The organism is Variovorax sp. YR750 (genome assembly GCF_900109805.1).
Classification (GTDB): domain Bacteria; phylum Pseudomonadota; class Gammaproteobacteria; order Burkholderiales; family Burkholderiaceae_C; genus Variovorax; species Variovorax gossypii.
The window spans coordinates 1-110,063 of sequence record NZ_FOBJ01000020.1 but is presented as its reverse complement, the minus strand read 5'-3'; the positions used below and the strand labels follow the sequence as shown (position 1 = coordinate 110,063).

Below are 110,063 nucleotides of genomic sequence, written 5' to 3'. Positions count from 1 at the left end.
AGCACTCATGCCGCCACCCTCCTCAGGCTGCTCACGTCGTCCACGGTCCCGAGGTAGGCCTCGATGACGCGAGGGTCGGCCTGCACCTCGCCAGGGGAACCGGTCGCCAGCACCTCGCCCTGGTTCATCGCGAGCACCCGGTCCGACACCTTGGAGACGAGCGACATGTCGTGCTCGACCATCAGCACCGACACGCCCAGCTCGTGCTGGATGTCCTGGATCCAGAAGGCCATGTCGGCCGTCTCCTCCACGTTGAGGCCGGACGAAGGCTCGTCGAGCAGCAGCAGCTTCGGCTCGGTGCACAGAGCCCGCGCCAGCTCCACCACCTTGCGAACGCCGTAGGGCAGCCCAGCCACCATCGAATCGCGATGGTGCTGAAGATCGAGCAGCTCGATCACCTGCTCCGCCTTCTCGCGCGCCGCGATCTCCGCGCGTCGCGTGGCGGGCGTGAAGAAGACCTCGCTCCAGAAGCCCGTCTGCCGATGCGTGTGCCGGCCGATCAGCAGGTTGTGCAGCACCGTCGCATGCTCGAACAGCTCGATGTTCTGGAAGGTGCGCGCTATGCCCAGGGCCGCGATCGAATGCGGCGCCTGCTGCGTCAGCGCGATCGGCCCGCCCGCCTCGCCATGCCACTCGATCGTGCCCGTGGTCGGCGTGTAGATGCGGCTGATCAGGTTGAACACCGTCGTCTTGCCCGCGCCATTCGGCCCGATCAGCGTGAACACCTCGCCGCGCCGCACGTCGAAGCTCACCTTGTTGACCGCGAGCACGCCGCCGAAGCGAACGCTCAGATCCCGTGCGGAAAGAAGGATGTCGCCGCTGCTCATCTCAGTCGGTCCGACTTGGTGAAGGACTTCTGCCGCTTGAACAGGCCCTTGCGGTAGAACGGGAAGAGTTGCAGCCAGGTGCGGATCTTCAGCCAGCGGCCGTACAGGCCCAGCGGCTCGAACAGCACGAACGCGATCAGCACCAGGCCGTACACGAGCCCCTGCAGACCCGGCGCCTGCCCGATGGCCGCCGGCAGCCAGTCCTTGCCGATGGAAATCAGCTGCGGCATCGCGATCAGGAAGATCGCGCCCAGGAAGGCGCCGTGCACCGAGCCCAGCCCGCCGATCACCACCATCAGCAGCAGGTCGATCGACTGCAGGATGCTGAACTGGTCCGGCGAAATGAAGCTCAGCTTGTGCGCATACAGCGCTCCGCCCAGCCCCGCCAGCGCGGCCGAGATCGCGAACGACATCGTCTTGTAGCGCGCGAGATGGATGCCCATGCTCTGCGCCGAGATCTCCGAATCGCGGATGGCGACAAAGGCCCGCCCCGTCGGCGAGCGCAGCAGATTCAGGATGCCCAGCGTCGCGAGCACGGCCACCACGAGGCACAGGAAGTAGAAGCCCTCGCCTGAGCCCAGCGACCAGCCGAAGAGCTGCGGCGACTTCACGTGCAGCCCGGCGTTGCCGCCCGTCATGCTCTCCCAGCGCGCGAACACTTCCTCGACGATGAAGCCGAACGACAGCGTCGCGATGCCGAGGTAGATGCCCTTCACGCGCAGCGCCGGCAGCGCGACCACCACGCCGACGGCCGCCGACAACGCAGCCGCCGCAATCAACGCGATCGGAAACGGCACGCCGAGATTCGTCAGCACGCCCTGCGTGTACGCCCCCGCACCGAGGAAGGCCGCATGCCCGATGGAGAACTGCCCCGTGAAGCCGGCCAGCAGCATCAGCCCCAGCCCGACGATGCCGTAGATCAGCACGAAGGTCAGCTGAGCGAGCCAGTACTCGTCGATGATCCACGGCGCGGCCAGCAGGAAGGCCACGAGCAGGCCGTACCAGAACACATGCCCGCCGTGCTTGGCGAGGCGGACGTCCTGGTCGTAGCTTGTCTTGAAGATGAAGCGCATACGAGACTTACACCTTCTTGCGGAGCTTCTCGCCGAACAGGCCGTTCGGCTTGATCATCAGCATCAGCAGCACCACGATGTACGGCGCCGTGTCCTTGAACCCGTCGGGCAGGTAGAAGCCCGCGAACGATTCGACGATGCCGATCACCAGCCCGCCGACGATCGCCCCCGGCAGGCTGCCGAAGCCACCTACCACCGCCGCCGGAAAGGCCTTGAGCCCGATGAAGCCCATGTTGGCGTGCACGAAGGTGATGGGCGCGAGCAGCATGCCCGCGATGGCCGCCACCGCCGCCGCCAAGCCCCACACCAGCCCGTTGAGCCGCTTCACCGGAATGCCCATGTAGTAGGCCGCCAGCTGGTTCTGCGACGAGGCCTGCATCGCGATGCCCAGCTTGCTGTAGCGGAACATCGCGAACAGCAGGCCGCACAGGATGGCCGTGGCGACGATGATGACGAACTGCTCCAGGTTCACGACAAGCTCGCCCAGCTTCCAGATCTGGTCCTTGTAGGGCACGGCCAGCGTGTGCGTGTCGGTGCCTATGCCCGGCACCATGGTGACGAGCCCGCGCGCCACGTAGGCGATGCCGATGGTCAGCATCACGATGGAGAACTGCGGCTGCCCGAGGATGGGCCGTATCACCACCAGTTCCAGCAGCACGCCGAAGGCCGCCATCGCCACCACCGCGAGGATGGCCGCGAGCCAGAACGGCACGCCGAACAGCGACATGCCCGCGAACGCGCCGAAAGCCCCGAGCATCATCAGGTCGCCCTGCGCGAAGCTCACCGTCTCGGTGGCCTTGTAGATGAGCACGAAGCCCAGCGCGATCAGGCCATAGATGCAACCTTGCGCGATGCCCGACAGCAGGAGTTGGAGGATCTGCATGGGCCCCTTCCGCCGCGCTTACTGCCGGAAGCCGCCGGCCGCGTCGTGCAGCGCGAGGCGGCGCGAGCCGGCCACGATGTCGCTGGGCTTGAGGCCGTAGACCTGCCGGATCGAATGGCTGAAGTGCGTCGAGTCGGGGTAGCCGGTGTCGAGCGCGATGTCGGTCAGCGTGCAGCTCTGGCGCACGTAGCGCAGCAGGCTGCGCGCGCGCTTCCAGGCCCTGAAGGCGCGGAAGGCCATGCCGGTCTCCTGCTTGAACAGGTGCAGGAAGCGCGAGAACGACAGGTGCACCGAGGCCGCGCACTCCTCGGCCGACATCGGCGCGGCGGGGTCGGCGTTGATGGCCTCGGCCACCTTGCGGATGCGCGGGTCGAGCGCGCGCGGCGCGAGCGCTTCGCCGAAGAACGTCGCGTCGAAGTCGAAGCCCTCGAAGTCCGTGCCGCGCGCCGAAGCCGCGAGCAGATGTGCATGGGCATCGCGCACGCGTTGCACGAAGGCCGGCGCATCGACCGGGCCGCAGTGCTGCAGGAACGCCGGCATGCGCGCGGGGTCGACCGATTCAGATTCGATGATCAGGCTGAGGATCAGCGGATGCGCGCTCTCGACCTGGTGTGGCACATGCGGCGGCACGACGATGAGCTCACCGCTTTGCCACGCGCCGCCACCGATGCGGATGCGGATAGGCGGCGCGCCGGCGGGCGACACGCACACGCCGTGTCCGCCCATCGTGCGCTCGGCGGCGGCACCGAGCAGGCCGGCGTAGAACACGCGATGCGGCGTGAGCCACATCAGGCGTTCCCCTTGCCTCTCGGCGCCGCGGCCGGGCGGCGTCGTCCTCGTTCGCTGCATGGTGTTTGTCTCCTGCATCGGTGGACTGCCACTGCGTGGTGGCGTCTTTTGTTGGCTGGATCGTAGCGGCGGGCGCCGCCCGGGCGGTATCGATTTGCGCGGGGACTTTCCCTAGGCTCTGGCGAAGGCCCGGCGCAGTTCGGCGGCGCACAGCGCGACCGCCGCGTTGGCCTCGTCGAGCACCTTGCCCATGGGCACGAAGCCGTGGATCTGCCGCTCGAAGCACACGTAGACCGCGCTGTTGCCGGCGGCGGTGAGCGCCTCGGCATACGCGGCGCCTTCGTCGCGCAGCGGGTCGTAGCCGGCGGTGAGCACCAGCGCCGGCGGCAGCTTCGAAAGATCCGGATGCAGCAGCGGCGAAGCGCGCCAGTCGAGGTCGTGCTTCGGGTCGGTGATGTAGTGGTCGTGGAAGTAGCGGATGGTGTCCGCCGTCAGCAGATAGCCCTGCCCGTTGGCCTGGTGCGATGCGTGGCCGCGCCGCATGTCGGTGGCCGGGTAGATCAGCAGCTGGTAGACGATGGGCAGGTCGCCCGCATCGCGCGCCGCGATCGACACCACCGCCGCGAGGTTGCCGCCCGCGCTGTCGCCGCCCACGGCCAGGCGGTTCGCATCGAGCCCCAGCGCGGCGGCTTCGCGGCGCACCCAGCGGGTGGCGGCCAGCACGTCGTCGACGGCGGCGGGAAATCTGTGCTCCGGGCCCATGCGGTAGTCGACCGCGACCACCGCGCAGCCCGCGCCGTTGGCCAGCTCGCGGCACAGCACGTCGTGCGTGTCGAGGTCGCCGATGACCCAGCCGCCGCCGTGGTAGTAAACGAGCACAGGCAGCGGGCCCACGCCGGAGCCTGCCGGCCGGTACAGGCGCACCGGGATGGTGCCGTGCGGCCCGTCGGCGGCGAGGTCTCGCACCTCGGCCACTTCGGGCGGCAGCGGCTGCATGGCGGTGCGGCGCTCGCGGTAGAAGGCCCGCGCGTCGGCGGGCGACAGGGTGTGCGTCGGCGGAATGCCGCGCGCCTCGATGAAGTCCAGCAGGGCGCGCGCCTGGGGATGCAGCATGGTGTCTCCGGTGGATCGTTGCGAGCTTCCAGTGTGGAAGGCAACGGGGTCGCGCGGTATCCGCACGCACCCGCACCCGACCGGGCCCGGCAAGCCTAGGGTGAATCGACATTCAAACGTGGCCGCGTTGGCCCGCCTTGCACCCGGATGCGCGAAGGGCGGCGCAGGCCAGAGTCATCTCTGGTCAAGCCGGCCGACAAAGCAGGCGGGTGCAAGGCGGGCCAACCCGGAGGGAAGGACGAATGCCGGGCGCATTGCGGCGTTGCGGCTCGCTTGCGTAGCCGAGCTACGCGGCGCTCACCGCGCCTTGCACTGCACCCGGCATTCGTCCTTCGCGGCCACGTTTGAATGTCGATTCACCCTAGCACCATGCCTGCGCCACTGCGGCGCGGCTTGCGGAAACTGGCTACGCCTTGCGGGGCTTCACGCGCGAGGCAGCTTCCTTGGCGAGCTTGCGGGCGGTATCGGTGTCGGCGGCGTGCACGAGCGCCACGCCCATGCGGCGCTTGGTGAAGCTCTCGGGCTTGCCGAACAGGCGCACTTCGCTGCCGGGCACCTGCAGCGCCTTGGCCACACCGTCGAAGGCGATGCCGGTGGCGTCCACGCCGCCGTAGATCACCGCGCTGGCGCCCGGGCTCTTGAGCGAGGTGTCGACCGGCAGGCCGAGGATGGCGCGCGCATGCAGCTCGAACTCGTTCTGCCACTGGGTGGCCATGGTGACCATGCCGGTGTCGTGCGGGCGCGGGCTGACCTCGCTGAACCAGACCTCGTCGCCCTTCACGAAGAGCTCGACGCCGAACAGGCCCTGGCCGCCCAGGTCGGCCGTGACGGCCTGCGCGATCTGCTGCGCCTTCTGTAGCGCGGCGGGAGCCATGGGGTGCGGCTGCCAGCTTTCCACGTAGTCGCCGCTCACCTGCACGTGGCCGATGGGGTCGCAGAACTGGGTCTGCACGGAGCCGCTGGCGTCCTTGGCGCGCACGGTCAGCAGGGTGATCTCGTAGTCGAAGTCGATGAAGCCCTCGACGATCACGCGGCCATGACTGACCCGCCCTCCGGCCATGGCGTAGTCCCAGGCCTTCTGCACGTCGGCAGGGCCGTCGATCTTGCTCTGGCCCTTGCCGGAGCTGCTCATGACGGGCTTGACGATGCAGGGGTACCCAATGCCGCCGTCGATGGCCGCCTGCAGCTCGGCCAGCGAGTCGCAGAACTTGTAGGGGCTGGTCGGCACGCCCAGCGTCTCGGCGGCCAGGCGGCGGATGCCTTCGCGGTCCATCGTCAGGCGGGCGGCGCGGGCGGTGGGGATCACGCGCACGGTGCCGGCTTCTTCCAGCTCCTGCAGCATGGGCGTGGCGATGGCCTCGATCTCGGGCACCACCAGCGCGGGCTTCTCGGCCTCGATCAGCGCCTTCAGCTGCGCCGGGTCGCTCATGGTGATGGTGCGGGCATGGTGCGCCACCTGCTGGCCGGGGGCGTTCTCGTAGCGGTCGACGGCGATGGTCTCGACGCCGAGGCGCTGCAGGGCGATCAGCACCTCCTTGCCGAGTTCGCCGGAGCCCAGGAGCATCACGCGGGTTGCGGAGGGGGAAAGGGGGGTGCCGAGGGTGGTCATGGTCGGAAGTCGAAAAGAGCGGAAAAAAGCAACCGCAGCACTGTAAGCCACCGGCGGCCGGCGCTGTCGCACACGGCAACGGCCGGGCCGCGGGGCTGCTTCACAATCGATGTCCTGTCGCGGCGCCAGCCGCGCTCCCCCATTTTTTTTTCGCTTTCTCAAGGAGTTCTCTCATGGCTATCCAGACTGTAGGCATCATCGGCGCCGGAACGATGGGCAACGGCATCGCGCAGGCCTGCGCGGTGGCCGGCGTGAAGGTGGTGATGGTCGACATCGCCCAGGCGGCGGTCGACAAGGGCCTGGCCACGGTGTCGGGCAGCCTCGACCGCCTGATCAAGAAGGAAAAGCTCACGGCCGAGCAGAAGACCGCCGCGCTGGCGCTCATCAAGGGCTCGACCAACTACGAAGACCTGAAGAGCGCCCAGCTGGTCATCGAGGCCGCCACCGAGAACCACGCGCTCAAGCTCAAGATCCTCAAGCAAGTCGACGACATGCTGGCGCCGGAGGTCATCATCGCCTCGAACACCTCGTCGATCTCGATCACCCAGCTGGCCGCGGCCACCTCGCGCGCCGACCGCTTCATCGGCATGCACTTCTTCAACCCGGTGCCGATGATGGCGCTGGTGGAACTCATTCGCGGCTACCTCACGAGCGACGCCACGCACGACACGGTGAAGGAACTGGCCGAGCGCCTGGGCAAGTCGCCGATCACCGTGAAGAACGCCCCGGGCTTCGTGGTCAACCGCATCCTGGTGCCGATGATCAACGAGGCCTTCTTCGTGCTGTCCGAGGGCATCGCCACGGCGGAAGACATCGACGCCGGCATGAAGCTGGGCTGCAACCAGCCCATCGGCCCGCTGGCGCTGGCTGACATGATCGGCCTGGACGTGTGCCTGGCCGTGATGGAGGTCTACCTCGAGCAGTTCGGCGACTCGAAGTACCGCCCCTGCCCGCTGCTGAAGGAAATGGTCGCCGCCGGCCAGCTGGGCCGCAAGACGGGCCGCGGCGTCTACACCTACTGAGCCGCGCAGCCATAACAACAACACGGAGACAAGACCGATGACTGCGACCCCCACCACCCCACCGGCAGAAGGCTGCATCGACACCCAGGTGCTCGACCACGTGCTGCTGATCGGCATCAACCGCCCGGCCAAGCGCAACGGCTGGACGCCGCCGATGTTCAAACAGCTGGCCGAGGCCTACACCCGGCTCGACGACGACCCGAACCTGCGCGTGGGCGTGCTGCATGCCTTCGGCGACCACTTCACGGCAGGCCTCGACCTGCCGGCGGTCACCGAATACATGAAGCGCGGCGAGAAGGCGATTCCCGCCGGGCTGGTGGAGCCGCACGACTTCGGCCTGCCCGACTACCGCCGCCGCACCAAGCCCATGGTGGTGGCCGTCAAGGGCATCTGCTTCACCGTGGGCATCGAGCTGATGCTGGGCGCCGACATCGTGGTGGCGGCCGACAACTGCCGCTTCTCGCAGATGGAAGTGCAGCGCGGCATCATGGCCACGGGCGGCGCCACGCTGCGCATGGCCGAGCGCGCGGGCGTGGGCAACGCGATGCTGCACCTGCTCACGGCCGACGAGTTCGACAGCGCCGAGGCCTACCGCCTCAACTTCGTGCAGAAGGTGGTGCCCGCCGGCCAGGAGCTCGACGCGGCGCTGGCCATCGCCCAGCGCATCGCCGCGCAGGCTCCGCTGGCGGTGGTGGCCACGCGGCTGAACGTGATCAAGGCCGTGGAGCAGGGGCCGCTGGCCGCGGTGTCGGAATTCATCGAGACGCAGAAGCGCCTGTCGAACAGCGAGGACGCCGCCGAGGGCGTGCGCTCCTTCATCGAACGCCGTCCGGCGCGCTTCAGCGGTCGCTGACCGCTTCTTCCACCAAGAACAACGAGCCGACGAACATGCCTCTTTTCATCCGCACGGCGCTCGCCGCCGCATTCACCCTGCTCGCCGTGAACACCACTTCCGCACAGACACCCACGCCTCCCGCGCTGCCCGACCCCGCGGCCACTTCGGTCGACGCCATGGGCTGGATGAAGGGCTTCCCGCCCCCGCCCGACAAGCTCATCACCTTCGACAACCCGGCCGGCGGCGTGTTTCCGCGCACGCGCTGGAGCTTCTCGCACGTGCGCGAGACGGTGCCCACGGCCAACGTGTGGCGCGGCGCCGGCGCGGCCAGCCCGCTGCCTTCGGGCACTTCGCCGGTGCAGATCGAAGCCGTGACGTTCAAACCGCTGGGCAGCGACCAGACGCTGAACTTCGCCCAGATGATCTCGGGCACCTACACCGACGGCATCCTCGTGATGCACCGAGGCAAGGTGGTCTACGAGAAGTACTTCGGCGCACTCACGCCCGAGCGGCCGCACATCGCGATGTCTGTCACCAAGTCCTTCGTGGGAACGCTGGCGGCCATCCTCGCGGACGAGGGCAAGCTCGACCCGGCCGCACCTGTCACCAAGTACATCCCCGAGCTCAAGGACAGCGCCTACGGCGACGCCACGGTGCGCCAGGTGATGGACATGACCATCGGCGTGCGCTATTCGGAAAACTACGCCGATCCCAAGGCCGAGATCTGGGACTACGCCCGCGCCGGCGGCATGCTCACGCAGGGTGCGAACTACACCGGCCCGAAGTCGTTCTACGAGTTCCTCGTCACGCTGAAGAAGGAAGGCGAGCACGGCGAAGGCTTCGCCTACAAGACGGTCAACGCCGAGGTGCTGGCCTGGATCGTGCGCCGCGCCAGCAACCAGTCGCTGGCCGACCTGCTGAGCGAGAAGATCTGGCGCCGCATCGGCGCCGAGCAGGATGCCTACTTCATGGTCGACCGCATCGGCACCGAGTCGGGCGGCGGCGGCCTGAACACCGTGCTGCGCGACCTCGCCCGCTTCGGCGAGACCATGCGCAACGGCGGGCGTGCCTCCAACGGGCAGCAGGCCATTCCGAAGGCGGTGGTGGAAGACATCCAGCGCGGCGGCGCCCCGGCCAAGTTCGTGAAGGCCGGCTACCCGCTGCTCAAAGGCTGGTCGTACCGCGACATGTGGTGGGTGTCGCACAACCCGCACGGTGCATACATGGCGCGCGGCATCCACGGCCAGAGCATCTACGTGGACCCGAAGGCCGAGATGGTGATCGTGCGCTACGCGGCGCACCCGGTGGCGGCCAACGGCGCGAACGATCCGCTCACGCTGCCGGCCTTCCAGGCGATGGCAGAAGCGCTGATGCGCCCCTGACCGAGTCTTCTCAGTTCGAAGCCCGCTCGCGGGCAATCACCAGGAGCCCGTCCATGATCAGGCTCTCGACCAGTTCGAAGTGCCCGTTCATCACGGGCGCCATCTTCCAGCCCGCGCCGCCGGTCATGTAGCAGGCCGGCTCCACGCCGCAGTGCGAGCGCACGTGCTGCACCATGCGCTCCACCGCGCCGGCGATGGCGTAGGTGCCGCCGCTGGTCAGCGCGTCGCTGGTGTTGGTCGGGAATTCGCGCACCTCGCCGGTGGGCACGTGCAGGCCCGCAGTGCCCGATTCGAGCGCGCGCAGCATGATGCCGTGGCCCGGCAGGATCAGGCCGCCGAGGAACTTGCCGTCGGCGTCGATGGCCTCGACGGTCACGGCCGTGCCGATCAGCACCACCACCATCGGCCGCGGCGGCTGCCCCGGCTTCGCGGCGGCCAGCATGCGGTGGCGCGCGCCGATCATCGCCACGAAGCGGTCGGCGCCCAGGCGCGTGGGGTGGTCGTAGCCGTTGACGATGCCGGCCTCGCCCGCACTCGACATCACCCAGCGCGGCGTGCAGTCGAAGCGTTCCACGATCTGTTCCTCGGCACGCCGCCGCACGGCGTCGCCGGCCACCACGCAGCCCAGCATGGAGCCTGGCGATGGCAACTCGGCCCACGGGCCGTCTGCCAGCCGTTCGATGTGGTCGAGGAATTCGGCGCCCTGCGCCTGCAACGCGGCACCGGGGCGGGCCGAGTCGTAGAGCGCCCACTTGAGGCGGGTGTTGCCGATGTCGATGGCGAGGAAGGGGGATGACATGCGCGGGATTATTGCGACTTTGTGGTTATTTCCGCTGGCACGTCGTTGACACACGCGGCATGGGCCTACGCCGGCTCCCGAAGTTCCGCCGCTACATTCGCCAGTTCCATTCACCACCGCACAAGGAGAGAACCATGGGATTGCTCAGTTTCATCAAGGAGGCTGGTGAGAAGCTGTTCGGCGGCTCGTCGGCGCAGGCCGCCACGCCCGACGCCAACCAGGCGGCCGCGGCCGCCATCAAGACCTACATCGAGACGCAGAACCTCGGCCTCACGGGACTGGAAGTGACCTACACCGCCAGCACCGGCGTGGTCACCCTCGCGGGCCAGGCACCGTCGCAGGAGGCCAGCGAGAAGGCGTCGCTCGCCGCGGGCAACGTGGCGAACGTGACCAGCGTGGAGAACAACCTCGTGGCACCGGCCGCACCGCCCGCGCAGTACCACGACGTGGTGCGCGGCGACACGCTCTCGGCCATCTCGAAGAAGTACTACGGCGACGCCAACAAGTACAACGTGATCTTCGAGGCCAACAAGCCGATGCTGTCGCACCCGGACAAGATCTATCCGGGACAGAAGCTGCGCATTCCGGCGATCTGAACTCTCTGCGGCACGCGGCTACGCGCCGTTGTGCCGCCAGGCCCCCGGCGACACCCCGTACTCGCGCTTGAACGCGCGGTTGAAGGCGGCCTCCGACTCGTAGCCCACGCCTTCGGCAATGCGCGCCAGGTTGCACTGGTCCCTGCGCAGCATGCCGGCGGCCAGGATCATGCGCCAGCGCGCCAGGTAGTGCATGGGCGGCACGCCCACCAGCTCGGCGAAGCGGTCCGCCAGCACGCTGCGCGAGATGTGGGCCTCGTGCGCCAGTTCGTCGACCGTCCAGTTGCGCGCGGGCTCGGCATGCATCAGCGCCAGGCAGCGGCTCACGTGGGGATCGCGCAGGCCCGCCAGCCATCCGGGGTTGTTGGCGGGCATGGATTCGATGTAGCCGCGCAGCACTTCGGCGAACAGCACTTCGGCCACCTTGGCGGCGACCATCTCCGAACCCGGCGAGCGCGAAGCCGCATCGCCCAGCACGAAGTTGACCGACTGCTCGATCCACGGGCCCGCCGGCCTGCTGCGCAGCGGCGTGGTGAACAGGCGCGGAATGTTCGCCATGACGGGATTGGGTGCGTCGCCCTCGTAAGCGAACCAGCTGCACACGAGCACCGTGCGGTCGCCATTGCCGCCGTAGCGGACGCGCTCCAGCTCGGGCGCGCGCGGACTCACCACGTATGTCATGTCCACGGCTGCGTTTTGCAGGCCGCTGCCCAGCACGTGGGAGTCGCCATGCGGCGCGGCGATCACCTCGCCCTCACGCGCCCGGATCGGCTCCCCGCCGTCGACCTGGGCCCAGCATTCGCCCTGCAGCACCAGGTGGCAGATGGCCAGCCGCTGCGCGCCGGGCCTGAGCAGCTGCGCGATGTCCGTCCCCTTGGGTACCTTGAAACACCAGGGCGCATACATGTCCCCGTTCAGGAACAGCGCGCCTTCCAGGCGGATGGTCCGCAGCACGTCCGACAAGACATCCATGGTCACCTCCCGGGCAAGCGAGGGCGGGGTTTCGGTCAACAAGTCCGGCGAAGCGGACAAGACGCGGCGGCTTCGCCTCGGCACCATAGATCCTGGTCGCCTTCGACCGATTCTGACAGCCAGACAGGAGTACCACCATGCCCAAATTCGTCATCGAGCGAGACATTCCCGGCGCCGGCAAGTTCACCCCTGCGGACCTGAAAGCCATCTCGCAGAAATCCTGCGGCGTGCTCAGCAGCATGGGCACGGACATCCAGTGGATCCACAGCTACGTGACCGACGACCGGGTCTACTGCGTCTACCAGGCCACCGACGAGGCCCTGGTGCGACGGCACGCGGAGCTCGGCGGCTTCCCGGCCAACCGCGTGGACCGGGTGTACAGCGTCATCGACCCGGCCACGGCCGAGTGAGGCGGGCGGCTTTCCTTCTCTAGTTCTGCCGCCAGGGCAGCCCGCGCTTGCGCCAGCCGCCGATCAGCCCGCGGTGGCCGTTCTCGTCCGGGTTGCCCTCGAAGCCTTCGAGGATGTTGTAGGCCTGCGCGCCCAGTTCGGTCGCCCGCTTCGCAGCGGCGATCGAGCGCACGCCGCTGCGGCACAACAGCACCAGCTTCTTTCCACCCTCGGCGGCGACGCGCACGCCGTCATCGAAGGCCGGATTCATCGCCATGCCGGGCCACTGCTTCCAGGCCAGCGGCACGGCCCCCGGCACGTAGCCGACCCATTCGCGCTCGGCGTCGGTGCGCACGTCGACCAGCACGGCCTCGCCGCTGGCCACCCACTGCGCGGCCTGCTCGGGCGTGATGTCGCCGGCATAGCCTTTTTCCCCAACGGGTTCAGTCATCTCTCTGCGTCCTTCCAATGAATAGGGTTACTTCAGAGGCGGCGGCCGTCTTTGCACCGCCTCGCGCCCCCGCCGGATGATGGAATTTTTCACCAGTTCGTGAAAACCCTGTTTGTCGCGTATTCCTGCGCGCCAAAGATGCGGCTTGGGCCTGCCGAACATAACTCCAAGGGGCGGGCAGGTTTTCTTCGTCATCAGAACTTGTTTGGAGAGAGACAACATGACAGACAGCAAATCACCCCGCCGCCGCAGCCTTCTCAAGGGCGCGGCCGTGGCCGCAGGCGCCATGTCGGTGCCGATGGTCAGCATGGCCCAGACCACTTCCCTGCGCTTCCAGAGCACCTGGCCGGCCAAGGACATCTTCCACGAGTACGCCAACGACTTCGCCAAGAAGGTCAACGACATGGCGGGCGGCCGCCTCAAGATCGAGGTGCTGCCCTCGGGCGCCGTGGTGCCCGCGTTCCAGCTGCTGGAGGCGGTGAACAAGGGCACGCTCGACGGCGGCCACGGCGTGGTGGCCTACCACTACGGCAAGAACTCTGCGCTCGCGCTGTGGGGCTCGGGCCCCGGCTTCGGCATGGACGCCAACACCGTGCTGGCATGGCACAACTACGGCGGCGGCAAGGCGCTGCTCGACGAGATCTACAAGAGCCTGAACATGGACGTGGTGTCGTACCTCTACGGCCCCATGCCCACGCAGCCGCTGGGCTGGTTCAAGAAGCCGGTGGCCAAGGTCGAGGACATGAAGGGCCTGAAGTTCCGCACCGTCGGCCTGGCGGTCGACATGTTCACCGAGATGGGCACGGCGGTGAACCCGCTGCCCGGCGGGGAGATCGTGCCGGCGCTGGACCGCGGCCTGATCGACGCGGCCGAGTTCAACAACGCTTCGAGCGACCGCGTGCTCGGCTTTCCCGACGTGGTGAAGAACTGCATGCTGCAGAGCTTCCACCAGTCGGGCGAGCAGTTCGAGGTGCTGTTCAACAAGGCCAAGTACGCGGCGATGCCGCAGGAGCTGCGCTCGATCATCGACTACGCCGTGCAGGCCGCGAGCGCCGACATGAGCTGGAAGGCCGTGCAGCGCAACTCGCAGGACTACGCCGACATGAAGAAGGCCGGCATCAAGTTCTACAAGACGCCCGACGCGGTGCTGCGCGCGCAGCTGGCGGCCTGGGACAAGACGGTGGCGAAGAAGTCCGAGGAGAACCCGCTCTTCAAGAAGGTGCTGGAGTCGCAGCGCGTGTTCGCCGAGCGTGCGCTGCAGTGGCAGAACGACTACGGCGTGGACTTCAAGATGGCCTACGCCCACTACTTCGGGAAAAAGAAGGCCTGAGAAAGCGCCTTTCGCCGGTCTTTCGTTCGCGCCAGCCATCCGGGGCGTCCCGGGTGGCTGGCTTTCCGATGCGTGCTCCCCTGTCCGCCATGCCTTCATGACCATCCAACGCTTCCTCCACGCCGTCGACCGGTTCAGCATGGTCATCGGCAAGACCTTCTCGTGGCTCATCGTGGCGCTGATGCTGCTGGTGTGCGGCGAGGTGTTCAAGCGCTATGCGCTGAACGCGCCCACCGCCTGGATCTTCGATGCCAACAACATGCTCTACGGCACGCTCTTCATGATGGGCGGCGCCTACACGCTGGCGCAGGCCGGGCACGTGCGCGGCGACTTCTTCTACGGCAGCATGAAGCCGCGCACGCAGGCGGCGCTCGACCTCGTGCTGTACGCGCTCTTCTTCCTGCCCGGCGTGGTGGCGCTCACCTGGTCGGGCTGGACCTACTTCGGCGAGTCGCTGGCGATGCGCGAGCAGACTTTCAACGCCGACCCGATTCCGGTGTACCCCTTCAAATTCGTGATCCCCGTGGCCGGCGCCGTGCTGCTGCTGCAGGGCTTCGCCGAGATGGTGCGCTGCGTGCTGTGCCTGAAGACCGGCGCATGGACGCCGCGCCTGAAGGACGCCGAAGAAATGGACGTGGTGGGCGAGCAGCTCGCCGGCAGCAGCTACGTCGATGAAGCCGACAAGCGCGAGGTGATGGAAAAAGCCCACGCCATCGAGCAGGCCGCGCAGCAGCGCAAGAGCGAAAGCAGCAACAACGGCACGGGAGGTGCAGCATGAGCGAGCCCGCACTCGGCCTGCTGATGCTGGGCCTGATCGTGGTCGTGATCATGCTCGGCTTTCCCACGGCGTTCACGCTGATGGGCCTGGGCATGTTCTTCGGCTTCATCGCCTTCTACGACCCGTCGATGCCCTGGCTCGACAACAAGGTCTTCGACCTGATGGTGCAGCGCGCGTTCGGGGCCATGACCAACGAGACGCTGCTGTCGATTCCGCTGTTCGTGCTGATGGGCTACGTGATGGAGCGCGGCGCGCTCGTCGACAAGATGTTCCACAGCGTGCAGCTCGCGTTCCGGCGCGTGCCGGGCTCGCTCGCGGTGACGACGCTGATCGTCTGCACCTTCTGGGGCATCGCGAGCGGCCTCGTTGGCGCGGTGGTGGTGCTGATGGGCGTGATCGCGATGCGGCCGATGCTCAACGCGGGCTACGACACGCGGCTCGCGGCCGGCGTGATCACGGCCGGCGGCACGCTGGGCATTCTCATTCCGCCCTCGGTAATGATCATCGTGTACGCGGCAGTGGCCGGGCAGTCGGTGGTGAAGCTCTATGCGGCCGCGATGTTCCCGGGCTTCTTCCTCGCATTCCTCTACCTGCTCTACGTGATCGGCTGGGCGCTGCTGCAGCCGAAGGTGGCGCCGAAGCTGCCGCGCGAACAGCAGCGCGCGCCGGTCACGCCATGGGTCGCGCACGTTGCCGCGAGCTATTCGACGCGCATGTTGCCGGCGCTGCTCGCGGCCGTGGTCTCTCCCGGCCGTGCGCTGCGCGGCGCGGTCGAGGGCGTACGCATCACCTGGTGGCTGCTGCTGCGCAACCTGCTGAATGCGCTGGTGCCACTCGCGCTCGCGGCAGTGACGCTGGGCTCGGTGTGGTGGTACGTAACCATCTACTCGCAGAAGGACAACAGCAGCAGCACGCCCGTGGCGGAACAGCAGGCGACTCAGAAGGAGGCCGCGGCGCTGCCCGAAGCGTCGCATGCATCCGAAACCGGCCTCGCCGAACCGCCCACCTCCGACGAGCCCAAGGAGCCCGCATCCGAAGGCAGCCTGCAGGAGCCCCCCGGCGGCGTGGAAGAACCTCCGGGCAGCGAAGCAGCCCCGCCCCCGGCCACTGCCGAAGGCGGCCTGCAGCAGCTTGGCGAGGCCGTAGACGCACCGAAGATCGCGGCCGTTCCCGAGGCCTTCTACACCGGCTTCCTGCTGTGCAGTCTCTTCACGCTCGCGTTGCTGGCCTGGTACTACTGGCGCATGGACGCCGAGCAGTTCGAGATCCTGCGCATGCTGGTGTCGTCGGTGATGCCGCTGGCCACGCTCACGCTGGTGGTGCTGGGCGTGATCCTGTTCGGCATCACCACCGCCACCGAGTCGGCCGCGGTGGGCGCGGCCGGCGCCTTCCTGATGGCGTGGCAGGCCGGCACGCTGAACTTCAAGAAGATCAAGGAAGCGGTGTTCCTCACGCTGAAGACCACGTCGATGGTCTGCTGGCTCTTCGTGGGCTCGGCGCTGTTCTCGGCGGTGTTCGCGCTCTTGGGCGGCCAGCGCATCGTCGAGGAATGGGTGCTGGGCATGAACCTCACGCCGCTGCAGTTCCTGCTGCTGTCGCAGGCGATCATCTTCATCCTGGGCTGGCCGCTGGAGTGGACCGAGATCATCGTGATCTTCGTGCCCATCTTCCTGCCGTTGCTCGCGCACTTCCAGATCGACCCGCTGCTGTTCGGCGTGCTGGTGTTCGTGAACCTGCAGGCGGCGTTCCTCTCGCCGCCGGTGGCGATGTCGGCCTTCTACCTGAAGGGGGTGTCGCCCCCGCACGTGACGATCAACCAGATCTTCGCGGGGATGATGCCGTACATGCTGATCGTCATCCTGTGCATGGTGTTCATGTACATCTGGCCGGGGCTGACGCTGTGGCTGCCGCAGTACCTGTACGGCTGAGGGTGCGCTCAGGCAACGGCCAAGGCAAGACGCCGGGCACGGCGACGCTCGAGCAGTTCGAACAGGCCCATGCCCAGCAGCATGGCGCCTACGAAGACGACTGCCTTGAACTCGCCCGTGCCGAGCGAAACCAGCCCGGGGCCGGGGCAGAAGCCCGCAATGCCCCAGCCGATGCCGAACAGCAGGCTGCCGCCGATCAATCGGCGGTCGAGCCGCCGCGCGGTGGGCAGCGCGACCGGCGCGCCAAGCAGCGACAGCTTGCGCCGGCGCGCGAACATGAAGGCGACGGCGCTCACGCCCACGGCACCGCCCATCACGAACGCGAGCGACGGGTTCCACGGCCCGGCCAGGTCGAGAAAGCCGAGCACCTTGGCCGGATTGGCCATGCCGGACACGATGAGGCCGAGCCCGAAGACCAGGCCGGAGAGCAGGGAAGCAATGACGAGCGGCATGGCGGATCGCTCCCTGCTCACAGCTTCAGCAGATGGCGCGCCACGAACACCGTGGCGAACCCTGCGGCCATGAAAACCCCGGTGGCGGCCAGCGAACGCGGAGACAGCCGCGCCAGGCCGCACACACCGTGACCGCTCGTGCAACCCGCGCCATAGCGCGTGCCCACGCCCACCAGCAGGCCGGCCAGCGCGAGCGTGCCGTAGCCCGCATCGATCCGCGCCGCGGGCAGCACGGCGAACAGGCCGTAGACCAGGGGCGCGCCGACCAGGCCGAGCACGAAGGCCGCGCGCCAGGCGATGTCGCCCTTCGCGGGGCGCAGCAACCCGCCCAGCACGCCGCTGATGCCCGCGATGCGTCCGTTGAGCAGCACGAACATCGCCGCGGCGATGCCGATGAGGACGCCACCGGCCAGCGCGGCCCACGGCGTGAAATGAGGCCAGTCGATGGCGGGCATCTTCAGCTCTCCTTCGGGCAGTAGAGGCGGTAGAGCACCGCGAGGATCTCGAGCAGCGCGGCATCGGCGACGCTGTAGTAGATGTTCTTGCCGTCACGCCGGGTGTTGACCACGCCTTCGGCGCGCAGCACCGAGAGCTGCTGCGACAGGGTGGGCTGGCGGATGCCCAGCACGCTTTCCAGGTCGCTCACGCACATCTCGCCCTGCGAGAGCTGGCACAGCAGCAGCAGCCGGTCTTCGTTGGCCAGCAGCTTGAGCACGCCGACCGCCCGGCCGGCGGCGCCGCGCAGCGCTTCGGGATCGATGACGAGGGTGGAGTTCTTCATGGGCAATGACAGTTAGTCAACAAACATTATATCAATCAATATAATATAGATGCCTTGAATGAAGCCGATGCACCCTGCATCACGGAAGGATTGCCATGACGACGACCGCGCCCCGCACCACCACCCAGGCATTCTTCGACCCCGCGACGGGCACGGTGTCCTATGTGATCTGGGACCACGCCACGAGGCGCGCAGCCGTGATCGACCCGGTGCTCGACTACGACTTCAGGTCCGGCCACACCGGCACCGCCTCGGCCGACCGACTGCTGGCCTACGTGCGCGCCCAGTCGCTGCAGGTCGACTGGATCCTCGAGACCCACGCGCACGCCGATCACCTCTCGGGCGCGCGCCATGTGCAGTCGCAAGCCGGAGGACGCATCGCCATCGGCGAGCACATCCGTACGGTGCAGGCCACCTTCCGCAACCTCTACAACCTCGAGCGCGACTTCCTGCCCGACGGCAGCCAGTTCGATCATCTCTTCGAGGACGGCGAATCCTTCCGCATCGGCGACACCGAGGCGACCGCGCTGCTGGTGCCCGGCCACACGCCGGCCGACATGGCGTACCTGGTGGACGGCGCGGTCTTCGTCGGCGACACGCTCTTCATGCCCGACCTGGGCAGCGCGCGCGCCGACTTCCCGGGCGGCGACGCGCGCCAGCTATATCGCTCGATGCGCCGCCTGCTCGCCCTGCCGCCCGAAACTGCCGTGTATGTCTGCCACGACTACCCGCCCGCCACGCGCGAGCCCCGCTGGCAAAGCAGCGTCGCGGAGCAGCGCGCCCACAACATCCACGTGCACGACGGCATCGGCGAAGACGACTTCGTGCGCATGCGCACCGCGCGCGACGCCACGCTCGACGTGCCGACGCTGATCCTGCCGTCGATGCAGGTCAACGTGCGCGCCGGCCGGCTGCCGCCACCCGACGACAACGGGGTGGCCTACCTGCGCATTCCGCTCAACGCCCTGCCCCGGCCGTCGCGACGGCCCAGTCCCGAGTAAAGGCACCTGTCACACCATCCACCGGCTCAACGCCTGGGGCGCTCGGGAAGCCGTTCAACGCTGCAAAGCAGTTTGTCGTCGCTGCCTTTCTCGTAGTCCGCCATCGAGCGATATCCGGTGGCGTTCCAGTAGTCCGGCTGTTTCGGGTCCAGGCCCAGCACGATCACGCCGAAGCCGCAAGACTTGCCTTGCAGCAGGAAAACGGCCTCTTGTCCAAATGCGCCGGACTCCTGTTTCAGCACCCGATATGGAGTCTTCTTGCAGGCGGCAAACGGAGTGCGCCATTCGATGGTCTTGTCTTGTATCGACAGCTTTCCAAAGCACTGCCTGCCGGTGCCCTGATACTCTCCGCCGAAAGGAACATCCGCCGCAAACACCTGTCCGGCAAACATCAATCCGAGCACGCCAAGGGGCAGTAGATTTCTCGTCATTTGCATGCGATCGCGTCACGTTGCTGGATCACGCTGATCGCGTAGTCGAGTTTCTGGGAATATCGCGGATCTCCTGTGTTGTACCGGGTCGCGACTGTCATCGACGTCAAAGGCATCCACCGCGTGATGACCTTCTGCATTGAAGCTTTCCGGTATTTCAAGGCCTGCCCGATCCGAAGCGTGTGAGCAGAGGGATTCAACTGCTTCATGACCTCGACGGTACTGCCCTGGGCATTGGCGATCTTCTCGACCGTGTCGCTCGGTTGCACATTGACTTCGTAAGTCATGGTGTCCGCGCCTGCAACGCTGCGAGTTTCGAAGCTGGCCGAACGCATGAGCAAATAGCCGATGCCCGCGCGAATGTTCTGTGCAGGTTCGGTTCGAACCCGGCCGGCTGACAAGCTCATCCGCGGCGGCAGGATCAACTCGCCGCCCTTGTTCTTTGCCAGAAGATCGTTCAAGCCCGGGTCGTTGTACATCCCGATCTGGATGGGGTTGGATTTCCACAGCGCCTTGTTGGCTCCGGTCTCGACCCAAACCATCGCCTTGACGAGCTGCCAATTCAGCGGGGTGTAGCCCGCCTTGCCGGAAAGGTGGCGATTGAATTCGTTGACTGCAAGCTGAATCTCGCAGTCGTAGACATCCCAGCTGTCGTCCGACTTCCTGATGTCGTCCTGCCACTTTTCGAAACCGGACTTTGGCTTGGGTGTCGTGTGCTTGATCGCGGGATGCCGCGTCCGATGTGCCGCTTCTGTCATTCAATCCCCCCATTTTTTCGTTTGCGCTGTAAAGCGTTTGCGCAAGTGAATGCTATGCGCGACGAATTGGAGGTTCGTGACGCAGGCTCAGCGCCGACGCTCCACATACGGCCGCGCCTGCAGCAGCACGATCCTGTCGCCCACCGTCGCCCATTCGATGTCCTGGTCGACGGCGTTGAACGTGCGCTTCACCGCCGCGCCCACGTTGGCCAGGCGCACCACCAGCTCGTCGGTCAGCACGTTGCGGCCGGCTTCCACCGGCACTTCCTTCACGCCGCCGTCCTTGTCGAGCTGCAGCGCCGTGTCTTCGGCCGAGCGGCTCAGCACCTGGATGGCCTTGGACCAGCTCGAATACATCACCTGCTCGGCCACGCGCCGACCCTCGACCACGCGGATGCCGATGCCGCGCTTGGCCGAGATGTAGGTGATGTGCGGGTGCCCCGCGTCGAAGGGGTCGCGGGTGATCATCACGCCGGCGTTGGTCGAGTCGATGGCGGTCTGCACGAAGACGCCCATGAGCACCGACTCGGCGCCGAAGCCCGCAGCCGTGCGGGCCTCCCAGGCCTCGGGGTTGAACACCGAGGCCCAGACCTTCTTCACGGCCACCTCGAGCGCGTCGCCGGTCTTGACGTTGGGCACGGTGGTGTAGAGCCCCGCGCCGCTGAAGCCGGGCAGGTCTTCCGAGTTGGACGAGCTGCGCACGAACACGCCGCCGCCGCCGAGCTGCGATTGCCATGCCGCGCGCCAGCCGGCCGCGGTGGCGGCATCGACCGGCCATTGCACGATTTCGTCGCGCAGCTGCGCCAGAGCCTTCTGGCGCACCTTGGGATCGCTCGCGAAGCCCGGCTGCTGCTGCATGCGCGCGATGCGGTCGGCCAGGCCGTTGGCGCGCATGAAGCGGTCGTAGTGCGCGAAGGGAACGCAGAAGCCGTCGGGCACCGAGGTGCCCGGAATGTGCGCGGCCTGCATGGCGCCGAGGTTCGCGGCCTTGACGCCGCACTGGGCGCTGTTGCGTGCGCGCAGCGAGGCCAGCGGCAGCAGCCGGCTTTCGCGCAGGTCGGGCTTGATGGCGCGCGAACTGCCCGGTACAGCCCCCGTGGCGGCGGTGCGCACCGCGCGCGGCGGCAGCGCGGCGATCTCCTCCGGCGTGAGCCGTCGCACCTGGTAGCCCGATGCCGCCACCTTCAGCGCCACCCACTGGCCGGCGTGCTCTTTCAGCACGGCGGCGGCGTCGCGCACATAGGCGTTGGGAATGCCCCAGCCCTTGGCCAGCAGGTTGACGTGCGAGAGCGCCGTCGATGGCCGCTCGGTCAGCACGGCCGCCACCGGCGGCAGGCCGATGGGCACCTGCCGCAGCACGGCGATGTCGTCGGGCAGCAGCGCGTTGATGCCTGATTCATCGTCCACGATGCGCACGCGGCCGGTGGCGGTGCCGAGGTTCATCGGCAAGAAGGGCTGCTCGCGGATCAGCGCCTCCTGGCTCACGAAGTCGATGCCGGTTTCCTTGGCCACGCGCTCGTGCAGCGTGGAGTTGGTCTTGAACTTCACCGGCGCGAAGAAGCTGGCCCTGACCTGCTGGTCGGCCTGCCGCAGCAGCGGCGCGGTGAGCTTGTCGCCTTCCCAGAATTCGTAGGTGAAGCTGCCGATGTTCTGCTGCCAGCTCAGTGTGCCGAACAGGAATCGGCGGTCGGGCACGAGGTAGTTGCGGTCGATCTCGCGCTTGATGGTGTTGGGCACGAGCCGGGTGTCGCGCAGGAAGCGCACGTGCAGCTGGTAGCGCGGCGTGTCGATGTAGTACATGCGCGGCGGCTTCGCCTGCCGGTCGACGGCGAACAGCACGTGGGCGAGCTGCATCGGCGTGCCGGCGTCGTAGACGCGGGCGAGCTGGTCGAAGTCGCCCTGGCTGCGCAGCGCGGGCAGCGACGACGGAACCGACGGGCGGGGCACGAGCTGCGCGGCCGGGCCCTCGGGCTGCTGCTGGTTCTGTTGCTGGTAATACGACGGCTTGCGCGCGAGCTGGGCGGAGGCCGGCAGGGCCGCCAGCATCGCGGCCGTGGCCATGCAGAAAACGATCGCGCTATTGTTTTTGGAGCGCAGCATGCCCGTGGGCCATGCGCTGTTCTGGTTTTTCATGTGGTGTCCCTCCTTACAGCCGGTTGCCGATTGCACGCGCGCTTCACCAAGCAGGGGTCGCGCGGTGACAGCGGCAGCGGATTCTCGCGCGTTACAACTCCAGAGCTTCCGCACCCTCCCGAGGATCAGAGAACAACGCCATGAACCAGACCGCGTCCCTCTTCACGCTTTCCGCCGCGCGCCGATGGCTGCTCGGCGCGGCACTCCTTTGCGTGGGCCTCGCGGCCAGCGCGCAGCAGGACCCGCCGGGCCGCATCGCGCGGCTCAACTACCAGCAGGGCACGGTGAGCTTCGCGCCCGCCGGCGCCGACAGCTGGTACGACGCGCAACCCAACCGCCCCCTCACCACCGGCGACCGGCTCTGGACCGACCGCAATGCACGCGCCGAGCTGCACGTCGGCTCGGCGGCGCTGCGACTCGACGGCCAGACCCACGTCGAATTCACCGAGCTCGACGACGACACGGCCCGCATCACCTCGAACCAGGGCAACCTGCAGCTGCGCGTGCGCGACGAACTCTCGGGCCAGCGCTTCGAGGTCGACACCGGCAACCTCGCGGTGGTGATCGACGAACCGGGCGAATACCGCATCGCCGCCGACCCTGCCGCCGGCACCACCTGGGTGGCGGTGGCTTCGGGCCGCGTCACGCTCTACGGCGAGAACGGCCAGTCGCAGTCGCTGGGCGCGCGCCAGCAGCTCACCGTGTCCGGCCGCGATCTTGCCGCCATCGGCGGAACGCCGGCCCAGGGCAGCGGCTTCGACGCCTGGGTGGCCGAGCGCAACCGCATCGAGGAGCAGTCGGTTTCCGCGCGCTACGTGTCGCGCGAAGTGGTCGGCTACCAACAGCTCGATGCATACGGCGACTGGCAGAGCGATCCGACCTACGGCGACGTCTGGTTCCCGCGCAATGTCGATGCCGACTGGGCGCCCTACCGCGACGGCCAGTGGGTCAACGTCGCACCCTGGGGCCTGACCTGGATCGACGCCGCGCCATGGGGCTTCGCGCCCTCCCACTACGGCCGCTGGGCGCGCGTGGGTCCGCGCTGGGGCTGGGTGCCCGGGCGCCCGAACGGGCGGCCCGTGTATTCGCCGGCACTGGTGGGCTTCGTGAACGGCGGCGGCAGCGCAGGTGGCAACGGCGTGGGCTGGTTCCCGCTGGCCCCGGGAGAACAGTGGCGCCCCGGCTACCGGGCAAGCCAGCGCTACCTGGACCAGGTCAACCGCATGGCCATCTACAACCGCCAGGCGCCGCGCAACGATTTCTATGCCAACCAGCAGATGCCCGGCGCCGTGACGGTGCTGCCCGCCGACCGCTTCGGCCGCGGCCCCTTCGGACGGCGCGACCTGATGCGGCTGCCGGACGACCGCTTCGCGCGCGGACCGGTGGCGCCCGCCCCCGGCATCGCCGTCAACGCCTTCGGCGGCTTCGGCCGGCCCGCCGCGGTGGTGCCGCCGGCCGCGGCGCTGATGGCGCGACAGCAGCAGATCCAGCTCCAGCAGGCGCAGCAGGCCCAACAGCAACAGCTGATGCAGCAACAGCAGCAGATGGAATGGCAGCGCCAGCAAGGCTCGAGGCAACAGCAGGATTGGCGCCAGCAGCAGGACTGGCGGGCGCAGCAGGAATGGCGTCAGCGCGGCGAGCAGGAGCGCTGGCAGCACCAGCAACAACAGCAGATGCAGCAACAACAACTGCAACTCCAGCAGCAACAGGCGCTGCGCCAGCAGCAGGAAATGCAGCAGCGCGCCGCCCAGGCACAGGCCCTGCAGCAGCAACAGCTGCTCCAACAACAGCAGGCGCAGCAGATGCAGCTCCAGCAGATGCGCGCGGCCCAGCAGCAGGCATTGGCACAGCAACAGCAGCTTCGCCAGCAACAGGAGATGCAGCAACGCGCCGCGCAGATGCAACAGCAGGCGCAGGCTCAACAGCAGGCCTTGCAGCAGGCCCAGCTGCGCGCGCTGCAGCAGCAGCGCGGCATCCAGCCGCCCGCGGCGCCGCAGCCCCAGCCGCAACCCGGCCAGCGCGGCGGTGACGATCCACGCCGGCTCTGGACCTCGCCGGACTCGCGCCAGTAGCGCTTCAGCCGCGCGGCGCGGCTTCAGAAGGCTGGCCGCACTGCGCGCAGAACTTCGCGCCGGCCTGCATCGCGGTGCCGCACTGCCTGCAGGCCGCCGGCTGCATCGAACCGCCGCATTGCTGGCAGAAGCGCGCGCCCGGCGCGTTGACCGTGCGGCATGCGGGGCACGCGTTGCCGCTGCCGCCACCGCCCGCCGGCGGTGCGCCGTTGCCGTAGCCGTATCCGCCGTGCGAGCCGTGGTGGCCTCCACCGCCGCCGTGCCGCGATCCGCCGTGGCCTCCGAAAAGTCTTTCAAGCATGCCCATGTGCATCTCCCTGGAAACAGGCTGCCCGCGGAAGCGTCGCCGACGGCGATGAACTCCCGCGGGGCCTGGACACAGTGGAATCCCTGAAGCAGCTCCAGGGTCAAGCAAGCCCCGACGGAAGCGCCGGCTTCGCCCCCGCCGCTACAGTCGGCGGCCAAGGAGCAAGCCTTTCATGCCCACATTCGACTTCGATCTCTTCGTCATCGGCGGCGGCAGCGGTGGCGTTCGCGCCGCGCGCATGGCGGCGCAGACCGGCGCCCGCGTCGCCCTCGCCGAGGCCGCCGAGCTCGGCGGCACCTGCGTCAACGTGGGCTGCATTCCCAAGAAGCTCTACAGCTACGCGGCCGGCTATGCCGAATCCTTCGAGGAAGCCGCGGGCTACGGCTGGAAGCTGCCCCAGGCGCCGCAGTTCGACTGGGCGCACCTGAAGGCGCAGCGCGCGAAGGAGATCACGCGGCTCAACGGCATCTACGCCTCGCTGCTGAAGAACGCGGGCGTCACGCTCGTCACCGGATGGGCCCAACTGGTCGACCCGCACACGGTGGAAATCGGCGGCAGGCGCCACACCGCGCGCCACCTGCTCGTGGCCACCGGCGGCACGCCCTTCGTGCCCGACATCCAGGGCCGCGAGCACATCGTGACCTCCGACGCGATGTTCGACCTCGACCCGTTCCCCAAGCGCCTGCTGGTGGTGGGCGGCGGCTACATCGCCTGCGAGTTCGCGTCGATCTTCAACGGGCTGGGCTCCAAGGTCACGCAGCTGCACCGCCGCGCGCACCTGCTCACCGGCTTCGACGACGACGTGCGGCAGTTCCTCGCGAACGAGATGGGCAAGGCCGGCGTCGACGTGCGGCTGAACTGCGAGGCCACTTCGGTCACGCGAGGCCCCGACGGCCTCACCGTCACGCTCGCGCGCGGCCAGCAGATCGAGGCCGACACCGTGCTCTTCGCCACCGGCCGCGTGCCCAACACGCAGGGGCTGGGCCTCGAGGCGGCGGGCGTGAAGCTCGACGAGCGTGGCGCGATCGCGGTCGATGCGCACTACCGCAGCTCGGTGCCGTCGATCTACGCTGTGGGCGACGTCTCCACGCGCGTGCAGCTCACGCCGGTGGCGCTGGCCGAGGCGATGGTGGTGGTCGACGAGCTCTTCGGCAAGGGAAAGCGCCGGCTCGACTACGAATTCATTCCCACCGCCGTGTTCACGCACCCGAACATCGGCACCTGCGGCTACACCGAGCTCGAAGCGCGCGCGAAGTTCGGCGAGGTCACGGTGTTCTCCAGCGAATTCAAGTCGCTGCGCCACACCCTCTCGGGCAGCAGCGAGCGCACCTTCATGAAGCTGGTGGTCGAGAAGGCCACCGACCGCGTGTTGGGCCTGCACATGGTGGGCGCCGACGCGGGCGAGATCGTGCAGGGCTTCGCGGTGGCGATGCGCGCGGGCGCGACGAAGGCGATCTTCGACGGCACGGTGGGGATCCACCCGACTGCCGCTGAAGAGTTCGTGACGATGCGCGAGCCGATGCCAGGCTAGACGCCGGCCTGCTGCTTGCCCTCGAGCAGCTTCACCAGCACGAACAGCACGCGATTGGCCGGCGTGGGCACTCCCAGCGCCTCGCCACGCCGCACGATGAGGCCGTTGAGGTGGTCGATCTCGGTGGGCTTGCCGCGCGCGAGGTCCTGCGCGGTCGAGGAGTATTGCGAGGGCATGGTCTGCGCGATGGCGCGCACCGCGGCGTCGGTGTCGCCTACCACTTCCACGCCCTCGGCCTTCGCGACCGCGAGGCATTCGGCCACCACGTCGCGGATCATGTCGGTCACGCCGGTGCCTTTCACGAGCACGCCGTAGGGCAGCTGCGTGACGGCGGAGAGCGCGTTGTAGGCGCAGTTGAGGATCAGCTTGGCCCACAGCGACCCGCGCACGTTGGCGGATATCTGCGTGGGCACGCCGGCGGCCTCGAGGTGCCGCGCAACTTCCTCGCTGCGGCCCGAGGGCGCGATCACCAGTTCGCCACGACCGTGATGCTTCACATGGCCGGGCCCGGCCATCTCGGTCGCCACGTAGACGACGGCCGCGGCGACTTCATTCGACGGTGGCAGCACGGAGCGCACGCGCTCGTCGTTGTCCACGCCGTTCTGCAGCGTGAGCACCAGCGCGCCGGGGGCGAGATGCGGCCTGATCTGTCCGGCGGCCGATTCGGTGTCGGTGGATTTCACGCAGAACAGCACTAGGTCGGCTCCCTGCACGGCCGAAGCCTCGGTGCTTGCGGCAACGCGCACGTGCTCGTCGAAGGCCTTGGTCTCCAGCCGGAGCCCCCTGGCATCGACGGCTTCCACATGCGAGGGGCGCCCGATCAGCACCACCTCGTGCCCGGCGCGCGCAAGCATCGCCCCGTAGTAGCAGCCGACCGCGCCGGCGCCCATCACTGCGACTTTCATCGATTCGTTTCCTTGCTTGTCCGTTTGGAGGAAGAGCCTGACCAGGATGGCGGCTTCATGCCTCGCTTCATGCCTCGCTTCATGCCTCGATCTCCACGCCTCGCGACTTCAGCCCCTCGTCCAGCAGCCATTCGCGGAACGCCGCGAAGGCCGGCAGGTCGAGGCGGTCGGGCCGGTAGCAGAGATAGTGTCCCTGGTTCACGCTGACCGGTGTGCCGCAGGGGCTCAGCAGCGCGCCTTCGGCGAGTTCTTCCTGCACCAGCAGCTTGGGCACAAGGCCGATGCCCAGGCCGTTGAGCGCCGCCTGGATCAGCGCCGAATACTGGGCGAAGCGAGGCCCGGCCACGATCTGCACCTCGGGCACGCCGTGCTGCACGGCCCACAGGCGCCACGCGGTGGGCGCGCCCTCGTGGTGCAGCAGCGTGTGGCCGACGATGTCGGCGGGCTGCGCGATGCGGTGCCGCCCTTCCACCAGCGAGCGCGCGACGATCAGCACGAACTCGCGCCCCGCGATGTATTCGGACACCACGCCGGGCCAGCCGTCGGGGCCGTAACGGATGGCGGCATCGACGCCGGCCGGGATGCCGTCGCTGGGCTCCAGGTGGCGGCTGAAGCTCAGCATCACGTGGCGGCTCTTCTGGCTGAAGGCGGGCAGGCGCGGAATCAGCCACTTGGTGAGGAAGGTGGGCACGCTGGCCAGCGTGAGCAGGCCGGCGCCGGCGTCGCCCGAGCGCGCCTCGAAGGTCGCGGTCTCGATGGCGCGCAGGCCGCCGGAGATCTTCTGCCAGTACACGCGCCCCTGCGGCGTGAGCTGCACGCCGCGGCCGTTCTTCTGCAGCAGCTCGCGGCCCAGGAAGGCCTCGAGCCCCGCGATCTGCTTGCTGACCGCGCTCACGGTGATGCACAGCGCCCCGGCCGCGAGCGTGATGCTCTGGTGGCGCGCCACGGCGTCGAAGGCCAGCAGCTCCTGGATGGTCGGGCAGTCGCGCTTCATGCATGGCTCCGCTTCATGAAAGCCGCATGAAAAACGCTTTCCGATTGCTCAAGTGTCGTCATCCAACTTTCACCCATAAGTACGCACGCGATTCCTAGAATTCGAGGCAACGCGGCGGCATGTCCGGCGCGAACAGTAGCGCATCCGGAAAGTATGCCGGGCGCCAATGACATACGGAGGCAAGCTTGGTTCGCGTCATCTCGCTCATCTACGGCCTGTACCTGCTGCTGCCCATCGCGCTGCTGCTGGTCGGCAGCGTGGGCGGCAACTGGACCAACACGCTGCTGCCCACGGGCGTCACCGGGCAGTGGTACCTCGACCTCTGGCTCGACACCTCCTTCCGCAAGGCCTTCGTGAGCAGCCTCGTGGTGGCGCTGGCGGCCTGCGCCATCAACACCGTGCTGGCGCTGCCGCTGGCCTACGCGCTCTATCACGGCGCGCGCCGCGGCGGCAGCCTGGCGGCGCGCATCGTGAGCGCCACGCCGGTGGCGGTGCCCGCGATCACGCTGGCCTTCGGCTACATGATCGTGTTCAACACCGACCTCGCGCCCTGGCTGGGCTCGATGCCGCTGCTGATCGCGGCGCACGCGATCCTCACGCTGCCCTATCTCACCAACACGCTGCTCACCGACCTGCGCCACCTCGACCTGGGCCGGCTCGAGCAGGCCGCCGCCACGCTCGGCGCCTCGGGCTGGCAGCAGTTCACCGGCATCGTGCTGCCCAGCCTGCGCCAGAGCCTGATCAGCGGGCTGGTGATGGTGGCGGCCATCTCGGTGGGCGAGTTCGGCGTGTCGAACCTGCTCACGAGCTTCCAGAACCGCACCTACCCGGTGGTGCTTCTGCAGGCCTTCTACGGCGCGACGGGCTTCGCCTGCGCGGCCACGGTGATCCTGCTGGTGCTGGCGAGCGCGTCGGCGCTTCTTTCCTCTTCCCTCGTGAAGCAACGCGCATAAGCGGCACAACCGATACGCCATGAGCCTCCTCCTCGACAAGGTCAGCTACAACTACCCCGGCAGCACGCACGGCCTGCACGAGGTGTCGCTCGACGTGCGCACCGGCGAACTGGTCGCGGTGATCGGGCCCAGCGGCTCGGGCAAGTCGACGCTGCTGAAGCTGGTGTCGGGCCTGGAGACGGGCCACACCGGCCGCATCGCGCTCGACGGCGAAGACATGTCGCGCACGCCGGTGCACCAGCGCCACATCGGCATGGTGTTCCAGAGCTACGCGCTCTTTCCGCACCTGAGCGTGCTCGACAACGTGGCCTACGGCCTCAAGCTGCGCAAGGTGGCGACCGCCGAGCGGCGCCAGCGCGCGCAGGAACTGCTCGACATCGTGGGGCTGGGCGAGTTCTCGCAGCGCGCCGTGGCGCAGCTCTCGGGCGGCCAGCAGCAGCGCGTGGCGCTGGCCCGCGCGCTGGCCATCGACCCGCGCGCCCTGCTGCTCGACGAGCCGCTCTCGGCCCTCGATGCCAGCGTGCGCGGCCACCTGCGTGACCAGATCCGCGCCATCCAGCAGCGCTTCAACGCCACCACGCTGCTGGTCACGCACGACCAGGAAGAAGCGCTGGCCATGGCCGACCGCGTCGCCATGCTCAAGGACGGCCGGCTGCTGCAGATCGCCACGCCGCGCGACATCTACGAGAACCCCGCGAGCCGCGCGGTGGCTGAGTTCGTCGGGCTTTCGACGATCCTGCCCGCGAAGGTAGCCGCGCCCGGCCGGCTGGACCTGGGCTTTGCCGAACTCTTCGCCGACACCGGCCGGCGCGCCTTCGGCACCGCGGTGCAGGTGCTGGTGCGCCCCGAACACGTTCGCGCCGACCCGACACCCGACGCCGTGAACCGCCTCGAGGGCCGCACCGGCGCACAGCGCTACCTGGGCGCGCTCACGCGCTACGACTTCGAGGTGCAGGGCGCCGGCAAGCCCTTCCTCGCCGAATCGGCGAAGCCGGCCACCGAAGCGATCGCCATCGCGCCCGAGCACCTGCGCCTGCTCGACGACTGAAGCGACGACTGAATCGACCACTGAAACCTTCCTCCAAGGAGCCACCATGCAACGCAGACATCTGATCCAGGCCGCCGGCGCACTGCCGCTGGCCACCCTCACGGCACGCACCGCATTCGCCTTCGACGGCCCCGAGCTCTACGCGGGCGAGAAGGCGCTGTACGCCGAGGCGCAGAAGGAAGGCCTGTGCGTCTCCTTCGACACCGGCCCCGAGTGGGCCAACTGGAAGTCGCTGTTCCGCGATTTCAAGAAGCGCTACCCCGAGATCGAGCTGACCTACAACGACATCGGCTCCGCCGCCACCGTGGTCGCGCTGGAAAAAACCAAGCGCCGCCCGCAGGCCGACACCGCCTACTACTTCGCCGCATCGGCCGTCGACGCCGCCAAGAAGGACGTGGTCGCCCCCTTCAAGCCCGTCAACTTCGACAAGCTGCCGGCCGTGTTCCGCGAGGCCGAGGGCCGCTGGTTCACCATCCACACGCTCAACATCGCCTTCCTGGTCAACAAGAAGCTGGTGAAGAACGTGCCCACCGGCTGGGCCGACCTGCTCAAGCCCGAGTTCAAGAACACGGTGGTGTACCTCGATCCGCGCTCCACCGGCATCGGCCAGGTTCTGACCTTCGCGGCGGCGTATGCCAACGGCGGCAGCGTCGACAACGTGCAGCCCGGCACCGACTACCTCGGCAAGCTGCATGCGGCCGGCAACGTGCTGCGCGTGGAAGGCACCACGCCCTATGCCAAGTTCCTCAAGGGCGAGATCCCCGTGTGGATCAGCTACGAGAACGACGGCCTGAAGGCCAAGCACGTCGACGGCATGGGCGACGCGGTGGAAGTCGTGATTCCGAAGGAAGCCAGCGTGGCCGCGCCCTACGCCATCAGCCTCGTGAAGAACGGCCCGAACCCGAACGCCGGCAAGCTTTGGCTCAACTTCATCATGAGCGAGGCCGGCCAGTCGCTGTTCGCCCAAGGCTTCGTGCGTCCTGCAGTGCCGGGTACGCCTCTCGCCGCCGACGTGGCCGCCAAGATGCCGGCCGCGCCGCAGATCAAGCCGCTCGACGTGGTGAAGGCCTCGGAGCGCAAGGCCGAGGTCGACAAGCTCTGGGCGCAGGCGGCGCTGGGCAAGTAACAAGAAAGCCCGAAGGAACGTGATGCGACGCTTTGGCGCCTGGCCCGCATGGGCCTTCATGGCGCTGTTCTTCGCGGTGCCGCTGGCGGCGCTGCTGCCCGAGGCCTTCGGCGAGGGCGGCAGCGCCTTCGGCCGGCTGTTCGGCAACCCGCTGTTCTTCGGGGCGCTGCGCAACACGCTGGCGCTCGGGCTGGCGGCGGGCGTGATGTCGGCGCTGGTGGGCACCTGCATCGCGATCGAGCTCGCGCGCCAGCCCGAGAGCCGGCGCCAATGGCTGATGACCCTGCTGGGCCTGCCGCTGGCTTTCTCGGGCCTGGTGATCGCCTACGGCTTCATCCTGGCCTTCGGCCGCGCGGGCTTCGTGACGCAGCTGCTCGCGGGCCTGGGCGCCGACCCGGCCGTCATCGGCAGCTGGATCTACAGCGTGTCGGGCCTGGGTTTTGCGTATGCCTACTACCTGATTCCGCGCGTGGCGCTGTCGCTCTACCCGGTGTTCGCGAACCTCGACCTGCGCCCGGCGCAGGCAGCGCGCACGCTGGGTGCCTCGCGCTCGCGCGCCTTCTGGGACACGGTGGTGCCCGAGGTGCTGCCCTCCGTGCTGTCGAATGCCTGCATGGTGGCTGCCATTGCGATGGGCACCTACGGCACGGCGCTGGCGCTGGTGGGTACGCAGCTCAACATCCTGCCGCTGATGCTGTTGGCGCAGGTGGGCGACGGCGGTTCCGATTTCGCGGTGGCGGCGGCCCTGTCGCTGGTGCTGATGGTTGTGTGTGTGATCGTGATGGGAGTGGGCGATGTCTTTACGCGAAGGCGCGAGCGCGGTGGCGCTGCCGGCGCAGGTCACTGAGGCGCTGGAGCGCCTCGCGCAGAAGCAGCGGGGGCCGCAGCGCCACCGGCAGCCGGTGGCCATCATCGGCCCCGGCGACGGCGGCCCGGCCGAATGCGAGGCCGCGCACGCGGTGGCGCATGCGCTGGCCGGCGCGGGCATGTCGGTGGTCTGCGGCGGGCGCGGCGGCGTGATGGCCGCGGCCTCGCGCGGGGCCGTGGAGGCTGGCGGCATCGCCGTGGGCATCCTGCCCGAGGACGACGACCGCAACGCCAACGAATGGCTCAGCGTGGCCATTCCGACCGGCATGGGCGAGATGCGCAACGGCATCGTCGCGCGCAGCGGCGTGTGCCTGGTCGCCATCGGCGGCAACATGGGCACGCTGTCGGAAATGGCGCTGGGGCTCAAGTGGGGCAAGCCGGTGTTCGTGATGCACGGCGACGTGGCGCTGCCCGGCGCGGTGCAGGCCACGGACGTGAACGACATGCTGGCGAAGGTGCTGGCCTGCCTCCTGGCCTAGCCGAGCCTGGCAACAGAGCGGCCGCCACGGCCGCATTGCACAATGCCGGCATGCCCTACATGCCAACTTTCGTCGCTCCCGCCCGCTTCACCGATGCCGCCGCCGCACTCGAACAGGTCAAGGCCATCTACCAGGCCGGCCTCACGCACCTGCGCGAATCGATGCTGCGCTTCGTCGCCGGCGAGGAACTGCCGGGGCGGGTGCGGGCCTGCTACCCCTTCGTGCGGGTGCACACCCACACCGTCTCGCGCCACACGCCGCCGGCCAACGCCGGCCTGAGCTACGGCTTCGTGGCCGGCCCCGGCCGCTACGAGACCACGCTGACGCGCCCCGACCTGTTCGCGCGCTACTACCTCGACCAGTTCCGCCTGCTGCTCGAGAACCACCAGGTCGAGCTCGAGGTGGGCACCAGCACGCAGCCGATCCCGATCCACTTCTCCTTCGCCGAGAACGACCACATCGAAGGCACCATGAGCACCGAACGCCGCGCGCTGATGCGCGACGTGTTCGACCTGCCCGACCTGGGCGTGATGGACGACGGCATCGCCAACGGCACCTTCGAGGCGCGCGACGGCGAGGCGCAGCCGCTGTCGCTCTTCACGGCCGCGCGCGTCGACTACTCGCTGCACCGCCTGCGCCACTACTCGGGCACGGCGCCCGACTGGTTCCAGAACTTCGTGCTCTTCACCAACTACCAGTTCTACATCGACGAGTTCGTGCGCCTCGGCCACGAGGCCATGGCCGACGAGAACAGCGAGTACGTCGCCTTCATCGAGCCCGGCAACGTGGTCACGCGCCGGCGCGGGCTGCCAGCGGGCTCGAGCGCCACCTACGGCCACCTGCTCGACGGCAGCCAGGGCACCGCGCCGCCGCGGCTGCCGCAGATGCCGGCCTACCACCTGGTGCGCGAGGACTGCAGCGGCACCACCATGGTCAACATCGGCGTCGGCCCGGCCAACGCCAAGACCATCACCGACCACATCGCGGTGCTGCGCCCGCATGCGTGGATGATGCTGGGCCACTGCGCCGGCCTGCGCAACACCCAGCAGCTCGGCGACTACGTGCTGGCCCACGCCTACGTGCGCGAGGACCACGTGCTCGACGAAGAGCTGCCGCTGTGGGTGCCGATTCCGGCGCTGTCGGAGATCCAGCTCGCGCTGGAAAAAGCCGTGGCCGACGTCACCCGCTACGAGGGCCCCGACCTGAAGAAGATCATGCGCACCGGCACCGTGGCCAGCACCGACAACCGCAACTGGGAGCTGCTGCCGGGCAACCAGCCGCAGCGCCGCTTCAGCCAGAGCCGCGCGGTGGCGCTGGACATGGAAAGCGCGACCATCGCGGCCAACGGCTTCCGCTTCCGCGTGCCCTACGGCACCCTGCTGTGCGTGAGCGACAAGCCGCTGCACGGAGAGATCAAGCTGCCCGGCATGGCCAACCACTTCTACCGCGAGCGCGTGGAGCAGCACCTGCGCATCGGCATGCGGGCCATCGACATCCTGCGCGAGGAAGGCTCGTCGCGACTGCACAGCCGCAAGCTGCGCAGCTTCGCCGAAGTGGCGTTCCAGTAGTAATGGCATTCCCCTAAGAAGAAGGGCTCCAGCAGGGGCCGGCGAGGGCACGGGCCTCAGGGTTTGTCCTGCCCGCGGCCGCGCGGGAATGGCGTGTTTCGCGGACATCATCCGGTCTATCCCACGACAACCGGAAAGAAGATGACCCAGTCGCGCTCCGTTTCCTCCATCTCCCGTCGCAGTTTTTCTGCATGGATCGCGGCCTCGGCCGCAGCAGTCGGCGGGGGGCAGGCCGCCCTGTGGCCGCGCGCGGCCCACGCGGCCGATGCGCCGCTGAGCAACAGGCTGCGCATCGTGATTCCCGCCAACGAGGGCGGAGGCTGGGACCAGACGGGCCGCGCGCTCGGCGCCGCGATGCTGGCATCGGGCGCGGTCGGCAACGTGGTGTACGAGAACGTCGGCGGCAAGGGCGGCACGGTCGGCCTCGCGCGGTACGTCGAGAAATACGACGCCGACCCCGACACGCTGCTGATGAGCGGCATGGTCATGGTCGGCGCGGTGGCGCTGCAGAAGCCCACGGTCACCATGGCCAACATGGCGCCCATCGCCCGCCTCACCAGCGACTACGAGGTGATCGCGGTGAAGGCCGACTCTCCCCTCAAGACGCCGAAGGACCTGATCGCGCAGCTGCGTTCCGACGCGGCCAACACCGTCATCGCGGGCGGCTCGGCCGGCGGCGTGGATCACATGTACGCCGGCATGCTGGCGCGCGTGGCCGAGGCCTCGCAGTCGCTGGTCTACCAGGCGCATCCCGGCGGCGCGGAAGTGGTCGAGGCGCTGGAAAGCGGCAAGGCCGCCGCGGGCATCTCCGGCTACAGCGAATTCGCGGAGAGCCTGGCCAACGGCAAGCTGCGGGCCATCGGCGTCTCGTCGAAACGGCCGTTCCAGGGCATCGCCTCGGTGCGCGAACAGGGCGTGGAGGCCGACCTCGCCAACTGGCGCGGCGTTCTCACCGGCCGCAAGGTGCCGCCCTACCGCAAGGCGGCGCTGCTGACGGTGGTGCGGCGCGCCACCGCCACCGACCTCTGGCAGAAATCCGTCAAGCAGAACAACTGGGATCCGTTCTGGCTCGAGGGCAAGGAGTTCGAGAACTTCCTCGAGACCGACACGGCGATGGCCGGCCCGCTGATCTACCTGCTGAAGCTGAAGGCCTGAGCGCCGAAGGCCCGGCAGGACCGGGCCGCCTGGTCATTTATTCGGGTTTTCCCCGATGAATTGACACTAATGTCTGACATGGTTTTCGTCCATCATCTCGTTACTTTTACGGGGAGATTGAAACAAAATGACGCATTCCATGCCAACCGACCTCTCTCGTCGCGGTTTTGCCACCCTGGTTGCATCGGCCGCGGCGGTGGGCGCCGTGCCCGCCTCGCTCTGGCCCGCGGTGTCCCGGGCGGCCGAGCCGCAGCTGATTCCGAAGCTGCGCATCTTCATTCCCGCCAATGAAGGCGGCGGCTGGGACCAGACAGGCCGCGCCCTCGGCGCCGCCATGGTCGCCTCCGGCGCGGTGGGCGACGTGGTGTACGAGAACCTCGGCGGCAAGGGCGGCACCATCGGCCTGGCGAAGTACGTCGAGAAGTACGACGCCGATGCCGACACGCTGCTGATGAGCGGCATGGTCATGGTCGGCGCGGTCGCGCTGCAGAAGCCCGCCGTCACCCTCGCGCAGGTCGCTCCGGTGGCGCGCCTCACCAGCGACTACGAAGTGGTGGCCGTGAAGGCCGACTCCCCCATCAAGACCCCGAAGGACCTGATCGCGCAGCTTCGCGCCGATGCCGCGAAGACCGTCATCGCGGGCGGCTCGGCCGGTGGCGTGGACCACATGTACGCCGGCATGCTGGCGCGCGTGGCCGGCAATGCCGGCGCGCTGGTCTACCAGCCGCATCCGGGCGGCGCGCAGGTGGTCGAGGCGCTCGAATCGGGCAAGGCCGCCGCCGGCATCTCGGGCTACAGCGAATTCAGCGACCACCTGGCCAGCGGCAAGCTGCGCGCCATCGGCGTGTCGGCCAAGCGCCCGTTCCTGGGCATTCCGTCAGTGCGCGAACAGGGCGTGGACGCCGACCTCGCCAACTGGCGCGGCGTGCTCACCGGCAAGAAGGTCACGGCCGAGCGCCGCGCCGTGCTGCTCGAGGCGGTGCGCCGCGCCACCATGGCCGAGGTCTGGCAGAAGACCATCAAGCGCAACAACTGGGACCCGTACTGGATGGCGGGCAAGGACTTCGAGAGCTTCCTCGATCTCGATACGGCGATGGCCGGCCCCTTGATCTACCTGCTCAAGCTCAAAGCCTGAACGCTCTGCGCTTCAGGCGAAAAGCTCCGGCATCTCCCGCTGCGCCTTCGGCGTCAGCGTGAGCGCGCGCCCGTCGAGTTCCTGCCGCACCCATCCGCGCTTCAGCGACAGCTGCAGCCACGCCGCGCCCAGCGCGCCGCCCAGGTGCGGGCGGCGCTCGCTCCAATCGAGGCAGGCGCAGGCGAAGCGGCGACGCGAGCGGCGCACGGCGTCGATCTCCACGCCCAGGCTCTCCAGCGCGATCGCGCCTTCGGGCGTGAGCTCGTACGAGCCGCTCTGCAGGCCGCTGAGCCAGCCTTGGGCGTGCAGCCGGTCGTGCAGCGCGACGCCGGCCGTGCCCGCCATGTGGTCGTAGCAGGTGCGGGCGCTGCGCAGGCGGCTGGGCGTGTTGGGCTTGAACTCGGGCGCGGGCGGCGTACGGGGCGTGCCGGCCACCACCATCAGGCTCTCGAGCGCGGAGGCGACGTCGTCGTTGGCGAGGCGGAAGTAGCGGTGCTTGCCCTGCACCAGCATGTCGACCAGCCGCTCCTCCTTGAGGCGCGCGAGATGCGCGCTGGCGGTGGACGCAGCCACCTCCGCGACGGTGGCGAGCTCGGTGGCGGTACGCGCATGGCCGTCCATCAGGCAGCTCAGCATGCGGGCGCGCGCCGGTTCAGCGATGGCGCCGGCGAGGCGGGCCAGTTGAAAGTCGGCGGAGGAGGAAAGGGTGTCGTCCATGCGCCCATCCTAAGACGGCGACGCACACCACACTTCGTTCGCGAGCGAAGTGTGGCGGCCGGCTCGATCGCACACTGGTGCCCATGAACCCAAGCCCCACGCTCTTCGACATGCCCGCAGATCCGGTCGCGGCCGCCACCCACGCCGATCCGTATCCGTACTACGCAACCCTTCGCGACGGACCGCCGCTCGCGTGGAACGAGAAGCTGCGCCTGTGGGTCGCGAGCCGTGCCGACGTGATCGAGCAGGTGCTGCAGGCCCACGGCGCGCTGCGCGTGAGGCCGGCCGCCGAGCCGGTGCCGCGCGCCATTGCAGGCAGCCCGGCCGGCGAGGTGTTCGGCCATCTGGTGCGCATGAACGACGGCGCGGCGCACCAGGCGCACCGGCCCGCGCTGCAGCGCGCGCTCGCCGGGCTCGACCTGGACGCGGTGCATGCGGCCGCCCTGCAGGTGGCGCAGCGCGTGCCACGCGAGCAGGCACTGTCCGACACGCTGTTCTCGATGCCCGTGCAGTCCGTCGCGCACCTGCTCGGCTTTACCGACGATGCGCTGCCGCAGGTGGACAGGTGGATGCGCGACTTCGTGGCCTGCCTGTCGCCGCTGTCCACGTCCGATCAGCTGCAGCGCGCCAGCACCGCCGCCTCGGAGCTGATGACCCGCTTCGAGATCATGGCAGCCGGCACTCCGCCCAGGCATGGCACGCTGCTGGCAGCAGTACTGGCCGAGAGCGCGGGCGACGCGCCGCTTTCGCGCTCGCTGCTCGCGAACCTCGCCGGCCTGCTTTCGCAGACCTGCGACGCCACGGCGGGGCTGGTCGGCAACAGCCTGATCGCACTGATGCGCGAGCCTTCGCTGCTGCCCTCGACCCGCACGCGCGACGGCCTGCAGGCCATCGTCGAGGAAACCGCGCGGCACGATCCGTCGGTGCACAACACGCGGCGCTTCGCGGCCGAGGCAGTCACCATCGCCGGCATCGACTTGGCCGTGGGCGACGCGGTGCTGGTGCTGCTGGCATCGGCCAACCGCGACCCGGCCTTCAACCCGGAGCCCGACCGCTTCATGCCGGTGCGAGCCCGGCGCCGCATGCTCGGCTTCGGCCACGGCATGCATGCCTGTCCCGGACAGGCGCTGGCATGCACGCTGGCGGCGGCCAGCCTGCGCGCGCTGCTGCTGTCACGCCACGCGCCGGACCTCGATGCGCAGCGGCTGCGCGGCTGGAGCTACCGGCCGTCGGTCAACGGGCGCATCCCGGTGTTCCATTGACCGGTGCCCGCGAGGTGCGGCGACAGCTGCGCGTCGCCCCAGCGCAGCGGCAGCGCCGCCGGACGGCGCAGGGCGTGCTCGACATGGAAGCGCACCAGCCGCTCCGCGCCTTCGAACGCGGCCACCTCGGGGCCGTCCCACACGATCTCGGCGGTGACCGCGACGTGCAGCAGGTCGCCGCTGTCGAAGTCGACGAACAGCAGCCCCGCGCGCGGATGAGCTGCCAAGTTGCCCAGCGTGTTGAAGAAGCGGTTGCCGTTGAAGTCGGGCAGCGTGAGCACGTCGTCGCCGTCGATGCGCACGAAGCCCGGACGGCCGCCGCGATGCGACACGTCGACGCCGTGCGAGCTCGCGTCGGCCGCGTCGCCGGTCGCTGCCTCGTCGGGATAGGCGGTGGCGATGAACAGCGTGTCGGCGCTGCCGATGAGGCGGTGCGCCGCGAGGTCGAGCCTGTCGAGCCACTGCGCCTGCGGCGTCACGTCGGCGCGCGGCGGCACGAACACCGGCTCGCGCGCCTGGATGTAGCGCGGGCAATTGCCGAAGCTCTGCTGCACCGCGACCATGAAGCCCGCATCGTCGAGCGACTCCACCGTGCCGTTCATGCGATTGCGCCGCCGCGTGTGCGGCTGGATGCCGAGCAGGCCCAGCGTGGCACCCTGCTTCAGCTGGCCGACGAGCGGATCGCCCGCCGCCGGCAATGCATCGATGCGCAGGTGCGTGGGATCGGGTGAGTGCACGAACCCGACGGGCGCGGCGAGCACGCTGGCCCAGGGCTGCAGGTTCCCGTCGATGCTGCCTGCCACGATGAACGGCAGCAGCTCGAAGAAATCGCGATGCTGGTCGGGCATGTAGTCGCGGATCACGCGCGGCCCGGCGACCTCCATCTGCTCGCGCGAGCCCGCCAGGGCCTGCAGCGCGCGCTCGCCCGCGTGGAAGGGCGCGGCGATCATGCGCCTGCTCCCACCGCGGGGCCTACCGGCGTGCGCACCATCGGCACGAAGCCCGGCAGGGCCTCCACGCGCCCGAGCCATTCGCGCACTTTCGGATAGCCGTCGAGCGACACGCTGCCCTCGGGCGCGCGCGCCACGTACGCATAGTTGGCGATGTCGGCCAGCGTGGCCGACGGGCCGGCGAGAAAGGGCTGCTGCTCAAGGTGCATTTCCATCACCGACAGCAGCGCGTGCGAACGCTTGACGATCTCCGTCGGATCGGACGAATGGCCGAACAGCGCGATGATTCGCGCGGCCGCCGGGCCGTAGGCCAGCGGACCGGCGGCCACCGAGAACCAGCGCTGCACGCGCGCCGCGCCGACGGCATCGCGCGGCATCCAGCGCGAGGGGTCGGGCGCATAGCGTTCGTTGAGGTAGACCAGGATGGCGTTGGAGTCGGCCAGCGTGACCTCGCCGTCCTCGATCACCGGCACCTGGCCGAAGGGATTGCGCGCCAGGAACTCCGGCGTGCGGTTCTCGCGCTTGCGCATGTCGATCTCGACTGCCTCGAAGGGCAGCCCGAGCATCGTGAGGAACAGGCGCACGCGATGCACGTGGCCCGAGATGGCGGAGCCGTAGAGCTTGATGGGCTGGGCGGGGCGGGTGGCGGTCATGGGAAATTCCTTTTCTCGGGGGTCCGAGGCATGAATGCGATTCTTCTCTCTTGCACCAGATGAATGAATAGCCATTCCTGTATTTGACTGCTGCGTTTTCCGGTTTAATCACCCCATGGATCGCTTCAAGGCCATGCAGACCTTCGTGCAGATTGCCGACCAGGGCAGCCTGACCCGCGCCGCCGAGGCGCTCGGCACCTCGCTGCCGGCGGTGGTGCGCGCCCTCGCCGCACTGGAGGCCCACCTTGGCGTGCGCCTCTTCCACCGCACCACGCGCCGCCTCTCGCTCACCGAGGAAGGCCGCAGCTACCTGCCGAGCGCGCGCGAGGTGCTGCTCGCGGCCGACGCCGCCGACCTCGCGCTGAAAGCCGAGGCGCGCGAGCCGGCGGGCCAGCTCACCATCACCGCGCCGGTGCTCTTCGGCCACATGTACGTGGCGCCGGCCATCGTGCGCTTCATGAAGCGCTACGAGAAGGTGCGCTGCAGCGTGCGGCTGTACGACCGCACGGTGAACCTGCTCGACGAGGGCATCGACGTGGGCATCCGCATCAGCCCGCTGGAAGACTCCTCGCTCGTCGCGCAGACCATGGGCACCATCCGCCGGGTGCTGGTCGCGAGCCCCGATTTCCTGGAACGGCACGGCACGCCGACGCATCCGCGCGAGCTGAACGGCGCGCCCTGCGTGCGCGGACGGGTGGACGCGCCCGCGCAATGGCAGTTCTACGAGGCCGGGAAGGCGATCAGCGTGATGCCCGACAACCGGCTGGAGTTCAACCACCTCGCGCCCGCCATCGAGTCGTGCGCGGCAGGCATGGGCTTCGGCACTTTCTTCTCGTACCAGGTCATGCCGCACGTGGCGCAGGGAAGGCTGAAGCTGGTTCTCGAAGACTTCGAGCCGCCGCCCCGGCCGGTGAGCGTGATCTATCCGAACGCACGGCTGCTGCCGGCGCGCACGCGGGCGTTCATCGAATGGATGAAGGCGGAGTTCTGCGGGCTCAGGCTTTGAGGAAGACGTCTCGTCGCGGCGATGCCTTGGGCAACAGCGCCGTAACCAGGCCGTGCAAGGCCTCGTGCAGCTGCGCGAGAAATTCCTCGAGCTGCCCGGGCAGGGCATCGACTCGCGACACGCAGACGCTGGCCGGCTCGCCGATGTGGACCGCGACCTGCCATTGCCCCATCTTGTTGGCCATGCGTCCGTGGCGCCAGTACTCCCAGGCCTGTGCCGTCGTCTTCACGGCACGCTGGCCGGGAAACTCGGGGTGCCGCGGCATGTCGCCGTTCAACAGGTAGCGCAGCCGCCCCATGTCGGCCTTGTCCTGAGCACACTCGGCGCGCAGTGCGCGGCCCACCGCGTCGGCATCGACAGGGTTGTGCGGCACCAGCCACATCAGGTCGAGCAGGTCCTTGAAGCGCGGCCGCACCAGGCACTGGTGCAGCTTCCACGCGATCTGCAGGTCGAGCGCGCAGGTACTCGGCAGATGGAACGCCTCGCCGAGGCAGGGCCGGTAGTGCAGCGGCACGGGCGGAGGGTCGAGCTTCAGGTTGAAGCTCACGTCCAGCCTGAAGCGGTGCAGCGGGGTCTGCGAATCGCCGTCGAGCACGCAGCCGTCGATGTCGGTGCTGACGGTGGGAAAGTCGTCGTCCATCGCGTAGTCGATCATTCGCCAGAACGCGTTCTCGGTGAACGGACGGAAATGCAGGCCGTCGTCGAGGCACACCGTGGTCACGGACTGCGCCCATGTATTCAGCTGCCGGGCGCTGCGCTCGCGGTCGAAGGGCTCGGTGCACACCCAGTCGATGTCGCGCGACAGGCGTTCGTTGTCCTGCTCCGGCCCGCTCAGGTACTGGCGCGTGATGAGGCTGCCCTTGAGCATGAAGGGGCCGCCGACCCATGCGGCACGGCGCATGAAACCTTCGAGCAGGACGAGTTCCCTCACCTGCTCGACCGACGCCCCGGTGCGCCGGGCTTCGTTCTCGATGCCCGCCAGCGTTGCCAGCAGGGTCATGCAGAGGCTTCCAGCCACCCTGCGTCGAGCGACTCCCGGCTGTCGAGCAGGCAGATCTCCGTTTCCTGCTTCAGCAGCGGCCAGCCCTGGCGCTCCAGCTGGTCGGCCAATGCCGCGACGCGGGCCTTGAAGCCGTCCAGCGCTTCGCGGCTGCGCAGCGTGACGAAGCGCGCGTCCGTCTCGCCCTTCAGGCTGTTGCGCGACAGGCGCGCCCCGTGCGTCTCGCACAGGTGCTGCAACGCAAAGGCGTCGTGCACCCGCAGCTTGCCGTGCCATTCGAAGTACTCGTCGGGCCGGCTCAGGCATTCGTGGCCCTGGATGGGAGCCTCCACCTTCACGCGCAGCACGGCCATGCCCGCGCGAGCCAGCCATTGCGCGAGCGCCACCGCTTCGGCCTTCGCCTCGGCCAGGTCGCCGCGCAGCCAGGTGGTGGCCATGGGCTGTTGCTTCTGCTCGCCGTGGGCGAGGTCGATCAGCAGCGGCTTGAGCCCCACCTGCTCGCACACCTCGACGAAGGAAGGAATCCGTGCCGCCTCCATCGCGCCGCAGGTCAGGTGGAGTTCGAGCCGGCCTTTGCGTAGCCGCGGAATCGTCTTCATGGCGCGGCCACCCTCGAGGGCAGGGGCTTGCCGTCGCACAGCGCGGCCGCGTCGCTGACCATGCCGCGCACCGCCTCTTCCATGCCGAGGTTCAGCACCGACATGAATTCGCCGTTGCCGTTGGCCCAGTTAGTGCGCGTGCCCATGCCGTGGTACTGGCGCACGACGGCTTCGGTGCCGGGCATGCGGTAGGTGGCCTGCAGCACGACGTGCGAGACCAGGTTCAGGCCGGCCGACCACGAATGCGCCAGGCGCAGAGCCACGTCGGCCGTCACCTGCCGCGCATTGCCCGATGCGGGCAGCGCGGCGGTCACGACCCGCAAGCCGTAGCGGCTCGCCGACTGCAGCGCGCTGCGCGTCCAGGCGCCGGCGTCGCTGCCGCCCTGGATGGATTGCACCGCGAGGGGCGTGGCGTGCAGCGTGGGCATCATGACGGTCAGGTTGCCGACGCTGGCCTTGTGGAGGCGCACGTCGTCGATCTTCGGCAGGTACAGCGTACAACCGCTCGCCACGCGCAGCTGCGCGACCGGCGTGCTGTTGGGCCGCTCCGCCGGCTCCGGCGCCGGCTCGTACACCATGGGAAGCGGCTCGGTCTCCGTCAGCGCATGCGACAGGCCGGGCGCGCCGAGAAGCGCGGAAAAGGCACCGAGGGCGGCCGCGGCCCGCGATACGTGGCGTGGCGTCATGGGGCTGCGCTCCTGACCGAGTAAAGGGCACCGTCCTGGTCACGGAACAGCACGCGTCCCGGCCGCTCGTCGAAGCTCGGGCCGGCCAGCGTCACCCAGGAGCCGTTGACGTTGAAGCGTGCGGTCTTCACCGCACCGGAACGGACGCCCGCGACATCGAGCGCCACCGCATGCAAGGTCTGGGCCATCGAATCGCGCATCACGCCGCGCAGCACCTGCCCGTCGTCGGCCGTGAGGCGGCGGATGACGGTGCCACGCGCGACGCCGCCCACCGGCGTCTGGAAGATGACGGCGGCGCGGTAGGAGGGCTCGCTTTTGCCGCCCTGCCAGAGAAGAGCCGATGTGCGCGTGGTGAATGCGCCCAGCCCGGGTTCCAGCGCGTATTGCAGCAACAGCACCATGTACGCGGGGCCGTTCTTCGTGGCGGCGATGCGGGCCTCGTGCTCGGCCTTGACCGGCATGGCGGGAAGCAGCTCCGAGGAGCGGATCTTCAACGGAAACGAACTCGGCTCCGTCAGCTGCGCCTCGAGCGCCCGGCCCGCTTCGGTGCGGTAGTCGTAGTCGAGCAGCGGGCCGACGATGGCCTGCACCTCGGCGCTCATTTCCTTCTGGCGCGACTGCTGCACCGACGAATCGATGAGCGCGCCGATCAGCCCGCCGCCGGTGGCCGCGCTCACGCCCGGGGGCTGGGCGGAGAACATGAAGCTCTCCTGCGCGACGACGACACGCAGGTCGACCTCCTGGACCTTGTTGCGGTCCGCGGCAGCCAGGGGCCTGTGAAAAGGCGCGCAGGCACCGAGCAGCAGCAAGGCCGTCAGCGCGAGCCAGAAACGCAGCATCTTTGGGCCTCCCCCCGGTGCAATGCCATCCATTGATCGATCGATCGATCGGTGCGGCGATTTTGCAGCCGCCGGACACGCGATCCGCCCCGGGTTATCGAGGGCCCATGGTGCCTGTCGTCTTCAGGCGGCTGTCGAGCATCCAGCCCATAGTGTCCTCGCCCGTCTTCGGATGGATGAACAGCACCTGAACCCACTCCTTGTAGGGGGTGTAGACGGTGACGCGGTCCTTGGGAATCAGGAACCTGCCGCTGTCGCAGGCGGCGTCGGGTGCCGTGTACAGGCGCGCCCGGCCGGTGCCGACCACGACCGCGCCGTAGCGTGGAACGAAGCCAGGGCTCGCATTCGCGACGGCATGGAGCTGCTCGCACTGTTTCGGATCGGCCGGCGCCGCCGTCGCCGCCACGGCCTGCTGCACCGCAGCGACGGCCAGGCAGGCCACGCACCACCATGAAGTTGCTCTGGACATCGGCGAATTGTCCATCGATTGAAGCGATGGGACGCCCGCCGCGCGGCTGCGTCAGAATGGCCGCGTGCCGCCTACACCCTCCTCCACCCAGCCTCCCCTCTTCCACGCCAGCCACCTGCACAAGCGATATGGAGACACGACGGTCGTGAACGACCTGTCGTTCGAGATCGCGCCCGGCGAATGCCTTGGCGTGATCGGCCCGAACGGCGCGGGCAAGACCACCACCATCCGCATGTGCCTGGGCCTCACCGCGCCCGACGGCGGCGACATCTCCGCGCTGGGCCTGCGGATGCCGCACGACGCGCTGGCGATCAAGGCTCAGCTCGGCGTGGTGTCGCAGTTCGACACGCTCGACCCAGACTTCAGCTGCGCCGAGAACCTCGTGGTGTACGGCCGCTACTTCGGCTTCAGCAAGGCGCATGTGCGTGCGCGCGTACCGCAGCTTCTGGAATTCGCTGCGCTGTCGCACAAGGCCGACGCGAAGCCGGGCGAGCTCTCGGGCGGCATGCGGCGGCGGCTCTCGCTGGCGCGGGCGCTGGTCAACGATCCGAAGCTGCTGCTGCTCGACGAGCCCACCACCGGGCTCGACCCGCAGGCACGCCACCTGATGTGGGAGCGGCTGCAGGTGCTGCTGCAGCAGGGCAAGTCGATCCTGCTGACCACGCACTTCATGGACGAGGCCGAGCGCCTGTGCTCGCGCCTGCTGGTGCTGGACCACGGCCGCAAGATCGCCGAGGGCCGCCCGCGCGACCTGATCGCCGAGCACCTGGAACCCGACGTGGTCGAGGTGTACGGCAACGGCGCGCTGTCGCTGGCGGAATCGGCCGAGCTGAAGGCGATGGCCGCGCGCGTCGAGGTCAGCGGCGAGACGGTGTTCTTCTACACGCAGGACGCACGCAGGCTGCTCGACGCGCTGACGCGGCACAGCGGACTGCGCACATTCCATCGGCCCGCGAATCTCGAAGACCTTTTCCTGAAGCTCACGGGCCGTCAGATTCGCGAGGACGGCTGAAATGAGGTTCCCCCCCAGGCTTGCCCACTTCGTGTGGCCGCCAACCCCCTCGCCGGGGGCAATACCTGCGGCCCGGCAAAGCCGGTTCCGCGGTATTTCTGAAATGGAGCAGCAACCATGAACAACGTCTCGAGTGCGGCACCGGCACTCACGCCTCCCTCGCCTTCGCCATGGCGCCCGCCCGAACTCTCGCTGCGCTGGTGGCCCGTGTTCCTGCGCAACCTGCTGGTGTGGCGCAAGCTCGCTCTGCCGAGCCTGATCGGCAACATCGCCGAACCGCTGATCTGGCTCGTGGCCTTCGGCTACGGCATGGGCGCGCTGGTGGGGCAGGTGTCGGTCGACGGCGTGAAGGTGCCGTACATCCTGTTCCTCGCGAGCGGCTCGATCTGCATGAGCGCGATGAACGCGGCGAGCTTCGAGGCGCTGTACTCGGCCTTCTCGCGCATGCATGTGCAGAAGACCTGGGACGGCATCATGAACGCGCCCGTCGGCCTCGACGACATCGTGCTGGCAGAGATGCTGTGGGCGGCGTTCAAGTCGATCTTCACCGTGACGGCGATCCTGTTCGTGATGCTCGGGCTGGGCATCAGCCACAGCCCGAAGCTCGTCGTCGCTTGGATGGTGCTGATCGGCGCGGGCATCACCTTCTCGTCGATCGCGCTGATCTTCAACGCGCTGGCGAAGGGCTACGACTTCTTCACCTACTACTTCACGCTGTTCATGACGCCGATGATGTTCCTGAGCGGCGTGTTCTTTCCGCTGGAGCAACTGCCCACGGCCGTGCAGGCCGTGGCGGCGTGGCTGCCGCTGACGAACGCGGTGGCGCTGGTGAGACCGCTCTTCATGGACCAGTGGCCGGCCGGCTGGTGGGTGCACGCGGTGGTGCTGGCGGTGTATGCGGTGGCGTCGTTCTGGGTTGCGCTGTCGTTGACGCGGAAGCGGTTCAGGGCGTGAGCGGACCAGCGCCGAAATTGGCGATGAACAGGTCCCGAAATTTCAGTTCTTCGTTATTGAAACCGGCGATGCATCGCTGAACCAGAGGAACGATGGGGTGACGATGCACCTCGTTGCGAAGATCGCCCTGATGCTCGTAGTTCAGCGCTTCGATCACCTCGTTCAGGAGTACTGGTGAACGGTCGTCGACAAGATGCATCGCTGCATCGAACCCCGCCATGCAGTCCGCTGACAGAAGCAAGGAAAGAGCCGTTGCATGCAGCCACACGTCCGGGCTCTTCGCTTCGAGGATCGCCCGGCAGAGCCCTGTGACCTCGGGGCTGCCTCTTTGCGCCAGCTCCGTCAGCGCCGATCCTGCGCAGGACGGCTCTTCATCGAAGCCTCGTGCCAGACCGAGCAGCGTGTCGAGCGAGACTTTGCTCCATTCGGGCGCATCCGGAAATGCGATCTGTATGGCCTCGACATCGGTGAGTGACGCGGCAGGCAATCTGATTTGCGGAAGCATCATTTCAAGTAGCGTTCGACAGCGCCTGCGAGCGGGCTGTCCTTTGACAGGTCGCCGAACGCCGCACCCGGTGTGTTCGCCAACGGAAGTTCGATGGGAACGCCACCGGGATTCCAACGCTGGCCCGCGGCGTTCAAAAACCTGCCGACCGTTACGCGCACGGCCGCCTCGTTATGTAGATTGAATTCCTTCGTCACGTTGTCGAAGTCTGCGGTCGCGCTGCCCGCGACCCTGGCAAGCAGTCGCTCCCGCATTAGCCGGGCGAGAGCCTCCGCGCCGCTCGCAGTGCGGCCATCTACCAGAACGACGACGGGGATCGCCCTCAACGAATCACCCGTGAGGGTCGCGGAGATTCGATCACGGAATTCGCTCGCCGGGACCGTCACAGTCGTGATTCCCTCTGTACGTGAGGAAGTCTTCAACACTGCCTCCTCCGGCGGAACGAACAGGGAGGCAACCGCAGCGGTTTCCTCCAGAGAACCTCCGAGGTTGTTGCGCAAGTCCAGGACCCACAACCTGGGCCTGTTCGGCGTGGCCGTCAACTCCCGCTGAAGCTTGGCGACGAATTCGTTGGCCGTGACCCCGCGCTGCAAGCGCGAGATACGCACGTAGAGCACATCGCCATCAAGACGCTCGGTTCGCACCGAAGAAATGGTGATGACGTCGCGTCGCACAGGCAGCTCGAGCGATTGTCCTTGCCGTTCGATCTTCACCACGGCCGTCGAGCCCGGTTCACCGCGCAGCAGGTCCAGGGTGTCGTCCAATCCTGTCGAAAAAATTGAGACGCCGTCGACAGCCTCGATGCGATCGTCGGCCAGCACGCCTGCGTTGGCGGCCGGGCCGCCCTGAATCACTCCGATTACCTTGATCGGCTCGCCCTCCAGCTTCTTCGACAGAAACTCCAGTCCCATCGCTCCTCGCGGCCGCTTTCGCTCGCGCTCACGGCTCTCGAACCGGCCCGGCGGCGTATAGGTGCCTGCGGGATCCACTGTGGCCAAGGCCTGGCGAATGCATTCGTCGGTCAGCAGGATTGCGCTAGTCAACGTAACGTAGTGAATGGATTTTCGACACGCCGACTCCAGGGTCGCGCGATCCGGAGGCACTTCAAGCTCACGGTCCAACGTATCGACAAAGGCCCGCCACCTCGGCGACTTGAACACCTCCGCCGTCCGGCTTTCTTCGCTGGCAACGACGAAAGGAGAACTCTCGCGCTTGAAAAGCGAGAGCTGGCTTTCCGGTTCAGCCGCGCTCAATTCGTTCGCAGCGAGGGCGGTAGTCACGACAACGAGGATACCGAGATAGTTTTTTCTGAAGATGGGCATTTTGTTCATCGAAGGACGCGTCATCGATGCGGCTCGGGGCAAATCCTGCCATACACCCCCAAGCCTCTGCTGCCAGCCCTTGAGGTTTCGCAAGCTGCGCCGTAAACGCGGTTCGCATTCAACCCAGCTGCCTCAACGCGACAACTCCCGCGGTCCGGGCCCGCACCTCAGGCGAAGCCAGACAGGTGGCAACCGCTTCGTAACCCGGCGCACCGGGGTACGGTGCGACTTGCACCGGCGGGCTGTGGTTCGCGGGGCAGAGGATGATGGTCTCGTCCGGCCCGACGGCGGACAGGTCGAGGATGGCGCAGGAGCGGGTGAGCATGAAGAGGGCGCGCGCATCGGGGCCCCGGCGGCGCAGCCAGGCGATCAGCGCTTCCTGGGTTGCGTGGTCGAGGCCCTGTTCGATCATGTCCACGACCAAAGCGTCGGGCCCTTCGGCTTCCAGCCCGACGAGCAGCGCGATCAGGGCATCCGATGTGCCGGCCCCGTCTTCCACGAGCCAGGCCATCGCCTCGTCGACGCGGGACTTCAGGCGAGGGTCGCTTTCCAGCAGCGATTTCGCCGCGGCAATCCCGCCGTCCTCAAGTCTCTCCAGCCCCAGCATGACCGCATCGGGCAGTGCCTCGGCGAGGCTGTGCGCCAGCCGGGTCTTGCCGCTGCCGAGCGGGCCGATGATGTAGTTCAGCGAGCGGATGTCGCGCAGCTCGAAGAGTTCTCCGCCCCATGGCCACGGGAGTTCGAATGCGACGCGGACTTCGCTCGACGGTGCCTGCAGGTCCATCAACTCGTCGATGGTCGGTGCACGGCCCTGCATCAGATCGCTTCGCAGTCCGCGGACCTTCTCGACTGTGTTGGCGAGCTGGCGAAGCTGCGACTCCAGCGCTGCCTGGTGTGCCGCGAGCGTCGGCTCCAGCCCGCTGGAATTGCCGTCCAGCACGCGTTCGACCTGCGCGAGACTGAAGCCGAGCGCGCGCAACGCGACGATCTCCGCGGCGCGGTCGAGCTCCTTTTGGCCATAGGTGCGCCAGCCCGCTTCGGTCCGGCCGGGCGCCACGAGTCCGCGCTGCTCGTAGAGCCGCAAGGCCTTGGCGGAAACGCCGAGCCGCTTCGCGGCTTCCGATGGGCTGAGAAAGCGGGTGGTGGATGGCATGAAGAGAACCTTTTTCGACAGTTTTCTCTTTTTAGGGGCTGCCCCTGGGGCCGGGTCAACAGGTGGAGCCGAAAGATTTGGCCCATGAGCCTTGCGGGTTCAGAATGCCCGTTCGCGGCCGACTGTAGCCCTTGCAGAAACCGACGCTTGCAAATTAGATTGCACACAATCTAATTGCTCGCTACAATTCGACCCATGCGCTCCACCCAAGTCTCCGCCGACGAAATGCTCAAGCTGGACAACCAGCTGTGCTTTGCCGTGTATTCGGCCTCGCTGGCCATGACGCGGCTCTACAAGCCGGTGCTGGAAAAGCTGCAGCTCACCTACCCCCAATACCTCGTGATGCTCGCCCTCTGGGAGCAGGACGGCCTCATGGTCTCCGAGCTCGGCGAACGCCTTTCGCTCGACTCGGGCACGCTCACGCCGCTGCTCAAGCGGCTCGAAGCCAGCGGCTACGTGGCCCGCGTGCGCGACGTGGCCGACGAGCGCCGAGTGCACATCACGCTGACATCCACCGGGCGCAGGCTCAAGAGCCGCGCATCGAACGTGCCGGCCTGCCTGATGGCTGCCGCCGAGTGCTCGGTGCCCGAACTGATTTCGCTCACCCAGCAGATCCAGACGCTGCGCGACCGCATCAAGAAGGCAGCCTGACGCATCGCACCATTTTTCTCCCGCTTCGGTCGATCCCATCAATCAAGAGAGAACGAAGCCTTTTCACCACCCTCCCTCCGTTTCATCATCACCAAAGGAATCACCATGACCACCAAGCTCGACAAAGTCCTCTACACCGCAGAAGCCCACACCGTCGGCGGCCGTGACGGCGCAGGCAAGTCCAGCGACGGCGCCATCGACGTCAAGCTGAGCTCGCCCGGTTCCGGCAAGCCCGGTACCAACCCCGAGCAGCTGTTCGCGGTCGGCTATGCCGCCTGCTTCATCGGCGCGATGAAGGCCGTCGGCCCGAAGATCGGCGTGAAGGTGCCGGAAGACGTCGCCATCGACTCCAGCGTTTCCCTCGGCCCGACGAACGGCGGCGCTGCTTACGGCATCGCCGTGAAGCTGGCGATCACGCTGCCCGGCCTTGACGCAGATGCAAAGCAAAAGCTGGTTGATACCGCTCACCAAGTTTGCCCCTACTCGAACGCTACTCGCGGCAACATCGACGTCGAACTGACGATTGCCTAAACGCGCGTTGCACACACGAACAAGCGGCCCGGCCACAAGCCGGGCCGCTTTTTTCATGCCCGCCGATGTCTCACGGGTGACGCCGAAACCCGCCGCGCGATGGCGCCTTTCACGAAGCTTGGCTAACGTAGGCGCACATCACAACCGCCAGGAGCCACGCTCATGAGCACCACCAGCCTCCTCATCCGCAAAGACCAGCTCGCCACCACGCGCCTGCACACCGCCACCGACGAAGCACTCGCCGACGGCCAGGTGCGCGTGCGCATCGACAGCTTTGCGCTCACCTCCAACAACATCACGTATGCCGCCTTCGGCGACGCGATGAGCTACTGGCAGTTCTTCCCGAGCGGCGAAGAGGGCTGGGGCAGCATCCCCGTGTGGGGCTTCGCGAGCGTGGTGCAGTCGCTGCACCCGGGCGTGCCTGTGGGCGAGCGTCTGTATGGCTACTGGCCGATGGCCTCGGGCGCGGTGCTGAGCCCCGGCCGCCTCTCGCCCGAGCGCTTCACCGACGTAGCACCGCATCGCGCGGAACTGCCCGCCGTCTACAACCAGTACTTCCGCTGCGCCAGCGACGCGCTCTACACGGCCGACACCGAAGACATCCAGGCCCTGCTGCGCCCGCTGTTCATCACCTCGTGGCTGATCGACGACTTCATGGCCGACAACGACTTCTTCGGCGCCAACACCATGCTGCTGTCGAGCGCGTCCAGCAAGACGGCCTACGGCACCGCCTTCCAGCTGCACAAGCGCGAAGGCATCGAAGTGATCGGCCTGACCTCGCCCGCGAACGTGGCCTTCTGCGAAAGCCTCGGCTGCTACGACCGCGTGGTGACCTACGACGCGCTCGATTCCATCGCGGCCGACACGCCCTGCGTGTACGTCGACTTCGCCGGCAACGGCGAGCTGCGCAACGCCATCCACGAGCGCTTCGCCAGCCTGAAGTACAGCAGCTCCATCGGCGGCACGCACGTCGAGCAGCTCGCAAGCAAGGGCGCGGGCAAGAGCCTCCCGGGCCCGCGCGCCACGCTGTTCTTCGCGCCGGCGCAGATCAAGAAACGCACCACCGAATGGGGCCCCGAGGAGTTCGGTCGCCGCATGGTCGCGGCCTGGCACGACTTCATGGCCGTGGTCACCGACGCGAAGGCGCCCTGGCTGCACGCTGAGCACCACGACGGCGGCGAGGCGGTGCAGACGGCCTACGCGCAGGTGCTCGCAGGCAAGGGCGATCCGCGCACGGGCCACATCCTTTCCCTTTCCAGGCAACCCGTCACGTCCTGAGACGGTCGGGCGCCCGGCGGCGACGACAATCGCCGCATGACCCAATCTTCCGCGGCGCCCGCGAACACACATCCCTACGAGAGCCTCACGCCCGACGTGGTGCTCGACGCGCTCGCGACGCTCGGCCTGCACGGCGACGGCCGTCTCACCGGCCTGAATTCCTACGAGAACCGCGTCTACCAGGTCCACCTGGAGGATCGCAGCGCGGTGGTGGTCAAGTTCTATCGCCCCGGCCGCTGGAGCGAGGCCGAGATCCTCGAGGAACATGGTTTCTCGCTCGAGCTGGCCGCCGACGAAGTGCCGGCCGTGCCGCCCCTGGCCTTCGACGGCAAGACGCTGCACCACCACGCGGGCTTCGCCTTCAGCGTGAGCCCCTACCGCGGCGGCCGCGCACCTGAGCTCGACGACTTCGAAGTGCTCGAATGGGTGGGCCGCTTCCTGGCGCGCATCCACACGGTCGGCAGCGCAAAGCCTTTCGAGGCGCGGCCCGCGCTCGACCTGCAGACCTTCGGCATCGCGTCGCGCGACTGGCTGCTCGCCAACGACAAGATCCCGCTCGACGTGCAGCGCGACTGGGAAAAGACCTGTAACGAGGCGCTCGACATGATCGGCGCGACGGCGTTGGCAGCCAACCCGCCTTCGAGCGACTTCCAGCCCCGCAAGCTGCGCCTGCACGGCGACGTGCACCCCGGCAACATCCTGTGGACGCCCACCGACCGCCCCGGCGGCGGGCCGCACTTCGTCGACCTCGACGACGCGCGCACCGGCTTCGCGGTGCAGGACCTGTGGATGCTGCTGTCGGGCGACCGCGCGCAGCGCACCGCGCAGCTGTCGGGCCTGCTGGACGGCTACGAGCAGTTCCGAGAGTTCGACCGGCGCGAGCTGGCGCTGATCGAGCCGCTGCGCACGCTGCGGCTCATCCACTACAGCGCGTGGCTGGCGCGGCGCTGGGAAGACCCGATCTTCCCGATCAACTTCCCGTGGTTCGGCTCCAGCGACTACTGGAAGGGACAGATCCTCATGCTCGAGGAGCAGTGCGAGCAGATGGCGGAAGAGCCGCTCTACGCCTGAGCCTGGTCTTCCTGCGCCGCTGCAAGGCTGTCCGCCACGCCCTGCAGCAGCCGCTCGACCAGCACGTTGGCCGGCCCGTTGCGCCAGATGCCGTAGGCCTCCGACTGCGCCACCGCCCTGTCGAGCGGCCTGAACACCGCGCCGCGCAGGGCCGAATGCCGCATCGCCTGCGGCACCAGCGCCACGCCCAGGCCCTGCGACACCCACGAGACCACCGCCAGCCAGTGGCGCACCTCGTGCCGCACCTCGGGCAGGAAGCCCGCGTCGGCGCAGATGGTCAAGATGCGCTCGTGGTAGTCGGGAGAAACCTCGCGCGAGAACAGCACGAAAGGCTGCTCGCGCAGGTCGGCCGGCGCCAGCACGCGCTTGCGCGCCAGCGCATGGCCGGAGGGCAGGCAGGCCACGAAGGGTTCGGACAGCAGCAGCCGGTGCTGCAACTCGGGAGGCACGCGGTGCGTGTGGGCGAAGCCGAGGTCGAGCCGGTCGTTCATCAGCTCGGCGATCTGCATGCCCGAATTCAGCTCGCTCAGCGTGATGCGCACCGCCGGATGCTTCGCCTGGAAGGCGCGCAGCGCCTGCGGCAGGCCCCGGTAGAGCATCGCGCCCACGAAGCCGATGCGCAGCCGCCCGGCCGAGCCCAGCGCCACGTCGCGCGCTTCGATTGCGGCTTCTTCCGCCTGCAGCAGCACGCGCCGCGCCGAAATGCGCAATGCCTCGCCGGCAGGCGTGAGCCGCACCTCCTTGCTGTTGCGCTCGAAGAGTCGCGCGCCCACGTTGTCCTCGAGCTGCCGTATCGCCACCGACAGCGGCGGCTGCGAGATCGACAGACGCCGCGCCGCGCGCCCGAAGTGCAACTCTTCGGCGAGCACGGAGAAGTAGCGCAGGTGTCGCAGTTCCATGAATAGCCAGATCGAATCGAACAAGACCAAATCGATATTAGACACGGATCGTCGCGGCTTCAACAATGCGCCAAACCAAGGAACCCATGGAGACAACGCGCATGCCAGAGCACGCCCATCCGATCCCCGACCGCCACGGCCAGAACCTCTTCACCACCGACGCCGAGCTGCACGCCCTGCTCGCGCTCTACCTGCCCGAAGACCTGCGCCGCCACATGCAGCCGCACTTCGAGCGCCTGGGCGGCCTCGCCGGCGGCCTGATCGACGAGCTGGCCGGCACGGCCGACCGCAACCCGCCCGTGCTGAAGCAGCGCACGCGCACCGGCCTCGACGAGCAGAAGATCGTCAAGCACCCCGCCTACGTGGAGATGGAACGCCTCGCGCTCGCCGAGTTCGGCCTGGCCGCCATCTCGCACCGCGACGACACGCTGGGCTGGAAGGGGAAGATGCCGCCGCTGGTCAAGTACGTGCTGACCTATCTGTTCGTGCAGGCGGAGTTCGGCCTGTGCTGCCCGGTGTCGATGACCGATTCGCTCACGCGCACGCTGAAGAAGTTCGGCAGCCCCGAGCTGGTCGCGAAGTACCTGCCGCGCCTCACCTCGCTGGACTTCGACGAGCTCGCCCAAGGCGCGATGTTCATGACCGAGCAGGCCGCCGGCTCCGACATCGCCGCCACCGCCACGCTGGCGCACCGCGAGGCAGACGGCAGCTGGCGCCTCACGGGCGACAAGTGGTTCTGCTCCAACCCCGACGCCGACTTCGCGATGGTGCTCGCGCGCGCCGACGATGGTGCGGCCGGCATGAAGGGCGTCTCGCTGTTCCTGCTGCCGCGCCAACTCGACGACGGCAGCCTCAACCGCTACCGCATCATCCGGCTGAAGGACAAGCTGGGCACGCGCTCGATGGCCAGCGGCGAGATCCGCCTCGATGGCGCCACCGCCTGGCTGGTGGGCGAGGAAGGCCGCGGCTTCGTGCAGATGGCCGACATGGTCAACAACTCGCGCCTGTCGAACGGCGTGCGCGCCGCCGGCCTGATGCGCCGCGCGGTGGCCGAGGCCGAGTTCATCGCTTCCGAGCGCCGCGCCTTCGGTCGCACGCTGGAGCAGATGCCGCTGATGCAGCGCCAGCTAGACAAGCTGCGCCTGCCCGCCGAGCAGGCCCGCACGATGGTGTGCCAGACGGCCTTGGCGCTCGCGCGCTCCGATGCAGGAGAGCCCGACGCTTACGCGCTGCTGCGCATCCTCACGCCGCTCATCAAATTCCGCGCCTGCCGCGATGCGCGCAAGGTCACGGGCGACGCGATGGAAGTGCGCGGCGGCTGCGGCTACATCGAGGAATGGAGCGACGCGCGCCTCGTGCGCGACGCGCACCTGGGCTCGATCTGGGAAGGCACGAGCAACATCGTGGCGCTGGACGTGATCCGCGCGGTGAAGCGCGAAGGCTCGCTGCCGGTGCTGCGCGCGCACTGCGCGAAGCTGCTCGACGACGCGGCGCTCGCTCCCGGGTTCGCCAAGTCGCTGCGTGACGCGCTGGACCGCGCCGCCGCGCTGACGGAGACCGCCGCGCGCGAAGGCGGTGATGTTCTTGCGCGCCAGGCCGCCTCTGCCCTTTACCACTGCACCAGCGCCATCGCGATGGCATGGGAGGCCTCGCGCGGTGGCTCCCACGCGCGCCTGCGCTGGGCGCAGCTGGTGCTGCTGCACCGCGTGCTGCCGCGCGATCCGCTCTCGCCCGACGCGATGCCGGCGGACTGGAACGCCACGAGCACCTCGTCCACGGCCGTGCCCGCCTGAGCCTTTCCTTTCATTCAAAAAGACGGAGACATCCCTTGAAACGCTTCACCTTCCTGCTGGCCGCCTGTGCCACGCTGATGACGGCCATGCCAGCCGCGCAAGCCGCCGACGCTTTCCCCTCCAAGCCCCTGATGCTGGTCGTTCCCTTCCCGCCCGGCGGCCCCACCGACGCCATGGCGCGCACGCTCGCCGCCGAGATGAAGGACCGCCTCGGCCAGCCCATGATCGTGGAGAACCGCGCGGGCGCCGGCGGCAACATCGGCGCCGAATACGTGGCGCGCGCCGAGGCCGACGGCCACACGCTGCTGTTCGGCACCTCGGGCCCGCTGGCCATCAATTCGAGCCTGTACCGCAAGATCAACTACGACCCGGTGAAGAGCTTCGCGCCGGTGATCCAGGTGGGCTACCTGCCGAACATCCTGGTGGTGAACCCCGCGCTGCCCGTGAAGAACGTGCAGGAGCTGGTGGCCTACGCCAAGGCCAACCCCGGCAAGCTCAGCTATGCCTCATCGGGCAACGGCGCCTCGTCGCACCTCGCGGGCGTGCTCTTCAATTCGGTGGCGGGCACCGACCTGCAGCACATTCCCTACAAGGGCACGGGCCCCGCGCTCAACGACCTGCTGGGCAACCAGGTCAGCATGACCTTCACCGACATCCTCACCGCGCTGCCCTACGTCAAGGCGGGCAAGCTGCGCGCTCTGGGCGTGGCCACGGTCGCGCGCTCGCAGGCGTTGCCCGAGGTGCCGACGATCTCGGAGCAGGGCTACAAGGGCTACGACGTGAGCGTGTTCTTCGGCATCGTCGCGCCGGCCGGCACGCCTGCCGATCGCGTGAACAAGCTCAACCATGCGTTCACTGAAGTGCTGAATTCGCCCAAGGTGAAGCAGATGTTCGCGGCGCAAGGTCTCGAAGTTCCGGCTGACACTTCGCCGCAGAAGCTCGGGCAGTTCATCGCAGGTGAGTCCGTGAAGTGGAAGGACGTCGTGAAGAAATCGGGAGCGCAGCTCGACTGAGGCAGTCATCCGGGGCGCGATCACGCCGACGGGGGACATTCGCGGAGCGGAGTACCCGGCGGCCTGTGCACGCGCCCCGAAAAGCAAAACACAGGAACAAGAAATGACACAAGCCCAAGGCGCCCTCGCAGGCATCCGGGTCCTCGACATCTCCCGCATCCTCGGCGGCCCCTACTGCGGCCAGATCCTCGGTGACCACGGTGCCGACGTGCTCAAGGTCGAGCCGCCGCAGGGCGACGACACGCGCACCTGGGGCCCGCCCTTCAGGGAAGGCGTCGCCTCGTACTACCACGGACTCAACCGCAACAAGCGCGTGCAGCACCTGGACTTCTCGACCGAAGAAGGCCGCGAAGCGCTGCTCGCGCTGGTGGCCGAGGCCGACGTGCTGATCGAGAACTTCAAGACCGGCACCATGGAACGCTGGGGTATCGGCTATGAAGAACTGTCGAAGCGCTTCCCGCGCCTGGTGTGGTGCCGCGTCTCGGGCTTCGGCTCCGACGGCCCGCTGGGCGCGCTGCCCGGCTACGACGCCGCGGTGCAGGCCATGACCGGCATCATGAGCATCAACGGCGAAGCTGAGGGAGGCCCGCTGCGCGTGGGCCTGCCGGTGGTCGACATGGTGACCGGCCTCAACGCGGTGATCGGCGTGCTGCTCGCACTGCAGGAACGCAACCGCAGCGGACGCGGGCAGTTCGTGGAAGCGGCGCTGTACGACAGCGGCCTCTCGCTGCTGCATCCGCACGCCGCCAACTGGTTCATGGACGGCACCGAGCCGCGCCGCACCGGCAATGCGCATCCGAACATCTACCCGTACGACGCGCTCGCCACCGGAACCGACCCGGTGTTCGTGGCGGTGGGCAACGACCGGCAGTTCGCCAGCCTGTGCCGCTGCATCGGGTTGCCCGATCTGGCTGACGACCCGCTCTACCGCACGGCCGGCGCGCGCTCGGTGCACCGCGACGGACTCAAGCAGCAACTCGAAGCGGCGATGGCCGCTTTCGATGGTCGTGAACTGGTCGAGCAATTGATGGCCGCCGGCGTACCCGCCGCGCCCGTACTGCCGGTCGACGCCGCGCTGCAGCATCCGCACACGCTGCACCGCGAGATGGTGGTGGAGATGCCCGGTGGCTATCGCGGCATCGGCGCGCCGGTGAAGCTGAGCCGCACGCCGGCGAGCTACCGACATGCGCCGCTCACGCCGGGCGATGCCTTCCTTCCCCAGGACGAGGGTTCAACGCAGCAGCATTGATGACCGGCCGCGGCCGATGCCGTAGTACGCGATGCCCGCCGACTCGACCTCGGCGGCGTCGTAGACGTTGCGGCCATCGAACATGACCGGCGCGCGCAGCGCCTTCGCAATTTGCGCGAAGTCGGGGCGCCTGAACTCATCCCACTCCGTGACGAGCGCCAGCGCATCGGCGTCCTGCAGCGCTTCTTCCGCCGTGGCACACCAGCGCACATCCCCGCGCTCGCCGATGAGATCTCGTGCATTCGGCATCGCCGCCGGGTCGTAGACCTGCACGCGCGCGCCCGCCGCCCACAACCGCTCCAGCAGCACCAGGCTCGGCGCATCGCGCATGTCGTCGGTGTCGGGCTTGAAGGCCAGGCCCCACACCGCGATGGTCTTGCCCGCGATGCGGCCGCCGAAGTGGTGCGTCATCAGGTCGAACAGCCGGCCCTTCTGCTCGTGGTTCGTGGCCTCGACGGCAGAGAGGATGCGAAGCGCATGGCCGTCGCGCTGCGCCGCATGCGTCAGCGCTCGCACGTCCTTCGCAAGGCAGGAACCGCCGTAGCCCGCGCCGGCCTGTAGAAAGTCGGGCCCGATGCGACGGTCCGCACCGATGGCGCGCCGCACCATCTCGATGTCGGCGCCCGCATGCTCGGCCACGCGCGCCATCTCGTTCATGAAGCTGATTCGGGTGGCGAGCATGGCGTTGGCCGCGTACTTGGCGAGCTCGGCCGAACGGCGGTCCATCAACAGCAACTGCTTCGGGTCCTGGATGAAGGGTTCGTAGAGCCGCGTCAACAGGTCGATGGCCCACGGGTCTTCGCTGCCGATCACCACGCGGTCGGGCCGGCGGCAGTCGCGCACGGCCGAGCCTTCGCGCAGGAATTCGGGGTTCACCGCTACCGCGATGCGGTGCCGCGCGCCACGCTGCGAAAGCTCGCCGCCGAGCACTGCCTCGACCTGCGCGGCCGTGCCCACGGGCGCGGTCGACTTGCAAACCACCAGCGCATCGCGGTCGCGGTGCCGCCCGATGCCGGCTGCCACCGCGATCACGTGCCGCAGGTCGACCCGGCCTTGCGCATCGGCCGGCGTGTTCACCACGATGAAGAGCAGGTCTCCATGCAGGCAGGCGGTGCGCTCGTCGGCCGTGAATTGCAGCGTGCCGGCGGCGATGCCCGAGGCCACCAGCGCCTCGAGCCCCGGTTCGTGCAGCGGCATCAGGCCGCGCTGCAGCCCCTCGATGCGCGCCAGGTCCGCGTCCGCGCACAGCACCTCGTGGCCCGCCTCGGCCAGGCAGGCGGCGAAGCTCAGGCCCACGTAGCCTGCGCCGAAGATGGTCACTTTCATGGGCGGCCCCATGGCGTGCGGCACTGGTGGCGGGCGCGGTTGTGCGATAAAAGCAGGATGCAAGCCTTCAAAACGATGTCCGGACAGGAAAATTCGATGATGCCCGATCAAGTTGCCGCGCGTTGCGCGCTGGTCCTGGAGACCAACAACCTGCGCGGCGGAGCCGATGCCGAAGCCAGGGCGGGTGCCAGCCTGCAGCGCCTGGTCGCCCTGCTGGCCAGGCAGAAGCTGCCGCTGAGCTCGCTCGCGCAGGTGGTCGTCACGCACGACGGACTGAGCGCCGCCACCTGCGAGGCCGTGAGCGCGCTCGCGGGCCGCCCGGTCGACTTCGTGCGCATCGACGCCGCCACCGGCTATTACGACGCCAAGAACGTCGGCTTCGCGGCTACCGACGCTCAGCGCTGCACGCACGTGGTGTTCGCCGACGCCGACTGCCTGCCCGACGACGACTGGCTGCTGCAGATGCTGCGGCCCTTCACCAAGGGAGCCGACGCGCCCGCCGTGGTGGCCGGCCGCACCAGCTACGCCGCCAACGTGGTGGGCACCGCGCTCACCACCATCGACTTCATGTACTTCCCCAACGCCGACCATGCCGGCGCCACGAGCAACTTCTACGCGAACAACGTGGCCTTCCGCCGCGAAGTGTTCGAGCAGCACAGCTACCAGGCGCTCGACGGCGTGTACCGCGCTCATTGCCAGGTGCTGGGCATGCGCCTGAAGGCGGCGGGCGTGCCGATCCACTATGCGGCTGCAGCCCACACCGAGCACCGCCTGCCCGACACGCGGGCCGAGGCGCTGAAGCTGCGCTGGATGCGCGGACAGGACACCTATTCGCTCACGCCGCACCTGCTGCGCAGCTATGTGTCGCCGCGCTGGCAATGGCTCGCGAAGAGCGGGCCGATCGGACCGCTGGCGGTGCTGTTCACGCGGCTGGGCTTCAGCATGAAGGCGCTGAACCATCAAGACCTGCCCCCGCTGCGCGGACTGCGCTGGCTCGCGGGCGTGGCGCTCATCCTCGGCTTCTCGGCCGTCGACATGCTGGGTGCGTTCGCGCGCGGCATCGGCTGGCACACCACGGGCCGCACCAACGCCGATGCGCAGGCGCTGTCGTACCACCGGCCCTGAACGGCGCTCTCGCTTCTTCTCCAGAAAAACAAAAAGACAGGAACCATGTCCATCCGCTCTTCGTTCACCGCCCGCCGGCTGGCGCTCGGCATCGCGCTCGCGGGCGCCTTCACGCTGGCCGGCGCGGCCGACTTCACCGGCCGCGGCGTCTTCAATTTCAGGTCCGACACCGGCTGCCCCTTCGCCGCGCTCGCGGGCCAGGGCAACGACTGCAATCGCCTCGCGCTCGACGACCCGGACACCCGCGCCGCGCTCGACATCGGCGCACACACCATCCGCTTCGTCAACACGCGCAGCTACAGCGAGAAGACCATCGTCGGCGACGTGCTGCTGCAGGGCTCCGGCCAGGCGCGCGGCAGCAGCCAGCGCGTGCCGCTGACCTTCCATGCGCTGCTGAGCCGCTCGGGCAACGAGTGGTCGATCAGCAGCCACGCGCACACGCCCATCGGCGGCGAGTTCAGCGACATCCGCATCGACCCGTACCAGATCGTGGTGGTGAGCGAGTCGACCACCGACCATGTGCTGCTCACCGCCGACCAGATCGTCGAGGCGCTGGCCCGGCCCTCGCTGACCGCGCGGCTGGCCAACGTGTTCGTGCAGGTGGACGACAACCGGGCCGAGGGCGCGAAGGATGCCGACATCACCATCGGCCTCGGCCTGAGCAGGGCCTCGAAGTCGGTGGCGCGCGCGCGTTTCCATGCGCCGGGCGCCAAGGGCCGCGACCTGGCCGAGGCCATGCAGCAGGGCAACTGGACGCTGGAGCTGCAGGCGCTGAGCGGCCAGATCCCGCGCCAGGTGGTGCAGCGCGACCTGTTCCTGTACGGGCTCGAATCGCAGTCGCTGCTGCAGCCGCTGCTGCAGCGCGGCTTCCGCAAGAACGAGAAGCTGGTGCTCGGCGCCGCCAACGGCAAGGGCTACGTGCGCTACGACGGCCAGCAGCGCGAGTTCGCGGGCGCCGACGCGGCCGCGCGTGCCTTCCTGCAGGACAGTTTCATCGGCCTGGTACTGGGCTGGCAGCAGCAGCACACGCCCGTGAAGACCAAGACGGATGCCCGCTGACTCGCCAGCCGGCGTTTCGGCCGGCTTCGACTGCCTCTCGCCGCCGCGGCTGCGCGGCTGGCCCGCGCTGCAGGCCTGGCTGGTGCATCGCGTCAAGCGCGCCGCGCTGCGCCAGCTGCATGCGAGCAATGCGGGCGAGATGCTGCTGCTGCGCTTCTATCTGGTGGGAGAGGAATCCTCCGAGCAGGCGCTGCAGCGCGAGCTGCGCATCGCGCCGCCCGAGTGGCTTGCGCGCCAGCTCGACCAGCACCTGGCCGACGAGCAGCTGCACGCGCGCCTGTTCGCGCAGGCCATCGTCGAGCGCGGCGGCAATGCGCAGGCCGCCGCATCGCCCGAGGAGGCGCCGCAGCCCGACTGGTTCAGCCGTCGCAAGCTGGCGCGCTGGCAGGCGCTCATCCGCCGCCATGCGCCGCACTTCGCGCACGGCGGGTTGGTGCCGGCCTACGCCATCGGCCTCTCGGCCGAGCAGATGGCCTCGCGCATCCTGCAGCGCCACTGCGCGCTGATCGGGCCGCAGCATGAACTGCATCCGCTGCTGTCGCGCGTGCTGGCCGACGAGGACCGACACATCCGCCTGTGCACCCGCACGCTGCAGCGCTGCGTGGCGCCGCACGAAGAGGCGCGGCTCGCGCAGCTGATGCGCGAGGTGCGCGACACCGAGCGCGGCTTCGGCGTGACCGGCGCGCTCGGCATGTGGCTCGCCGGCGCGGCGCTGCGGCTGCGCCCCGGCGCCGAGCGGCCGGTGCGGCACCACGCCTGAGCGATGCCGCCGCGCATCCTCTACCTCGCGACCGCGGACGCGCGCGGCCACCTGATGCGCGCGCAGCTGCTCACGCATGCATTGCGCGCGGCCGGCGCGCAGGTTCGCGTGCTCACCACCTCGGACGAAGGCGCGCGCTTTCTCGCCGGCTTCGGCATCGAGGCGCCGGTGCTCTCGCGCCACTACGCGGTGCAGTTCGACACCCAGCAGAACATGCTGCGCCGCGAGACCGACCGCAACGTGGCGCTGTACATGTTCAGGCCCGAACGCATGCTGCGCGACGTGTGGCGGCTGCGCGCGCACTTCCGCGATGCCGACCTGGTGGTGAACGACTCCTTCCACCCCGCGCTGCTGCTGATGGGCTGGCTGCCCTTCTGGCGACGCAAGGTGGTGCACGTGTACGGCGCGAGCCTTCGGCACGCGCTGGAGACGAACTTCAGCGGACGCATGCCGGGCTTCGTCGCCAGGCTGTTCAGCGGCATCGTGGCCTGGCAGATCGACCGCAGCCTCGCGCGCATCGAACACGACTTCGCCTACGGCGAGCCCCGGCACGACGGGCACGGCCGCCACCGGCTCGCCACGCCGGTGGCGGTGGTGGACGCGGCCGGCCACTGCGATGCATCGCAGCAGGTGGCGGCCGTGTATCTCAATCCGCATTTCCAGGAGCCGGCACTGGCCGACGGGCTGGAACAGGGCCTGGCCGACGCAGGCGTGCCTGCGCACCTGGTCGGCGAAGGCTATGCGCATCGGGCGCACTGGCATGCGCGGGACGAGCACTGGATCGAGGCGGCGGCGCGCAGCGCGTTCATCGTTTCCGCGCCCGGCATGGCGGCGCTGTCGATCGCGGCGGTCTACCGCAAGCCGATCCTGCTGTTGCTCACGGACCAGCCCGAGCAGGCGATCAACGCAGGCCGCGCGGCGCAGCTGGGGCTGGCGCACCGCGTGGTGGTGTGGCGCGGCGATGCACGGAAGTTCGCCAGGGCCGTGGCCGCCGCGGCGGGCGAGCTGCTCGACTTGCCGGACGGCGAGGTAAATGCATCCGAAGGGCGGCAGGCCGCCATCGATCGGCTGCGGCGCTGGACCGGGTTGCTGTCGGCGCTGGCGGAGACTGCGCGCGGCTCGTGATGCTGCCGCACGGCTTCTTCAGTGGCTGCCCGCCGAGCCGCGCGCCGAATCGACCACCGCGCGAAAGACCCGCGCCATCGCGCGCACCGGCGACATCTCCGACCACTTCGCCGCTGCCGCAGCCTTCGGCGGCGCCGAGATCAGGCCCCGGCCCATGCGCAGCGACACATGCAGCTTCCTGAGCGTGAAGCCCGGCCGCGCCGCCTTGCGGCGCAGCCCGAGCCCGAGGCCGCGCGCGGTGTCGGCCACGACGAACTGGATCACCAGGCACTTGCGCCCGGCCGCCGGCTCCATCTCGAAAACAAGGCTGCGCCGCCGCGATCCGGTGACGCGCTGGCCGGGCAGCACCGCGCCGTCGAGCATCGCGTGCACGCTCGTGGCCTTGGCGTTGCTGCGGTAGTCGATGCGCACCTCGACGCGATGCGGCTGCATCTGCGACAGCGGCAGCGATCGCGAAGACAGCGCCGGCAGCGGCACCACGAGGCAGGCGAGCTCGCCCTCGCTGCGCGCGCCCTCGCCGTCGAAGCCGGCCCAGCCGTGGCTCAGCCAGCTCATCGCGGGGCTGCCGGGGTGGAACAGGTAGGGGCGCTCCAGCTGCAGCTCGGCCATTTCGGCCAGGCCCCGGGTCTGATCGTCGAGGCCCCAGCGCGTGAGGAAGGCGCGGTCGATGGCCGTCGTGGGCCAGGCCGGAAAGCTCCGTACGGCGCCGCCACTGCCCTGTCCGTCATCCAGGCCGCAGGCCTCGGCCATGAAGTCCATCGAGCCCAGCTCGGCGCCCACGGGTATCCAGCCTGAGCAGGTCTTCGGCAATTGCTCCGGCGCGTTGCGGTCGGCACGGATCAGCGCGTGCGCGGGCTTGCGGAAGTAGCGCGCCTCGGTCAGCACGCTAGACGACAGGCTGGCGGCGAAGTGCACGTTGGCCGCCGACAGCAGCGCATAGCTGTTCTCGCTCGTCCACGCCACGTTGGGAATGGCGCGCGCGATGGGCGCGAGGTCGTGCAGCGCGCTCTCGTAGGGATGCGGCTTGACGACCAGCAGGTCGACGCCCTGCGCCAGCTCGCGCAGCGGCGCGATCACGCTGGCCGGATGCATGGTGCGGCCGCCGCTGATGAGCGACAGGTCGACCAGGCTCTGGCCGAAGAAGAGGCCCACACGCAGCCTCGGGTCGAACAGCGAGGCCGCGCCGTGGCGCGCGAAGCGGCCCTTGAGCGCGCTCGCGTGGTTCCAGAAGAGTTCTTCGTCCACGCGGCGCGCGAGCAGCGCCGCCTCGATGGCGGGGTCGTTGGTGCGCGCGCAGAAATGCAGGTGCTCCGTGAAGCGGCGCGGATCGATCTCGATGTCGAGATAGCTGGCGCCCGAGCGGTCGATGCAGTGCTGCTGCGCGGGCGTGAGGCCCCAGCCGATCACCAGGCATCCGGGGCCGAAGGCCGGCATGCCGTCGCGACCGGCCAGCGGCGAGAGGTCGGCGATGCAGGCACGCGCCCAGCCTGCGGGCGTGGGGGGCAGATCCAGCCGGTCCATGAGGCGCGCGACGTCGATGCGGCCGCCTTCGGACAGCGGCGCCGCCTCGCTGGCCGGCAGGCCCAGCCGGCCCAGCGCGGAGTCGAAGAAGCCGCGCAGGAAGCGCCGGTTGGCGACGTGGTACTGGAGCCCGTTGGCGGGAGAGCGGAAGAAATCGTCGGCGAAGACGACGTTGTGGAACCGGCGAGTCATCATGGCCTCGGGAGGCGGCGCTCTTCTGCGCTGCCGCAAGCCGCCCCGCCGACCTTTCTTGTGAGCGATGCGCCAATCTAGGCAGCCACTCTTAGCCCGGCGTGAGCAAGGAGCCCCGCCTTCGCAAAGTTGCCGTAAAGGGCGCGGCGCCCGCCGGTCTTCAGTCCAGCGAAAGATTGAGGTCGCGGATCAGCGGATGCCAGCGCGCCGATTCGCCCCGCAGCAGCGCCGCGAACTGCGAGGGCGCGTCGCCCGCGGGCTCCACGCCGTACTCGGCGAGCCTGCGCAGCACGGCCGGGTTGTGGATGGCGCTGGCCACCGACTGCTGCAGCCGCGACACGATCTCGCCCGGAGTGCCGGCGGGCACCACCAGGCCCATGAGCGCGGCAGCCTCCACGCGCGGAAGGCCGAGCTCGGCAAAGGTGGGCACGCGGGGCAACTGCGCCAGCCGCACCGGATGCGCCACCGCGAGCGGGCGCAGCCTGCCGCTCTGGATGAAGCGGCGCGAGGCGGCCAGGTCGCACATCATCACCGGCACCTGGCCGCCGGCCACGTCGGCCACCGCGGGCGCGGCGCTGCGGTAGGGCACGTGGACCATCTCGAGGCGGGCCTCGCGCTCCAGCAGCTCCATCGCCAGGTGCTGCGGGCTGCCCGTGCCGGCCGAGGCGTAGCTGACCTTGCCGGGGAAGGCGCGCGCGTCGTCGATGAAGGCCCGCGCGTCCTTCACGCCGCTGGCCGGGCCGACCAGCAGCACCATCGGCAGCCGGCCGAGCAGGGTGACGGGCGCGAAGTCGCGCGAGGGGTTGTAGCTGAGGTTGCGGTAGAGCGCCGGGTTGAACACCAGCGTGCCGCTGTCGGCCGACAGCACCGTGTAGCCGTCGGCCGGGGCGCGCGCGGCTTCCATGGCACCGAGCGCCGTGTTGCCGCCCGCGCGGTTCTCGATGACGACGGACTGGCCCGCGTCGACGGCGAGCTGGGCGGAGATGGTGCGCGCGACGATGTCGGCGCCGGCCCCCGCCGGGTACGGCACGATCCAGCGGATGGCCTTGGCGGGGTATGCGAACTGCGCCCTCGCCGCGCGATGGACTCCCAGGGCCGCGAGGGCGGCCATGGATGCGAGCTGCAGCAGGAGCGATCGGCGGGGCATCACGGGCGACTGTCTCCGGGGGAGATACCGGCCGCCATGTTAGGCCGCACCGCGTGTCCGCGTGAGAGGCGCGCCTATAGGCGCATCAGGGCGCGACGGGATTGCCAGGCGTGCCGGCATCGCGGGTCGAAATCGCGGCGGCGGCGGCAGCCGTCGCGGTCGCCGCCGGTGCGCGGTAGGTGACGTTCACCGCGGGCGCGACGGGCGCCGCGGGCTCGGGCGGCGGCCGGGTGATCTTGACCAGGGGCGCCCGCCTGACGGTCGCCGCCGGCGCGGCGCTGGCGGGTGCCGCGGCCACCGGGGCGGGCGGGGGAACCGGGCCCACGGGCGTGAACGGGGCCGCGGGCGTCGAGTAGTACTGCACCGGGGCCGGCGCGGCGGCCGTTCCGGGGGAAGCCGAAGGCGCGGCAGAAGCCACCGCACCGCCTGCCGGGGGTACGCCGGCCGCCGTGGCCGTGGCTGGCGCCACAGGAGCCACTGGAGCCACTGGAGCCACTGGAGCCACTGGAGCGGTGGGTGCGGCGTTGGGGTCGTAGAGCATGGTGCTCTTGCTCACGCCCGTGCGCACCGGCCCCACGCCGACGCCCACGCCGGCCGAGCCCGACACCTGCCCGCCGTTGTTCACGGCCACGCCCGCGCCGAGCGGGCCGAAGCCGGTGTTGAGCCCCACGGAGAAATTGCCGTCCTTCGTGGCGCCCAGCCCCAGCGAGAGCCCAGGCACCAGCGGAATGCCGACGTGATAGTGGGAACAGCCGCCCGTCAGGAGCAACAGCAGCGCCGCCGGAACGACGGCTGCTGTACGAGTGACGCGCGGCCGGTCGTTCACACCAGCAGCGCGTTGACGCGCCTCACGTAGGCCGCCGGGTCCGCCGGCAGGCCGCCTTCGGCCAGCAGAGCCTGGTCGAACAGGATGTTGGCGAGGTCGTCGAAGTGCGAGGAGCCCTCGAGCTTCTTCACCAGCGGATGCTCGGCGTTGACTTCGAGCACCGGCTTCAGCTCGGGCGCGGGCTGGCCGGCCTGCTTGAGCATGCGCGCGAGCTGCGTGCTCATGCCGCCGTCCTGCACCACGAGGCAGGCGGGCGAATCGACGAGACGCGTGGTCACGCGCACGTCTTCCGCCTTGTCCTTGAGCGCTTCCTTGAGCTTCTCGAGCAGGGGCTTGAACGACTCGGCGGCTTCCTCGGCGGCCTTCTTCTCGGCCTCGTCCTGCAGCTTGCCCAGGTCGACGGCGCCCTTGGCCACGCTCTGCAGCGGCGTGCCGTCGAACTCGTTGAGGTAGTTCAGCGCCCACTCGTCGACGCGGTCGGTCATGAGCAACACCTCGATGCCCTTCTTCTTGAAGACTTCGAGCTGCGGGCTGTTCCTGGCGGCGGCGAGCGTGTCGGCCGTGATGTAGTAGATCGCGTCCTGGCCTTCCTTCATGCGGGCCTTGTAGTCCGCGAAGCTCACGCTCACCGTGTCGGTGGTGGTGGAGGCATAGCGCAGCAGCTTGGCGATGCGCTCGCGGTTGCCGAAGTCCTCGCCCAGGCCTTCCTTGAGCACCGCGCCGAACTCGGCGTAGAACTTGGCGTACTTGCCCGATTCGTCGGCTGCGGCAGCGGCGGTTTCCGCGGCGGTGGGCGCGTTCTTGTCGACCACGTCCGTCACGCCTTCGGTCGGCTCCGGAGCCGGCACCGATTCGCCCGAGCCCACGTCGATTCGGCCCTCGCCGCTCTCGGGCGCGGTCTTCTGCTTCTTCGCCAGGTCTTCCAGCATGCCGAGCACGCGCTTGGTGCTGCCTTCGCGGATCGCCTTCACGTCGCGGCTTTCCTGCAGCAGCTCGCGGCTCACGTTCAGCGGCAGGTCGGCCGAGTCGATCACGCCCTTGACGAAGCGCAGGTAGCTGGGCATCAGCGCCTCGGCGTCGTCCATGATGAAGACGCGCTTCACGTAGAGCTTCACGCCCGCGCTCTTCTCGCGGTTCCAGAGGTCGAAGGGCGCCTTGGCCGGAATGAAGAGCAGCTGCGTGTACTCGGTGCTGCCTTCCACGCGGTTGTGGCTCCAGGCGAGCGGGGCCTCGTAGTCGTGGCTGATGCTCTTGTAGAACTCCTCGTACTGCTCGGCGGTGATGTCCTTCTTGGGGCGGCTCCACAGGGCGTTGGCCTTGTTGACGGTTTCCCATTCGCCGGTCTTCACCATGTCGCCGGGCTGGTCGTTCTCGCCGTCCTTCCACTCTTCCTTTTCCATCAGGATGGGCAGGGAGATGTGGTCGGAGTACTTGCCGACGATCTGCTTGAGCTTCCAGGCGTTGAGGAACTCGTCAGCATCTTCGCGCAGGTGCAGCGTGATGCTGGTGCCGCGCTCGGCGCGCGTGATGTCGGTCACCTCGAAGTCGCCGGCGCCGCCGCTCACCCAGCGCACGCCCTGGTCGGCCGGAAGGCCCGCGCGGCGCGACTCGACCGTGATCTTGTCGGCCACGATGAAGCCCGAGTAGAAGCCCACGCCGAACTGGCCGATGAGCTGCGCGTCGGCCTTCTGGTCGCCGCTCAACTTGCTCATGAAGTCCTTGGTGCCGCTCTTGGCGATGGTGCCGAGGTTGTCGATGGCCTCCTGGCGCGACAGGCCGATGCCCTTGTCGGTGATGGTGATGGTGCGCGCGGCCTTGTCGAAGCTCAGGCGCACGTCGAGGTCGGACTGGCCTTCGTAGAGCTCGGGGTGGTCGAGCGCCTCGAAGCGCAGCTTGTCGCACGCGTCCGATGCATTCGAGATCAGCTCGCGCAGGAAGATTTCCTTGTTCGAGTAGAGCGCATGCGTGACGAGGTGCAGCAGCTGCGCGACTTCAGCCTGGAAGGGGAGTTTGGTTTTGGAGGAATCAGCCATGGAAAGAGAAATGTCGAAGCCGAAAAATTCTAAGTCGGGCGCGGCGCCAGGGGGCGCCGCCGCGCCAACGTCTTCAATTGGGTTGTCTTTAGTCCTCATCAAGGGCAAATGAAGCCCAACGTTTGATTTTGGGCATTCCTGAAGGCCCGGGGGCCGCGCTCTCCTCTGTGGAAACCCTCGGAGCCCACCTCGAAGCCCCGAAAAATTGACCTTGGTTAACAGTTCTGAAATATCCTGCGCCTGACACGGAACAGGGCAGCGACGCCTGAGGAACAGCACAGGGATGTCACCAGATGATTCGACTGACGCTGTGGGCCGTATCCGGTCCCGCTGGAGGCCTGCGGCGTCCGACCACCGCGCTCGGCTGGCTCGAGTGCACGACCGCCCTGGCATGGCTGTCCTGTGCGCAGGCTCAGGCCGAGCCCCAGAAATCCCAGGCTGTCGTGGCTGACGCACGCATCGAAACCCTCGATCGCGCGCAGGCGGAGCAGGCGCGGCTGAAAGCGCTCGCCGATTCCGCGCCCAAGGCCTACGAAGACCGCTTCATGACCTCCGACGCCGACGCCCGCGCGGCCGACGCGACGCCCGAGCCCGAGCAGCCCGAGGGCTACCGGGCCTGGCTGGTCGAAAGCCGCATCGGCTTCGGCGACGCCACCACCACCGGCTACGGCCGCCAGCGCGCGACCGAGTTCGGCCAGCGCTTCGAATACCGTCGCGAAACCCTCAACTACGGCGAGTTCGTGCTGCAGGCCGACGGCCGCCACCTGGGTGGCGACAACAGCGCGAGCGGCCTGGGCATCGGCTCGCTGGGCTATGCGCGCGAAGCCACCAGCGGCCGCTTCACGCTGCGCGACCTCGGCTTTCCGCTGACCACGCAGACCTTCGCCGACACCGCCGTGGGCGACATCCAGAGCGAACTCACCGACGGCCTGGCGCGCAACTACAGGCTCTCGCTGGGCTCGACCACGGTGCGCGGTGCGTCCACGCGCGTCTTCAGCAACGACTTCGACCTGCGCGCCGGCTTCGGCCAGCGCGGCAACCTGACCGGCGGACCGTACCCCGGCTTCGAGAAGAGCCAGGGCACGCTCGGCTGGCTCGGGGCCACGCTGCGCCTGGGCGAGCCGTGGTTCGCGTCGTTCCAGCTCGACCGGGCGCGCAACGTGCCCGCCTACTACTACGACCCGCTCACCGCCCAGGGCTACGGCCGCAAGGACGTCACCAGCTGGGCGAGCTCGGTGGGCTGGGGCCGCGAGGTGGTGCGCGACGGCGACTTCAAGGCCCGCGCCACGCTGGTGGGCAGCCGCGTGAGCTCGTCCACGCCGGGCGTGGCCACCGGCGATTCGCGGGGCCTGTTCGTCGAGGCGAGCGCTCGCACGGGCCTGTACCGCCACGAGTTCGGCGCATACACCGCGCGGCCCAACCTGTACTTCGGCGACTACGCGCTGGCGACCGGCACGCGCGGCGCGTACTGGCGGGTGGACCGCAACACCAGCCGCCTGAGCTGGGGCGTCGGCCTGGACTACGAGCGCTCGCAGCGGGATACGAACTTCAATCTCGCGGGCTACCGCCGCGTCGGCGCGAGCGGCAACTTCCAGTACCTGTTCGACCGCGACAACTCCGTCGGCGGCAGCCTGAGCGCCTACCGCACGCGCTACGACGGGCTCCCCGACGGAAGCACCACGGGCAGCAGCGGCGACGGCCGCAGCCTCTACGGGAGCGCCTTCTACCAGACCCGCTTCTTCGACTGGCCGCGCAGCCGCTTCTCGCTGACGGTGCGCCGCAACGAGCTGATCGTGCTCGGCGACTCCGCGGCCACCGGCCAGGAGCTGCAGTGGGAGCAGGACTGGATCGGCGGGCGCCGCGAGACGATGCGCCCCGAGCTCACCACCACCGTCGGCTACGCGCGCGACCGCAGCGGCGGCACCTCGCGCAACTACCCGACGGCGGGCCTGCAGTTCCGCTACTGGATCGACAACGGCTTCCACGTCGGCGGCAACCTGCGCTACACCTCGCAAAGCGGCGGCCTCTACACCAGCCGCGGCCTGTCGGGCTCGCTCACGGCCGAGAAGGAACTGGGCATGGGCTGGCGCGTGGGCCTCATGGCCAACTTCAACCAGGCGCGCGCATCGCTGCTGCCGACCTCGTACTCGTCTCCCAACCTCTATCGCAGCAACGAGAAAACCGCCTACGTCTACCTGCGCTGGGAGGGCAGCGCCGGCACCGCCTTCCGCCCGGCGGGCGCGCGCGGCGAAGGCGCGGGCGGCGGCAGCATGTCGGGGCGGGTGTTCTACGACGCCAACCGCGACGGCGAGCAGCAGTCGGGCGAAGGCGGCGTGGCCGGCGTCGAGGTGCTGCTCGACGGCCGCTACCGAGCCATCACCGACCGCGACGGCCGATTCGAGTTCCCGCTCGTGACCACCGGCCGCCACCAACTGACACTCACGCTCGAAAGCGTGCCGCTGCCCTGGGGCTCGGCCGGCGAGACGGGGGTGAGCGTGAACGTTCCGCTGCGTGGCCGCGCCAGCGCGGAGATACCCGTCGTCAAGGTGGGCGAATGAGCCGCGCCGACCTCCCGCTTTTCCACACCGCCGCATCCAACCAGAAGGAGTTCCCATGATCCGAACACCCCTCGTGCGCAGCATGCAGATCCTTTCGCTCGCCGGCCTCGCGCTGGCCGGCGGGCAGGCCCTGGCCGAGAGCCAGTACGGTTCCGGCACTGGCACCATCATCGCGCAGGCCAAGGTGAACCTGAGCGTGACGGTGCCCAAGCTGATCCTGCTGCGCGTGGGCTCGACCAACACCACGGTCGACACGGTGACATGGACCTCCGCGCTCAGCATCCCGGGCGTTCCCACCACGCCGATCACCGGCAACAACACCAACGTCGACTGGAGCGGCGCGGCGCCCACCGTCACGACCTCGACCGCCGCGAACACGCTCACCGTGTACGCCTGGACCAATGCCGGCGCCGGCACCATCAACTGCGCCATGGGCGCATGGGCGCCCCTCACGGGCGGCCCGGCGAACGCGGACTTCACCGTCACCACCACGGGCACGCTGCCGCACCCGGGGGCCAACCTCGGCGCCTGCGCCTCGACCTCGTTCCCCTCGAACGCGGTCGCCACCGGCACCTGGGCCTACACGCTGGGCGGCACGCCCGCCGGCTGGGTCGCGAACACGTACACGAACACCATCACGTACACGGCCCAGGGCATCTGACGATGCCGGCGCGAGCGGCGATGGCAACGGCAATGGCGAGCGCGACGGCGCTCGCAGCGGCGGCGGCTTTGCTCGCCTCCACGCCCGCGCGCGCCGTCATCACCACGGTCACCGACACCGGCAGCTCCTACCTCCTGACGCTTCGCGTGGGCTCGGCCGGCGCTACCGTCGACACCGTGGCCTTCAGCGTCACCGGCGCCAACGCCGGGCTGACCCCCACGGCCGTGACCGGCACGCCGACCATCGACGTCTGGGTGATACCGGTGCGCCCCGTGGCCAACACCACCGTGGCCCGTCCGGTGACGCTGCGCGTCGACTCGTCCGTCGCCCTGACCTGCCAGTCGGGCGGCTGCGGCACCACGGCCATTCCCTTCAGCAAGATCAGCTGGGTGGCAACGGGCAACAGCAACGCGGCCTCGGGCGACATCCAGAGCGGCCGCTTCGACGCCACCGCCAACCAGTCGATCGCGAGCTACGACGCGAACGCCACCTTCTGCGTCGGCCCGCTCGGCCTGCCCTGCGTGCTGGGCGTCGGCACCTGGACCTATCTTTCGCGCAACCTGACGGCCACGCGGCTGCAGTTCAGCTACGACAACGACGTCATCTACCCCGGCGGCAACTACAAGGGCACCGTGCGCTTCACGGCCTCGATGGAATGAAGCCGTCATGCCTTCGCCGCTCGACTGCCGCCGCCGCGCTGCTGTGCGGCGCGGCTCTCGTCGCTCCCGCGTGGGCGAACATCGCCCGGCTCGACGACTCGACCTCGCCTCGCGCGCATGTGCGCAGCGATTTCAGCAATGCTCAGGCGATGGACGGCCACGTGGTCGTGCTCCCCCTCGGACGCATCGAGTACCGGCTGGCCATGACGCCCCACATGGGCCGGCGCGCGCGCATCTTCTACGTGATTCCCGCCAACGTCGCGGGCCTGCGCTCGCCGGCGGGAATGCAGGTGCAGTGGCGCGGCAGCGGCGCATTCGCGAGCGGCAGCGGCCGGCCCGGCGACCGGGTGCAGGTGTGGAACGGCGTGGTCCAGGCTCCGTGGATGAACGAGACCTTTGATCTCACGCTGCGCATCGACCCTCGCGAGCTGCGCATGCCCGCGGGTTCGGCGCTGAGCTTCGAGTCGTTCTTCGAAATCGAGACGCTGCCATGAACGCTTTCCGCTCTTCTTCCTTACTTGCACTGCTGCTGGCAACCGCCGGCGGCGCGATGGCGGCCTCGCCCTTCGAGCTGGCCGTCACGCCGTCGCGCTTCGAGCTCGCGGGCAAGCCCGGCACGCGCCTCGGGCAGTCGCTGGACATCCACAACCTGGCATCGACCGCCACCGAGGTCTCGATGCGCACCATCGACTGGAGCTACTCGGCCGAGGGCAACATCGGCTATCACGACGAGCTGCTGCCAGGCAGCTGCAGGCCGTGGGTGGTGCTGGAGCGGCGCAGCGTGTCGGTGCCGGCGCGCGGCAAGAGGTCGTTCCGCTTCCAGGTCGATCCGCCGGCCGACGCGCCGCGCGGCGAGTGCCGCTTCATGATCGCCATCGAGGGCACCGAGCCGGCGCAGCAGACCGTCATCCGCAGCGGCGGCGCCAGCCTGAGCCTGCCGGTCACGGGCCGCATCGCGGTGGCGGTGTACGTCATGCTCGACGGCGCCGAGCCCAGGCTCGAGATCAGGCAGATCGCCAGCGGAGAAACCGGCGGCGCGCGCCGCGCGGTCGTGACCGTGGCCAACACCGGCGACGCACACGGCCGGCTCGAAGGCAGCCTGGACGCCACCGACAGCAAGGGCCGCGCGTTCGAACTGGTGCCCGAGGGCACGCCGATCCTGCCGGGCCAGACGCGCACGCTGGCGCTCGTGCCCAAGGCCGAGAACGGCCAGCCGGCGCCGCAGCCCGTCTACCCGGTCAAGGCCAGCGGCAGGCTGGACTGGGACAAGGGCAGCTTCAAGGTCGACGTGGAACTGAAATGAAACGGCCCCAGGCTCCGCGCGCTTCGTGCCGCTTCGCACTGGCGGGCGCGGTCGCCGGCGTGCTGGGCACGGGCATCGCGCAGGCCGCGTCCAGCACTGTCGGCCCCAGCGCCTCGGTGCCGCTGAGCACGGGCGTGAACCTCGACTTCACGATCGCCATCGACAAGTTCATCTTCTTCCGCATCGGCGACGGCGCCTGGCCCACGCCCGGAGGCACCACGAGCACGGTGAGCTTCGTGCTGACGCCCTCGATCCCGGGCGGGCCGACCACGCCGGTCGCCGGCAACAACACGCCGGTGAACTGGAGCGGCGCGGCGCCGAACTTCAGCGTCACGCCCAGCAACAACGCCCTGCCCGTCGAGGTGCGCAGCAACGGGGGGCAGATCACCCTGCGGGCGACGGCAACGACGCCCCTGGCGAGCGGAGCGAACACCATTCCGCTGTCGGAGATCACCATCGCCAGCAGCGACACCAACCTGCCCGCGCCGCAGATCCCGAACACAGGCACCGGCACGGCGGTCAACGTCGTGGGAACCAGCTTCGCCAACCTGGTCACGCAGCGCAGCGCGACATGGACCTTTTCCTACGCCAACCTGGCGAGCCGCACCGCCGGCACCTATACAGGCCAGGTCACCTTCACCGCCAGCTCGCCCTGACCCTGCCCCCGCGCAGGCAAGTCACGGCATCGCCCCCTGGAGGACTTCTTCCAGAAACACCGCGGAACCGGCTCCGCCGGGCCGCAGGTGTTGCCCCCGGTAGGGGGTTGGCGCAGCGACACGAAGTGCGCGAAGCCTGGGGGCGAGCCCTATCTCGGCAGCGATTCCACCTCGCGGGTCCAGCGGTCGATGATGCGCTTGCGCTCGGCCGCCTTGCCGTACTTCTCGAAGTCGTACTTGATGAGCTTCACGTCGGCCATCGACGGGATGCGCGGGTCGGGCTTGAAGGTCTTGTTGGCCGGCGACTGCAGGCTGCCCGACTTGCCGCCGATGGCCTGGCCCGCGGGGCTCATCAGCCAGTCGTAGTAGCGCTTCGCGTTCTCCTTGTTGCGCGCGCCCTTCACGAGCGCGATGCCGCCGACCTCGTAGCCCGTGCCCTCGCAGGGCGCGGCGGTCTTCACCGGAAATTTGTCGTAGCGCCAGCGCTCGAAGCCGAAGATGAAGCTCACGCCGATGGCGACCTCGCCCTTGGCCACGTTGGGCGCCTGCGCCTGGCCGCTGCGGGTGTAGCTGGTGACGTTGCGGTGCAGCTTCTTCAGGTACTCGAAGGCCTCCTCCTCGCCCATCTGCTGCACCAGGCCCGCGATGATGGTGTAGGCCGTGCCGCTGGTGGCGGGGTGCGAGATCTCGATCTCGCCCTTGTATTCGGGCTTGACGAGGTCGGCCCAGCACTTCGGCTCGTGCAGCTTCTTCTTTTTCAGCACGTCGGTGTTGAAGCCGAAGCCGATGGCACTGGTGTAGAAGCCGCCCACCATGTTCTGCGACAGCGCGTACTGGCGCACGGCCCAGTCGTGCAGGTCGTTGATGTAGGCCGGGCGGTAGGGCTCGAGCAGGCCCTGCTCGGCCGCCTGCAGGAACGGATCGCCGGTGCCGCCCCACCAGATGTCGGTCTTGGGGTTGGCGGCCTCGGCGCGCAGCTGGGCGCCGATCTCGCCGGTGCCCTTGTGGGCCTGCTGCACCTTGATGCCGGTCTCGCGCGTGAAGGCCGCGGCCGCCGCCTCGCACCAGCCGGCGTCGGTGCTGCACAGTGCGTTGACGGTGCCTTGCGCTGCGGCGTTCGGCGCGGCCAGGAGAAATGCCGCGGCAATGCCCGCGGCGGTGGCGATGTGCCGGATGGCGAATTGGCGCATGGGCGGATCTCCTCGTTGTCGTTGTTGGAAGACGCAGGATAGCGCCGCTCTTCAGCGCGCGGCCAGCAGCGGCGGCAGGTGCTCGGCCAGCCAGTCAGTCACCACGCGCGTCTTCAGCGGAAGGTATCGGCTGCGCGAGCGAATCACGTTGAGCGCGAAGCCGAAGGGCCGGGGCTCGTCGAACACGCGCACCAGCGTGCCGGCGGCGAGCGCATCGGCCGCGAGCCATGCCGGCAGGCGGGCGAGGCCCATGCCGCCGACGGCGGCTTCGAGCAGCACCTCGGCGCTGTCGCAGCGCAGCCGCGAAGGCGGCGTCAGTTCGACGAGGCGGCCTTCGGCGTCGTGGAAGCGCCAGGACGAAACCTGGCCGTCGCGCGCGTAGAGCACGGCCTCGTGTTCCTTCAGTTCGTCGACGCCCGAAGGATGCCCGTGGGCCGCAAGGTAGCCGGGCGAGGCGCACAGCGCCATCCACTGCATGCCGACCGGCCGCGCGACCAGCTCCGCGCTGTCGGCGAGCTCGCCGCTGCGGATGGCGAGGTCGAGCCCCTCCTCGACGAGATCGACGCGCCGGTCGTTGAACGAGAGCTCCAGCGACAGCTGCGGATGCCTGCGCGCCAGCGCCAGCAGCAGCGGCCCGACCTTCAGCCGCCCCAGCATCGCCGGCATGCTCAGCCGCACGAGGCCCGAGGCGGTGCTGCGCGCCACGTCGGCCACGGCCTCGGCAGCGTCGAGCTCGGCCAGTGCGCGACGGCAGCGCTCGTAGTAGCCGTGGCCTTCCTCCGTGAGGCTCTGGCTGCGCGTGGTGCGCAGGAAGAGCCGCGTGTCCAGCCGCGCCTCGAGCCGCGCGATGCTCTTGGCGACGGCCGAGCGAGTGACGTGCAGGCGCTGCGCGGCCAGCGCGAAGCTGCCCGCCTCCACCGCGGCGACGAATTCCTCTATGCCTTGAAGGCGCTGACTCATTGGATACTTTCAGGCACCATTTGAAAGAAAATTATCCACCACCGGATAGCTTTCATCGTCAATAGCATGACGGCTCCTTGTCTTTCCCTGGAGTTCTCTCATGCAAGAAGAAACAGAAGCAGAAGCCCGAACGCTGCGCCGCTGGCAGCTTCCCAGGCTGGGCCGCGCTCATCTCGAACAGGCCGAAGCCCCCTTGCCCGTGCCGGGCGCGAACCAGATCCTCGTGAAGGTCGGCGCGGTGTCGCTCAACTACCGCGACCTGCTGATGACGCGCGACGGCATGGGCATGGCGCTCGAACTGCCCTTCGTGCCCGGCTCCGACATGGCCGGCACCGTGGCGGCCGCAGGCCCCGGCGTGACGCGCTTCGCCGTGGGCGATCGCGTCATCAACACCTTCTGGGGCGGCTGGATCGACAGCCACTGGCACGCCGGCACTACGCTGCTCGGCGGCCCAGGGCCCGGCATGCTCGCCTCGCACGTGCTGATCGATGCCGACTGGGCCGTGGCGGCGCCAGCGACGCTGAGCCTGGCCGAAGCCAGCACGCTGCCGTGCGCGGGCCTCACCGCGTGGTTCGCGCTGACCGAGACCGGCGCGCTGCGCGCGGGCGAGACGGTGCTGATCCACGGCACCGGCGGTGTCGCGCTCTTCGGCCTGCAGATCGCGCGGCTGCACGGCGCGCGGGTCATCGTGGTCACGGGCGGCGACGAGGCCAAGCGCGCGCGGGCTCTTGCGCTCGGCGCCACGCACGTGCTCTCGCGCGAAGGCGACTGGCCCGCCGAAGTGCGGCGCCTCACGCAGGGACGCGGCGCCGACCACGTGCTCGAACTCGCGAGCGGCCCCAACCTCGACCGCTCGCTTCAGGCCGTGAAGCAGGGCGGACGCGTGTCGATCATCGGCATGCTCGAGGGCGAGACGCTGAGCGCCTCGTTCTACGCGATGGTGCTGGGCCGCGTGACGGTGCAGGGCATCGGCGTGGGACATCGCCGCGCGCTGGAAGACCTCGTGCGCGCCGTCGATGCGAATGCGCTCAAGCCGGTGATCGCCGCGCGATACGACTTCGCCGCGCTGCCCGATGCGCTCGACCACCTGGAGCGCGGCGCGTTCGGAAAGATCGTCGTGACCCTGTAAAAGATCACGAAACGCGCTGGTGCCGCAGATGCAACGCAGTTGCGGCAATGCACAAAAGCCGCGCCATCCGTGAACAGGTTCCGTTAGTGCCAACGACTTGCTCGACGCCCTCTATTTGCGTTCCTAGAATCCGGCCGCGCATCGCTTCGCGGCCTGCGCGCCTTCTCAACTTCAGGATGGAGCGTTATGGAACACAGTACCTATAAAAAGTGGTCTGCCGAGTTCATTGGTACTTTCTGGCTCACGCTCGGAGGCTGCGGAAGCGCAGTCCTGGCGGCGGCCTTTCCAAATGTCGGCATCGGCCTGCTCGGCGTCTCGCTGGCCTTCGGTCTCACGGTGGTGACGGGGGCATACGCACTGGGCCCGATCTCGGGCGGTCACTTCAACCCCGCGGTGTCCATCGGCCTCGCGGCCGCGGGCCGCTTCAAGGCCTCGCAGCTCGCGGGCTACATCGTGGCGCAGGTGCTCGGCGCCATCGCTGCGGCGGGCATCCTGTACCTCATCGCCACCGGCAAGCCGGGCGCGGACATCGGCGGCTTCGCAACCAACGGCTATGGCGAGCACTCGCCCGGCAAGTACGGCATGACAGCCGCGCTGCTGTGCGAAGTGGTGATGACGGCCGTGTTCCTGATCGTGATCCTCGGCGCCACCGCCAAGCGCGCGGCCGGCGGCTTCGCGGGCCTCGCGATCGGCCTGTGCCTCACGCTGATCCACCTGATCTCGATCCCGGTGACCAACACCTCGGTCAACCCGGCGCGCAGCACGGGACCGGCCCTGTTCGGGCCGTCCTATGCGGTGTCGGAACTGTGGCTCTTCTGGGTGGCGCCCATCGCGGGCGCGATCATCGGCGCGGTGATCTACCGCGCGCTGCTGAGCAACGGCAGCGACGACTGAGCCTCGCCGCCGCCGTCGCATTCACTGACGGCGGGAACCGAAACGCAGCGGCCTCAGCTGCCGCTGCCCGACTTCACCATCGGCAGCGAAGTCGATTGCCCGATCGCCTCGGTGCCGCTCGGGTGCGAGGCCGCATAGGCGCCGGCCTGGATGTCGGACACCGGCGTCGTCGAATTCATCGCGGGCGCGCTGGTCGACTGGCCGATGGCTTCGGTGGTCGTCGGGCGTGCGGCAGCCATCGCACCGGCCTGCACTTCAGGCTTTTCAGGCGAGTTCATCTGCAGCGGGTGGAAGTCCGAGCCATCGGTGGTTTCGGCCGATGCGGTGACGGCACCCATGGCTGCCAGCGCAGCAAAGGAACCGACGGCAAGAAGCTTGAAGGAAGTGCGCATGGTGTGTTCTCCTGATTCAGGTTGTCTCCGGTCACGAGCCATCGCGCGAACTGCGCGTGGCAGGACCTGAATGCACTCTAGGCACGCAGACTGAGTTGGATGTGAGCGAAGAGTTAGGCGCGCGTGAGCGGCGCGCTTTTTCCTGAAACTTTGGACCGCACCGGCTTCATGCGCCGGACGGCCTTCCCGGTTACGCCACTGCGGGAGAAGGCAGGCGCACGCGCGCCATCAGCCCTGGGCCGTCGCTGCGATTGCGCAGCTCGATGCGCAGGCCGTGCCGTTCGGCCGCCGTGCGCGCAATGGCCAGCCCCAGCCCGCTGCCACCCGCCGCCGCACCCGGCACGCGGAAGAAGCGGTCGAACACGCGGCCGATGGCGGCCTGCGGAATGCCCGGGCCGTTGTCGAGCACGTCGACCACCGCATGTCCCTCGACCTCGTGCAGCTTCACGTCGACCACGCCGCCTTCGGGCGCATAGCGCAGCGCGTTGTCGATCAGGTTGTCGAACACGCTGCGCAGCTCCGCCGCCGGCGCGAACACCACGGCGGCGATGCCGCCTTCGAAGCCGATGTCCACGCGCCGCGCGTCGGCCAGCACCATCAGCTGGCTCACGCTGTCGCGCAGCAGCACCTCGATGTCGACGCGCTCGCTCGCGTTGCCCACACGCGGCGCGTCCTGCCTGGAGAGATGCAGCAGCTGCTCGATGAGGTGCTGCGCGCGCGTCACGCCAGCCTCGAGCTGGTTGAAGCGCTCGGTGGCCTCGCCGGCCGGCACGTGCGCGCGCAGGTTCTCGATCTGCAGGCCGATGGCGGCCATCGGCGTGCGCAATTCGTGGGCCGCGTCCTGCACGAAGCGCCGCTGCGTGGCGAAGGCGCTGCGCACGCGCGACAGCAGGTTGTTGAAGGCGCCCACCAGAGGCGCGATCTCGTCGGGCACGCGCGCGAGCGAGAGTTCGGTGGGGCTGCGCTCGTCCTGCGAGGCCACGTCGCGCGCCACCGCGCGCAGCGAGCGCGAGGCGGCCGACACGATGATCCAAAGGATCAGCAGCGCCAGCGGCAGCAGCAGCGTGATCGGCAGGCCTTCGAGCAGCGCACGGCGCAGGGCGCGGCGGCGGCGGTAGTCCTCGTTCTGCAGCACCTGCACGCGCGGCTGGTCGGCGCGCGTGCCTGGCTCGGCGGTGAACACGCGCCAGGCGGAGCCCGAATGCGTGCCGGTGTTCACGTCGCTGAAGCCGGGCCGGGCCTGCAGGGGCACCGTGAGCACCGGCCACGAGGTGGCGCGCAGCGTGGCGCCGTCGGGGCTCCATATCTGCACGATGAAGGCGCCGCGCGAGAAGGCGGCCTCGCCGTCCATCGGATGCGGCAGTTTCTGCGGGTCGCTGCCCGCGTACGACTCGGCCACGAGGCGCATCTGGTCGTCCAGCGCGTTGTGCACCAGGTTGCCGTACGCCACGAAAGAGAACCACGCCGTGAGCACGGCCGCGCCCAGATGCAGCGTGATGAGCCAGAACAGCAGCTGCGTGCGCAGCGAGCGCGGCCGCCACCAGCGGCCCGTGCCGCGCGAAGTCCCGTTCATTGGCAGGTCAGTCCGGCAGCCTGTTCGCGGAACACCGCGGAGCCGGCTTTGCCGGGCCACCGGTGTTGCCCCCGGCAGGGGGTTGGCGAAGCGACACGAAGTGCGCGAAGCCTGGGGGCGAGCATCGTCATGCGGCTACGCGCCACCCAAGCCCGCGCACGTTGCGGATCGCGTCGGCGCCGAGCTTGCGGCGCATGCCGTGGATCAGCACGTCGATCGCGTTGCTGGTGACTTCCTCGCCCCAGCCGTAGATGCGGTTCTCGAGCTGCTCGCGCGAAAGAATGGCGCCGGGCCGCTCCAGCAGCGCGTGCAGCAGCGCGAACTCGCGCGCGGTGAGCGCCTCGCGCGCGCCGTTGACCACCACCTCGCGCGTGGTGAGGTCGAGCTGCAGCGCGCCGCTGCCCACCAGCGAATGCGCCGCGCCGTCGCGGCGGCGCACCACAGCGCGCATGCGCGCGAGCAGCTCGCGGAATTCGAAGGGCTTGAGCAGGTAGTCGTCGGCGCCGAGGTCGAGGCTGTGGATGCGGTCGTCGAGGCCGTCGCGCGCGGTGAGCACCAGCACCGGGGTGGCATCGCCGCGTTCGCGGGCGCGGCGCAGCACTTCGGTGCCGTCCTGCTTGGGCAGGCCCAGGTCGAGCAGCACGCAGGTATAGCCGCCGTCGCCCAGCGCGCTCTGCGCCAGCTCGCCGTCGCGCACCCAGTCCGCGGACCAGCCCGCGCCCTCGAGCGCCTGCTTCAGGCTGCGCCCGATCATTTCATCGTCTTCCACCAACAGCACGCGCATCGCGGCACTCCTTCGGCCGCAAGGTAGCACGCGACCGGGATGATCGGAAGAGCCTGCGCCGTGGCGCAGAGTAGGTACGAATACTTAGCGCACGCTTAGGCGGCGGGCGTGCCGAAGGGGCATGGCGGGGTCGGTCAGGCCATGCGCACGGCATGGCGCTCGCCCTCGCCGTCCGAGCAGAAGGCGAGCAGGTCGAGGGCTTCCTTCTCCACACCGGCGCGATCCGCCTTCGACCAGTGCGTGAACGCCTCCAGCACCACGGTGGCGGTGCCGTTCTTCGCGCGCTCGATCTTCCAGACGCCCGCCACGAAGCCGTCGAGCAGCACCGTGCCGCGCACGATGCCGTTGATGGTGAACACACGGGGGCGGTGCGACTCGCTCAGCACGCGGCCGCGGTCGGCGTGCGAGAGAAGCAGGTTGTCCCATTCGGCGACGAAGCGCGGCGGCGCGGGCGTGTCGGGGTCGGGGCGCGGCGCCCGGGGCAGGTCGAAGAGCTCCTGGCCGTCTTCGCCGGCGAACACGCGCAGCCGGGGCCGCAGGCGCTCGGCAACCGCCTTCCAGCCGGTGAGGCCCGACCATGCGCCGGCATCGGCCAGCGTTGCGGGTCCGAAGGCGGCGAGATAGCGCAGAAGCAGGTCGTCCTGCGTGGCCGGGGGAGCGTCCGCGGCTTCCCCGAGCCAGTCGCCCAAAGGCTGCAACACCGCGTTCTGATGCGAGTTCCAGGTACCGGCAGGCGGCAGGTGCACGAGCGGCAGGTTGTTGCGGATCAGTGCGGCGAGCGAGGCGGGCTCCCTGCCCGTCCACTGCAGGCCGAGGGCCTGTCCGAGCTCCGCGCCGGTGCGCGGCTTCTCGTCGAGCAGCGCGCGCCCCGCCGCGACCACCGCTGCGCGATCGAGCCCTTCGAGTTCCTTCTTGTGGTTGCTGCCCAGCAGCCCTCGCTGATGCACGGGCTCCAGCAGGGGGCGCCATGCCAGCGCGTCCTGCGCGGTCATCAGGTGCAGGGTGGCGCGCAGGGTCGACATGCGCACGATGCGGCGCTTGCGCAGGGCCTCGGTGAGCTGTTCGCGCCGGAAGCCCTCGATGCGGCTCCAGAGGCCGACGTAGGGCGGATTGGGCGCCTGCGCCTGCAACCCCGCCAGCCGCTCGACGGCCTGCGTCGCAGTGAGCCTGCGCCTCTCCAGCAGCATCTGCCGCGCCAGCGTGGCGCGGTTCAGCGCGCGCAGGCTCAGAACTTCTCGTGCGGCGCCAGGTATCGCCATTGGCCCACGGGCAGGTTACCGAGCATCACGCGGCCGATGCGCACGCGCTTCAGGCCGACCACCTTCAGGCCGACCAGCTCGCACATGCGGCGGATCTGGCGCTTCTTGCCTTCGGTGAGCACGAAGCGCAGCTGCTCGGGGTTCTGCCAGTCGACGCGCGCCGGCTTCAGCGCCTGGCCGTCGAGGCTCAGGCCGTGGCGCAGCTTCGCGAGCATGGCCTTCGGAAAGACCGCCTGCACGTTGGTGGTGACGGGGTCGTCGTCGTCCAGCCGCACCAGCTGGCCGGTGGGCGCGGGCTGGCCCAGGCCGTGGTAGGCCACGCGCACCAGGTACTCCTTCTCCATCGTCGAGTCCTCGCCGATGAGCTGGCGCGCGATGCGGCCGTCCTGCGTCATGACCAGCAGGCCGGTGGAGTCGATGTCGAGTCGTCCGCAGGGCGCGAGGCCACGAAGCTGCCCCGGGCTGAAGAAGAAGCGCGCGTTGTCGTCGGCCCAGCGGTTCTGCGGCGTGAAGAGCTTGACCGCCGGATCGTGCCCGTCCTCGGCCTGCCCGCTCACGTAGCCGATGGGCTTGTTGATGAGGATGGTGACCTGGTTCGCCTGCTGCCCCTTGGCGGCCTTGTCGACCTCGATGCGGTCGGAGGGCGTGACCTTCACGCCCATCTCGGCCGGCTTGCCGTTGACCTTCACCCAGCCGTTGGCGATCCATTCGTCGGCTTCGCGGCGCGAGCACAGCTTGAGCTCGGCCATGCGTTTGTTCAGGCGCACGGCATCGGTGGGGGAAGTGGAGGGCTCTGTCATCTCGGGCTTGATCAATGGGCGGCACCGATGCTATCCTGAACCCAGACGCGAGTTGATCGCGTCCTTTTTGGGGGATTCCCAAGTGAGCACACGCAAGTACCAGTACGCCATCGTCATCGGGCGTTTCCAGCCCGTTCATTTCGGACATCAACGACTCATCGAGGAAGGCCTCCGCGCCGCCGAGAGGGTCATCGTCGTGGTCGGCTCCGACCGGCAGCCACGCAGCGTCAAGAACCCCTTCACCTTCGACGAACGCGAACGCATGGTGCGCGCCTGCCTGCGCGGCACCGAGCAGATGCGCGTGAGCGTGGTCGGCGTGGGCGACTCGCCCTACAACGACCAGATCTGGATCGCGTCGATCCAGTCGGCGGTCGAGCGGCTCATTCAACAGGACGGCCATGCGCCCGCCAAGGCAAAGGTGGCGCTGGTGGGGCACCTGAAGGACTCGTCGAGCTACTACCTCAAGCTCTTCCCGCACTGGGAGTTCGTCGGCCAGAACAGCGTGGAAAGCCTCAACGCCACCGACGTGCGCAGCCTCTACTTCGACCCCGAGAACCGCGGCCAGCTCGCGCGCGCCGACCTGCCCGACGGCACCGCGGCCTTTCTCGACCAGTTCACCCGCACGGCCGACTACGCCGAGCTCTGCGAGGAGCGCGCCTTCCTCGCCGACTACCGCGACAAGTACCGCTATGCCGGCAGCGAGTTCCCGCCGATCTACACCACGGTCGACGCCGTGGTCGTCGAGGCCGGCCACATCCTGCTGGTGCAGCGCAAGTTCCATCCCGGCAAGGGCACCTGGGCGCTGCCCGGCGGCTTCGTCGGCCAGCACGAGCGGCTGCAGGACGCGGCCATCCGCGAGCTGAAGGAAGAAACGCGCCTGAAGGTGCCGGTGCCCGTGCTCAACGGCAGCATGAAGGCCAGCCACGTGTTCGACGCGCCCGACCGCTCGCAGCGCGGCCGCACCATCACGCACGGCTTCTTCTTCGAGCTGGCGCACAACCAGTGGGCGGGCCTGTCGGACGTGCGCGCCGACGATGACGCGGCCGAGGTGCGCTGGGTGCCCATTGCCGAGTTCCTCGACATGCAGGAACGCATCTACGAAGACCACTTCTTCATCGCGAATCATTTTTTGGGTGGCCTGGGCAAGAACTGAACCAGGCTTTGTCAGCAAGAACGGCCCCGGTTGACGGGGCCAACGTGAAAGGAGCTTTCACATGAACCGCAATCTCGCCTCCACGCCCCTGGGCAACAACCTGCTGCTGCGCACCGACTCCTACAAGGTGTCGCACTGGATGCAGTACCCGCCCGGCACGCAGACGGTGTACAGCTACATCGAGTCTCGCGGCGGAATCTTCAGCCACTCCCTCTTCTTCGGGCTGCAGGCCTACCTGCGCGAGTACCTGCAGACGCCGGTGACGCGCGACGACGTGGAAGAGGCCGCAGCGCTCATGGCCGTGCACGGCGAGCCCTTCAACCGCGAGGGCTGGCTGCGGCTGGTCGAGAAGCACGGCGGGCTGATGCCGGTGCGCATCCGCGCCGTGCCCGAGGGCAGCGTGACGCCGGTGCACAACGTGCTCGCGACCATCGAGAACACCGACCCCGAGTTCTTCTGGGTCACGAGCTTCCTCGAGACCGAGCTGCTGCGCGCCGTCTGGTACCCCACCACGGTCGCCACGCTCTCGGCCGCCGCGCGCACCACGCTGCTGCGCTACCTGGAAGCGACCTGCGACGACCCGCAGGGGCAGATCGCCTTCAGGCTGCACGACTTCGGCGCGCGCGGCGTGTCGAGCCTCGAATCGGCCGCGCTCGGCGGCATGGCGCACCTGGTGAACTTCATGGGCACCGACACGCTGGCCGCGCTGGTGGCCGCGCGCCGGTACTACGACTGCGACGTGGCGGGCTTCTCGATTCCCGCGGCCGAGCACAGCACCATCACCGGCTGGGGCCGCGACCACGAGGCCGATGCCTACGGCAACATGGTCGACCAGTTCGGCAAGCCAGGCGCGACCTTCGCCGTGGTGAGCGACAGCTACGACATCTTCAATGCCTGCGCCCGCATCTGGGGCGAGGAGCTGAAGGCGAAGGTGGTGGCCTCGGGCGCCACGCTGGTGGTGCGGCCCGACTCGGGCGACCCGGCCGAGACCACGCTGAAGGTGGCGCAGATACTGGCCAGCCGCTTCGGCACCACGACCAACGCCAAGGGATTCCGCGTGCTGAACAACGTGCGCATCATCCAGGGCGACGGCGTGAACCTCGACTCGTTGCGGCTGTGCCTGTCGAACTTCTTCCACAACGGCTTCTCGACGGAGAACATCTCCTTCGGCATGGGCGGCGGTCTGCTGCAGCAGGTCAATCGCGACACCATGCAGTGGGCGATGAAGTGCTCGGCCATGCAGGTGAACGGCCAGTGGCGCGACGTGTACAAGTCGCCGGTGGGCGACGCGGGCAAAGCCTCCAAGAAGGGGCGGCTCGCGCTGGTGCGCGACGCGCGCGGGGAAGTGAGCAGCCTGCGCGAAGACGCCCTGGCCGACGGGCAGCTCGACCTGCTGCGCACCGTGTTCGAGAACGGGCGCATCGTCGAGAGCACCACCTTCGATGCCGTCCGCGAACGCGCGGCCGCGGGCGTGGGCCAGCTGGTGATGTCGCGCGCGCCGCTCTGAGGCGCGGGCGGTCTCCCGGGGCGCCCGGCCGCCCCGGGCCATGGGCGCTTTCGTGCGCGGGCGGTACTGCCACATGCCATCGCCATAATCCGCCCAGACCGCCGAACCCATGACCAAACTCCTGATCCTCAGCGTGAGCGCCGGCAACGGCCACGTGCGTGCAGCACAGGCGCTTGCCGCCACCGCCCAGTCCCTCGCCCCGCCCTGCACGGCGGTCCACATCGACGCGATGGCCCACGTGGCCGCCGGCTTCCGCAAGGTCTACACCGACTGGTACATCCAGCTCGTCAACCGTGCGCCCGAGCTGTGGTCGTACCTGCACCAGCGCACCGACGTCACGCCGCACCACGCGCCCTCGCAGCGCCTGCGCCGCGGCATCGAGCGGCTGAGCACCGGCGCGCTGGTGCGCGAGATCCGCCGCGAGAAGCCCGACGCCGTGATCTGCACCCACTTCCTGCCGGCCGAGCTGCTGATGCGCGAGCGCAACCGCGGCCGCATCGACTACCCCGTGTGGCTGCAGATAACCGACTACGACCTGCACAACATGTGGCTGGTGCCGGGCATGACGGGCTACCTCGCGGCGACGGAAGAAGTCGCCTTCCGCCTGCGGGCGCGCGGCATTCCGCCCGAGCGCATCCACGTCACCGGCATTCCGGTGATGCCCGCGTTCTCCGAGCCCGATGCGCCCGCGCTGGCGCGCGATGCCTGCGTGGCGGGCCTCGGCCTCGATCCTTCGCGCCCGGTGCTGCTGATGGTGTCGGGCGGCGCCGGCGTCGGTGACCTGCCGAGCATGGTCGAGCGCGTGCTCGGCATGGGCGGGCCCGACGGCAAGCCGAACGACTTCCAGGTGATCGCCGTCGCAGGCCGCAATGCGGAGGCGCACGGCAAGCTGGAAGCGCTGGCCAAGCGGCACCCGGGCCGCGTGGCCGCCATCGGCTTCACCAACGAGATGCACAGGATGATGGCCGCTTCCGACCTGGTGGTGACCAAGCCCGGCGGCCTCACGGTGTCGGAGTGCCTGGCGCTGGGCAAGCCGATGCTGCTGATCTCGCCCATTCCGGGGCAGGAAGAACACAACGCCGGCTTCCTGATGGAGGAAGGCGCGGCCTGGCTCGCCTACGACGCCATCGGCCTCGACTACAAGGTGGCGCGCCTGATGGCCGACCCCGCCAAGCTCGCGAGCATGGCCACTCGCAGCCGCGCGCTGGGCAAGCCGCAGGCCGCACGCTCCGTGCTTCGACACGTACTGGGTACCGCGGCATGAGCGGCGCAGTCGAAAAGACGAGCGTGGCCCGCACGCTCGGGTACCTCGCCTGGGTCATCGTCATGGCCTTCTTCTTCGCCAATGCCGAGATCCAGATCGAGGGCGGTGCCGGCTGGGCCACGTCGCTGCCGACCTGGCGCATCGAGAACAGCATCTGGCTCGACATCTTCTGGGGCGGCCGCGCAATGACGGGCTACCACGCCTGGGTGTTCACCTTCATGGCACTGGTGTTCTTCTCGCCGCTGGCCTTCAACGGTCGCCGGACCTGGCGCGACGTGGGGTTGGCCGTGGCAGGCCTCATCGTGTTCTGGGTGTGCGAGGACTTCACCTGGTTCCTCATCAACCCGGCCTTCGGCTGGGAGCGCTTCAATCCGGTGGACGCTTTCTGGCACAAGCACTGGATGTGGGGCGCGCCCGTCGACTACTGGGGCGGGCTCGCGGTGGCGGCGATCATCCTGGTGACGCGGCACTGGCGGCGCAAGGACAGCCGATGAGCAGCAGCAGAAGGCGCAAGGAAGGCCGGCAGGAGCACATCGCCGAGGCACCGCGCCCCGGCCACTGGGCCGATCCGCTGGACGCGCTGGGCGTCGAGAACCTGCACCGCATCACGCCCACGCTGTACCGCAGCGCCCAGCCCCGGCGCGCCAACCTCGCCGCGCTGCAGTCGCTGGGCATCCGCACCGTGGTGAGCCTGCGTTCGTTCAACGACGACCGCGAGGTGTTCGCCGGCAGCGGCATCCGGCTGGTGCGGGTGCCGATCAACACCTGGTCCATCGACGACGCCAAGGTGCTACGCGCGCTGCACGCCATCCGCGCGGCCGAGAGGCAGGGCCCGGTGCTCATCCACTGCATGCACGGCGCCGACCGCACCGGCGTGGTCGCGGCGGTGTACCGCATGGCGATGCAGGAATGGGACAAGGAGAGCGCCCGCCACGAGATGCTGCGCGGCGGCTATGGCTATCACACGCTGTGGCGCAACATCCCGCGCTACATCGAGCGGCTCGACCCGGCGAAGATGCGGCACGCGCTGGCGGCGGACCATTCCACGCCGCCGCCGCAGGTGTCCTGAAGGCGCCAGCGGCCGGCGGACCTCGCTCCTATACTGGCCGCCCCGTGGCCACGGGCCATCCCCGAACCTTCATCAAGAGGTACTTCCATGGCACTGCAGATCCGCTCCCTCATCCGTTCCAGCGGCGAACTCGAACTCTCGCTGCATGACGACCCCATTCCCGAACCGCAGGCCCACGAGGTGGTGATCCGCGTCGAGGCCTCGCCGCTCAATCCGTCGGACCTGGGCCTGCTGTTCGGCGCGGCCGACATGAGCACGGCCAAGGCATCCGGCACCGCCGAGCGCCCCGTCGTCACAGCCACCGTGCCCGAGCGCGCGCTTCCCGCCATGAAGGCGCGGCTCGACCAGTCGATGCCGGTGGGCAACGAAGGCGCGGGCGTGGTGGTGAAGGCCGGCTCGTCGCCGGCCGCCCAGGCGCTGCTCGGCAAGACCGTGGCGGCCATCGGCGGCGCGATGTATTCGCAGTACCGCTGCCTCGCCGCCGCCCAGTGCCTGGAGCTGCCGGCGGGCACGACGGCAGCCGAGGGCGCGTCGTGCTTCGTCAACCCGCTCACCTCCCTCAGCATGGTCGAGACCATGCGCATGGAAGGCCACAAGGCGCTGGTGCACACGGCCGCCGCGTCCAACCTCGGCCAGATGCTCAACAAGATCTGCCAGAAGGACGGCATCGCCCTCGTCAACATCGTGCGCAAGCAGGAGCAGGAAGACCTGCTGCGCGGCCTGGGCGCCAAGTACGTGTGCAACGCGACCTCGCCCACCTTCCTCGAGGACCTGACGCAGGCCCTGGTCGAGACCGGCGCCACGCTGGCCTTCGACGCCACCGGCGGCGGCAAGCTCGCGGGGCAGATCCTCGGCTGCATGGAAGCGGCCCTCAACCGCACCGCCAAGGAATACAGCCGCTACGGCTCGACCACGCACAAGCAGGTATACATCTACGGCGGCCTCGACCGCGCTCCCACCGAGTTCGTGCGCAACTTCGGCATGGCCTGGGGCATGGGCGGATGGCTGCTGTTCCCGTTCCTGCAGAAGCTGGGCGACGCCGGCACGCAGCGCCTGAGGGCGCGCGTCGTCGCCGAGCTGAAGACGACCTTCGCGAGCCACTACACGCGCGAGGTGTCGCTGGTGGAGATGCTGCAGCTCGATGCGATCGGGGTGTATGGCAAGCAGGCTACGGGGGAGAAGTTCTTGCTGAATCCGAGCAAGGGCGTCGCGGCCTGAAAAAAAGGGCGGCCCTCGCGGACCGCCCTTCCAGGGCCATCAGCTCTTCACGAGCATGGCCATTTCACTCGCAGGCGCCACTGTGTAGTGGTCGAACTGCATCGTGTACTGCGCACGGCCCGAAGACAGCGCGCGCAGGTTGCCGATGTAGCCGAACATTTCCTTCAGCGGCACATGCGCCTCGACGACCGCGGCATTGCCGCGCATCGACTGGCCGCGAACCATGCCGCGCCGCCGGTTCAGGTCGCCGATGCAATCGCCGAGGTAGTCGGCGGGCGTGATGACTTCCACAGCCATCACCGGCTCCAGCATCTGCGGCCCGGCTTTCGCGGCCGCCTCGCGGAACGCCGCGGCTGCGGCCAGTTCGAACGCCATCGCCGACGAATCGCGCTCATGGTGGCTGCCGTCCACCAGCGTGGCCATGAAGTCCACGCAGGGGAAACCTGCCACCACGCCCGATTGCGCGGCACGGCGGATGCCCGCCTCGACCGCGGGAATGAATTCACGCGGAATGGCGCCACCCACCACCTGACTCTCGAACACGATGCCTTCACCTCGCGCCAGCGGCGCAAGGCGCAGCCTCAGCTCGGCGAACTGGCCGGGACCGCCGGTCTGCTTCCTGTGCACATGGTGCACCTCCGTTTCTCTCGATACCGTTTCTCGATAGGCGACCTGGGGCCGGCCCACCGACACTTCGACGCCGTACTTCGCGCGCAGCTTCTCGATGGACACGTCGAGCTGCAGCTCGCCCATGCCCGACAGGATCGTCTGGCCCGATTCGGCGTCCTGCCGCAGCTGCAGGCTCGGGTCTTCCCGAAGCATGGCCTGCAGCGCCTTCGACAGAGCCTGCTGGTCGGCTTGCGCCTTCGGCTCGATCGCGACGTGGATCACCGGCTCGGGCACGCTGATCTCCTCCAGATGCACCGGATGATTCCGGTCGCACAGCGTGTGGCCGGTCAGCGTGTCCTTCAATCCGACGATGGCCGCGATGTCGCCGGCCACGAGTTCGTCGCGCTCGATGCGGTCGTCCGCATGCACCTCGTACAGCCGTGCCGCGCGTTCGGTGCGGCCCGTCGCGGCGTTCAGCATCGTGTCGCCACGCTCGAGCTTGCCGCTGTAGACACGCACGAACACCATCGAGCCGTGGTCGTCGCTGGCGACCTTGAACGCGAGCGCCGCGAACGGTGCCTGCGGATCGCAGGTCATCGCCACTTCGCCCGGCCTTGGCAGCCAGTCGACGATCGCGTCGAGCAGCGGTTCCACGCCACGGTTGCGGTACGCCGAGCCGGCCAGCACGGGCACGAAGGCACCGGCCAGCACACCCTTGCGGATGCACGCACGCAGCACCTCGGCCGACGGTTCCTCACCGTTCAGATAGGCGACCATCGCCGCCTCGTCCTGTTCGACCGCGATCTCCACGAGCCGCGCGCGATGACGCTGCGCCGAAGCGAGCATCCCGGCCGGCACGTCGGCCATGCGATACGGTTGTCTCGCATCGTCCTTGTCCCAGACGAGCGCACGCATGCCGACCAGGTCGATCACGCCGCGGAAGTCGCCTTCCGAGCCGATGGGCAGTTGCACGGGCAGGGCCTTCACGCCCAGGCGTTCTTCCATCATCGCGACGACGCGCAGGAAGTCCGCACCGAGTCGGTCGAGCTTGTTCACGAAGGCGATGCGCGGCACGCGGTACCTGTCCGCGAGGCGCCAGTTCGTCTCGGTCTGCGGCTCCACGCCGGCCACGCCGTCGAACACGACGACCGCACCGTCGAGCACACGCAACGAGCGGTTCACTTCGATGTTGAAGTCGATGTGGCCGGGCGTGTCGATCAGGTTGATCTGCGCCCCGTTCCAGTGGACGGTGATGGCCGCGCTGCTGATGGTGATGCCGCGCTTCTGCTCCTGCGGATCGAAGTCCATGCGCGCCGTGCCGCGGCTCACGTCGCCGATGCGATGGCTCTCTCCCGCGTAGAACAGGATGCGCTCGGTGGTCGTGGTCTTGCCCGCGTCGACGTGGGCAATGATGCCGATGTTGCGGAGGTTTCTGGGTTTCGGGTTCATGACGAATCTTTCTTGTCTTCTTGTCGAAGCACGCACTGCGACGCTGTGCTTCGAAGGCCTGGTTGGCATGCGCCAGCCCCAGGCAGGAAAAATTCGCCTGAAGGGGCTAGCGACGAACGGTGTCGTGCTGGGTAGCGATGCGGCGGCCGGAGCCCGGGCGCACGGTGTCCACGCTCCGGCGGAGGCGAATCGTGGCGATCAGCTTGTCGTAGGTACGCATGGTGTTGTGAGGATGAAGGTGCGGAAAAACAAAACCCCGGAGGGACGAGCCTGCCGGGGTTTTCTTCAAGACCGGAAGGCGCAACGCCTTCCGAACGCGATCGAGGGCGATGTCAGGTGGCGATGAACGCCTCGATGGCTTGAGTGAATTTCATGGTGGGCGGGATTGTGGGGATCTCTGTTAACAAAGGCAAGCACCGCGATGCGTGGTGTTGGCCGGAAGTCACGGTAACGAATATGCGGCCTGCATCAAGTCCTGCAAGCCCTAGACCACCAGCCGATACCCCACGGCCGTCTCCGTCAACAGATGCCTCGGCTGCGCCGGATCGGCCTCCAGCTTCTGCCTCAGGTGCCCCATGTAGATGCGCAGGTAGTGGCTCTGGTCGGTGTACGACGGCCCCCACACCTCGCGCAGCAGCTGTCGCTGCGTCAGCACGCGCCCCGCGTTCGCGACCAGCACCGACAGCAGGCGGTACTCGGTCGGCGTCAGATGCACCTCGACGCCCGCGCGGCGCACGAGGCGCGCTGCGCGGTCGAGTTCGATCTCACCGAAACGGAACAGCGCCTCGGGCGCTTCGTCGACGGTGCCGCCCGTGGCGCGCGGGCGGCGCAGGTTGGCGCGCACACGGGCCAGCAGTTCGCCGGTGCCGAAGGGCTTGGTGAGGTAGTCGTCGGCGCCGGCGTCGAGCGCGGCGATCTTGTCGGCCTCGTCGGTGCGTGCCGACAGCACGATGATCGGCACGGCCGACCAGCCGCGCACGTCGCGGATCAGCGAAACGCCGTCGCCGTCGGGCAGCCCGAGGTCGAGCACGAGCAGGTCGGGCTGGCGCGTGCCCGCAGCCGCGAGTCCGTCGCGCAGCGTGCCGGCCTCGTGCACCGTCCAGCCTTCGGCCTCGAGCGCGCCGCGCACGAAGCGACGGATCTGCGGCTCGTCTTCGATCACGATGGCGGTAGGCGATGGCATGGGGTCAGATCTGGGCTTCGGCGGGTTCGGGCGGCTCGCGGCGCGGCAGCGTGACCGTGAATTCTGCACCGCCGTCGCGCGCATTCTCCGCAGTGATCTCGCCACAGTGCGCGCTCACCACCGCCTTGCAGATCGCCAGGCCCAGGCCCACGCCCGGCGTGGCGGACTCGGCCTCGCCGCGCGTGAACTTGTCGAAGAGCTTCTGCTCGTGCCCGAGCAGCGCTGCCGGGAGGCCGGGGCCGTGGTCGCGCACAGTCAGCACCAGCGCACCGGGCTCCGCACGCGCGCCGACCACGATGGGCGGCGCGCCGTACTTGGTGGCGTTCTCCAGCAGGTTGACCAGCACGCGCTCGATGAGCACCGCGTCGAATTCGACCAGCGGCAGCTCGGGGTCGAGCGCAGTCTGCACCACGGTGCTGCCCAGCGACGTGCGCGCCGCGCGGATGGCCGAGCCCACCACCTCTTCCACCGACTGCCAGTCGCGCCGCAGGTTCACCGCGCCGCCGGCGATGCCGCTTTCGAGCCGCGCCATGTCGAGCAGGTTGCTCACCAGCGCATGCAGCTCGTGCGCCTGCGCGACGATGGCGCGCGCGGCGTTGGCGTGCTCCTCGGGCGGCAGGGTCTGCAGCGATTCGGCCAGCGCGATGAGCGCCGTGAGCGGCGTGCGCACGTCGTGCGAGATGGCGCCAAGCAGCGCATTGCGCAGTCGTTCCGACTCCATCTCGACCACCGCCTGCTGCGCCACTTCGACATAGTGCACCCGCTCCAGCGCGATGGCGATCTGCCGCGCCAGCGTGTCGAGCTGCTGCGCCTGTTCGGGAATGAGCAGCCAGCGCGGCTGCGCGGGCGACAGCGCCAGCACGCCGCGCACGCGCATCGGCGCTTGCAGCGGCACGTAGTGCCAGGGCTGGGCCGCCAGCGTGGCGGTCGCGAGGCCGGCGCTCTGGCCATGGCGGAAGGCCCAGTCGGCCACCTGCGGATCGAAGCCATCGGGTGCGTCTGCGGGCATCACGAGCTGGTCGGCCGCGTCGGTCACCAGCACCAGCGCATCGCCGCCGAAGTGGCCCCGCACGGCGGCGGTGCCGAGCGTGACCACCTGCGAAGCCTCGAGCGCCGCCGAGAGTTCGCGCGTGAGCTCGAACAGCGAACGCGCACGCCGCTCGCGACTGGTCGACACGCCCGCCGCGAAACGCAGCCCGGCCGTGAGCTGCCCCACCAGCAGGCCGACGCCGAGCATGATCGCGAAGGTCAGCACGTACTGCACGTCGCTCACCGCGAACGACAGGCGCGGCGGCACGAAGAAATAGTCGAAGGCCGCGACGTTGAGCAAGGCCGCAAGCGCCGAAGGCCCGCGCCCGAAGCGCAGCGCGACTCCCACCACGCCGAGCAGGAACAGCATGACGATGTTCGACAGCTCCAGCACGCTGGCCAGCGGCGTGCACACCAGCGTGAGCGCGACGCTCGTGGCCGTGGCCCATGCGTAGGCCGGCCAGTGGATGGGCGCCTTCTCGTGGTCGTCGCTGTCGATGCGCGCGCCCTGCAGCGACGCGCGCGACAGGCGGCGCGAGCTGTCGGCGGGCGCGACTTCCATGATGTCGAGCGTCGGCGCACGTTGCGCCAGCGCGCGCGACAACGGCTGCGCCCCCGCACGCCACCAGCGGCGCCAGCCGGTCTCGGGCTGCGAGCGGCCCAGCACCAGCGTCGCGCAATTGAGCCTGCGCGCCTGCTCGGCCAGTTGCTCCGCCACGTCGGAGCCGGTGAGCACGGCGGTGGCCGCGCCCAGCTCTTCCGCCAGCTTGAGCACCGCGAGGATGCGGTCGCGTTCCGCGGCGGCCAGCCGCTGCAGCCGGGGCGTCTCGACGTACACCGCATGCCAGCGCACGTTGAGCTGCCCGGCCAGGCGAGCCGCGGTGCGCACGGTCTGCGCCGCGCCTTCGTGCGGGCCGACGCAAGCGAGGATCGCGCCCGAGGTGTTCCAGGCCTGCAGGCCCCGGCCGTTGCCGCCCGCGCCCGACTGCTCGACGCGCCAGCCGCGCACGTCGTCTTCCACGTGCTCGGCGGTGCGGCGCAGTGCGATCTCGCGCAACGCGATCAGGTTGCCCTTGCGGAAGAAGTTCTGCGCCGCGCGCTCGGCCTGCTGCGGCAGGTAGACCTTGCCGGCCGCGAGCCGGGCGGTGAGCTCGTCGGGCGTGACGTCGACCAGCACCACCTCGTCGGCCTCGTCGAGCACGGTGTCGGGCACGGTCTCGTGCACGCGCACGCCGGTGATCGCGCCGACCGTGCCGTTGAGGCTTTCGAGGTGCTGGACGTTGAGCGCCGACCACACCTCGATGCCCGCGGCCAGCAGCTCCTGCACGTCCTGCCAGCGCTTGGCATGGCGCGAGCCGGGGGCGTTGGTGTGGGCCAGTTCGTCGACCAGCAGCACTGCGGGCTTGCGGGCCAGTGCGGCGTCGAGGTCGAACTCGGCCAGGGTGCGGCCGCGATGGTCCAGCTCGCGCAGCGGCAGCGCCTCGAGCCCCGCGAGCAGCGCGGCGGTCTCGCTGCGGCCGTGGGTCTCGACCACGCCGATCAGCACGTCGCGCCCGGCTGCGCGTTCGCGCTGCGCAGCGCTGAGCATGGCCCAGGTCTTGCCGACGCCCGCGCTGGCGCCGAAATAGATGCGCAGCTTGCCGCGCTGGGCACGCGCCTCGTCGCTGCGCAGCTGCGCGAGCAGCGCGTCGGGGTCGGGGCGGAGCACTTCGTTCATCGGCGGAAGGAGGTTAGCGCATCGGCCGGTCCTTGCGGCGGCCCGCGTGGCGACCTGCGTGGCGCCGCGCCGTGCGCGACAGCACCCACCAGGCGAAGCCCAGCGGCACGAACAGCGCCGCCATGGCCAGCAGCGCAAGAAGCAGGTCAGTGACCATGGCGCAGGCCGCAGCGCGCGAGATGCTCGCGCCAGCTCACGAGCCGGCCGATCTCGCCTGAGGGCACGCACTCGATCAGCCGATGCAGCACGTCGGCATAGCGGCCGAGCGGCAAGCGGATCATCAGGCGCACGCAGGGCGCGTCGCTCTCCTGCGAGCTGCAGGCATGCAGCAGCGGCTCGCAGCGCACCACGCCGGCCTCGGGGCAGCCGGCGATGCTGCGGCGCACGCGCAGGGCGTCGGCGCAGCACACGGTGACGTCGAGCACGTAGAACGGGCTGCTGCCGGTGTTCATGGGAACGTGCGTTCTCGGCACGCCGGGGTGTTCTCGGTAGGCGGCATAGGCCATGGCTTGCTTCTCCTCAACGCGGTGTCGAAGGACTGAATGAACCGGAGGCGGCGTCGAGCGCGATGTTCAGCGCCAGCACGTTGACGCGCGTCTCGCCCAGGAAGCCCAGCAGGGGTTTCTGCGTGTTCCTGTCGATCAGCGACTGGACCTGCGCGAGCGGCATGCCGCGCACGCGCGCCACGCGCGCCGCCTGGTATTGCGCGGCGGCCGGGCTGATGTCGGGGTCGAGCCCGCTGGCCGAGGCCGTGACCAGGTCGACGGGCACCGGCGCGGTGTTGTCCGGATCGGCCGCACGCAGCGCTTCCACGCGCGCCTTCACCGCATCGGCCAGCGCGGGGTTGAGCGGCCCCTGGTTCGAGCCGCCCGAGGCGCTCGCGTTGTAGGGCTGCGGCGCGGTGGCCGACGGGCGACCCCAGAAGTGCTTCGGATCGCTGAAGTTCTGGCCGATGAGCTTCGAGCCCACCGTGGTGCCGTCGAGCACGATCAGGCTGCCGTCCGCCTGTGCGGGGAATGCCGTCTTCGCGACGCCGGTGACGGCCATCGGATAGATCAGGCCGGTGAGCGCGCTCAGCAGCACGAAGAGCACGAGCGCGGGGCGGACGATGCCGCCCTCGCTGCCATTGCTGTTGCCATTGACGATGTTGTTGTTCATGACGGAATACTCCTCAGACGAGATGGACGGCCACCAGCAGCCAGTCGATCAGCTTGATGCCGATGAAGGGCACCAGCAGGCCGCCCAGGCCGTAGATGGCGAGGTTGCGGCGCAGCAGCGCGGCGGCGCCCACCGGCCGGTAGCGCACGCCCTTGAGCGCCAGCGGAATCAGGAACACGATCACCAGCGCGTTGAAGATCACCGCGCTCAGGATCGCCGACGACGGGCTCGCGAGCCGCATCACGTTGAGCGCGCCCAGCTGCGGGTAGGTCGAGATGAAGATCGCCGGGATGATCGCGAAGTACTTCGCCACGTCGTTCGCGATCGAGAAGGTGGTGAGCGAGCCGCGCGTCATCAGCAGCGCCTTGCCGGTCTCCACCACCTCGAGCAGCTTGGTCGGGTTGGAATCGAGGTCGACCATGTTGCCGGCCTCCTTCGCGGCTTGCGTGCCGCTGCCCATGGCCACGGCCACGTCGGCCTGCGCGAGCGCGGGGGCGTCGTTGGTGCCGTCGCCGGTCATGGCCACCAGGCGGCCCTCGGACTGGTACTGGCGGATCAGCGCGAGCTTGTCCTCGGGCGTGGCCTCGGCCAGGAAGTCGTCCACGCCGGCTTCGGCGGCGATGGCCGCGGCCGTGAGCTTGTTGTCGCCGGTGATCATCACGGTCTTGATGCCCATGCGGCGCAGCTCGGCGAAGCGCTCCTTGATGTCGGTCTTGACGATGTCCTTGAGTTCGACCATGCCGAGCACGCGGTTGCCCTCGGCCACTGCCAGCGGCGTGCTGCCGCGGCGGGCGGCTTCCTCGGCCGCGCGCAGCACCTCGGGCGCCATCACGCCGCCGAGCGCTTCCACGTGGCGGCGCACCGCGTCGACCGCGCCCTTGCGCAGCAGCACTTCGTCGGTGTCCAGGCTGTTCGGCGCGGCCGGCAGGTCGACGCCGCTCATGCGGGTCTGCGCGGTGAAGGGCACGAAGCGCGCACCGTCGACGGGCGTGGTGTCCAGGCCGTCGCGACGGGCCAGCTCGACGATGCTGCGGCCCTCGGGCGTCTCGTCGGCCAGCGAGGCGAACATCGCGGCGCGCGCGAGGCGGGCCTTCGGGATGCCCGGTGCCGGCAGGAACGAAGTGGCCTGGCGGTTGCCGTGCGTGATGGTGCCGGTCTTGTCGAGCAGCAGCACGTCGACGTCGCCGGCGGCTTCCACGGCGCGGCCCGAGGTGGCGATCACGTTGGCCTGCATCATGCGGCTCATGCCGGCCACGCCCACGGCCGACAGCAGGCCGCCGATGGTGGTCGGGATCAGGCACACCAGCAGCGCGACCAGCGCGGTGAGCGACACCACAGTGCCGGCGCCCGCGGCTTCCACGCTGAAGATCGAGAACGGCAGCAGCGTGACCGTGACCACCAGGAACACGATGGTCAGCGCCACCAGCAGGATGGTCAGCGCGATCTCGTTGGGCGTCTTCTGGCGCTTGGCGGCCTCGACCATGCCGATCATGCGGTCGAGGAACGATTCGCCCGGGTTCACCGAGATGCGCACCACCAGCCAGTCGGACAGCACGCGGGTGCCGCCCGTCACGGCCGAGAAGTCGCCGCCCGATTCGCGCACCACGGGTGCCGATTCGCCGGTGATGGCGCTCTCGTCGACCGAGGCCACGCCTTCGATCACTTCGCCGTCGAGCGGGATCACGTCGCCGGTCTCGACCAGCACCACGTCGCCCTTGCGCAGGTTGGGCGCCTGCTCCGGCAGCCACTGCGCGCCGTGGTGCGGCTCGTGCAGCTTCTTGGCCCAGGTGTCCTTGCGCAGGCCGCGCAGCGAGGCGGCCTGCGCCTTGCTGCGGCCCTCGGCCAGCGCTTCGGCGAAATTGGCGAACAGCACGGTGAACCACAGCCAGATGGTCACGGCCAGCACGAAGGCGGGCTTCATGCCGGTGTCGCCCGGGAAGCTCAGCGCATGCACCCAGAGCACCGTCGTGAGGATGCTCCCGATGTAGACGATGAACATCACCGGGTTGCGCCACTGGGTGCGCGGGTTGAGCTTGGCGAAGGCGGCCCACAGCGCGGGCTTGACCAGCGCCGCATCGAGCAGCGAGAGGGAAGTTTTTGTTGTCTTGGCAGTCATGGTGCGCTCCTTCTCATTTCCAGAGCACGAGGTGTTCGACGATCGGGCCCAGGGCCAGCGCCGGCACGTAGTTGAGCAGGCCGACCAGCAGCACGGTGCCGATCAGCAGGGAGACGAACAGCGGGCCGTGCGTGGGCAGCGTGCCGCTGGTGACGGGTAGGCGCTTCTTGGCGGCAAGGGCGCCGGCCACGGCGAGCACCGGCACGATCATCGCGAAGCGGCCGAGCCACATGGCGAGCGCGAGCAGGCCGTTGTAGAAGGGCGTGTTGGCCGACAGGCCCGCGAAGGCGCTGCCGTTGTTGTTGGCGGCCGAGGTCAGCGCGTACAGGATTTCGGAGAAGCCGTGCGCGCCGGGGTTGGCGATGCCGGCCTTGCCGGCGTCCGCGATCACCGCCACCGCGGTGCCGGCCAGCACCAGGATAGGCGTGACCAGGATGGCGATGGAGATCAGCTTCATCTCGCGCACCTCGATCTTCTTGCCGAGGTACTCGGGCGTGCGGCCGATCATCAGGCCGGCGATGAACACCGCGAGCATCGCGAAGATCAGCATGCCGTAGAGGCCCGAACCCACGCCGCCGAAGACGACTTCGCCGAGCTGCATCAGCACCAGCGGCACCATGCCGCCCATCGGGGTGAGCGAGTCGTGCATGCCGTTGACCGCGCCGCACGAGGCGGCCGTGGTGATGGCCGCGAAGAGCGAGGAGGCATCGATGCCGAAGCGCACTTCCTTACCCTCCATGTTGCCGCCAGCCTGCAGCGCGCCCTGCACCTGGTCGACACCGAGCGAGGCCAGCAGCGGGTTGCCGGCCTGCTCCGCGGGCGTGATGACCATCACGGCGATCACGAACATGACCGTCATCGCCGCGAGCACGGCCCAGCCCTGGCGCATGTCGCCGACCACATGGCCGAAGGTGAAGCACAGCGCGGCCGGGATCAGGAAGATCGCGAGCATCTGCAGCAGGTTCACCAGCGCCGTCGGGTTCTCGTACGGATGCGCCGAGTTGGCGTTGAAGAAGCCGCCGCCGTTGGTGCCGAGCATCTTGATGGCTTCCTGCGAAGCGACCGGGCCCATGGCGAGCGTCTGCGTCTTGGTGGTGGCGTCTTCCATCACCGGCTGGCCCTTTTCGTCCTTCAGCGGTTGGCCGTCGGCGCCGTTCTTCGGCTGCTGGAAGGCGGTGGTCTCGAGCGTGCTCACTTCCTTGTAGGCGTCGAAGTTCTGGATCACGCCCTGGCCGGCGAAGACGACGGCGAGCACGAACGAGATCGGCACCAGCACCCACAGCGTGACGCGCGTGATGTCGGCCCAGAAGTTGCCGACCAGGCCCTTGCCATCGCCGCGCCGCGCGAAGCCGCGCACCAGCGCGAAGGCCACGGCGATGCCGGTGGCGGCCGACAGGAAGTTCTGCACCGTGAGGCCGAGCATCTGCGTGAGATAGCTCATGGTGGATTCACCGGCATAGCCCTGCCAGTTGGTGTTGGCCACGAAGCTCACCGCGGTGTTGAAGGCCGAGTCGGGCGACACGGCCGCCATGCCGGCGGGGTTGAGCGGCAGCCAGCCCTGCAGCCGCTGCAGGGCGTAGACGAAGATCGCGCCGATGGCATTGAAGGCCAGCAGCGCGAAGGCGTAGCGCAGCCAGTGCATCGACTGCTCGGGCTTCGTGCCCGCGAGCTTGTAGAGCGGCGCCTCGACGCGCTGCATCCAGCGCGGCACGCGCTCGTTGCACAGCGCGGCAAGGAACTTGCCGACCGGCCATGCGAGCAGTCCCAGCAGGACCAGGAAAAGGGCCAGCAGGCCCCAGGCGGAGGTGCTCATTTCAGAATTCCTCCGCGCAGATCAGCGCGAACACGAGGTAGGCAAAAAGAACCACGGCGATCAGCGCGCCGAAGCCGTAGAGAACCTGGAGGCTGATCACGATGACGCTCCATCGGCGGCGACGTTCGACGCCTTGTTCGACGGCTTAGGCGCATCGAGCCTGTTCAGCCCGACCACCATGGCTCCCACCACGGCCCATAGCGCCAGCAAGGCGCCCATCCAGACGATGTCCATACATCACTCCTGCAAACGAGAAAAGATGGGCTTCAGTCTCGGCAGTCGGGCGTCAAAACGGGGGAAAGAGTGGTGGGGTGGGCGTAAAGAAAGCGTAAAAACACCGGGCGCTGCGCCCTTGCGGTGGGGCCGGGAACGACCCGAGCCTCAACGCCGGGCCGGATTCCCCGCAGGGACACGACGCCCAAGACGGTCAGTACTTGAAGCCAGGTATCGGAATCGGACTGCAGTCCGGCGCATTCACCGGGTTCAGCTGGACAACGGCATAGTTCCCCTTTGATCGGAGGAGGTCCGGCGGGTAGACATTCGAGCTGGAATGGATGGGCAAGCCCTCCTGCAGGTTTTCCAGGACGCTGGCCACTGCATCGGCTCGGCGCCTTGCGAGTTCCTTTCGGCCCTTCTTCACCTCATTGCTCACGGCCACGCCCTCGACATCGGCGTCGCCATACTGGAACAAGCCGCGAACCTCAGCCAGCCAACTCGCGAGCCGCACGATCTGTTTCGACTCGAGTTGCGCGGAGTCTTCCTGGAAATCCAGCGTGATCTGAATCACCCGAGAACATGCCTGCGCGCCGGTGGAAGCCAGCATCAACGCCAGGACCAACGCTATCAACCTAGTCGCCATAGAGCACGTACCCTGTGATGCTGTCCGCGTTGACCCGCGCTTCTTCGGGGTGCGAGGCGAGACGCAGGCTTTGCCGCATATGTTCGACGGTGTCCTTTGAGGAAAAGGTGTCGTTGAAGTGAGTCACCTCGTGGATGAGCGTGCTGAGCTTGGAGTCGGTCGAAAAGGCAGCGTCGGGAATGCTGCAGAACCCAAGGGCGATGCCGATGGTGTGCGTTCTTGTGTCGGGCTTGCAGACCTCTGCGACAAGGCCCAATTTGTTGCCCGATGGCACGCATCCGACATTTCGCATGAGTTGTTCGGAGTAGCGCACGAAATTGTTGCAAGAGAGTCCTCTCAAGACACGATTGCAAGCCACGAGGCCGGAAAGCAGGTACTGCCGCATGGATTCGTCGCCCGCGCCAAACCATTTGACGGCACGTTCCTGCTCAGGCTCGCCCCACTTTTCCAGGTCCTTCAGCCGGACGTTGATAAGCCTGACTGCCTGATCGCGCAACTCCAGGACGAGGGTACAGAACTCCTTGTTCGTCAAGTTGGGGCAGATGTTCTCTGTCTGCTCGGCTTCGGGCGGATGCTCCACCATGCCATCAACGAGCTTCTTGCTTGCGGCAACAGTGGCGACGTCGCCCGTGAACCATCCCGGCACCGCCGTGAAGCGCGGCTCGAATTCATCCGCAGCCCAGGCCATTTCATCGTCGTAGACCGGCACATACGACAGCCTGGAAACAAGCGGCGGCGGCACCGGGCAGTGGCACACCACCACGTCGCCCTCGAGAGCTATCTCGGCGCCGTGGAAGCATCCCCTGCGAGGCCCGCCGGCCTTGGCAATGATGCCGACGCTGTTGCAGCCCTCGCAGTAGGCCCGCCCGCCGACGAGCGCGAAGCGGCTTTCGAAGACATCCGACATGTGGCCGTCATAGGGCACTACTGCGCCGCCCGGCGCCGGTGGATCACCCACCACGATCACCTTCCGCATCATTTCCGTGAATCTCCAGGTTGAGGTCAGCAACTTGTAGAGAGCCCGGGTTACGCCGCCACCAATCGCCGCGGGCAATCACCGGCGGAGCGACTTTTTTCACGGCATCTGATCGGCCCGACGGGATGAGAGGACTGTCACAACCCCGCTGCCTCGCACGTCTCAGGTCTGCGGTATTTCCCGCTCAACTCCTGGAGACCCAGACATGCACTGCCTTGCGCAAATAGCCCCGGCCTATGACGGCCATTGCGATGCCTTCATCGACAGGCAACCGGCATCAACAAATAATCAAAGCATTTTCTTTGATTAATAATGGACGTCGTATGAACAAGCAATCAAGGGCCTGGCTGGGTGCCGGCCTCGCGACATTGGTATTGGGAGGCGCCGGCTTCGGGCTCGCCACGAAGCTCAGGCCGGCACATGCGGAGGGTGGAGGCGGCATGCCGCCCGCCAAGGTGGCGGTAGCCGCCGCGCAGAAGACGGAAGTGGCGCGCTTCCTCGGCGGCATCGGCACGCTGGAGGCCAACCGGCAGGTGGAGGTGCCGGCCGAGGTGGAGGGGCGCATCGCGAAGATCCTCTTCACGCCCGGCACCGAGGTACGGGCCGGGCAGGTGCTGGTGCAGCTCAACGACGCGCCCGAGCAGGGCGACCTGGAGCGCCTGACGGCCCAGCGCGCCAATGCGAAGGCGCTGCTGGAGCGCACCCGCCGGCTGGTGCCGCAGCAGGCCGCCACGCAGGAGCAGCTCGAGCAGGCGCAGGCCGCGTTCGACCAGGCCAGCGGCGAGCTGCGCCGCGTGCAGGCGCTGCTCGACCAGAAGCGCATCAAGGCGCCCTTCGACGGCGTGCTGGGCATCCGCCGCGTCAATCTCGGCCAGTTCGTGCGGGCCGGCGACGCGCTGGTCTCCCTCACCGACAGCCGCACGCTGTTCGCCAACCTCACGCTGCCCGAAACCGCCCTGCCCGTGCTCAAGCGCAACCAGCAGGTGGCGCTTTCGGTCGACGCGTATCCGGGCCGCGTGTTCCAGGGCAGGCTGAGCACCATCGAGCCGCAGATCGGCAGCGACACGCGCACCGTGCGCCTGCAGGCCACCATCGACAACGCCGACGGCGCGCTCACGCCGGGCATGTTCGTCAACGGCAAGGTCGCGCTGCCCGCACGGGCCGACGCCATCACGGTGCCCGAGACCGCCATCACCTACAGCACGCACGGCGACTCGGTCTTCGTGGTGCGGCCCGCCGAGAAAGGCGACGGCTTCACCGCGCAGCAGGTGTTCGTGAAAGCCGGCGAGCGGCAGGACGGCCTGGTCGTGATCGAGAAGGGCCTCTCGCCCGGCGACAGGGTCGTCACCTCCGGCCAGCTTCGCCTCTACACCGGCGCGCCTGTGATGCCGACGGCGAAGGACACGCTGGCCCTCGCGCAGGAAGCCAAGTCATGAAGTTCACCGACCTCTTCGTGCGCCGGCCCGTGCTGGCGCTGGTAGTGAGCACGCTCATCCTGCTGCTGGGCGCGCGCGCCCTGGGCGACCTGCCGGTGCGGCAGTACCCGCTGACCGAGAGCACCACGCTCACCATCACCACGCAGTACCCCGGCGCCTCGCCGGAGCTGATGCAGGGCTTCGTCACGCAGCCGATCGCGCAGGCGGTGGCGACCATCGAGAACGTCGACTACCTCTCGTCGTCGTCCACGCTGGGCCGCAGCGTGATCAGCGTGCGCATGAAGCTCAACGCCGACGCCAACCAGGCGCTCACGCAGGCGATGGCGCAGGTCAGCCAGGTGAAGTACCGGCTGCCGGCCGAGGCCTTCGACCCGGTGATCCTGAAGTCGTCGGGCGAGGCCACGGCCGTGGCCTACGTGGGCTTCTCCAGCAAGACGATGCCGATGCCGGCGCTCACCGACTATCTCTCGCGCGTGGTGCAGCCGCAGTTCGCCTCCATCACCGGTGTCTCCGGCGTGGAAGTGTCGGGCGGGCAGACGCTGGCGATGCGCGTGTGGCTCGACCCCAACCGCATGGCCGCGCGCGGCATCTCGGCCGGCGAGCTGGCCGACGCGCTGCGCCAGAACAACGTGCAGGCCGCGCCCGGGCAGGTGAAGGGCCTGTACGTGGTGTCGAACATCCGCGTGAACACCGACCTGGTGAATGTTGCCGAGTTCCGAGACATGGTCATCAAGCGCGAGGGTGACGCCATCGTTCGCCTGGGCGACGTGGCCACCGTGGAACTCGGCGCGGCCAGCGCCGACAGCAGCGCGACCATGGACGGCGTGCCCGCCATCTACCTCGGCCTGCAGGCCGCGCCCAACGGCAACCCGCTGGTGATCGTCAAGCGCATCCGCGAACTGCTGCCCGGCATCAAGCAGAACCTGCCGCCGGGCGTGGAGGTGCAGCTGCCCTTCGAGCTGGCCCGCTTCATCGAGGCCTCCATCGACGAGGTGCGCCACACGCTGCTGGAGGCCATCGCCATCGTGGTGATCGTGATCTTCCTGTGCCTGGGTTCGGTGCGCGCGGTGCTGATTCCGGTGGTGACCATTCCGCTGTCGATGCTGGGCGCCGCCGCGCTAATGCTGCTGTTCGGCTTCAGCATCAACCTGCTGACGCTGCTGGCGATGGTGCTGGCCATCGGGCTGGTGGTGGACGACGCCATCGTGGTGGTGGAGAACGTGCACCGCCACATCGAGGAAGGCAAGTCGCGCGTGCAGGCCGCATTGATCGGCGCGCGCGAGGTGGCCGGCCCGGTGATCGCGATGACGCTCACGCTGGCTGCGGTGTATGCGCCCATCGGCCTCATGGGCGGGCTCACAGGCTCGCTCTTCAGGGAGTTCGCCTTCACGCTGGCGGGCGCGGTGGTGGTGTCGGGCGTGATCGCGCTCACGCTGTCGCCGGTGATGAGCTCGTTCCTGCTGCCGCAGGACGCAACGGGCAGCCGCATGGCGCGCGCCGCCGAGAGCTTCTTCCACCGCCTGGCCACGGGCTACGGCAAGCTGCTGGACGTGTCGCTGCACCACCGCTGGGCGACCGGCATCTTCGCGGCGCTGGTGCTGGCGAGCCTGCCCTTCCTCTACAACGCGGCGCAGCGCGAGCTGGCGCCGGGCGAGGACCAGGCCATGGTGCTCACCGCCATCAAGTCGCCGCAGCACGCCAACATCGACTACGTCGAGAAGTTCGGCAAGAAGTGGGACGACGTGTTCGCCTCGCTGCCCGAGAACACCGGCCGCTGGCTCATCAACGGCTCGGACGGCGTCTCCAACAGCATCGGCGGCGTGCAGCTTTCCGACTGGAAGGACCGCAAGCGCAATGCCGACCAGATCCAGGGCGACACGCAGGGCCGCATGAACGAGGTGGAAGGCAGCAGCGTCTTCGCGTTCCAGCTGCCCTCGCTGCCGGGCTCCACCGGCGGGCTGCCGGTGCAGATGGTGATCCGCAGCGCGGGCGACCACCGCACCGTGTTCGAGGCCATGGAGGCGCTGAAGAAGTCGGCGCGCGACAGCGGCAAGTTCATCGTGGTCGACAGCGACCTGGAGTTCAACAACCCCACGGTCGAGATCCGCGTGGACCGCGCCAAGGCCAACAGCATGGGCGTGACGATGAAGTCCATCGGCGACACGCTGGCGGTGCTGGTGGGCGAGAACTACGTCAACCGCTTCGGCATGGACGGCCGCTCGTACGACGTGATCCCGCAGTCGCCGCGCGAGCAGCGGCTGACGGCCGAGGCGCTCTCGCGCTACTTCGTGAAGAGCGCGAGCGGCCAGCCCGTGCCGCTGGCCAACCTGGTGCAGCTTTCGACCAGCGTCGGGCCCAACAAGCTCACGCAGTTCAACCAGCTCAACGCGTCCACCTTCCAGGCCATTCCGGCACCGGGCGTAACCATGGGCGACGCGGTGGCCTTCCTCAGCGAGGAGGCGAAGAAGCTGCCGGCCGGCTTCAGCTACGACTGGCAGTCGGACGCGCGGCAGTTCACGCAGGAAGGCTCGGCGCTGGTGATGGCCTTCGTGTTCGCCATCGTCGTCATCTACCTGGTGCTTGCGGCGCAGTACGAGAGCCTGCGCGACCCGCTGATCATTTTGATCAGCGTGCCGATGTCGATCTGCGGGGCGCTGGTGCCGCTGGCACTGGGCTTCGGCACCATCAACATCTACACGCAGATCGGGCTGGTGACGCTGATCGGGCTCATCAGCAAGCACGGCATCCTGATGGTGGAGTTCGCCAACGAGATCCAGATGCGCAAGGGCCTCGACCGGCGCTCGTCCATCGAGGAGGCCGCGCGCATCCGGCTGCGCCCGATTCTGATGACCACGGCCGCGATGGTGGTGGGCCTGGTGCCGCTGCTGTTCGCAAGCGGGGCCGGCGCCAACAGCCGCTTCAGCATCGGCCTGGTGATCGTGGTCGGCATGCTGGTGGGGACGCTGTTCACGCTGTTCGTGCTGCCCACCATGTACACGCTGCTGGCGCGCGACCACCGCGCGGAGGGCCGCTCGCAGCGCGCGGCCGAGCTCGAGGCGCTGGCCGAAGGAGCATGACCATGAAACGACTCTTTTCCTATACGGCCCCCTTCGCCTTGAGCCTGCTGGTGCTGGCCGGCTGCGCCGTCGGGCCCGACTACAAGGCACCGGCCGACGCGCCGGTGGCCATCCGGGCACCCGAGCGTTCGCTTTTCGCAAACGACGCGGTGCAGCGCGACTGGTGGCGCCAGCTCGACGATCCGCAGCTCGATGCGCTGGTCGACCGTGCGCTGGCCGAGAACCACGACATCCGCATCGCGCAGGCGCGGCTGCTGGAGGCGCGCGCCGTGCAGACCGAAGCCGAACTCGACCGCCTGCCGGTCGTCACCGCGAGCGCGAGCAAGACGCGCAGCATCGCGCAGGGCAACAGCGGTGCGCAGCCCGATGTGCGTTCGCTCTCGCAGAGCAGCCGTGCCGGCTTCGACGCCTCGTGGGAGATCGACCTGTTCGGCCGCCTGAAGCGGCTCGACGAGGCCGCCACCGCGCGCGCCGAGGCCAGCGCGGCCGATCTCGAACAGGTGCGCATCGTCGCGGTGGCCGAACTGGCGCGCAACTACTACGAGATGCGCGGCGCCGAGCAGCGCATCGCCGTGACGCGCCGAACCCTCGACAGCCTGCGCCAGAGCCTGCGCGTGACCGAGGCGCAGGTGCAGACCGGCCGCGGCCTCGAAGGCGACCTCGCGAGCGCGCAGGCCAACCTCGCGGCCACCGAAGGCGATCTGCCCACGCTCGAGACTACGCGCCGGCAGGCCGCCTACCGCGTCGCGGTGCTGGCCGGCCTGCGCCCCGGCGAGCTGGAGCCCATGCTGCAGCCGCGCCAGCTGCGCGTGCTCGACAAGCGCCTGCCCGTCGGCGACCTGGCCGAGCTGCTGCGCCGCCGCCCCGACGTGCTGCGCGCCGAGCGCGGCCTCGCGGCCAGCACGGCCGACGTGGGCGCGGTCACGGCCGAGCTGTATCCGCGCTTCGACATCGGCGGCTTCCTGGGCTTCGTCGCGCTGCGGGGCTCCGACCTCGGCAGTTCGTCGAGCCGCGCATTCAGCGTGACGCCGGGCGTGAGCTGGCCGGCCCTGCGGCTGGGCTCGGTGAAGGCCCGCGTGCGCGGTGCCGAAGCCCGCGCCCAGGGCGACCGGGCGCTCTACGAGCAGACCGTGCTGCGCGCCATCGAGGACGTGGAAGGCGCCCTCACCGGCTACGGCCAGAACCAGCTGCGCCTGCAGCGGCTGGTGGAAGCCTCGGCCCGCAGCAGCCGTGCCGCCGAGCTGGCCGAGGTGCGCTACCGCGAGGGCGCCGCCCCCTACCTGAGCGTGCTCGATGCCCAGCGCACCCTGCTGCGCGCGCAGGACGCGGTGGCACAGGCCGAGACCGCCTCGTACACCAGCCTCGTCGCGCTTTACAAGGCACTGGGTGGCGGCTGGCAAGCACCCGCGGTGGCAGGGGGAGCGCCAACCACCTGACAATGGTGCTGTTTTCCATGTCCGAAGCCGCCATGTCCACCCCCGATGCAAAGCCAACCTGGATGCCGCACCAGCCGGCAGACCGCATCCTCTCGACGCTCAAGACCCGCGGCGCGCTCGGCATTCCCGACATCGCCAAGGTGCTCAACGTCACGGTGGAGGCGGTGCGCCAGCAGATGGCCAAGCTCGAGGCCGAAGGGCTGGTCGACTCCGAGAGCCGCTCCAGCGGCCGGGGCCGGCCCACGCAGATCTGGCGGCTAACCGGGGAAGGCCACAAGCGCTTTCCCGACACGCACGCTGAGATGACGGTGCAGATGATCAGCGCCGTCATCAGCGTGTTCGGGCAGAAGGGCATGGACCAGCTCATCGGCGCGCGCGAAGCCACCATGCGCGCCAACTACACCGAGGCCATGCGCGGCGCGCGCAGCCTCAAGACGCGGCTGGAGCGGCTGGCCGAGATCCGCAGCCGCGAGGGCTACATGGCCGAGTTCCGGCCCGACGAGCAGGGCAGCGGCTTTCTCTTCATCGAGAACCACTGCCCCATCTGCACCGCGGCGCAGGCCTGCACGGGCTTCTGCCGCAGCGAACTGCAGCTCTTCGACGAAGTGCTGGGGCCCGACGTGAGCGTCAGCCGCGTCGAGCATGTGCTGGCGGGCGCGCGACGATGCGCCTACCGGGTCGAACCCAAGGCGAACGCCTGAATCCCTTTTCTTTTTTCACAACCACCCACGAGGAAATCACGATGGAACACAAGCTCCCACCCCTGCCCTACGCGCTCGACGCACTGGCGCCCGAGTACTCGCAGGAAACCCTCGAGTACCACTACGGCAAGCACCACAACGCCTACGTGGTGAACCTCAACAACCTGCAGAAGGGCACCGAATTCGAATCGATGACGCTCGAGGAGATCGTCAAGAAGTCCAGCGGCGGCATCTACAACAACGCCGCGCAGATCTGGAACCACACCTTCTTCTGGAA

106 protein-coding genes and 1 pseudogene are annotated in these 110,063 nt (G+C 68.8%); 53 read left to right on the top strand and 54 right to left on the bottom strand.

The features are described 5' to 3' along the window. Positions 1–5: 5 nt before the first annotated feature. The 6 genes from BMY35_RS32930 to purT form a co-directional block, all read right to left on the bottom strand. Positions 6–827 (bottom strand): ABC transporter ATP-binding protein, encoded by an 822-nt coding sequence (locus BMY35_RS32930; RefSeq protein WP_093208473.1) that lies wholly within the window; start codon positions 825–827, stop codon positions 6–8. Beyond that, positions 824–1,900, bottom strand: coding sequence for a branched-chain amino acid ABC transporter permease (locus tag BMY35_RS32925; protein WP_093208470.1), 1,077 nt, complete (start codon positions 1,898–1,900; stop codon positions 824–826). Before BMY35_RS32925 ends, BMY35_RS32930 begins: the two co-directional genes overlap by 4 nt. Before the next feature lie 7 nt (positions 1,901–1,907). Then, complete coding sequence (locus tag BMY35_RS32920) at positions 1,908–2,783, bottom strand: branched-chain amino acid ABC transporter permease (RefSeq protein WP_093208467.1); 876 nt, start codon at positions 2,781–2,783, stop codon at positions 1,908–1,910. Between the two features lie 18 nt (positions 2,784–2,801). After that, on the bottom strand, positions 2,802–3,632 hold the full coding sequence (locus tag BMY35_RS32915) for a helix-turn-helix domain-containing protein (protein WP_093208465.1): 831 nt from the start codon (positions 3,630–3,632) through the stop codon (positions 2,802–2,804). A gap of 111 nt (positions 3,633–3,743) precedes the next feature. After that, a complete protein-coding gene (locus BMY35_RS32910; RefSeq protein WP_093208462.1) occupies positions 3,744–4,685 on the bottom strand; it encodes an alpha/beta hydrolase in 942 nt (313 codons plus the stop codon). A 406-nt stretch (positions 4,686–5,091) separates the two neighbouring features. Continuing rightward, on the bottom strand, positions 5,092–6,294 hold the full coding sequence (gene purT, locus BMY35_RS32905; protein ID WP_093208460.1) for a formate-dependent phosphoribosylglycinamide formyltransferase: 1,203 nt from the start codon (positions 6,292–6,294) through the stop codon (positions 5,092–5,094). Between the two features lie 173 nt (positions 6,295–6,467). On the opposite strand from purT, the gene BMY35_RS32900 reads away from it, so the two are divergent. Genes BMY35_RS32900 through BMY35_RS32890 form a run of 3 tightly spaced genes read left to right on the top strand, consistent with a single transcriptional unit; the run spans position 6,468 to position 9,533 of the window. Beyond that, on the top strand, positions 6,468–7,316 hold the full coding sequence (locus BMY35_RS32900; protein ID WP_093208457.1) for a 3-hydroxybutyryl-CoA dehydrogenase: 849 nt from the start codon (positions 6,468–6,470) through the stop codon (positions 7,314–7,316). Positions 7,317–7,353: 37 nt separating this feature from the next. Then, positions 7,354–8,169, top strand: a complete 816-nt coding sequence (locus tag BMY35_RS32895) for a crotonase/enoyl-CoA hydratase family protein (RefSeq protein WP_093208455.1) — start codon at positions 7,354–7,356, stop codon at positions 8,167–8,169. A gap of 35 nt (positions 8,170–8,204) precedes the next feature. After that, positions 8,205–9,533 (top strand): serine hydrolase domain-containing protein, encoded by a 1,329-nt coding sequence (locus tag BMY35_RS32890; RefSeq protein WP_093208452.1) that lies wholly within the window; start codon positions 8,205–8,207, stop codon positions 9,531–9,533. A 10-nt stretch (positions 9,534–9,543) separates the two neighbouring features. Here the strand turns inward: BMY35_RS32890 and BMY35_RS32885 are convergent, their stop codons facing one another. Then, on the bottom strand, positions 9,544–10,332 hold the full coding sequence (locus tag BMY35_RS32885) for a type III pantothenate kinase (protein WP_093208449.1): 789 nt from the start codon (positions 10,330–10,332) through the stop codon (positions 9,544–9,546). Between the two features lie 134 nt (positions 10,333–10,466). Here BMY35_RS32885 and lysM point away from each other — a divergent pair, with 134 nt between their 5' ends. Then, positions 10,467–10,928 carry a peptidoglycan-binding protein LysM gene (gene lysM, locus BMY35_RS32880; protein ID WP_093208447.1) on the top strand — a complete coding sequence of 154 codons (462 nt, stop codon included), beginning with the start codon at positions 10,467–10,469 and terminating at the stop codon, positions 10,926–10,928. Positions 10,929–10,946: 18 nt separating this feature from the next. Here the strand turns inward: lysM and BMY35_RS32875 are convergent, their stop codons facing one another. Beyond that, entirely contained in the window at positions 10,947–11,900 is a 954-nt protein-coding gene (locus BMY35_RS32875; protein ID WP_093208444.1) for an AraC family transcriptional regulator, read from the bottom strand. 137 nt (positions 11,901–12,037) lie between these two features. On the opposite strand from BMY35_RS32875, the gene BMY35_RS32870 reads away from it, so the two are divergent. Beyond that, the gene (locus BMY35_RS32870) at positions 12,038–12,310 is read left to right on the top strand and encodes a DUF4242 domain-containing protein (RefSeq protein ID WP_093208442.1); all 273 of its coding nucleotides are present in this window, start codon (positions 12,038–12,040) and stop codon (positions 12,308–12,310) included. A 19-nt stretch (positions 12,311–12,329) separates the two neighbouring features. Here BMY35_RS32870 and BMY35_RS32865 read toward each other — a convergent pair whose 3' ends face one another. Further along, entirely contained in the window at positions 12,330–12,740 is a 411-nt protein-coding gene (locus BMY35_RS32865) for a rhodanese-like domain-containing protein (protein WP_093208439.1), read from the bottom strand. A gap of 220 nt (positions 12,741–12,960) precedes the next feature. On the opposite strand from BMY35_RS32865, the gene BMY35_RS32860 reads away from it, so the two are divergent. The 3 genes from BMY35_RS32860 (at position 12,961) to BMY35_RS32850 (ending at position 16,776) form a co-directional block, all read left to right on the top strand. After that, entirely contained in the window at positions 12,961–14,070 is a 1,110-nt protein-coding gene (locus BMY35_RS32860) for a TRAP transporter substrate-binding protein (RefSeq protein WP_093208437.1), read from the top strand. 97 nt (positions 14,071–14,167) lie between these two features. Next, positions 14,168–14,848 carry a TRAP transporter small permease subunit gene (locus tag BMY35_RS32855; RefSeq protein WP_093208434.1) on the top strand — a complete coding sequence of 227 codons (681 nt, stop codon included), beginning with the start codon at positions 14,168–14,170 and terminating at the stop codon, positions 14,846–14,848. After that, positions 14,845–16,776: a TRAP transporter large permease gene (locus tag BMY35_RS32850; RefSeq protein WP_093208430.1), complete on the top strand. Its 1,932-nt coding sequence runs from the start codon at positions 14,845–14,847 to the stop codon at positions 16,774–16,776. The genes BMY35_RS32855 and BMY35_RS32850 overlap by 4 nt, the downstream gene beginning before the upstream one ends. Positions 16,777–16,784: 8 nt before the next feature. Here the strand turns inward: BMY35_RS32850 and BMY35_RS32845 are convergent, their stop codons facing one another. The 3 genes from BMY35_RS32845 to BMY35_RS32835 are packed head-to-tail and all read right to left on the bottom strand — an operon-like array spanning position 16,785 to position 18,009. Continuing rightward, positions 16,785–17,228: a DUF6691 family protein gene (locus BMY35_RS32845; protein ID WP_093208427.1), complete on the bottom strand. Its 444-nt coding sequence runs from the start codon at positions 17,226–17,228 to the stop codon at positions 16,785–16,787. Between the two features lie 17 nt (positions 17,229–17,245). Continuing rightward, the gene (locus BMY35_RS32840; RefSeq protein WP_093208425.1) at positions 17,246–17,683 is read right to left on the bottom strand and encodes a YeeE/YedE family protein; all 438 of its coding nucleotides are present in this window, start codon (positions 17,681–17,683) and stop codon (positions 17,246–17,248) included. A 2-nt stretch (positions 17,684–17,685) separates the two neighbouring features. Further along, complete coding sequence (locus BMY35_RS32835) at positions 17,686–18,009, bottom strand: ArsR/SmtB family transcription factor (RefSeq protein ID WP_093208422.1); 324 nt, start codon at positions 18,007–18,009, stop codon at positions 17,686–17,688. 95 nt (positions 18,010–18,104) lie between these two features. On the opposite strand from BMY35_RS32835, the gene BMY35_RS32830 reads away from it, so the two are divergent. After that, positions 18,105–19,010, top strand: coding sequence for an MBL fold metallo-hydrolase (locus tag BMY35_RS32830; RefSeq protein ID WP_093208419.1), 906 nt, complete (start codon positions 18,105–18,107; stop codon positions 19,008–19,010). A gap of 26 nt (positions 19,011–19,036) precedes the next feature. Here BMY35_RS32830 and BMY35_RS32825 read toward each other — a convergent pair whose 3' ends face one another. The 3 genes from BMY35_RS32825 to BMY35_RS32815 all read right to left on the bottom strand — a co-directional run bounded on the left by BMY35_RS32825 (position 19,037) and on the right by BMY35_RS32815 (position 22,332). Further along, positions 19,037–19,447, bottom strand: a complete 411-nt coding sequence (locus BMY35_RS32825) for a hypothetical protein (protein ID WP_143080788.1) — start codon at positions 19,445–19,447, stop codon at positions 19,037–19,039. Further along, positions 19,438–20,199 carry a LysM peptidoglycan-binding domain-containing protein gene (locus BMY35_RS32820; RefSeq protein ID WP_093208414.1) on the bottom strand — a complete coding sequence of 254 codons (762 nt, stop codon included), beginning with the start codon at positions 20,197–20,199 and terminating at the stop codon, positions 19,438–19,440. The genes BMY35_RS32825 and BMY35_RS32820 overlap by 10 nt, the downstream gene beginning before the upstream one ends. An 87-nt stretch (positions 20,200–20,286) precedes the next feature. Continuing rightward, the gene (locus BMY35_RS32815; protein WP_093208412.1) at positions 20,287–22,332 is read right to left on the bottom strand and encodes a PEP/pyruvate-binding domain-containing protein; all 2,046 of its coding nucleotides are present in this window, start codon (positions 22,330–22,332) and stop codon (positions 20,287–20,289) included. 140 nt (positions 22,333–22,472) lie between these two features. On the opposite strand from BMY35_RS32815, the gene BMY35_RS32810 reads away from it, so the two are divergent. Beyond that, complete coding sequence (locus BMY35_RS32810) at positions 22,473–24,404, top strand: DUF6600 domain-containing protein (RefSeq protein WP_093208409.1); 1,932 nt, start codon at positions 22,473–22,475, stop codon at positions 24,402–24,404. 4 nt (positions 24,405–24,408) lie between these two features. Here BMY35_RS32810 and BMY35_RS32805 read toward each other — a convergent pair whose 3' ends face one another. After that, positions 24,409–24,705 carry a double zinc ribbon domain-containing protein gene (locus tag BMY35_RS32805; RefSeq protein ID WP_371287223.1) on the bottom strand — a complete coding sequence of 99 codons (297 nt, stop codon included), beginning with the start codon at positions 24,703–24,705 and terminating at the stop codon, positions 24,409–24,411. Between the two features lie 178 nt (positions 24,706–24,883). Here BMY35_RS32805 and gorA point away from each other — a divergent pair, with 178 nt between their 5' ends. Beyond that, positions 24,884–26,242 carry a glutathione-disulfide reductase gene (gene gorA, locus BMY35_RS32800; RefSeq protein WP_093208405.1) on the top strand — a complete coding sequence of 453 codons (1,359 nt, stop codon included), beginning with the start codon at positions 24,884–24,886 and terminating at the stop codon, positions 26,240–26,242. On the opposite strand, the gene BMY35_RS32795 is transcribed toward gorA, so the two are convergent. Both BMY35_RS32795 and BMY35_RS32790 read right to left on the bottom strand, forming a co-directional pair. Continuing rightward, positions 26,239–27,147, bottom strand: coding sequence for a ketopantoate reductase family protein (locus BMY35_RS32795; protein ID WP_093208403.1), 909 nt, complete (start codon positions 27,145–27,147; stop codon positions 26,239–26,241). The genes gorA and BMY35_RS32795 overlap by 4 nt on opposite strands. A gap of 79 nt (positions 27,148–27,226) precedes the next feature. Further along, the gene (locus BMY35_RS32790; protein WP_093208400.1) at positions 27,227–28,141 is read right to left on the bottom strand and encodes a LysR substrate-binding domain-containing protein; all 915 of its coding nucleotides are present in this window, start codon (positions 28,139–28,141) and stop codon (positions 27,227–27,229) included. 185 nt (positions 28,142–28,326) lie between these two features. On the opposite strand from BMY35_RS32790, the gene BMY35_RS32785 reads away from it, so the two are divergent. From BMY35_RS32785 to BMY35_RS32750, 8 genes are all read left to right on the top strand, one after another. Continuing rightward, entirely contained in the window at positions 28,327–29,094 is a 768-nt protein-coding gene (locus BMY35_RS32785; RefSeq protein WP_093208398.1) for an ABC transporter permease, read from the top strand. 19 nt (positions 29,095–29,113) lie between these two features. Beyond that, positions 29,114–30,142, top strand: coding sequence for an ABC transporter ATP-binding protein (locus BMY35_RS32780; protein WP_093208395.1), 1,029 nt, complete (start codon positions 29,114–29,116; stop codon positions 30,140–30,142). 46 nt (positions 30,143–30,188) lie between these two features. Continuing rightward, positions 30,189–31,268, top strand: coding sequence for an extracellular solute-binding protein (locus BMY35_RS32775; protein WP_093208392.1), 1,080 nt, complete (start codon positions 30,189–30,191; stop codon positions 31,266–31,268). Between the two features lie 22 nt (positions 31,269–31,290). Then, complete coding sequence (locus BMY35_RS32770) at positions 31,291–32,115, top strand: ABC transporter permease (RefSeq protein ID WP_093208389.1); 825 nt, start codon at positions 31,291–31,293, stop codon at positions 32,113–32,115. Further along, positions 32,063–32,614, top strand: coding sequence for a TIGR00725 family protein (locus BMY35_RS32765; RefSeq protein ID WP_093208386.1), 552 nt, complete (start codon positions 32,063–32,065; stop codon positions 32,612–32,614). The genes BMY35_RS32770 and BMY35_RS32765 overlap by 53 nt, the downstream gene beginning before the upstream one ends. Before the next feature lie 50 nt (positions 32,615–32,664). Next, complete coding sequence (locus tag BMY35_RS32760; protein ID WP_093208535.1) at positions 32,665–34,182, top strand: AMP nucleosidase; 1,518 nt, start codon at positions 32,665–32,667, stop codon at positions 34,180–34,182. 141 nt (positions 34,183–34,323) lie between these two features. Then, positions 34,324–35,337, top strand: coding sequence for a Bug family tripartite tricarboxylate transporter substrate binding protein (locus BMY35_RS32755; protein WP_176947644.1), 1,014 nt, complete (start codon positions 34,324–34,326; stop codon positions 35,335–35,337). 139 nt (positions 35,338–35,476) lie between these two features. Then, on the top strand, positions 35,477–36,472 hold the full coding sequence (locus BMY35_RS32750) for a Bug family tripartite tricarboxylate transporter substrate binding protein (protein ID WP_371287221.1): 996 nt from the start codon (positions 35,477–35,479) through the stop codon (positions 36,470–36,472). A 12-nt stretch (positions 36,473–36,484) separates the two neighbouring features. Here BMY35_RS32750 and BMY35_RS32745 read toward each other — a convergent pair whose 3' ends face one another. After that, positions 36,485–37,189, bottom strand: coding sequence for an ArsR/SmtB family transcription factor (locus BMY35_RS32745; RefSeq protein ID WP_093208383.1), 705 nt, complete (start codon positions 37,187–37,189; stop codon positions 36,485–36,487). A 110-nt stretch (positions 37,190–37,299) separates the two neighbouring features. Between BMY35_RS32745 and BMY35_RS32740 the strand changes: the two genes are divergently transcribed. Further along, entirely contained in the window at positions 37,300–38,451 is a 1,152-nt protein-coding gene (locus BMY35_RS32740) for a cytochrome P450 (RefSeq protein ID WP_093208525.1), read from the top strand. Here BMY35_RS32740 and BMY35_RS32735 read toward each other — a convergent pair. Then, the gene (locus BMY35_RS32735) at positions 38,409–39,401 is read right to left on the bottom strand and encodes a pyridoxamine 5'-phosphate oxidase family protein (RefSeq protein ID WP_093208381.1); all 993 of its coding nucleotides are present in this window, start codon (positions 39,399–39,401) and stop codon (positions 38,409–38,411) included. The two genes, BMY35_RS32740 and BMY35_RS32735, sit on opposite strands and share 43 nt — an antisense overlap. Continuing rightward, complete coding sequence (locus BMY35_RS32730) at positions 39,398–40,054, bottom strand: glutathione S-transferase family protein (RefSeq protein ID WP_093208378.1); 657 nt, start codon at positions 40,052–40,054, stop codon at positions 39,398–39,400. The genes BMY35_RS32735 and BMY35_RS32730 overlap by 4 nt, the downstream gene beginning before the upstream one ends. A gap of 115 nt (positions 40,055–40,169) precedes the next feature. Between BMY35_RS32730 and BMY35_RS32725 the strand changes: the two genes are divergently transcribed. Then, positions 40,170–41,060: a LysR family transcriptional regulator gene (locus BMY35_RS32725; RefSeq protein WP_093208375.1), complete on the top strand. Its 891-nt coding sequence runs from the start codon at positions 40,170–40,172 to the stop codon at positions 41,058–41,060. On the opposite strand, the gene BMY35_RS32720 is transcribed toward BMY35_RS32725, so the two are convergent. The 5 genes from BMY35_RS32720 to BMY35_RS32700 all read right to left on the bottom strand — a co-directional run bounded on the left by BMY35_RS32720 (position 41,050) and on the right by BMY35_RS32700 (position 44,653). Continuing rightward, positions 41,050–42,060 carry a nucleotidyl transferase AbiEii/AbiGii toxin family protein gene (locus tag BMY35_RS32720; RefSeq protein ID WP_093208372.1) on the bottom strand — a complete coding sequence of 337 codons (1,011 nt, stop codon included), beginning with the start codon at positions 42,058–42,060 and terminating at the stop codon, positions 41,050–41,052. The two genes, BMY35_RS32725 and BMY35_RS32720, sit on opposite strands and share 11 nt — an antisense overlap. After that, positions 42,057–42,659, bottom strand: coding sequence for a hypothetical protein (locus BMY35_RS32715; RefSeq protein ID WP_256230288.1), 603 nt, complete (start codon positions 42,657–42,659; stop codon positions 42,057–42,059). The genes BMY35_RS32720 and BMY35_RS32715 overlap by 4 nt, the downstream gene beginning before the upstream one ends. Further along, on the bottom strand, positions 42,656–43,345 hold the full coding sequence (locus BMY35_RS32710; protein ID WP_093208370.1) for a hypothetical protein: 690 nt from the start codon (positions 43,343–43,345) through the stop codon (positions 42,656–42,658). The genes BMY35_RS32715 and BMY35_RS32710 overlap by 4 nt, the downstream gene beginning before the upstream one ends. Beyond that, positions 43,342–44,184, bottom strand: coding sequence for a hypothetical protein (locus BMY35_RS32705; protein ID WP_093208368.1), 843 nt, complete (start codon positions 44,182–44,184; stop codon positions 43,342–43,344). The genes BMY35_RS32710 and BMY35_RS32705 overlap by 4 nt, the downstream gene beginning before the upstream one ends. A 94-nt stretch (positions 44,185–44,278) precedes the next feature. Beyond that, entirely contained in the window at positions 44,279–44,653 is a 375-nt protein-coding gene (locus BMY35_RS32700) for a hypothetical protein (protein WP_143043018.1), read from the bottom strand. 64 nt (positions 44,654–44,717) lie between these two features. Here BMY35_RS32700 and BMY35_RS32695 point away from each other — a divergent pair, with 64 nt between their 5' ends. Then, a complete protein-coding gene (locus BMY35_RS32695; RefSeq protein ID WP_093208363.1) occupies positions 44,718–45,665 on the top strand; it encodes an ATP-binding cassette domain-containing protein in 948 nt (315 codons plus the stop codon). 117 nt (positions 45,666–45,782) lie between these two features. Then, positions 45,783–46,619, top strand: a complete 837-nt coding sequence (locus BMY35_RS32690) for an ABC transporter permease (protein WP_093208361.1) — start codon at positions 45,783–45,785, stop codon at positions 46,617–46,619. Here BMY35_RS32690 and BMY35_RS32685 read toward each other — a convergent pair. The 3 genes from BMY35_RS32685 to BMY35_RS32675 all read right to left on the bottom strand — a co-directional run bounded on the left by BMY35_RS32685 (position 46,609) and on the right by BMY35_RS32675 (position 49,599). Next, positions 46,609–47,127 (bottom strand): hypothetical protein, encoded by a 519-nt coding sequence (locus BMY35_RS32685; protein WP_093208358.1) that lies wholly within the window; start codon positions 47,125–47,127, stop codon positions 46,609–46,611. The two genes, BMY35_RS32690 and BMY35_RS32685, sit on opposite strands and share 11 nt — an antisense overlap. Continuing rightward, complete coding sequence (locus BMY35_RS32680) at positions 47,124–48,470, bottom strand: S41 family peptidase (protein ID WP_093208356.1); 1,347 nt, start codon at positions 48,468–48,470, stop codon at positions 47,124–47,126. Before BMY35_RS32680 ends, BMY35_RS32685 begins: the two co-directional genes overlap by 4 nt. Before the next feature lie 94 nt (positions 48,471–48,564). Continuing rightward, the gene (locus BMY35_RS32675) at positions 48,565–49,599 is read right to left on the bottom strand and encodes a MerR family transcriptional regulator (protein ID WP_093208353.1); all 1,035 of its coding nucleotides are present in this window, start codon (positions 49,597–49,599) and stop codon (positions 48,565–48,567) included. A 195-nt stretch (positions 49,600–49,794) separates the two neighbouring features. Between BMY35_RS32675 and BMY35_RS32670 the strand changes: the two genes are divergently transcribed. The 4 genes from BMY35_RS32670 to BMY35_RS32655 all read left to right on the top strand — a co-directional run bounded on the left by BMY35_RS32670 (position 49,795) and on the right by BMY35_RS32655 (position 53,130). Then, the gene (locus BMY35_RS32670) at positions 49,795–50,250 is read left to right on the top strand and encodes a MarR family winged helix-turn-helix transcriptional regulator (protein ID WP_093208350.1); all 456 of its coding nucleotides are present in this window, start codon (positions 49,795–49,797) and stop codon (positions 50,248–50,250) included. A 105-nt stretch (positions 50,251–50,355) separates the two neighbouring features. Next, positions 50,356–50,781, top strand: coding sequence for an organic hydroperoxide resistance protein (locus tag BMY35_RS32665; RefSeq protein ID WP_093058675.1), 426 nt, complete (start codon positions 50,356–50,358; stop codon positions 50,779–50,781). A gap of 162 nt (positions 50,782–50,943) precedes the next feature. After that, a complete protein-coding gene (locus tag BMY35_RS32660) occupies positions 50,944–52,059 on the top strand; it encodes a DUF2855 family protein (protein WP_093208348.1) in 1,116 nt (371 codons plus the stop codon). 36 nt (positions 52,060–52,095) lie between these two features. Further along, complete coding sequence (locus BMY35_RS32655; protein WP_093208345.1) at positions 52,096–53,130, top strand: serine/threonine protein kinase; 1,035 nt, start codon at positions 52,096–52,098, stop codon at positions 53,128–53,130. Here the strand turns inward: BMY35_RS32655 and BMY35_RS32650 are convergent. Then, complete coding sequence (locus tag BMY35_RS32650; protein WP_093208520.1) at positions 53,121–54,029, bottom strand: LysR family transcriptional regulator; 909 nt, start codon at positions 54,027–54,029, stop codon at positions 53,121–53,123. The genes BMY35_RS32655 and BMY35_RS32650 overlap by 10 nt on opposite strands. A gap of 101 nt (positions 54,030–54,130) precedes the next feature. Here BMY35_RS32650 and BMY35_RS32645 point away from each other — a divergent pair, with 101 nt between their 5' ends. The 3 genes from BMY35_RS32645 to BMY35_RS32635 all read left to right on the top strand — a co-directional run bounded on the left by BMY35_RS32645 (position 54,131) and on the right by BMY35_RS32635 (position 58,084). Then, complete coding sequence (locus tag BMY35_RS32645; RefSeq protein ID WP_256230281.1) at positions 54,131–55,822, top strand: acyl-CoA dehydrogenase family protein; 1,692 nt, start codon at positions 54,131–54,133, stop codon at positions 55,820–55,822. A gap of 35 nt (positions 55,823–55,857) precedes the next feature. Further along, positions 55,858–56,835 carry a Bug family tripartite tricarboxylate transporter substrate binding protein gene (locus tag BMY35_RS32640; protein WP_093208340.1) on the top strand — a complete coding sequence of 326 codons (978 nt, stop codon included), beginning with the start codon at positions 55,858–55,860 and terminating at the stop codon, positions 56,833–56,835. Between the two features lie 103 nt (positions 56,836–56,938). Further along, positions 56,939–58,084, top strand: a complete 1,146-nt coding sequence (locus BMY35_RS32635; RefSeq protein ID WP_093208338.1) for a CaiB/BaiF CoA transferase family protein — start codon at positions 56,939–56,941, stop codon at positions 58,082–58,084. On the opposite strand, the gene BMY35_RS32630 is transcribed toward BMY35_RS32635, so the two are convergent. Next, positions 58,067–59,410 (bottom strand): UDP-glucose dehydrogenase family protein, encoded by a 1,344-nt coding sequence (locus tag BMY35_RS32630; RefSeq protein ID WP_093208517.1) that lies wholly within the window; start codon positions 59,408–59,410, stop codon positions 58,067–58,069. The genes BMY35_RS32635 and BMY35_RS32630 overlap by 18 nt on opposite strands. A 96-nt stretch (positions 59,411–59,506) precedes the next feature. Here BMY35_RS32630 and BMY35_RS32625 point away from each other — a divergent pair, with 96 nt between their 5' ends. Genes BMY35_RS32625 through BMY35_RS32610 form a run of 4 tightly spaced genes read left to right on the top strand, consistent with a single transcriptional unit; the run spans position 59,507 to position 63,479 of the window. Then, entirely contained in the window at positions 59,507–60,535 is a 1,029-nt protein-coding gene (locus tag BMY35_RS32625) for a glycosyltransferase family 2 protein (RefSeq protein WP_093208336.1), read from the top strand. A 45-nt stretch (positions 60,536–60,580) separates the two neighbouring features. After that, positions 60,581–61,594 carry a hypothetical protein gene (locus BMY35_RS32620; RefSeq protein ID WP_093208334.1) on the top strand — a complete coding sequence of 338 codons (1,014 nt, stop codon included), beginning with the start codon at positions 60,581–60,583 and terminating at the stop codon, positions 61,592–61,594. Beyond that, on the top strand, positions 61,584–62,354 hold the full coding sequence (locus tag BMY35_RS32615) for a hypothetical protein (RefSeq protein ID WP_093208332.1): 771 nt from the start codon (positions 61,584–61,586) through the stop codon (positions 62,352–62,354). Before BMY35_RS32620 ends, BMY35_RS32615 begins: the two co-directional genes overlap by 11 nt. Before the next feature lie 3 nt (positions 62,355–62,357). Continuing rightward, positions 62,358–63,479, top strand: a complete 1,122-nt coding sequence (locus BMY35_RS32610) for a glycosyltransferase family protein (RefSeq protein WP_093208329.1) — start codon at positions 62,358–62,360, stop codon at positions 63,477–63,479. A gap of 18 nt (positions 63,480–63,497) precedes the next feature. On the opposite strand, the gene BMY35_RS32605 is transcribed toward BMY35_RS32610, so the two are convergent. The 4 genes from BMY35_RS32605 to htpG all read right to left on the bottom strand — a co-directional run bounded on the left by BMY35_RS32605 (position 63,498) and on the right by htpG (position 69,198). After that, positions 63,498–65,195, bottom strand: coding sequence for a hypothetical protein (locus BMY35_RS32605; protein ID WP_093208326.1), 1,698 nt, complete (start codon positions 65,193–65,195; stop codon positions 63,498–63,500). Positions 65,196–65,352: 157 nt separating this feature from the next. Next, positions 65,353–66,339 (bottom strand): Bug family tripartite tricarboxylate transporter substrate binding protein, encoded by a 987-nt coding sequence (locus BMY35_RS32600; protein WP_093208325.1) that lies wholly within the window; start codon positions 66,337–66,339, stop codon positions 65,353–65,355. Positions 66,340–66,424: 85 nt separating this feature from the next. After that, positions 66,425–67,165: a hypothetical protein gene (locus BMY35_RS32595; RefSeq protein ID WP_093208322.1), complete on the bottom strand. Its 741-nt coding sequence runs from the start codon at positions 67,163–67,165 to the stop codon at positions 66,425–66,427. Further along, positions 67,162–69,198, bottom strand: coding sequence for a molecular chaperone HtpG (gene htpG, locus BMY35_RS32590; protein ID WP_093208320.1), 2,037 nt, complete (start codon positions 69,196–69,198; stop codon positions 67,162–67,164). Before htpG ends, BMY35_RS32595 begins: the two co-directional genes overlap by 4 nt. Before the next feature lie 293 nt (positions 69,199–69,491). On the opposite strand from htpG, the gene BMY35_RS32585 reads away from it, so the two are divergent. From BMY35_RS32585 to BMY35_RS32560, 6 genes are read left to right on the top strand one after another with little or no spacing between them, the layout of a single operon-like run. Then, complete coding sequence (locus tag BMY35_RS32585) at positions 69,492–71,756, top strand: SdrD B-like domain-containing protein (RefSeq protein WP_093208317.1); 2,265 nt, start codon at positions 69,492–69,494, stop codon at positions 71,754–71,756. 55 nt (positions 71,757–71,811) lie between these two features. Beyond that, complete coding sequence (locus BMY35_RS32580; RefSeq protein ID WP_093208314.1) at positions 71,812–72,417, top strand: hypothetical protein; 606 nt, start codon at positions 71,812–71,814, stop codon at positions 72,415–72,417. A gap of 20 nt (positions 72,418–72,437) precedes the next feature. Continuing rightward, positions 72,438–73,076 carry a hypothetical protein gene (locus BMY35_RS32575; protein WP_256230278.1) on the top strand — a complete coding sequence of 213 codons (639 nt, stop codon included), beginning with the start codon at positions 72,438–72,440 and terminating at the stop codon, positions 73,074–73,076. After that, the gene (locus BMY35_RS32570; protein ID WP_093208309.1) at positions 73,073–73,570 is read left to right on the top strand and encodes a hypothetical protein; all 498 of its coding nucleotides are present in this window, start codon (positions 73,073–73,075) and stop codon (positions 73,568–73,570) included. The genes BMY35_RS32575 and BMY35_RS32570 overlap by 4 nt, the downstream gene beginning before the upstream one ends. Beyond that, the gene (locus BMY35_RS32565) at positions 73,567–74,379 is read left to right on the top strand and encodes a COG1470 family protein (protein ID WP_093208307.1); all 813 of its coding nucleotides are present in this window, start codon (positions 73,567–73,569) and stop codon (positions 74,377–74,379) included. Before BMY35_RS32570 ends, BMY35_RS32565 begins: the two co-directional genes overlap by 4 nt. After that, entirely contained in the window at positions 74,376–75,035 is a 660-nt protein-coding gene (locus BMY35_RS32560) for a hypothetical protein (RefSeq protein WP_093208304.1), read from the top strand. The genes BMY35_RS32565 and BMY35_RS32560 overlap by 4 nt, the downstream gene beginning before the upstream one ends. Before the next feature lie 149 nt (positions 75,036–75,184). On the opposite strand, the gene BMY35_RS32555 is transcribed toward BMY35_RS32560, so the two are convergent. Then, entirely contained in the window at positions 75,185–76,225 is a 1,041-nt protein-coding gene (locus BMY35_RS32555) for an ABC transporter substrate-binding protein (RefSeq protein ID WP_093208302.1), read from the bottom strand. Positions 76,226–76,276: 51 nt separating this feature from the next. Further along, positions 76,277–77,185: a LysR family transcriptional regulator gene (locus BMY35_RS32550; protein ID WP_093208300.1), complete on the bottom strand. Its 909-nt coding sequence runs from the start codon at positions 77,183–77,185 to the stop codon at positions 76,277–76,279. Positions 77,186–77,285: 100 nt separating this feature from the next. On the opposite strand from BMY35_RS32550, the gene BMY35_RS32545 reads away from it, so the two are divergent. After that, positions 77,286–78,314 carry a zinc-dependent alcohol dehydrogenase family protein gene (locus BMY35_RS32545; RefSeq protein ID WP_093208298.1) on the top strand — a complete coding sequence of 343 codons (1,029 nt, stop codon included), beginning with the start codon at positions 77,286–77,288 and terminating at the stop codon, positions 78,312–78,314. A 186-nt stretch (positions 78,315–78,500) separates the two neighbouring features. Next, positions 78,501–79,208 carry an aquaporin Z gene (gene aqpZ / locus BMY35_RS32540; RefSeq protein WP_093208295.1) on the top strand — a complete coding sequence of 236 codons (708 nt, stop codon included), beginning with the start codon at positions 78,501–78,503 and terminating at the stop codon, positions 79,206–79,208. Between the two features lie 53 nt (positions 79,209–79,261). Here aqpZ and BMY35_RS32535 read toward each other — a convergent pair whose 3' ends face one another. The 5 genes from BMY35_RS32535 to BMY35_RS32515 form a co-directional block, all read right to left on the bottom strand. After that, on the bottom strand, positions 79,262–79,600 hold the full coding sequence (locus BMY35_RS32535) for a hypothetical protein (protein ID WP_093208292.1): 339 nt from the start codon (positions 79,598–79,600) through the stop codon (positions 79,262–79,264). Positions 79,601–79,790: 190 nt separating this feature from the next. After that, positions 79,791–81,173: a sensor histidine kinase gene (locus tag BMY35_RS32530; protein WP_093208290.1), complete on the bottom strand. Its 1,383-nt coding sequence runs from the start codon at positions 81,171–81,173 to the stop codon at positions 79,791–79,793. Between the two features lie 127 nt (positions 81,174–81,300). Further along, positions 81,301–81,957 carry a response regulator gene (locus tag BMY35_RS32525; protein ID WP_019657727.1) on the bottom strand — a complete coding sequence of 219 codons (657 nt, stop codon included), beginning with the start codon at positions 81,955–81,957 and terminating at the stop codon, positions 81,301–81,303. 134 nt (positions 81,958–82,091) lie between these two features. Further along, a complete protein-coding gene (locus tag BMY35_RS32520) occupies positions 82,092–83,216 on the bottom strand; it encodes a winged helix DNA-binding domain-containing protein (protein WP_093208287.1) in 1,125 nt (374 codons plus the stop codon). Further along, the gene (locus tag BMY35_RS32515) at positions 83,183–84,016 is read right to left on the bottom strand and encodes a pseudouridine synthase (protein ID WP_093208515.1); all 834 of its coding nucleotides are present in this window, start codon (positions 84,014–84,016) and stop codon (positions 83,183–83,185) included. Before BMY35_RS32515 ends, BMY35_RS32520 begins: the two co-directional genes overlap by 34 nt. 82 nt (positions 84,017–84,098) lie before the next feature. On the opposite strand from BMY35_RS32515, the gene BMY35_RS32510 reads away from it, so the two are divergent. The 6 genes from BMY35_RS32510 (at position 84,099) to BMY35_RS32485 (ending at position 90,227) form a co-directional block, all read left to right on the top strand. Further along, the gene (locus tag BMY35_RS32510; protein WP_093208284.1) at positions 84,099–85,169 is read left to right on the top strand and encodes a bifunctional nicotinamide-nucleotide adenylyltransferase/Nudix hydroxylase; all 1,071 of its coding nucleotides are present in this window, start codon (positions 84,099–84,101) and stop codon (positions 85,167–85,169) included. Between the two features lie 61 nt (positions 85,170–85,230). Further along, positions 85,231–86,676, top strand: a complete 1,446-nt coding sequence (locus BMY35_RS32505; RefSeq protein ID WP_093208281.1) for a nicotinate phosphoribosyltransferase — start codon at positions 85,231–85,233, stop codon at positions 86,674–86,676. A 109-nt stretch (positions 86,677–86,785) separates the two neighbouring features. Continuing rightward, positions 86,786–87,940: an MGDG synthase family glycosyltransferase gene (locus BMY35_RS32500; protein WP_093208279.1), complete on the top strand. Its 1,155-nt coding sequence runs from the start codon at positions 86,786–86,788 to the stop codon at positions 87,938–87,940. Beyond that, positions 87,937–88,434 carry a hypothetical protein gene (locus BMY35_RS32495; RefSeq protein ID WP_093208276.1) on the top strand — a complete coding sequence of 166 codons (498 nt, stop codon included), beginning with the start codon at positions 87,937–87,939 and terminating at the stop codon, positions 88,432–88,434. Before BMY35_RS32500 ends, BMY35_RS32495 begins: the two co-directional genes overlap by 4 nt. Further along, on the top strand, positions 88,431–89,009 hold the full coding sequence (locus BMY35_RS32490) for a dual specificity protein phosphatase family protein (RefSeq protein WP_093208273.1): 579 nt from the start codon (positions 88,431–88,433) through the stop codon (positions 89,007–89,009). Before BMY35_RS32495 ends, BMY35_RS32490 begins: the two co-directional genes overlap by 4 nt. An 87-nt stretch (positions 89,010–89,096) precedes the next feature. Beyond that, entirely contained in the window at positions 89,097–90,227 is a 1,131-nt protein-coding gene (locus tag BMY35_RS32485; protein WP_093208270.1) for a zinc-binding dehydrogenase, read from the top strand. Positions 90,228–90,266: 39 nt separating this feature from the next. On the opposite strand, the gene fusA is transcribed toward BMY35_RS32485, so the two are convergent. The 12 genes from fusA to BMY35_RS32435 all read right to left on the bottom strand — a co-directional run bounded on the left by fusA (position 90,267) and on the right by BMY35_RS32435 (position 103,139). Continuing rightward, positions 90,267–92,285, bottom strand: a complete 2,019-nt coding sequence (gene fusA / locus BMY35_RS32480; RefSeq protein WP_093208268.1) for an elongation factor G — start codon at positions 92,283–92,285, stop codon at positions 90,267–90,269. A 484-nt stretch (positions 92,286–92,769) separates the two neighbouring features. After that, positions 92,770–93,468, bottom strand: a complete 699-nt coding sequence (kdpE, locus tag BMY35_RS32475) for a two-component system response regulator KdpE (RefSeq protein WP_093208265.1) — start codon at positions 93,466–93,468, stop codon at positions 92,770–92,772. 4 nt (positions 93,469–93,472) lie between these two features. Then, positions 93,473–96,214 (bottom strand): DUF4118 domain-containing protein, encoded by a 2,742-nt coding sequence (locus BMY35_RS32470; protein ID WP_093208263.1) that lies wholly within the window; start codon positions 96,212–96,214, stop codon positions 93,473–93,475. A 13-nt stretch (positions 96,215–96,227) separates the two neighbouring features. Beyond that, entirely contained in the window at positions 96,228–96,371 is a 144-nt protein-coding gene (locus BMY35_RS38450) for a hypothetical protein (RefSeq protein ID WP_176947647.1), read from the bottom strand. Then, positions 96,361–96,720: a hypothetical protein gene (locus tag BMY35_RS32465; RefSeq protein ID WP_093208260.1), complete on the bottom strand. Its 360-nt coding sequence runs from the start codon at positions 96,718–96,720 to the stop codon at positions 96,361–96,363. The genes BMY35_RS38450 and BMY35_RS32465 overlap by 11 nt, the downstream gene beginning before the upstream one ends. Positions 96,721–96,733: 13 nt before the next feature. Then, positions 96,734–97,372, bottom strand: coding sequence for a potassium-transporting ATPase subunit KdpC (kdpC, locus tag BMY35_RS32460; RefSeq protein ID WP_093208259.1), 639 nt, complete (start codon positions 97,370–97,372; stop codon positions 96,734–96,736). Positions 97,373–97,385: 13 nt separating this feature from the next. Continuing rightward, on the bottom strand, positions 97,386–99,488 hold the full coding sequence (gene kdpB, locus BMY35_RS32455; RefSeq protein ID WP_093208257.1) for a potassium-transporting ATPase subunit KdpB: 2,103 nt from the start codon (positions 99,486–99,488) through the stop codon (positions 97,386–97,388). A gap of 13 nt (positions 99,489–99,501) precedes the next feature. After that, on the bottom strand, positions 99,502–101,301 hold the full coding sequence (gene kdpA, locus BMY35_RS32450) for a potassium-transporting ATPase subunit KdpA (RefSeq protein WP_093208255.1): 1,800 nt from the start codon (positions 101,299–101,301) through the stop codon (positions 99,502–99,504). A gap of 1 nt (position 101,302) precedes the next feature. Beyond that, positions 101,303–101,401 carry a K(+)-transporting ATPase subunit F gene (gene kdpF, locus BMY35_RS32445; RefSeq protein ID WP_093208253.1) on the bottom strand — a complete coding sequence of 33 codons (99 nt, stop codon included), beginning with the start codon at positions 101,399–101,401 and terminating at the stop codon, positions 101,303–101,305. Beyond that, a complete protein-coding gene (locus tag BMY35_RS38445; protein WP_177213760.1) occupies positions 101,398–101,535 on the bottom strand; it encodes a hypothetical protein in 138 nt (45 codons plus the stop codon). The genes kdpF and BMY35_RS38445 overlap by 4 nt, the downstream gene beginning before the upstream one ends. Positions 101,536–101,728: 193 nt before the next feature. Next, positions 101,729–102,124, bottom strand: a complete 396-nt coding sequence (locus BMY35_RS32440) for an OmpA family protein (RefSeq protein WP_177213759.1) — start codon at positions 102,122–102,124, stop codon at positions 101,729–101,731. 25 nt (positions 102,125–102,149) lie between these two features. Further along, complete coding sequence (locus BMY35_RS32435; RefSeq protein WP_093208247.1) at positions 102,150–103,139, bottom strand: M35 family metalloendopeptidase; 990 nt, start codon at positions 103,137–103,139, stop codon at positions 102,150–102,152. Between the two features lie 320 nt (positions 103,140–103,459). Between BMY35_RS32435 and BMY35_RS32430 the strand changes: the two genes are divergently transcribed. The 5 genes and pseudogenes from BMY35_RS32430 to BMY35_RS32410 form a co-directional block, all read left to right on the top strand. After that, positions 103,460–104,572 carry an efflux RND transporter periplasmic adaptor subunit gene (locus BMY35_RS32430; RefSeq protein WP_093208245.1) on the top strand — a complete coding sequence of 371 codons (1,113 nt, stop codon included), beginning with the start codon at positions 103,460–103,462 and terminating at the stop codon, positions 104,570–104,572. Continuing rightward, positions 104,569–107,649: a MexW/MexI family multidrug efflux RND transporter permease subunit gene (locus tag BMY35_RS32425; RefSeq protein ID WP_093208241.1), complete on the top strand. Its 3,081-nt coding sequence runs from the start codon at positions 104,569–104,571 to the stop codon at positions 107,647–107,649. Before BMY35_RS32430 ends, BMY35_RS32425 begins: the two co-directional genes overlap by 4 nt. Beyond that, positions 107,646–109,085: an efflux transporter outer membrane subunit gene (locus BMY35_RS32420; RefSeq protein ID WP_093207483.1), complete on the top strand. Its 1,440-nt coding sequence runs from the start codon at positions 107,646–107,648 to the stop codon at positions 109,083–109,085. Before BMY35_RS32425 ends, BMY35_RS32420 begins: the two co-directional genes overlap by 4 nt. 32 nt (positions 109,086–109,117) lie before the next feature. After that, positions 109,118–109,786 carry a helix-turn-helix transcriptional regulator gene (locus tag BMY35_RS32415; protein ID WP_093208512.1) on the top strand — a complete coding sequence of 223 codons (669 nt, stop codon included), beginning with the start codon at positions 109,118–109,120 and terminating at the stop codon, positions 109,784–109,786. A gap of 41 nt (positions 109,787–109,827) precedes the next feature. Beyond that, positions 109,828–110,063 (top strand): annotated as a pseudogene (locus BMY35_RS32410) (superoxide dismutase [Fe]); the annotation flags it as partial.

What these genes read in the sequence shown, in the direction of transcription:
- BMY35_RS32930 (WP_093208473.1), bottom strand. Translation starts at nt 827, where the DNA reads ATGAGCAGCGGCGACATCCTTCTTTCCGCACGGGATCTGAGCGTTCGC.
- BMY35_RS32925 (WP_093208470.1), bottom strand. Translation starts at nt 1,900, where the DNA reads ATGCGCTTCATCTTCAAGACAAGCTACGACCAGGACGTCCGCCTCGCC.
- BMY35_RS32920 (WP_093208467.1), bottom strand. Translation starts at nt 2,783, where the DNA reads ATGCAGATCCTCCAACTCCTGCTGTCGGGCATCGCGCAAGGTTGCATC.
- BMY35_RS32915 (WP_093208465.1), bottom strand. Translation starts at nt 3,632, where the DNA reads ATGCAGCGAACGAGGACGACGCCGCCCGGCCGCGGCGCCGAGAGGCAA.
- BMY35_RS32910 (WP_093208462.1), bottom strand. Translation starts at nt 4,685, where the DNA reads ATGCTGCATCCCCAGGCGCGCGCCCTGCTGGACTTCATCGAGGCGCGC.
- purT (WP_093208460.1), bottom strand. Translation starts at nt 6,294, where the DNA reads ATGACCACCCTCGGCACCCCCCTTTCCCCCTCCGCAACCCGCGTGATG.
- BMY35_RS32900 (WP_093208457.1), top strand. Translation starts at nt 6,468, where the DNA reads ATGGCTATCCAGACTGTAGGCATCATCGGCGCCGGAACGATGGGCAAC.
- BMY35_RS32895 (WP_093208455.1), top strand. Translation starts at nt 7,354, where the DNA reads ATGACTGCGACCCCCACCACCCCACCGGCAGAAGGCTGCATCGACACC.
- BMY35_RS32890 (WP_093208452.1), top strand. Translation starts at nt 8,205, where the DNA reads ATGCCTCTTTTCATCCGCACGGCGCTCGCCGCCGCATTCACCCTGCTC.
- BMY35_RS32885 (WP_093208449.1), bottom strand. Translation starts at nt 10,332, where the DNA reads ATGTCATCCCCCTTCCTCGCCATCGACATCGGCAACACCCGCCTCAAG.
- lysM (WP_093208447.1), top strand. Translation starts at nt 10,467, where the DNA reads ATGGGATTGCTCAGTTTCATCAAGGAGGCTGGTGAGAAGCTGTTCGGC.
- BMY35_RS32875 (WP_093208444.1), bottom strand. Translation starts at nt 11,900, where the DNA reads ATGGATGTCTTGTCGGACGTGCTGCGGACCATCCGCCTGGAAGGCGCG.
- BMY35_RS32870 (WP_093208442.1), top strand. Translation starts at nt 12,038, where the DNA reads ATGCCCAAATTCGTCATCGAGCGAGACATTCCCGGCGCCGGCAAGTTC.
- BMY35_RS32865 (WP_093208439.1), bottom strand. Translation starts at nt 12,740, where the DNA reads ATGACTGAACCCGTTGGGGAAAAAGGCTATGCCGGCGACATCACGCCC.
- BMY35_RS32860 (WP_093208437.1), top strand. Translation starts at nt 12,961, where the DNA reads ATGACAGACAGCAAATCACCCCGCCGCCGCAGCCTTCTCAAGGGCGCG.
- BMY35_RS32855 (WP_093208434.1), top strand. Translation starts at nt 14,168, where the DNA reads ATGACCATCCAACGCTTCCTCCACGCCGTCGACCGGTTCAGCATGGTC.
- BMY35_RS32850 (WP_093208430.1), top strand. Translation starts at nt 14,845, where the DNA reads ATGAGCGAGCCCGCACTCGGCCTGCTGATGCTGGGCCTGATCGTGGTC.
- BMY35_RS32845 (WP_093208427.1), bottom strand. Translation starts at nt 17,228, where the DNA reads ATGCCGCTCGTCATTGCTTCCCTGCTCTCCGGCCTGGTCTTCGGGCTC.
- BMY35_RS32840 (WP_093208425.1), bottom strand. Translation starts at nt 17,683, where the DNA reads ATGCCCGCCATCGACTGGCCTCATTTCACGCCGTGGGCCGCGCTGGCC.
- BMY35_RS32835 (WP_093208422.1), bottom strand. Translation starts at nt 18,009, where the DNA reads ATGAAGAACTCCACCCTCGTCATCGATCCCGAAGCGCTGCGCGGCGCC.
- BMY35_RS32830 (WP_093208419.1), top strand. Translation starts at nt 18,105, where the DNA reads ATGACGACGACCGCGCCCCGCACCACCACCCAGGCATTCTTCGACCCC.
- BMY35_RS32825 (WP_143080788.1), bottom strand. Translation starts at nt 19,447, where the DNA reads ATGCAAATGACGAGAAATCTACTGCCCCTTGGCGTGCTCGGATTGATG.
- BMY35_RS32820 (WP_093208414.1), bottom strand. Translation starts at nt 20,199, where the DNA reads ATGACAGAAGCGGCACATCGGACGCGGCATCCCGCGATCAAGCACACG.
- BMY35_RS32815 (WP_093208412.1), bottom strand. Translation starts at nt 22,332, where the DNA reads ATGAAAAACCAGAACAGCGCATGGCCCACGGGCATGCTGCGCTCCAAA.
- BMY35_RS32810 (WP_093208409.1), top strand. Translation starts at nt 22,473, where the DNA reads ATGAACCAGACCGCGTCCCTCTTCACGCTTTCCGCCGCGCGCCGATGG.
- BMY35_RS32805 (WP_371287223.1), bottom strand. Translation starts at nt 24,705, where the DNA reads ATGCTTGAAAGACTTTTCGGAGGCCACGGCGGATCGCGGCACGGCGGC.
- gorA (WP_093208405.1), top strand. Translation starts at nt 24,884, where the DNA reads ATGCCCACATTCGACTTCGATCTCTTCGTCATCGGCGGCGGCAGCGGT.
- BMY35_RS32795 (WP_093208403.1), bottom strand. Translation starts at nt 27,147, where the DNA reads ATGAAAGTCGCAGTGATGGGCGCCGGCGCGGTCGGCTGCTACTACGGG.
- BMY35_RS32790 (WP_093208400.1), bottom strand. Translation starts at nt 28,141, where the DNA reads ATGAAGCGCGACTGCCCGACCATCCAGGAGCTGCTGGCCTTCGACGCC.
- BMY35_RS32780 (WP_093208395.1), top strand. Translation starts at nt 29,114, where the DNA reads ATGAGCCTCCTCCTCGACAAGGTCAGCTACAACTACCCCGGCAGCACG.
- BMY35_RS32775 (WP_093208392.1), top strand. Translation starts at nt 30,189, where the DNA reads ATGCAACGCAGACATCTGATCCAGGCCGCCGGCGCACTGCCGCTGGCC.
- BMY35_RS32770 (WP_093208389.1), top strand. Translation starts at nt 31,291, where the DNA reads ATGCGACGCTTTGGCGCCTGGCCCGCATGGGCCTTCATGGCGCTGTTC.
- BMY35_RS32765 (WP_093208386.1), top strand. Translation starts at nt 32,063, where the DNA reads ATGTCTTTACGCGAAGGCGCGAGCGCGGTGGCGCTGCCGGCGCAGGTC.
- BMY35_RS32760 (WP_093208535.1), top strand. Translation starts at nt 32,665, where the DNA reads ATGCCCTACATGCCAACTTTCGTCGCTCCCGCCCGCTTCACCGATGCC.
- BMY35_RS32755 (WP_176947644.1), top strand. Translation starts at nt 34,324, where the DNA reads ATGACCCAGTCGCGCTCCGTTTCCTCCATCTCCCGTCGCAGTTTTTCT.
- BMY35_RS32750 (WP_371287221.1), top strand. Translation starts at nt 35,477, where the DNA reads ATGCCAACCGACCTCTCTCGTCGCGGTTTTGCCACCCTGGTTGCATCG.
- BMY35_RS32745 (WP_093208383.1), bottom strand. Translation starts at nt 37,189, where the DNA reads ATGGACGACACCCTTTCCTCCTCCGCCGACTTTCAACTGGCCCGCCTC.
- BMY35_RS32740 (WP_093208525.1), top strand. Translation starts at nt 37,300, where the DNA reads ATGCCCGCAGATCCGGTCGCGGCCGCCACCCACGCCGATCCGTATCCG.
- BMY35_RS32735 (WP_093208381.1), bottom strand. Translation starts at nt 39,401, where the DNA reads ATGATCGCCGCGCCCTTCCACGCGGGCGAGCGCGCGCTGCAGGCCCTG.
- BMY35_RS32730 (WP_093208378.1), bottom strand. Translation starts at nt 40,054, where the DNA reads ATGACCGCCACCCGCCCCGCCCAGCCCATCAAGCTCTACGGCTCCGCC.
- BMY35_RS32725 (WP_093208375.1), top strand. Translation starts at nt 40,170, where the DNA reads ATGGATCGCTTCAAGGCCATGCAGACCTTCGTGCAGATTGCCGACCAG.
- BMY35_RS32720 (WP_093208372.1), bottom strand. Translation starts at nt 42,060, where the DNA reads ATGACCCTGCTGGCAACGCTGGCGGGCATCGAGAACGAAGCCCGGCGC.
- BMY35_RS32715 (WP_256230288.1), bottom strand. Translation starts at nt 42,659, where the DNA reads ATGAAGACGATTCCGCGGCTACGCAAAGGCCGGCTCGAACTCCACCTG.
- BMY35_RS32710 (WP_093208370.1), bottom strand. Translation starts at nt 43,345, where the DNA reads ATGACGCCACGCCACGTATCGCGGGCCGCGGCCGCCCTCGGTGCCTTT.
- BMY35_RS32705 (WP_093208368.1), bottom strand. Translation starts at nt 44,184, where the DNA reads ATGCTGCGTTTCTGGCTCGCGCTGACGGCCTTGCTGCTGCTCGGTGCC.
- BMY35_RS32700 (WP_143043018.1), bottom strand. Translation starts at nt 44,653, where the DNA reads ATGTCCAGAGCAACTTCATGGTGGTGCGTGGCCTGCCTGGCCGTCGCT.
- BMY35_RS32690 (WP_093208361.1), top strand. Translation starts at nt 45,783, where the DNA reads ATGAACAACGTCTCGAGTGCGGCACCGGCACTCACGCCTCCCTCGCCT.
- BMY35_RS32685 (WP_093208358.1), bottom strand. Translation starts at nt 47,127, where the DNA reads ATGATGCTTCCGCAAATCAGATTGCCTGCCGCGTCACTCACCGATGTC.
- BMY35_RS32680 (WP_093208356.1), bottom strand. Translation starts at nt 48,470, where the DNA reads ATGACGCGTCCTTCGATGAACAAAATGCCCATCTTCAGAAAAAACTAT.
- BMY35_RS32675 (WP_093208353.1), bottom strand. Translation starts at nt 49,599, where the DNA reads ATGCCATCCACCACCCGCTTTCTCAGCCCATCGGAAGCCGCGAAGCGG.
- BMY35_RS32670 (WP_093208350.1), top strand. Translation starts at nt 49,795, where the DNA reads ATGCGCTCCACCCAAGTCTCCGCCGACGAAATGCTCAAGCTGGACAAC.
- BMY35_RS32665 (WP_093058675.1), top strand. Translation starts at nt 50,356, where the DNA reads ATGACCACCAAGCTCGACAAAGTCCTCTACACCGCAGAAGCCCACACC.
- BMY35_RS32660 (WP_093208348.1), top strand. Translation starts at nt 50,944, where the DNA reads ATGAGCACCACCAGCCTCCTCATCCGCAAAGACCAGCTCGCCACCACG.
- BMY35_RS32655 (WP_093208345.1), top strand. Translation starts at nt 52,096, where the DNA reads ATGACCCAATCTTCCGCGGCGCCCGCGAACACACATCCCTACGAGAGC.
- BMY35_RS32650 (WP_093208520.1), bottom strand. Translation starts at nt 54,029, where the DNA reads ATGGAACTGCGACACCTGCGCTACTTCTCCGTGCTCGCCGAAGAGTTG.
- BMY35_RS32645 (WP_256230281.1), top strand. Translation starts at nt 54,131, where the DNA reads ATGCCAGAGCACGCCCATCCGATCCCCGACCGCCACGGCCAGAACCTC.
- BMY35_RS32635 (WP_093208338.1), top strand. Translation starts at nt 56,939, where the DNA reads ATGACACAAGCCCAAGGCGCCCTCGCAGGCATCCGGGTCCTCGACATC.
- BMY35_RS32630 (WP_093208517.1), bottom strand. Translation starts at nt 59,410, where the DNA reads ATGAAAGTGACCATCTTCGGCGCAGGCTACGTGGGCCTGAGCTTCGCC.
- BMY35_RS32625 (WP_093208336.1), top strand. Translation starts at nt 59,507, where the DNA reads ATGATGCCCGATCAAGTTGCCGCGCGTTGCGCGCTGGTCCTGGAGACC.
- BMY35_RS32620 (WP_093208334.1), top strand. Translation starts at nt 60,581, where the DNA reads ATGTCCATCCGCTCTTCGTTCACCGCCCGCCGGCTGGCGCTCGGCATC.
- BMY35_RS32615 (WP_093208332.1), top strand. Translation starts at nt 61,584, where the DNA reads ATGCCCGCTGACTCGCCAGCCGGCGTTTCGGCCGGCTTCGACTGCCTC.
- BMY35_RS32610 (WP_093208329.1), top strand. Translation starts at nt 62,358, where the DNA reads ATGCCGCCGCGCATCCTCTACCTCGCGACCGCGGACGCGCGCGGCCAC.
- BMY35_RS32605 (WP_093208326.1), bottom strand. Translation starts at nt 65,195, where the DNA reads ATGATGACTCGCCGGTTCCACAACGTCGTCTTCGCCGACGATTTCTTC.
- BMY35_RS32600 (WP_093208325.1), bottom strand. Translation starts at nt 66,339, where the DNA reads ATGCCCCGCCGATCGCTCCTGCTGCAGCTCGCATCCATGGCCGCCCTC.
- htpG (WP_093208320.1), bottom strand. Translation starts at nt 69,198, where the DNA reads ATGGCTGATTCCTCCAAAACCAAACTCCCCTTCCAGGCTGAAGTCGCG.
- BMY35_RS32585 (WP_093208317.1), top strand. Translation starts at nt 69,492, where the DNA reads ATGATTCGACTGACGCTGTGGGCCGTATCCGGTCCCGCTGGAGGCCTG.
- BMY35_RS32580 (WP_093208314.1), top strand. Translation starts at nt 71,812, where the DNA reads ATGATCCGAACACCCCTCGTGCGCAGCATGCAGATCCTTTCGCTCGCC.
- BMY35_RS32575 (WP_256230278.1), top strand. Translation starts at nt 72,438, where the DNA reads ATGGCAACGGCAATGGCGAGCGCGACGGCGCTCGCAGCGGCGGCGGCT.
- BMY35_RS32570 (WP_093208309.1), top strand. Translation starts at nt 73,073, where the DNA reads ATGAAGCCGTCATGCCTTCGCCGCTCGACTGCCGCCGCCGCGCTGCTG.
- BMY35_RS32565 (WP_093208307.1), top strand. Translation starts at nt 73,567, where the DNA reads ATGAACGCTTTCCGCTCTTCTTCCTTACTTGCACTGCTGCTGGCAACC.
- BMY35_RS32560 (WP_093208304.1), top strand. Translation starts at nt 74,376, where the DNA reads ATGAAACGGCCCCAGGCTCCGCGCGCTTCGTGCCGCTTCGCACTGGCG.
- BMY35_RS32555 (WP_093208302.1), bottom strand. Translation starts at nt 76,225, where the DNA reads ATGCGCCAATTCGCCATCCGGCACATCGCCACCGCCGCGGGCATTGCC.
- BMY35_RS32550 (WP_093208300.1), bottom strand. Translation starts at nt 77,185, where the DNA reads ATGAGTCAGCGCCTTCAAGGCATAGAGGAATTCGTCGCCGCGGTGGAG.
- BMY35_RS32545 (WP_093208298.1), top strand. Translation starts at nt 77,286, where the DNA reads ATGCAAGAAGAAACAGAAGCAGAAGCCCGAACGCTGCGCCGCTGGCAG.
- aqpZ (WP_093208295.1), top strand. Translation starts at nt 78,501, where the DNA reads ATGGAACACAGTACCTATAAAAAGTGGTCTGCCGAGTTCATTGGTACT.
- BMY35_RS32535 (WP_093208292.1), bottom strand. Translation starts at nt 79,600, where the DNA reads ATGCGCACTTCCTTCAAGCTTCTTGCCGTCGGTTCCTTTGCTGCGCTG.
- BMY35_RS32530 (WP_093208290.1), bottom strand. Translation starts at nt 81,173, where the DNA reads ATGAACGGGACTTCGCGCGGCACGGGCCGCTGGTGGCGGCCGCGCTCG.
- BMY35_RS32525 (WP_019657727.1), bottom strand. Translation starts at nt 81,957, where the DNA reads ATGCGCGTGCTGTTGGTGGAAGACGATGAAATGATCGGGCGCAGCCTG.
- BMY35_RS32520 (WP_093208287.1), bottom strand. Translation starts at nt 83,216, where the DNA reads ATGGCGATACCTGGCGCCGCACGAGAAGTTCTGAGCCTGCGCGCGCTG.
- BMY35_RS32515 (WP_093208515.1), bottom strand. Translation starts at nt 84,016, where the DNA reads ATGACAGAGCCCTCCACTTCCCCCACCGATGCCGTGCGCCTGAACAAA.
- BMY35_RS32505 (WP_093208281.1), top strand. Translation starts at nt 85,231, where the DNA reads ATGAACCGCAATCTCGCCTCCACGCCCCTGGGCAACAACCTGCTGCTG.
- BMY35_RS32500 (WP_093208279.1), top strand. Translation starts at nt 86,786, where the DNA reads ATGACCAAACTCCTGATCCTCAGCGTGAGCGCCGGCAACGGCCACGTG.
- BMY35_RS32495 (WP_093208276.1), top strand. Translation starts at nt 87,937, where the DNA reads ATGAGCGGCGCAGTCGAAAAGACGAGCGTGGCCCGCACGCTCGGGTAC.
- BMY35_RS32490 (WP_093208273.1), top strand. Translation starts at nt 88,431, where the DNA reads ATGAGCAGCAGCAGAAGGCGCAAGGAAGGCCGGCAGGAGCACATCGCC.
- BMY35_RS32485 (WP_093208270.1), top strand. Translation starts at nt 89,097, where the DNA reads ATGGCACTGCAGATCCGCTCCCTCATCCGTTCCAGCGGCGAACTCGAA.
- fusA (WP_093208268.1), bottom strand. Translation starts at nt 92,285, where the DNA reads ATGAACCCGAAACCCAGAAACCTCCGCAACATCGGCATCATTGCCCAC.
- kdpE (WP_093208265.1), bottom strand. Translation starts at nt 93,468, where the DNA reads ATGCCATCGCCTACCGCCATCGTGATCGAAGACGAGCCGCAGATCCGT.
- BMY35_RS32470 (WP_093208263.1), bottom strand. Translation starts at nt 96,214, where the DNA reads ATGAACGAAGTGCTCCGCCCCGACCCCGACGCGCTGCTCGCGCAGCTG.
- BMY35_RS38450 (WP_176947647.1), bottom strand. Translation starts at nt 96,371, where the DNA reads ATGGTCACTGACCTGCTTCTTGCGCTGCTGGCCATGGCGGCGCTGTTC.
- BMY35_RS32465 (WP_093208260.1), bottom strand. Translation starts at nt 96,720, where the DNA reads ATGGCCTATGCCGCCTACCGAGAACACCCCGGCGTGCCGAGAACGCAC.
- kdpC (WP_093208259.1), bottom strand. Translation starts at nt 97,372, where the DNA reads ATGAACAACAACATCGTCAATGGCAACAGCAATGGCAGCGAGGGCGGC.
- kdpB (WP_093208257.1), bottom strand. Translation starts at nt 99,488, where the DNA reads ATGACTGCCAAGACAACAAAAACTTCCCTCTCGCTGCTCGATGCGGCG.
- kdpA (WP_093208255.1), bottom strand. Translation starts at nt 101,301, where the DNA reads ATGAGCACCTCCGCCTGGGGCCTGCTGGCCCTTTTCCTGGTCCTGCTG.
- BMY35_RS38445 (WP_177213760.1), bottom strand. Translation starts at nt 101,535, where the DNA reads ATGGACATCGTCTGGATGGGCGCCTTGCTGGCGCTATGGGCCGTGGTG.
- BMY35_RS32440 (WP_177213759.1), bottom strand. Translation starts at nt 102,124, where the DNA reads ATGCTGGCTTCCACCGGCGCGCAGGCATGTTCTCGGGTGATTCAGATC.
- BMY35_RS32435 (WP_093208247.1), bottom strand. Translation starts at nt 103,139, where the DNA reads ATGATGCGGAAGGTGATCGTGGTGGGTGATCCACCGGCGCCGGGCGGC.
- BMY35_RS32430 (WP_093208245.1), top strand. Translation starts at nt 103,460, where the DNA reads ATGAACAAGCAATCAAGGGCCTGGCTGGGTGCCGGCCTCGCGACATTG.
- BMY35_RS32425 (WP_093208241.1), top strand. Translation starts at nt 104,569, where the DNA reads ATGAAGTTCACCGACCTCTTCGTGCGCCGGCCCGTGCTGGCGCTGGTA.
- BMY35_RS32420 (WP_093207483.1), top strand. Translation starts at nt 107,646, where the DNA reads ATGACCATGAAACGACTCTTTTCCTATACGGCCCCCTTCGCCTTGAGC.
- BMY35_RS32415 (WP_093208512.1), top strand. Translation starts at nt 109,118, where the DNA reads ATGTCCACCCCCGATGCAAAGCCAACCTGGATGCCGCACCAGCCGGCA.